At 42.6% G+C, this 115,343-nt stretch carries 113 protein-coding genes and 2 tRNA genes (2 of these 115 running past the window's edge); 46 read left to right on the top strand and 69 right to left on the bottom strand.

The annotated features are described in order from the left end of the window. The 5 genes from ACQ4LT_RS01910 to ACQ4LT_RS01890 form a co-directional block, all read right to left on the bottom strand. On the bottom strand, positions 1-14 hold the 5' end (the start) of the coding sequence (locus tag ACQ4LT_RS01910) for a hypothetical protein (protein ID WP_445664310.1). Its footprint begins 247 nt before the window's first position; only the first 14 of its 261 coding nucleotides appear in the window; its start codon is at positions 12-14; its stop codon lies off the left edge, out of view. A 71-nt stretch (positions 15-85) separates the two neighbouring features. Beyond that, positions 86-709, bottom strand: coding sequence for a Crp/Fnr family transcriptional regulator (locus tag ACQ4LT_RS01905; protein WP_445664309.1), 624 nt, complete (start codon positions 707-709; stop codon positions 86-88). A 119-nt stretch (positions 710-828) separates the two neighbouring features. Further along, positions 829-1,902: a CaiB/BaiF CoA transferase family protein gene (locus ACQ4LT_RS01900; RefSeq protein ID WP_445664308.1), complete on the bottom strand. Its 1,074-nt coding sequence runs from the start codon at positions 1,900-1,902 to the stop codon at positions 829-831. Between the two features lie 18 nt (positions 1,903-1,920). Next, positions 1,921-2,922: a lipoate--protein ligase gene (locus tag ACQ4LT_RS01895; RefSeq protein ID WP_445664307.1), complete on the bottom strand. Its 1,002-nt coding sequence runs from the start codon at positions 2,920-2,922 to the stop codon at positions 1,921-1,923. A gap of 114 nt (positions 2,923-3,036) precedes the next feature. Continuing rightward, positions 3,037-3,489, bottom strand: coding sequence for an RrF2 family transcriptional regulator (locus ACQ4LT_RS01890; RefSeq protein WP_445664306.1), 453 nt, complete (start codon positions 3,487-3,489; stop codon positions 3,037-3,039). A 306-nt stretch (positions 3,490-3,795) separates the two neighbouring features. Here ACQ4LT_RS01890 and ACQ4LT_RS01885 point away from each other — a divergent pair, with 306 nt between their 5' ends. The 5 genes from ACQ4LT_RS01885 (at position 3,796) to ACQ4LT_RS01865 (ending at position 7,277) form a co-directional block, all read left to right on the top strand. Beyond that, positions 3,796-4,452 carry a sulfite exporter TauE/SafE family protein gene (locus ACQ4LT_RS01885; protein ID WP_445664305.1) on the top strand — a complete coding sequence of 219 codons (657 nt, stop codon included), beginning with the start codon at positions 3,796-3,798 and terminating at the stop codon, positions 4,450-4,452. A 27-nt stretch (positions 4,453-4,479) separates the two neighbouring features. Continuing rightward, the gene (locus ACQ4LT_RS01880; RefSeq protein WP_445664304.1) at positions 4,480-5,949 is read left to right on the top strand and encodes a GNAT family N-acetyltransferase; all 1,470 of its coding nucleotides are present in this window, start codon (positions 4,480-4,482) and stop codon (positions 5,947-5,949) included. Next, positions 5,927-6,235, top strand: a complete 309-nt coding sequence (locus tag ACQ4LT_RS01875; RefSeq protein ID WP_445664303.1) for an STAS domain-containing protein — start codon at positions 5,927-5,929, stop codon at positions 6,233-6,235. Before ACQ4LT_RS01880 ends, ACQ4LT_RS01875 begins: the two co-directional genes overlap by 23 nt. A gap of 508 nt (positions 6,236-6,743) precedes the next feature. Continuing rightward, positions 6,744-6,953 carry a cold-shock protein gene (locus ACQ4LT_RS01870; protein WP_095605246.1) on the top strand — a complete coding sequence of 70 codons (210 nt, stop codon included), beginning with the start codon at positions 6,744-6,746 and terminating at the stop codon, positions 6,951-6,953. A gap of 114 nt (positions 6,954-7,067) precedes the next feature. Then, positions 7,068-7,277 (top strand): dodecin, encoded by a 210-nt coding sequence (locus ACQ4LT_RS01865; RefSeq protein WP_445664302.1) that lies wholly within the window; start codon positions 7,068-7,070, stop codon positions 7,275-7,277. A gap of 1 nt (position 7,278) precedes the next feature. Here ACQ4LT_RS01865 and ACQ4LT_RS01860 read toward each other — a convergent pair whose 3' ends face one another. From ACQ4LT_RS01860 to ACQ4LT_RS01845, 4 genes are all read right to left on the bottom strand, one after another. Then, positions 7,279-9,117: an ATP-binding protein gene (locus ACQ4LT_RS01860; protein ID WP_445664301.1), complete on the bottom strand. Its 1,839-nt coding sequence runs from the start codon at positions 9,115-9,117 to the stop codon at positions 7,279-7,281. 106 nt (positions 9,118-9,223) lie between these two features. Continuing rightward, positions 9,224-9,667 (bottom strand): SufE family protein, encoded by a 444-nt coding sequence (locus ACQ4LT_RS01855; protein WP_445664300.1) that lies wholly within the window; start codon positions 9,665-9,667, stop codon positions 9,224-9,226. Between the two features lie 63 nt (positions 9,668-9,730). After that, on the bottom strand, positions 9,731-10,996 hold the full coding sequence (locus ACQ4LT_RS01850) for a PAS domain-containing protein (RefSeq protein ID WP_445664299.1): 1,266 nt from the start codon (positions 10,994-10,996) through the stop codon (positions 9,731-9,733). 248 nt (positions 10,997-11,244) lie between these two features. Further along, complete coding sequence (locus ACQ4LT_RS01845) at positions 11,245-12,408, bottom strand: acyl-CoA dehydrogenase (protein WP_445664298.1); 1,164 nt, start codon at positions 12,406-12,408, stop codon at positions 11,245-11,247. A gap of 172 nt (positions 12,409-12,580) precedes the next feature. Here ACQ4LT_RS01845 and ACQ4LT_RS01840 point away from each other — a divergent pair, with 172 nt between their 5' ends. From ACQ4LT_RS01840 to meaB, 5 genes are all read left to right on the top strand, one after another. Continuing rightward, positions 12,581-14,608: a methylmalonyl-CoA mutase family protein gene (locus ACQ4LT_RS01840; protein ID WP_445664297.1), complete on the top strand. Its 2,028-nt coding sequence runs from the start codon at positions 12,581-12,583 to the stop codon at positions 14,606-14,608. 58 nt (positions 14,609-14,666) lie between these two features. Continuing rightward, complete coding sequence (scpA, locus tag ACQ4LT_RS01835) at positions 14,667-16,799, top strand: methylmalonyl-CoA mutase (RefSeq protein ID WP_445664296.1); 2,133 nt, start codon at positions 14,667-14,669, stop codon at positions 16,797-16,799. Between the two features lie 54 nt (positions 16,800-16,853). After that, complete coding sequence (locus ACQ4LT_RS01830; protein WP_445664295.1) at positions 16,854-17,165, top strand: endonuclease domain-containing protein; 312 nt, start codon at positions 16,854-16,856, stop codon at positions 17,163-17,165. A 10-nt stretch (positions 17,166-17,175) separates the two neighbouring features. Further along, positions 17,176-17,268, top strand: coding sequence for a hypothetical protein (locus ACQ4LT_RS01825; RefSeq protein ID WP_445664294.1), 93 nt, complete (start codon positions 17,176-17,178; stop codon positions 17,266-17,268). A 139-nt stretch (positions 17,269-17,407) separates the two neighbouring features. Next, complete coding sequence (gene meaB, locus ACQ4LT_RS01820; protein WP_445664293.1) at positions 17,408-18,499, top strand: methylmalonyl Co-A mutase-associated GTPase MeaB; 1,092 nt, start codon at positions 17,408-17,410, stop codon at positions 18,497-18,499. 144 nt (positions 18,500-18,643) lie between these two features. On the opposite strand, the gene cdaA is transcribed toward meaB, so the two are convergent. From cdaA to ACQ4LT_RS01795, 5 genes are all read right to left on the bottom strand, one after another. Next, on the bottom strand, positions 18,644-19,462 hold the full coding sequence (gene cdaA, locus ACQ4LT_RS01815) for a diadenylate cyclase CdaA (protein WP_445664292.1): 819 nt from the start codon (positions 19,460-19,462) through the stop codon (positions 18,644-18,646). A gap of 311 nt (positions 19,463-19,773) precedes the next feature. Beyond that, on the bottom strand, positions 19,774-20,631 hold the full coding sequence (gene folP, locus ACQ4LT_RS01810; RefSeq protein ID WP_445664291.1) for a dihydropteroate synthase: 858 nt from the start codon (positions 20,629-20,631) through the stop codon (positions 19,774-19,776). A 76-nt stretch (positions 20,632-20,707) separates the two neighbouring features. Then, positions 20,708-21,046: a DUF3470 domain-containing protein gene (locus tag ACQ4LT_RS01805; RefSeq protein WP_445664290.1), complete on the bottom strand. Its 339-nt coding sequence runs from the start codon at positions 21,044-21,046 to the stop codon at positions 20,708-20,710. A gap of 168 nt (positions 21,047-21,214) precedes the next feature. Further along, positions 21,215-22,441, bottom strand: coding sequence for an alkaline phosphatase family protein (locus ACQ4LT_RS01800; RefSeq protein WP_445664289.1), 1,227 nt, complete (start codon positions 22,439-22,441; stop codon positions 21,215-21,217). 165 nt (positions 22,442-22,606) lie between these two features. Beyond that, positions 22,607-25,843, bottom strand: coding sequence for a TonB-dependent receptor (locus ACQ4LT_RS01795; RefSeq protein ID WP_445664288.1), 3,237 nt, complete (start codon positions 25,841-25,843; stop codon positions 22,607-22,609). A 431-nt stretch (positions 25,844-26,274) separates the two neighbouring features. On the opposite strand from ACQ4LT_RS01795, the gene ACQ4LT_RS01790 reads away from it, so the two are divergent. Beyond that, on the top strand, positions 26,275-26,748 hold the full coding sequence (locus ACQ4LT_RS01790; RefSeq protein ID WP_445664287.1) for a hypothetical protein: 474 nt from the start codon (positions 26,275-26,277) through the stop codon (positions 26,746-26,748). A 409-nt stretch (positions 26,749-27,157) separates the two neighbouring features. Here ACQ4LT_RS01790 and ACQ4LT_RS01785 read toward each other — a convergent pair whose 3' ends face one another. From ACQ4LT_RS01785 to ACQ4LT_RS01750, 8 genes are all read right to left on the bottom strand, one after another. Continuing rightward, positions 27,158-28,024: an MBL fold metallo-hydrolase gene (locus ACQ4LT_RS01785; RefSeq protein ID WP_445664286.1), complete on the bottom strand. Its 867-nt coding sequence runs from the start codon at positions 28,022-28,024 to the stop codon at positions 27,158-27,160. Between the two features lie 159 nt (positions 28,025-28,183). After that, positions 28,184-30,445 (bottom strand): DUF349 domain-containing protein, encoded by a 2,262-nt coding sequence (locus ACQ4LT_RS01780; protein WP_445664285.1) that lies wholly within the window; start codon positions 30,443-30,445, stop codon positions 28,184-28,186. A gap of 195 nt (positions 30,446-30,640) precedes the next feature. Next, positions 30,641-31,465: a mechanosensitive ion channel family protein gene (locus ACQ4LT_RS01775; protein ID WP_445664284.1), complete on the bottom strand. Its 825-nt coding sequence runs from the start codon at positions 31,463-31,465 to the stop codon at positions 30,641-30,643. Between the two features lie 86 nt (positions 31,466-31,551). After that, entirely contained in the window at positions 31,552-31,842 is a 291-nt protein-coding gene (locus ACQ4LT_RS01770) for a coiled coil domain-containing protein (protein ID WP_445664283.1), read from the bottom strand. A 35-nt stretch (positions 31,843-31,877) separates the two neighbouring features. Beyond that, positions 31,878-32,375 (bottom strand): Dps family protein, encoded by a 498-nt coding sequence (locus tag ACQ4LT_RS01765; RefSeq protein WP_445664282.1) that lies wholly within the window; start codon positions 32,373-32,375, stop codon positions 31,878-31,880. Positions 32,376-32,639: 264 nt separating this feature from the next. Further along, positions 32,640-33,683 (bottom strand): porin, encoded by a 1,044-nt coding sequence (locus ACQ4LT_RS01760; protein ID WP_445664281.1) that lies wholly within the window; start codon positions 33,681-33,683, stop codon positions 32,640-32,642. A 94-nt stretch (positions 33,684-33,777) separates the two neighbouring features. Next, entirely contained in the window at positions 33,778-34,485 is a 708-nt protein-coding gene (locus ACQ4LT_RS01755) for an RluA family pseudouridine synthase (RefSeq protein ID WP_445664280.1), read from the bottom strand. A 39-nt stretch (positions 34,486-34,524) separates the two neighbouring features. After that, complete coding sequence (locus ACQ4LT_RS01750) at positions 34,525-34,875, bottom strand: hypothetical protein (RefSeq protein WP_445664279.1); 351 nt, start codon at positions 34,873-34,875, stop codon at positions 34,525-34,527. Between the two features lie 117 nt (positions 34,876-34,992). On the opposite strand from ACQ4LT_RS01750, the gene ACQ4LT_RS01745 reads away from it, so the two are divergent. The 3 genes from ACQ4LT_RS01745 to ACQ4LT_RS01735 all read left to right on the top strand — a co-directional run bounded on the left by ACQ4LT_RS01745 (position 34,993) and on the right by ACQ4LT_RS01735 (position 40,951). Continuing rightward, a complete protein-coding gene (locus ACQ4LT_RS01745) occupies positions 34,993-37,143 on the top strand; it encodes a S46 family peptidase (RefSeq protein ID WP_445664278.1) in 2,151 nt (716 codons plus the stop codon). 72 nt (positions 37,144-37,215) lie between these two features. Next, entirely contained in the window at positions 37,216-38,994 is a 1,779-nt protein-coding gene (locus tag ACQ4LT_RS01740) for an SLC13 family permease (RefSeq protein ID WP_445664277.1), read from the top strand. A 223-nt stretch (positions 38,995-39,217) separates the two neighbouring features. Continuing rightward, positions 39,218-40,951 (top strand): SulP family inorganic anion transporter, encoded by a 1,734-nt coding sequence (locus tag ACQ4LT_RS01735; protein ID WP_445664276.1) that lies wholly within the window; start codon positions 39,218-39,220, stop codon positions 40,949-40,951. On the opposite strand, the gene ACQ4LT_RS01730 is transcribed toward ACQ4LT_RS01735, so the two are convergent. Both ACQ4LT_RS01730 and ACQ4LT_RS01725 read right to left on the bottom strand, forming a co-directional pair. Beyond that, positions 40,952-41,467, bottom strand: a complete 516-nt coding sequence (locus ACQ4LT_RS01730; RefSeq protein WP_445664275.1) for a SixA phosphatase family protein — start codon at positions 41,465-41,467, stop codon at positions 40,952-40,954. A 50-nt stretch (positions 41,468-41,517) separates the two neighbouring features. Further along, positions 41,518-42,831, bottom strand: a complete 1,314-nt coding sequence (locus tag ACQ4LT_RS01725; RefSeq protein WP_445664274.1) for an MATE family efflux transporter — start codon at positions 42,829-42,831, stop codon at positions 41,518-41,520. Between the two features lie 207 nt (positions 42,832-43,038). On the opposite strand from ACQ4LT_RS01725, the gene ACQ4LT_RS01720 reads away from it, so the two are divergent. The 9 genes from ACQ4LT_RS01720 (at position 43,039) to ACQ4LT_RS01680 (ending at position 49,055) form a co-directional block, all read left to right on the top strand. Then, entirely contained in the window at positions 43,039-43,707 is a 669-nt protein-coding gene (locus ACQ4LT_RS01720; RefSeq protein WP_445664273.1) for a hypothetical protein, read from the top strand. Positions 43,708-43,842: 135 nt separating this feature from the next. Next, positions 43,843-44,322 (top strand): hypothetical protein, encoded by a 480-nt coding sequence (locus tag ACQ4LT_RS01715; RefSeq protein WP_445664272.1) that lies wholly within the window; start codon positions 43,843-43,845, stop codon positions 44,320-44,322. 6 nt (positions 44,323-44,328) lie between these two features. Further along, positions 44,329-45,192, top strand: coding sequence for a hypothetical protein (locus tag ACQ4LT_RS01710; RefSeq protein ID WP_445664271.1), 864 nt, complete (start codon positions 44,329-44,331; stop codon positions 45,190-45,192). Continuing rightward, positions 45,189-45,839: a 16S rRNA (guanine(966)-N(2))-methyltransferase RsmD gene (gene rsmD / locus ACQ4LT_RS01705; RefSeq protein ID WP_445664270.1), complete on the top strand. Its 651-nt coding sequence runs from the start codon at positions 45,189-45,191 to the stop codon at positions 45,837-45,839. The genes ACQ4LT_RS01710 and rsmD overlap by 4 nt, the downstream gene beginning before the upstream one ends. Positions 45,840-45,851: 12 nt before the next feature. Continuing rightward, positions 45,852-46,352 carry a pantetheine-phosphate adenylyltransferase gene (gene coaD / locus ACQ4LT_RS01700; RefSeq protein ID WP_445664269.1) on the top strand — a complete coding sequence of 167 codons (501 nt, stop codon included), beginning with the start codon at positions 45,852-45,854 and terminating at the stop codon, positions 46,350-46,352. Between the two features lie 160 nt (positions 46,353-46,512). Beyond that, positions 46,513-47,706, top strand: a complete 1,194-nt coding sequence (locus ACQ4LT_RS01695) for a pyridoxal phosphate-dependent aminotransferase (RefSeq protein WP_445664268.1) — start codon at positions 46,513-46,515, stop codon at positions 47,704-47,706. A gap of 88 nt (positions 47,707-47,794) precedes the next feature. Beyond that, entirely contained in the window at positions 47,795-48,070 is a 276-nt protein-coding gene (locus ACQ4LT_RS01690; RefSeq protein WP_445664267.1) for an FmdB family zinc ribbon protein, read from the top strand. Positions 48,071-48,085: 15 nt separating this feature from the next. Then, positions 48,086-48,685, top strand: a complete 600-nt coding sequence (locus ACQ4LT_RS01685) for a GbsR/MarR family transcriptional regulator (RefSeq protein ID WP_445664266.1) — start codon at positions 48,086-48,088, stop codon at positions 48,683-48,685. Then, the gene (locus ACQ4LT_RS01680; protein WP_445664265.1) at positions 48,678-49,055 is read left to right on the top strand and encodes a YraN family protein; all 378 of its coding nucleotides are present in this window, start codon (positions 48,678-48,680) and stop codon (positions 49,053-49,055) included. The genes ACQ4LT_RS01685 and ACQ4LT_RS01680 overlap by 8 nt, the downstream gene beginning before the upstream one ends. Positions 49,056-49,064: 9 nt before the next feature. Here the strand turns inward: ACQ4LT_RS01680 and ACQ4LT_RS01675 are convergent, their stop codons facing one another. From ACQ4LT_RS01675 to ACQ4LT_RS01665, 3 genes are all read right to left on the bottom strand, one after another. Continuing rightward, positions 49,065-50,336 (bottom strand): 1-acyl-sn-glycerol-3-phosphate acyltransferase, encoded by a 1,272-nt coding sequence (locus ACQ4LT_RS01675; RefSeq protein WP_445664264.1) that lies wholly within the window; start codon positions 50,334-50,336, stop codon positions 49,065-49,067. Then, on the bottom strand, positions 50,329-51,255 hold the full coding sequence (locus ACQ4LT_RS01670; protein ID WP_445664263.1) for a bile acid:sodium symporter family protein: 927 nt from the start codon (positions 51,253-51,255) through the stop codon (positions 50,329-50,331). The genes ACQ4LT_RS01675 and ACQ4LT_RS01670 overlap by 8 nt, the downstream gene beginning before the upstream one ends. A 106-nt stretch (positions 51,256-51,361) precedes the next feature. After that, the gene (locus ACQ4LT_RS01665) at positions 51,362-53,308 is read right to left on the bottom strand and encodes a phospholipase D-like domain-containing protein (RefSeq protein WP_445664262.1); all 1,947 of its coding nucleotides are present in this window, start codon (positions 53,306-53,308) and stop codon (positions 51,362-51,364) included. A 78-nt stretch (positions 53,309-53,386) separates the two neighbouring features. Here ACQ4LT_RS01665 and ACQ4LT_RS01660 point away from each other — a divergent pair, with 78 nt between their 5' ends. Beyond that, positions 53,387-53,692, top strand: a complete 306-nt coding sequence (locus ACQ4LT_RS01660; RefSeq protein ID WP_445664261.1) for an FtsB family cell division protein — start codon at positions 53,387-53,389, stop codon at positions 53,690-53,692. 110 nt (positions 53,693-53,802) lie between these two features. Next, on the top strand, positions 53,803-56,526 hold the full coding sequence (locus ACQ4LT_RS01655; protein ID WP_445664260.1) for a putative LPS assembly protein LptD: 2,724 nt from the start codon (positions 53,803-53,805) through the stop codon (positions 56,524-56,526). Between the two features lie 85 nt (positions 56,527-56,611). Here the strand turns inward: ACQ4LT_RS01655 and ACQ4LT_RS01650 are convergent, their stop codons facing one another. From ACQ4LT_RS01650 to ACQ4LT_RS01625, 6 genes are all read right to left on the bottom strand, one after another. After that, the gene (locus tag ACQ4LT_RS01650; protein ID WP_445664259.1) at positions 56,612-57,205 is read right to left on the bottom strand and encodes a riboflavin synthase; all 594 of its coding nucleotides are present in this window, start codon (positions 57,203-57,205) and stop codon (positions 56,612-56,614) included. 66 nt (positions 57,206-57,271) lie between these two features. Then, positions 57,272-58,387: a bifunctional diaminohydroxyphosphoribosylaminopyrimidine deaminase/5-amino-6-(5-phosphoribosylamino)uracil reductase RibD gene (gene ribD / locus ACQ4LT_RS01645; protein WP_445664258.1), complete on the bottom strand. Its 1,116-nt coding sequence runs from the start codon at positions 58,385-58,387 to the stop codon at positions 57,272-57,274. A gap of 106 nt (positions 58,388-58,493) precedes the next feature. Beyond that, positions 58,494-60,260: a peptidylprolyl isomerase gene (locus ACQ4LT_RS01640; protein WP_445664257.1), complete on the bottom strand. Its 1,767-nt coding sequence runs from the start codon at positions 60,258-60,260 to the stop codon at positions 58,494-58,496. 176 nt (positions 60,261-60,436) lie between these two features. Next, entirely contained in the window at positions 60,437-61,366 is a 930-nt protein-coding gene (locus tag ACQ4LT_RS01635) for an MlaD family protein (protein WP_445664256.1), read from the bottom strand. A gap of 11 nt (positions 61,367-61,377) precedes the next feature. Then, complete coding sequence (locus ACQ4LT_RS01630) at positions 61,378-62,118, bottom strand: ABC transporter ATP-binding protein (RefSeq protein WP_445664255.1); 741 nt, start codon at positions 62,116-62,118, stop codon at positions 61,378-61,380. Positions 62,119-62,134: 16 nt separating this feature from the next. After that, positions 62,135-62,872, bottom strand: a complete 738-nt coding sequence (locus ACQ4LT_RS01625) for an MlaE family ABC transporter permease (protein WP_445664254.1) — start codon at positions 62,870-62,872, stop codon at positions 62,135-62,137. A gap of 122 nt (positions 62,873-62,994) precedes the next feature. On the opposite strand from ACQ4LT_RS01625, the gene ACQ4LT_RS01620 reads away from it, so the two are divergent. The 6 genes from ACQ4LT_RS01620 to ACQ4LT_RS01595 all read left to right on the top strand — a co-directional run bounded on the left by ACQ4LT_RS01620 (position 62,995) and on the right by ACQ4LT_RS01595 (position 68,408). Beyond that, positions 62,995-64,101, top strand: a complete 1,107-nt coding sequence (locus tag ACQ4LT_RS01620; RefSeq protein ID WP_445664253.1) for a potassium channel family protein — start codon at positions 62,995-62,997, stop codon at positions 64,099-64,101. Beyond that, positions 64,098-65,282 carry a chorismate synthase gene (gene aroC / locus ACQ4LT_RS01615; RefSeq protein WP_445664252.1) on the top strand — a complete coding sequence of 395 codons (1,185 nt, stop codon included), beginning with the start codon at positions 64,098-64,100 and terminating at the stop codon, positions 65,280-65,282. The genes ACQ4LT_RS01620 and aroC overlap by 4 nt, the downstream gene beginning before the upstream one ends. Positions 65,283-65,391: 109 nt before the next feature. Further along, a complete protein-coding gene (locus ACQ4LT_RS01610) occupies positions 65,392-65,739 on the top strand; it encodes a tetratricopeptide repeat protein (protein WP_445664251.1) in 348 nt (115 codons plus the stop codon). Between the two features lie 8 nt (positions 65,740-65,747). Continuing rightward, positions 65,748-66,851, top strand: a complete 1,104-nt coding sequence (locus ACQ4LT_RS01605) for a LysM peptidoglycan-binding domain-containing protein (protein WP_445664250.1) — start codon at positions 65,748-65,750, stop codon at positions 66,849-66,851. Then, positions 66,848-67,576, top strand: coding sequence for a CPBP family intramembrane glutamic endopeptidase (locus tag ACQ4LT_RS01600; RefSeq protein WP_445664249.1), 729 nt, complete (start codon positions 66,848-66,850; stop codon positions 67,574-67,576). The genes ACQ4LT_RS01605 and ACQ4LT_RS01600 overlap by 4 nt, the downstream gene beginning before the upstream one ends. A gap of 256 nt (positions 67,577-67,832) precedes the next feature. Beyond that, positions 67,833-68,408, top strand: a complete 576-nt coding sequence (locus tag ACQ4LT_RS01595) for a sigma-70 family RNA polymerase sigma factor (RefSeq protein ID WP_445664248.1) — start codon at positions 67,833-67,835, stop codon at positions 68,406-68,408. Between the two features lie 25 nt (positions 68,409-68,433). On the opposite strand, the gene ACQ4LT_RS01590 is transcribed toward ACQ4LT_RS01595, so the two are convergent. The 5 genes from ACQ4LT_RS01590 to ACQ4LT_RS01570 all read right to left on the bottom strand — a co-directional run bounded on the left by ACQ4LT_RS01590 (position 68,434) and on the right by ACQ4LT_RS01570 (position 73,283). Next, a complete protein-coding gene (locus ACQ4LT_RS01590) occupies positions 68,434-69,753 on the bottom strand; it encodes a sensor histidine kinase (protein WP_445664247.1) in 1,320 nt (439 codons plus the stop codon). 112 nt (positions 69,754-69,865) lie between these two features. After that, complete coding sequence (clpX, locus tag ACQ4LT_RS01585) at positions 69,866-71,128, bottom strand: ATP-dependent Clp protease ATP-binding subunit ClpX (RefSeq protein WP_445664246.1); 1,263 nt, start codon at positions 71,126-71,128, stop codon at positions 69,866-69,868. Between the two features lie 25 nt (positions 71,129-71,153). Next, on the bottom strand, positions 71,154-71,786 hold the full coding sequence (clpP, locus tag ACQ4LT_RS01580) for an ATP-dependent Clp endopeptidase proteolytic subunit ClpP (protein WP_445664545.1): 633 nt from the start codon (positions 71,784-71,786) through the stop codon (positions 71,154-71,156). A gap of 72 nt (positions 71,787-71,858) precedes the next feature. After that, positions 71,859-73,145: a trigger factor gene (tig, locus tag ACQ4LT_RS01575; RefSeq protein WP_445664245.1), complete on the bottom strand. Its 1,287-nt coding sequence runs from the start codon at positions 73,143-73,145 to the stop codon at positions 71,859-71,861. A 55-nt stretch (positions 73,146-73,200) separates the two neighbouring features. Continuing rightward, positions 73,201-73,283 (bottom strand) — tRNA-Leu (locus ACQ4LT_RS01570). A gap of 186 nt (positions 73,284-73,469) precedes the next feature. Between ACQ4LT_RS01570 and cutA the strand changes: the two genes are divergently transcribed. After that, complete coding sequence (gene cutA / locus ACQ4LT_RS01565; protein ID WP_445664244.1) at positions 73,470-73,829, top strand: divalent-cation tolerance protein CutA; 360 nt, start codon at positions 73,470-73,472, stop codon at positions 73,827-73,829. Between the two features lie 16 nt (positions 73,830-73,845). On the opposite strand, the gene ACQ4LT_RS01560 is transcribed toward cutA, so the two are convergent. Beyond that, the gene (locus tag ACQ4LT_RS01560) at positions 73,846-74,502 is read right to left on the bottom strand and encodes a phosphoadenylyl-sulfate reductase (RefSeq protein ID WP_445664243.1); all 657 of its coding nucleotides are present in this window, start codon (positions 74,500-74,502) and stop codon (positions 73,846-73,848) included. 46 nt (positions 74,503-74,548) lie between these two features. On the opposite strand from ACQ4LT_RS01560, the gene ACQ4LT_RS01555 reads away from it, so the two are divergent. After that, positions 74,549-75,304: an enoyl-CoA hydratase/isomerase family protein gene (locus ACQ4LT_RS01555; RefSeq protein WP_445664242.1), complete on the top strand. Its 756-nt coding sequence runs from the start codon at positions 74,549-74,551 to the stop codon at positions 75,302-75,304. A 15-nt stretch (positions 75,305-75,319) separates the two neighbouring features. Here ACQ4LT_RS01555 and ACQ4LT_RS01550 read toward each other — a convergent pair whose 3' ends face one another. Both ACQ4LT_RS01550 and ACQ4LT_RS01545 read right to left on the bottom strand, forming a co-directional pair. Further along, the gene (locus tag ACQ4LT_RS01550; protein WP_445664241.1) at positions 75,320-76,579 is read right to left on the bottom strand and encodes a S1C family serine protease; all 1,260 of its coding nucleotides are present in this window, start codon (positions 76,577-76,579) and stop codon (positions 75,320-75,322) included. 15 nt (positions 76,580-76,594) lie between these two features. Continuing rightward, entirely contained in the window at positions 76,595-77,578 is a 984-nt protein-coding gene (locus tag ACQ4LT_RS01545; protein ID WP_445664240.1) for a DHH family phosphoesterase, read from the bottom strand. A 147-nt stretch (positions 77,579-77,725) separates the two neighbouring features. On the opposite strand from ACQ4LT_RS01545, the gene ACQ4LT_RS01540 reads away from it, so the two are divergent. After that, positions 77,726-78,352, top strand: a complete 627-nt coding sequence (locus ACQ4LT_RS01540) for a thiamine diphosphokinase (RefSeq protein ID WP_445664239.1) — start codon at positions 77,726-77,728, stop codon at positions 78,350-78,352. 54 nt (positions 78,353-78,406) lie between these two features. Then, complete coding sequence (locus tag ACQ4LT_RS01535; protein ID WP_445664238.1) at positions 78,407-79,849, top strand: sodium:solute symporter family protein; 1,443 nt, start codon at positions 78,407-78,409, stop codon at positions 79,847-79,849. Between the two features lie 45 nt (positions 79,850-79,894). Here ACQ4LT_RS01535 and ACQ4LT_RS01530 read toward each other — a convergent pair whose 3' ends face one another. From ACQ4LT_RS01530 to ACQ4LT_RS01515, 4 genes are read right to left on the bottom strand one after another with little or no spacing between them, the layout of a single operon-like run. Continuing rightward, entirely contained in the window at positions 79,895-80,176 is a 282-nt protein-coding gene (locus ACQ4LT_RS01530) for a hypothetical protein (RefSeq protein ID WP_095605304.1), read from the bottom strand. A 19-nt stretch (positions 80,177-80,195) separates the two neighbouring features. Next, positions 80,196-80,624 carry a tRNA (adenosine(37)-N6)-threonylcarbamoyltransferase complex ATPase subunit type 1 TsaE gene (gene tsaE / locus ACQ4LT_RS01525; RefSeq protein WP_445664237.1) on the bottom strand — a complete coding sequence of 143 codons (429 nt, stop codon included), beginning with the start codon at positions 80,622-80,624 and terminating at the stop codon, positions 80,196-80,198. Between the two features lie 57 nt (positions 80,625-80,681). Continuing rightward, the gene (porX, locus tag ACQ4LT_RS01520) at positions 80,682-82,235 is read right to left on the bottom strand and encodes a T9SS response regulator signal transducer PorX (RefSeq protein ID WP_445664236.1); all 1,554 of its coding nucleotides are present in this window, start codon (positions 82,233-82,235) and stop codon (positions 80,682-80,684) included. A 15-nt stretch (positions 82,236-82,250) separates the two neighbouring features. Beyond that, positions 82,251-82,805, bottom strand: coding sequence for a ComEA family DNA-binding protein (locus ACQ4LT_RS01515; protein ID WP_445664235.1), 555 nt, complete (start codon positions 82,803-82,805; stop codon positions 82,251-82,253). A gap of 110 nt (positions 82,806-82,915) precedes the next feature. Here ACQ4LT_RS01515 and ACQ4LT_RS01510 point away from each other — a divergent pair, with 110 nt between their 5' ends. Continuing rightward, entirely contained in the window at positions 82,916-83,716 is an 801-nt protein-coding gene (locus tag ACQ4LT_RS01510) for an alpha/beta fold hydrolase (RefSeq protein ID WP_445664234.1), read from the top strand. A gap of 60 nt (positions 83,717-83,776) precedes the next feature. Here ACQ4LT_RS01510 and trhO read toward each other — a convergent pair whose 3' ends face one another. After that, positions 83,777-84,739 carry an oxygen-dependent tRNA uridine(34) hydroxylase TrhO gene (trhO, locus tag ACQ4LT_RS01505; protein ID WP_445664233.1) on the bottom strand — a complete coding sequence of 321 codons (963 nt, stop codon included), beginning with the start codon at positions 84,737-84,739 and terminating at the stop codon, positions 83,777-83,779. Positions 84,740-84,910: 171 nt separating this feature from the next. Between trhO and ACQ4LT_RS01500 the strand changes: the two genes are divergently transcribed. Next, the gene (locus ACQ4LT_RS01500; protein ID WP_445664232.1) at positions 84,911-86,680 is read left to right on the top strand and encodes a T9SS type A sorting domain-containing protein; all 1,770 of its coding nucleotides are present in this window, start codon (positions 84,911-84,913) and stop codon (positions 86,678-86,680) included. Between the two features lie 61 nt (positions 86,681-86,741). On the opposite strand, the gene fahA is transcribed toward ACQ4LT_RS01500, so the two are convergent. The 6 genes from fahA to ACQ4LT_RS01470 form a co-directional block, all read right to left on the bottom strand. After that, the gene (fahA, locus tag ACQ4LT_RS01495) at positions 86,742-88,031 is read right to left on the bottom strand and encodes a fumarylacetoacetase (RefSeq protein WP_445664231.1); all 1,290 of its coding nucleotides are present in this window, start codon (positions 88,029-88,031) and stop codon (positions 86,742-86,744) included. 47 nt (positions 88,032-88,078) lie between these two features. Beyond that, positions 88,079-89,059 (bottom strand): hypothetical protein, encoded by a 981-nt coding sequence (locus ACQ4LT_RS01490; RefSeq protein ID WP_445664230.1) that lies wholly within the window; start codon positions 89,057-89,059, stop codon positions 88,079-88,081. 52 nt (positions 89,060-89,111) lie between these two features. Next, positions 89,112-90,236 carry a radical SAM family heme chaperone HemW gene (gene hemW / locus ACQ4LT_RS01485; protein ID WP_445664229.1) on the bottom strand — a complete coding sequence of 375 codons (1,125 nt, stop codon included), beginning with the start codon at positions 90,234-90,236 and terminating at the stop codon, positions 89,112-89,114. 74 nt (positions 90,237-90,310) lie between these two features. After that, a complete protein-coding gene (locus ACQ4LT_RS01480) occupies positions 90,311-90,859 on the bottom strand; it encodes a gamma carbonic anhydrase family protein (RefSeq protein WP_445664228.1) in 549 nt (182 codons plus the stop codon). A gap of 20 nt (positions 90,860-90,879) precedes the next feature. Beyond that, positions 90,880-91,461 carry a DsbA family protein gene (locus ACQ4LT_RS01475; protein ID WP_445664227.1) on the bottom strand — a complete coding sequence of 194 codons (582 nt, stop codon included), beginning with the start codon at positions 91,459-91,461 and terminating at the stop codon, positions 90,880-90,882. Positions 91,462-91,535: 74 nt separating this feature from the next. Then, positions 91,536-93,194 carry a M20/M25/M40 family metallo-hydrolase gene (locus ACQ4LT_RS01470; RefSeq protein WP_445664226.1) on the bottom strand — a complete coding sequence of 553 codons (1,659 nt, stop codon included), beginning with the start codon at positions 93,192-93,194 and terminating at the stop codon, positions 91,536-91,538. Positions 93,195-93,600: 406 nt separating this feature from the next. Between ACQ4LT_RS01470 and ACQ4LT_RS01465 the strand changes: the two genes are divergently transcribed. The 3 genes from ACQ4LT_RS01465 to ACQ4LT_RS01455 are packed head-to-tail and all read left to right on the top strand — an operon-like array spanning position 93,601 to position 96,787. Beyond that, on the top strand, positions 93,601-94,410 hold the full coding sequence (locus ACQ4LT_RS01465) for an SDR family oxidoreductase (RefSeq protein ID WP_445664225.1): 810 nt from the start codon (positions 93,601-93,603) through the stop codon (positions 94,408-94,410). 17 nt (positions 94,411-94,427) lie between these two features. Further along, positions 94,428-95,795 carry an aldehyde dehydrogenase gene (locus ACQ4LT_RS01460; RefSeq protein WP_445664224.1) on the top strand — a complete coding sequence of 456 codons (1,368 nt, stop codon included), beginning with the start codon at positions 94,428-94,430 and terminating at the stop codon, positions 95,793-95,795. Next, entirely contained in the window at positions 95,792-96,787 is a 996-nt protein-coding gene (locus ACQ4LT_RS01455; protein ID WP_445664223.1) for a YhdH/YhfP family quinone oxidoreductase, read from the top strand. Before ACQ4LT_RS01460 ends, ACQ4LT_RS01455 begins: the two co-directional genes overlap by 4 nt. On the opposite strand, the gene ACQ4LT_RS01450 is transcribed toward ACQ4LT_RS01455, so the two are convergent. The 8 genes from ACQ4LT_RS01450 to recJ form a co-directional block, all read right to left on the bottom strand. Next, positions 96,784-97,206 carry a response regulator gene (locus ACQ4LT_RS01450; protein ID WP_445664222.1) on the bottom strand — a complete coding sequence of 141 codons (423 nt, stop codon included), beginning with the start codon at positions 97,204-97,206 and terminating at the stop codon, positions 96,784-96,786. The two genes, ACQ4LT_RS01455 and ACQ4LT_RS01450, sit on opposite strands and share 4 nt — an antisense overlap. Before the next feature lie 301 nt (positions 97,207-97,507). After that, entirely contained in the window at positions 97,508-97,771 is a 264-nt protein-coding gene (locus ACQ4LT_RS01445; RefSeq protein ID WP_445664221.1) for a type I restriction endonuclease, read from the bottom strand. Positions 97,772-97,949: 178 nt separating this feature from the next. After that, a complete protein-coding gene (locus ACQ4LT_RS01440; RefSeq protein ID WP_445664220.1) occupies positions 97,950-98,303 on the bottom strand; it encodes a hypothetical protein in 354 nt (117 codons plus the stop codon). Beyond that, positions 98,300-98,437, bottom strand: a complete 138-nt coding sequence (locus tag ACQ4LT_RS01435) for a hypothetical protein (protein WP_445664219.1) — start codon at positions 98,435-98,437, stop codon at positions 98,300-98,302. Before ACQ4LT_RS01435 ends, ACQ4LT_RS01440 begins: the two co-directional genes overlap by 4 nt. A 245-nt stretch (positions 98,438-98,682) precedes the next feature. Beyond that, entirely contained in the window at positions 98,683-98,874 is a 192-nt protein-coding gene (locus ACQ4LT_RS01430) for a histone H1 (RefSeq protein WP_445664218.1), read from the bottom strand. 180 nt (positions 98,875-99,054) lie between these two features. Further along, positions 99,055-99,225, bottom strand: a complete 171-nt coding sequence (locus ACQ4LT_RS01425; RefSeq protein ID WP_445664217.1) for a hypothetical protein — start codon at positions 99,223-99,225, stop codon at positions 99,055-99,057. 281 nt (positions 99,226-99,506) lie between these two features. Beyond that, positions 99,507-99,579: transfer RNA gene (locus ACQ4LT_RS01420), tRNA-Phe, on the bottom strand. A gap of 77 nt (positions 99,580-99,656) precedes the next feature. Further along, positions 99,657-101,366, bottom strand: a complete 1,710-nt coding sequence (recJ, locus tag ACQ4LT_RS01415; protein ID WP_445664216.1) for a single-stranded-DNA-specific exonuclease RecJ — start codon at positions 101,364-101,366, stop codon at positions 99,657-99,659. A gap of 398 nt (positions 101,367-101,764) precedes the next feature. On the opposite strand from recJ, the gene ACQ4LT_RS01410 reads away from it, so the two are divergent. From ACQ4LT_RS01410 to ACQ4LT_RS01395, 4 genes are all read left to right on the top strand, one after another. Further along, the gene (locus ACQ4LT_RS01410) at positions 101,765-102,937 is read left to right on the top strand and encodes a Glu/Leu/Phe/Val dehydrogenase dimerization domain-containing protein (RefSeq protein WP_445664215.1); all 1,173 of its coding nucleotides are present in this window, start codon (positions 101,765-101,767) and stop codon (positions 102,935-102,937) included. 95 nt (positions 102,938-103,032) lie between these two features. Continuing rightward, positions 103,033-103,938 (top strand): Hsp33 family molecular chaperone HslO, encoded by a 906-nt coding sequence (hslO, locus tag ACQ4LT_RS01405; RefSeq protein WP_445664214.1) that lies wholly within the window; start codon positions 103,033-103,035, stop codon positions 103,936-103,938. A 19-nt stretch (positions 103,939-103,957) separates the two neighbouring features. Next, positions 103,958-105,232 carry an NAD(P)/FAD-dependent oxidoreductase gene (locus tag ACQ4LT_RS01400; protein ID WP_445664213.1) on the top strand — a complete coding sequence of 425 codons (1,275 nt, stop codon included), beginning with the start codon at positions 103,958-103,960 and terminating at the stop codon, positions 105,230-105,232. A 116-nt stretch (positions 105,233-105,348) separates the two neighbouring features. Then, positions 105,349-106,485, top strand: a complete 1,137-nt coding sequence (locus ACQ4LT_RS01395; protein WP_445664212.1) for a DmpA family aminopeptidase — start codon at positions 105,349-105,351, stop codon at positions 106,483-106,485. Positions 106,486-106,546: 61 nt separating this feature from the next. Here the strand turns inward: ACQ4LT_RS01395 and ACQ4LT_RS01390 are convergent, their stop codons facing one another. From ACQ4LT_RS01390 to ACQ4LT_RS01355, 8 genes are all read right to left on the bottom strand, one after another. Beyond that, entirely contained in the window at positions 106,547-107,008 is a 462-nt protein-coding gene (locus tag ACQ4LT_RS01390) for a HesB/IscA family protein (RefSeq protein ID WP_445664211.1), read from the bottom strand. 18 nt (positions 107,009-107,026) lie between these two features. Continuing rightward, on the bottom strand, positions 107,027-107,710 hold the full coding sequence (locus ACQ4LT_RS01385) for an AlbA family DNA-binding domain-containing protein (protein ID WP_445664210.1): 684 nt from the start codon (positions 107,708-107,710) through the stop codon (positions 107,027-107,029). A 96-nt stretch (positions 107,711-107,806) separates the two neighbouring features. Then, entirely contained in the window at positions 107,807-108,817 is a 1,011-nt protein-coding gene (locus ACQ4LT_RS01380) for an NAD(P)H-dependent glycerol-3-phosphate dehydrogenase (protein ID WP_445664209.1), read from the bottom strand. A gap of 5 nt (positions 108,818-108,822) precedes the next feature. After that, positions 108,823-109,527, bottom strand: coding sequence for a glycerol-3-phosphate 1-O-acyltransferase PlsY (gene plsY / locus ACQ4LT_RS01375; RefSeq protein WP_445664208.1), 705 nt, complete (start codon positions 109,525-109,527; stop codon positions 108,823-108,825). Positions 109,528-109,618: 91 nt separating this feature from the next. Continuing rightward, positions 109,619-110,497, bottom strand: a complete 879-nt coding sequence (lipA, locus tag ACQ4LT_RS01370) for a lipoyl synthase (RefSeq protein WP_445664207.1) — start codon at positions 110,495-110,497, stop codon at positions 109,619-109,621. 18 nt (positions 110,498-110,515) lie between these two features. Beyond that, positions 110,516-111,280 carry a lipoyl(octanoyl) transferase LipB gene (gene lipB, locus ACQ4LT_RS01365; protein ID WP_445664206.1) on the bottom strand — a complete coding sequence of 255 codons (765 nt, stop codon included), beginning with the start codon at positions 111,278-111,280 and terminating at the stop codon, positions 110,516-110,518. 130 nt (positions 111,281-111,410) lie between these two features. Further along, the gene (gene lpdA / locus ACQ4LT_RS01360; RefSeq protein WP_445664205.1) at positions 111,411-112,817 is read right to left on the bottom strand and encodes a dihydrolipoyl dehydrogenase; all 1,407 of its coding nucleotides are present in this window, start codon (positions 112,815-112,817) and stop codon (positions 111,411-111,413) included. A gap of 198 nt (positions 112,818-113,015) precedes the next feature. Continuing rightward, positions 113,016-113,495, bottom strand: coding sequence for a cupin domain-containing protein (locus ACQ4LT_RS01355; protein WP_445664204.1), 480 nt, complete (start codon positions 113,493-113,495; stop codon positions 113,016-113,018). Positions 113,496-113,855: 360 nt separating this feature from the next. On the opposite strand from ACQ4LT_RS01355, the gene ACQ4LT_RS01350 reads away from it, so the two are divergent. Both ACQ4LT_RS01350 and ACQ4LT_RS01345 read left to right on the top strand, forming a co-directional pair. Then, positions 113,856-114,029 (top strand): hypothetical protein, encoded by a 174-nt coding sequence (locus ACQ4LT_RS01350; RefSeq protein WP_445664203.1) that lies wholly within the window; start codon positions 113,856-113,858, stop codon positions 114,027-114,029. A 78-nt stretch (positions 114,030-114,107) separates the two neighbouring features. Continuing rightward, positions 114,108-114,881: a hypothetical protein gene (locus tag ACQ4LT_RS01345; protein ID WP_445664202.1), complete on the top strand. Its 774-nt coding sequence runs from the start codon at positions 114,108-114,110 to the stop codon at positions 114,879-114,881. 60 nt (positions 114,882-114,941) lie between these two features. On the opposite strand, the gene ACQ4LT_RS01340 is transcribed toward ACQ4LT_RS01345, so the two are convergent. Next, positions 114,942-115,343: the 3' end of a peptide chain release factor 3 gene (locus tag ACQ4LT_RS01340; RefSeq protein WP_445664201.1), read on the bottom strand. It continues 1,215 nt past the right edge of the window; 402 of the gene's 1,617 nt are visible here — the last part of the coding sequence; the start codon falls outside the window, past its right edge — the gene reads right to left on this strand; its stop codon occupies positions 114,942-114,944.

Here is a 115,343-nt window from a genome sequence, read left to right as displayed (position 1 = left end):
ATCGTTTTATTCATATTTAATACATCTACTTTATTGATTTGAAAACTATTATAGAGGACTAAACAACCAATGTCAGTGACATATATCACATAAGGGTAATCTTATTTCTTCCAAGTTTTACAAGTCCTTCCGACTCCATCTTTTTAAGCAACCGGGATATCACTTCGCGCGCTGTTCCCAACTCCTGCGCCAGCTGATCGTGTGTCATCGTCAGCGTATCAGTTTCCATTACTTCGGAGCGTTTCTCCAAAAATTGTAGAAGCCGCTCATCCATCCTTTTAAAGGCCACTGCATCCACAACATCCAGCAGATCCTCAAACCGTTTGTGATAAATCTGAAGGATATAATTCAGCCACTCGGGATGCTCACGGATCAGCCCGTGAACTTTATCAATGGGGATAAACAACACCTCCGACTCCTCCTCTGCAACTGCCTTTACTTTACTGGTATCATGATACAAACCAGCCAAAAATGACATGATGCACGTCTCTCCGGGGCGCAGATAATACAAAACCATCTCCTTGTAAGTATCATCCGACTGCATCACTTTCACACTTCCACTGATGACAATGGGAATGGATCGCACTGGTGCATCTTCTGTCACGATGGTATCACCCGGATTAAAATGTTTTGTTATTCCCAAATCTGACAAATCTATATTTTCTTCCAGTGCAGATGTGAGAGAAGATAGATCAGTGGGGAACTTCATGTATTTGAAATTGATAGATTAATGAATCAACCGAAATATAAGAAATAAAAGAGTAAATTATCCTAAATAACAATTTTGATATTTAGAATAATAAACCCCTCCCCTTTGCCCTAATCTGGCTATGATTGGATCTCAAACACTGTCGTTTTTGGGCGAATAGTTTCTCGTCCTTCTTGCTCTTCTTTTAATAGTAATTGCCGGGCTTTGTCAGAGTCAAAAACCTGTTGGAGGTTCTTAATTTCTGCAGCAGGAACAAAGTGATTTTGGCATTTTTCTAAAAACAGATCGGCCTCGAATTTCCCGATATATTTTTTCAGGATTTCTGACAATTCTTTACGGTTCTCAACTCTTGCTTCATTATGCTGATACTTAGGCTGCTCGGCTAATTCATCAGCTCCCATAATCTCACACAAATCAATAAATTGCCTGTTACTCCCGATAGCCAGCGTTACCAGGTGGTCATCAGTAGTTGTAAATATCTCGCCATAGGGCGCAATATTGGGATGCAATGATCCAATACGCTGAGGGACATTCCCATTCATCAGCCAGTTGGTCGCCTGATTTATCAGTGATGAAATAGCACTATCATACAAACTTACGTCCACCCGATAAGCCTGCCCCGGATTCTCTTTTTGCTCAAGAAGTGCACACAAAATCCCCTCTTTTAGCTGGTGAGCTGCCAGCACATCAATCAGGGCCAGCGGCAGTTTCGTGGGTGGGCTGTCGGGCTGTCCATTTATCGACATAAAGCCGGTTTCAGCCTGCAAGATCAAATCATAGGCAAGGCGATCACTTTCTGTTCCAAAACCAGAAATGTGTCCCTGTATTACAGTCGGATTTATTGCTTTCAGATCATCAAACGTTAAGCCAAACTTTTTGTCATCACCTTTTTTAAAGTTAGTAATAACAATATCAGCCTTTTCAATAAGTGCATCCGCTCGTTGCTTATCATCGGCATCTCCAAGATCCAGAAAAATCGATTCTTTATTCCAATTGACTGACGAAAAATAGGCCGACGGGCCTTCAGGTGATTCCCCCGGCTGGCGCCACTGACGGGTGACATCTCCGCCGTTTCTTTTATTCTCAACCTTGATGACTTCTGCTCCAAGCTCAGAGAAAAAGTTTCCTACGGCAGGACCTGCAAGCACCCCGGCAAGCTCAAGAACAATCAGCTCTTCAAAGATACATTTCATGCAAACCACCTGAAGTTATTATTCATCTGCGCCGTACATCAGCTCAATAAACTCAGACTTAGGTACCGCCCCAAAGTATTGATCAATATTAATCGGCACAATCCGGTTTTCTATTTCTGTTCGATCATACCGGGCACCCTCCAAGTAATTTTCGAGCTGCTCCACCGGTTCGCTGCCAAAGAAATCACCGTAAATCTTAATATTATCGATATGACCATTCTCAACATCTAATCGCAGATCAATTTCTCCGGCATCAAATCGACGAGTACGCTGGATGTTGAATTTGGGTGACTTGCCGAAATTCCAGTCCCACTGCCCATACTTTTCATCCTTGAGGTTATGTACTTCCTTCCACTCGGCTTCCGTTAAATGATAGGTCTCAAAATCATTGCGATCCTCATACAATCCTTCCAACAGTTTCTTACGAAAAATGGCCGTTTCCATCGGTTCTTCCATGAACTCACTGATATTTGCCACGCGGCTCCGCACCGATTTATGTCCTTTGGATTCGATTTTATTCATCTTCACATCAAGCGCATTTGTAACTTCATCCAGATCACTGTTAAACAGCAGAGTCCCGTGGCTAAACATACGAGCCACACTCGAAAACTGGGCATTTCCCGATATTTTACGGCCTTCAACCTGAAGATCATTACGTCCGCTAAGTTCGGCATCAACTCCCATTTTGTTGAGTACGCGCACAATCGGCGCTGTAAATTTTTCAAAGTTATTAAGACTCTTTTTATCGTAATCCGTAATAAAACTGAAATTCAGGTTCCCCGTATCGTGATATACGGCTCCGCCACCAGAGATACGACGGACGACATGAATACCCCTTTCCTCCACATATTCGTGATTAATCTCTTCGAGCGTATTCTGGTTGCGCCCAATAATAATAGATGGCTCATTAATATAAAAGAGCAGGTAATCGTGATCATAATCAAAATTACGCAGCGCATATTCTTCAAGCGCTAGGTTTATATGGGGATCGGTAATGCCTTCGTTATGGATGAAAATCATAATGCCACTATTAAGACCTTAAAAAAAGTTATCTGCAATGGTAGGCCGCTACTTTGAATGGAATATGAAGATAACCAAGTTTTATGTGGACAATCATCCTCAAAGATCATACAGCTAAGTCCATTTAAATTTACCATCGGCCGTAATACGCAGATTCCCGGACTTCCCCTCGTCAACTAATTCCTGTAGTGAAGTCTCTGATAACATTTTTCGTATTTCGTCGCGGGTGTCAGCCCATTTTTCGTGAATAGGACATGGTTTCTCTGTTCCACAGCCCGGCAGACCTAACGCACATTCAGTTAAAATATCCATGCCATCAATAGCTGCAACAATTTCGAGCAGGGTTACATCATCGGTGGGATGTATTAAACGCACGCCTCCTTTCGGCCCCTTCATGGACTCCATCAAATTGGCATTGGTGAGCTGTTGCAAAACTTTGGTTAAAAAGTGATGCGAAATATCGAGATCATCGCTGATTTTCTTAATAGATACGTATGAATCATCCGAAACCGCCGCCAAATAGACCGAAGCTCTTAACCCATATACACAAGCATTTGATAATAACATATATAAAAGATTGGATTTTGTAGTTCCTTAGTCCCCTGTCAAAAAACTCGTGAGCTGATCGTTTTCTTAAGCCCGGATTAATCAACATTGTTTCTAAGAAATATCTACTATAAAATGACTTTCACAGATCCCCTTTAAGTAATCTGCAATAAAAAATTGCCTGTTAAAAAAATAAATCATTAACACATTAAAAAACAGCTAAAATAAAAACTACATAACATGATTAATAATCATAGTTTAAAATAGTTAACATAATATGCACCTGATAATTGTCTCAAATTTAATTAATTATTTGAAATAAGCTCTATGGAAATTTGGACTGCCCTGGCAATTGGTTTTTTCGGTAGCTTCCATTGTATTGGCATGTGCGGACCCATTGCGTTGGCGCTGCCTGGAAAAAACGATTCTACTATCTCACTTATCTGGGGACGCCTACTCTATAATATCGGCCGGGTATTAACATATACCTTTCTTGGGGCCATCTTTGGCATGATTGGTCACTCCATTGCCCTTGCCGGATTTCAACAATCGGTATCGATAATTCTGGGAGCTTTAATTTTTACAGGTGCACTATTTCAGTTCAAATCCCTTGAAGGATGGAAGAAAAAAATAGGTTTCGATTCATTGTTCAATCGCCTTGAACAACTTATGCTTTCTCAATTTAAAAAGGGAGGCACCATCACATTGTTCACCATTGGAATCTTAAATGGATTGCTACCTTGCGGTTTTGTTTATGTGGGATTGGCCGGCTCCGTAACCACAGGTTCTATTGTACAAGGCACTCTATTTATGACCTTATTTGGGATTGGTACAATACCTGCGATGATGGCAATGTCGCTGGCTCCTGGTTTTGTGAGCCTCAAATGGCGTCAACGCATAAACAAATTTATACCCTATTTAGCAGCAGCATTTGGCATTTATCTAATCTACAGAGGTATTATAGTAGGAGAAATGCTACATTAAATAAAATATTCATAAAAGAGCACATCAATGGATATACAGTTCCAAATGTCAACTGATGAGCAGGTTATTAATCCGGTTTGCGATTTTACCTATAGCTGGTGCCTGAATTGTGGTCTTTCTGAAAAAGAAGCAACGAAGTTTACGATTGCTGTCAGTGAACTTATTAGTGATATTATCCTTTTTGCCTACCCCAACCGAAGCATTGGATTTTTTGATCTCACTTTCCGACAAACCCTTTCAGACATTGAACTTATAGCCAGTGAAGTCGGCGAACCGTTCGATCCCGACAAACACAAATACAATGCCCAAGAGGCTATTCAAAATGGTAACTTTGAAGGAGCGGGATTACGTATCATCCGTCGATTTACCGATGATTTCCTATTTATTAATCGGGGAAAAGAAGGCAAAGAGTTTCGACTACAAAAGACCATTGATATTCATGATATCGATGAGCTTCTGGAGTTATCCAGAGCCACTAAACCGAAAGAACCAGAAGATAATGCTTCAAAAGTATCATATCACATCAAGCAAATAACGCCCGGTGATGCCGAGGATATTGCCAAACTCATTTATCGTACTTATGAGTACTCCTACTCAAAAGAGGAACTCTATTTCCCAAAAAAGATCGAGCAAACGTTTACCGGCAAAGAAAAACTGGGTGTTATTACCCGAAGTGATGATGGAGAAGCATTAGGGTATTTTGCAATTCTAAAGAAAAGTGACTCCAATATTGCCGAAGTTGGTGAAGCTGTCGTTTCTCCCAGCTATCGCCGGCAGGGTATTATGAGCGGCATGATGGAAAACCTTATAAAAGTAGGCCGCGACCACCATTTTGAAGCGCTGTTTGGCAAAGCTGTAACGAATCACCCGGTAAGTCAACGGGTAAACCACAAGTTTGGGTTTATATCAACGGGACTCATGCTCCTTGACACAAAGAATGTGGTATTTAAGGGTTTTGACGAGGAGTATCCTCAACCGGTTTCTGTTGTTATTGATGTCTTACCACTTCAGACTACAACCTCAAAAAAAATCTATCTGCCTAAAAAATACCGCGATATTCTCATACAAACTTATAATTTGCTTGATATTCCCATTACTCCCAGACAGCCCGAGCATTATAAGATGGCCGACAAATCAGATGCCGAGTTGGAAATTAACTACGCAGATTCTACAGCACTAATCATTGTAAAAAAATACGGCCCTGATTTCCGTTCAGTCCTCCGTGAAATGTTACATAGCTTAACAAAGCAAGAAGCCCCCAATGCCATCTACTTAGATTTGCCACTTGAAAATTCGGCTACGCCGGCACAATTAAGCCAGCTGAAAGATTTAGGCTTTATTTACTGTGGGCTCGCCCCCTACTTTCATAACGAATCGGATTACCTGAGACTGCAAAAAATTTGTATTCCCTTTGATTTTGATCTTATCGACGTTCACTCTGAATTTGGTCAACAAATAAAATCTTTTATTACTGATGAGTATTCCCAGCATTCATAAAAACGGAACAACGTTGAAAATTAAGATACAAGGTGGATTTAACCTGTGGATCAAAAATATGATACTAAATCATATTAATAACGATACCCATGTACTCAAACTTGATCTCACTGAGTGTAAGTTCATCGACAGCGAAGGGATTATCTTTTTGCATCAATGGCAACAAAATGGAAAAGACTTACAACTTATTAATCCACCGGATGTATTTTTTGAGATACTCAATATATTGGAACTCGATAACAGCTGGCAACCCAATATTATAAACAAAAACAAGGAATCGTTATAACTGATCGACTCCATTTAAAACATGAATGTACTGGAAGGCCAAACCGAATTTCCTTTTCTGACTTGCAGACCTCAATATTAATTTCGTGCGTCATCCGTATCAAGCGAATCGTTTTTCGTGGGGTTGTGCCCATCTTAGCACGACGGTAAGAAAACAATCGATTCCTAAGATTTTTGGCCTTTCCCACATATAGTAAATCCTCTGATCTCCCATACATTTTATGCACACCCGGCTTTTGGAAAGCTCCTCAAAAAACTATTTCCCACTCTATTTTCTATGGGATTGTAGTGTTCAAATAATCGCTGCTGCTCTGACATTCTTGTTTATTTTCCGGAGGTACAAAGTATATTTGCAAAATATCAAACAATTAAGACACAAAATTTTACATATAGTAGGGAATCCCCAAAAAATATACTATACTTAGGCTCTTAAGCGCCATTTATTGCGTTAGCAAGGCGTTATTAAACATTTAAGTAGCACAAGAAGTAAAAATTTTCGGAGATTTATCATGGCAGAACGTGAAGTAGGAACTGTTAAATGGTTCCATAATGGTAAAGGTTATGGATTCATAACCAGAGAAGAAGGCGAAGACATTTTCGTTCATTTCAGTGAAATCGAAATGGAAGGCTATAAAAAATTAGAAGAAGGCCAAGAAGTCGAATTCACTGTTGCGGAAGGCGAAAAAGGATTACAAGCACAAGAGGTGATTCCCTTGTAATATGATTATTTAGATATCATTATTTTCAAAGCGCTGCTGTTAAGGCAGCGCTTTTTTTATTGCTAAAGTTCCCATTATATTATGGCTAATCAACCGCTATAAAACTAAATAATTATGGAAAACCATACTTATAAGAAAGTTGAATTAACAGGTACTTCTGACAAATCGCTGGAAGCAGCCGTTGAAAATGCTATAGAAAAGGCTTCAAAAACAGTAGACGATATGGGCTGGTTTGAAGTTATTGAAACACGGGGTGCTATTGAAGATGGTACCGTTGCACAGTGGCAGGTTGTTATAAAAGTTGGCTTTACGCTAAAAGAATAATCTACGTTTTATCTAAAATATAGAACTCCAGCTTTTTCTGAAGTACAGGAGGATCAAAAGGTTTCGTTAAGAAGTCATTCATTCCCGAAGCAAAAACTTTTTCCTTAACCTCTTTTAAGGCTGCTGCCGTAAGGGCAATGATGGGTACATTGGATTTAAATTTATCGTCCAGCTCTCGGATTTTCTGCGTTGCCTCATAGCCATCCATTTCTGGCATCTGAAGATCCATCAATACTAAATTGATAGACGAAATTTCTTTCATTTTTTCAACTGCCTGGCTTCCATCTTCGGCAAGTACAACTTCTATATTCCACTTTTCAAGGAATCGTACCATTACTTTTTGGTTGATGGCATTATCTTCAACCAACATTACTTTTGTTCCCTGCAGCGAATCCGGCATTTCTTCCTCATGCTTCCGCAAGCTGGATCGCTGTTCATCAGCATGTTCTTCAGTTTTAAAAGGGATTTCTACATAAAACGTACTACCTTTCCCCTTTTCACTCTCCAAATCAATACTACCCCCTTGTAGGTCAACCAATTTCTTGCTGATGGTTAGTCCCAGCCCTGTTCCGCCAAAAACGCGAGAGGTTTCGTTGCGCTCCTGAGTAAAACTTTTGAAAATTTCCTCCTGTTTATCTTCCGATATCCCAATACCAGTATCAGTGATAGTAAACAAGATTCTTAATTGGTCATCCCTACGCTCTTTTAGCTCTACAATAATCCCAACGCTCCCTTCTTCAGTAAATTTGACTGCGTTGCTAACGAGATTATTCAGAATTTGTGTCAGACGATTAGGATCACCTGCAATAGTTTTCGGTAAATCTTCATCCAAATCCAGATACAGTGGTACATCTTTCTTTTCGGCTGTAAAACGGAAACTCTCCAAAACGCCATTTAGCAAATTCTCTAAATTAAATGCTACATTTTCAAACTCGATTTTTCCTGATTCAATTTTCGAGAAGTCAAGAACATCATTGATAAGCGAAAGCAAAGTTTTAGCCGAGAAGTCCAGGATCTCAAGCTGCTCAAGCTGATCTTCGCGCGGATTATCTTTCACTAATAAATTCGTCATTCCAATAATCGCATTCATTGGGGTGCGAATTTCGTGGCTCATCGTTGATAGAAACTCGGACTTCGCTTTCGACCCCTGCTCCACTTTTTGCTTCGCCTTTTCAAGCTCTTCTACATTATTTTCTAACTGCTGCTTCTTTTCTAACAGTTCCTCATTAAGAGATTGTGTTTTTTTAAGTAGTTTTTGAGTTTCTTCTTCAGCTAATTCTTTTGATTCCGAAAATTTGTTAAATGTAAGCCAAGTGGTTATAAATGCCGCTCCCAGAATACTCCATTTTATAATAACACCTTCATCAGCGGTGAGATAAATCTGATCAAAAATCACATAGTCGAGCACAACATAGCATGCTACAGCCATACCTATACCAATGTTGCGCAATTGCTGATGGTCTTTATCGAATAGCAGAATAGCCAAACCACAGGCGGGAAGATAAAAAGCCTGTATTAACATTTCTTTACCAAAAACAGAGCTCAGAATAAGTATACAAACATTTATATAGGCTAATAGAAGAAACTTGGCCGTATTTTCAAATCCTTTACGTGCCAAAACAGGAATCAGCACAAAAGCTACGCTAATGCTTGTAAAAAACCACGAAAGCGAGATAGATTCGTTTAAACGAAAAGCAATTAAGAATAGAATAGCTACTGCCGCCAGCGAAAACGACACATGGTGCATTACAATAATGCCGGTCCTATGTATCTGATCAATTTTGTCTTGCACCAGATCTCTGGCAAAAGCCATCTTTGTAATACTCGATAATGAAGACATTCGGTATAGTAGCTATTTATAAAAATTCCAACAGACGAACACTTAACAATAATAAAACTAATATAGCTATAGTACGATATTAAAAGAAACTAATAAAACAGGGAGTTTAAGCCTTTGTCTGTTCTTTTTGCATCTTGGTTTTATAAGCCATAGCATAAATTTTCATTTGCTTAACCATCGAGGCCAAACCATTTGAGCGGGTGGGCGATAAATGCTGTTCCATACCGATCTTTTTGATAAAGGTAGGGTCAGTACTTATGATAGTTTCGGGCGTCTGACCAGAATAAAAACGAACCATCAGCGCGACAAGACCTTTTGTAATCGCAGCATCACTATCAGCCTCAAAAATAACCTTGTCGTCATCAAGCCGAGTATGCAGCCAAACCTGGGATTGACATCCACGCACCAAGTTTTCTTCAACTTTATGCTCCTCATCTAATGGCTCTAACTCTTGGCCTTGTTTTATGATATGCTTATAGCGCTCAGTCCAGTCGCTTAAAGCTTTAAACTCGTTAATAATTTGCCGTTGTATTTCGTGAATATCAGCCATTATTCGATATTTATAGTTATCTGCAACACCATAAAAATACAAATAACTACAGAGAATATAAGGTTATACTTTTGTCTTCTCGTAGGCTGGATCAACCGAAACCGCACAACATACGGTTACCACCTCTTTGTTCTCCTCATCCCATCCTGGCTTGCCATAATCCAAGACTTCAACGAATTCACCCTCTTTATTTTTGATACGGTATTCACAGGTAGAATCTTTTCCCTCAAAAACTTTTTGTAGGTGAGCGTTATACTTATCGAGATCGTCTTGATGGATAAAATTCCCGGCATCGGCCTTTCCGATAACGGCTTCAGCCGAAAGACCCGTTATCTTCGAAAATTCTTCCGAGACTGTTTTAAAAACAGGTTTTTCATTTTTAAGCTCTACTTTATAAGAAAATTCTGAGGCCCTGCGTACCACCCGTCCAAAGTCTTTATTTCGCTTTTTCAGGGTATCCATAATACGCTTTTTAAGTGATATATTTTCGATCTCTGCACGTATCAACTTTTGATCTTTAAGATCTAATATCGACGTAGTTCCTTTAACTTGAATAGGAAATCCGTTCTTGTGATTAATAATACCCTTAAATTCCTCATTATTGAAATACACATCCTCATCTTCTTTGTCAAAACGCCCCTTTATTGAACTCATATATTTATCAGGAAACAGATCCCAAATTTTAATCTGTTTTAGTTCATCCTTGCCATAGCCAACAAGTTCGCGGAACGCCTTGTTTGCCATCACAATATTACCCTGCACATCAACATCGACAACAGTGCGCTTTGATTCCTCGCGTAATCTGTCAAACTCTACTTTTTGATCAACAAGTTGCTCCTCGGCACGCTTGCGTTCCGTTATATCGTGCTGATACGAAACCCAGTGCGTTACATTGCCTTCCTTGTCAGTAAGGGGGTGAATATCCCACTGGTTAACAAATTCGGAACCATCTTTCCGGTAATTAATAGCCTGACCAAAAAAGGATCGTCCCTCTTTTAATCGGCGCTTCAATCTATCTAACACTTCGCGGTCGGTTTTTGGTCCTTGCAGAATGCGTGGAGTCTTACCAATAACTTCCTCTTTGGAATAGCCCGTCATCTCACAGAAACCGTCATTCACATATACAATTTTAGGGCCCGGCTTTTCAAGATTTAACTCTGTAATTAATATGGAATCGTAATCGCTGCGTATGGCCGATTCAAGAAGGTTTAACCTTTTTCCCAACTCATTGCCTTCTTCGACAATGTCTTCTACAACTGATTTAACCTTTTCAAATGATTCTTCATCTTTGCACCATTTTTTCAGTGCATTAATATCTGGTGATTCCATATTAAAAAGTTTACTTAGTCCTGGTTTAATAGATGATAATGGGCGATTTATTTGCCAACCTTGCTTTTAATACTTTTCATCAACAACAATTCAAATCCGAATCATTCCCATAAATTCAATTTTTCTTAAATAATTTTAGCTAAAAAGTAGTTCAACATTAAAATAAATTGACTTTATTATTGCTCATAAAAAAACCTTAGGAAGTAGCTAACTTCCCAAGGTCTGGTAATTGCTATAAATCTCATGGTTTACTTCAGCAAAAGCTTGGCAATAGTATTCAACTGCATATTGGAAGTCCCCTCATAAATCTTTCCGATCTTCGCATCACGGTAATATTTTTCAACAGGATACTCTTTCACATAGCCATATCCGCCAAACAGATCAACAGCTTGAGAGGTTACATTTTCTGCAACTTCGGATGCATGGTACTTGGCCATAGCCGCCTCTTTCAGAAAATTGTCGCCGTTCTCTTTCATCCGTGCAGCATTATACACCAGCAATCGGGCTGTTTCAATATCCGTAGCCATCTTTGCCAGCTGGAACTGCACGCCCTGGAAGTCTGAAATTGCCTGGCCAAACTGTTCGCGCTCCTGGGTGTACCCCAACGTAGCATCAAGCGCACCCTGGGCAATGCCAATCATCTGTGCTCCAATGCCAATACGGCCTTCGTTCAGCGTTTCCATTGCAACCTTATACCCTTTTCCAACTTCGCCCAACACATTTTCTTTAGGAACTTTACAGTCCTCTAATAAAATTTCACAGGTAGAACTGGCTCGAATTCCCAACTTGTTTTCTTTTTTGGATACCGAAAAGCCTTCAAAATCGCGCTCAACAATAAATGCCGTAATCCCCTTATATCCCGCATCAGGATCTAATGTTGCAAACACTAAAAATATATCTGCCTCATTGGCATTAGTAATCCACATCTTCGAACCATTTAATACATAATGATCGTCCTTTTCTTTGGCCGAAGTCTTTAATGCAAAAGCATCACTACCCGAGCCGGCTTCCGACAGACAGTAGGCACCCACCTTCTCAGTCGCCAACTTCGGCAGATAGCGCTCCTTAACATCATCACTTCCAAAATTTAAAAAAGCATTGTTTACCAGCGTATTCTGCACGTCCATAAACACTCCCGCCGAAGCATCCACACGAGAAATTTGTTCAATCGCTACAATCGACATGAAAAACGATCCGCCGCCTCCACTGTGACTTTCAGGAATTTCAACTCCCATCAATCCCATATCAAAAAACTGCTGTATCAGGTCCGGATCCAGTTTTGCCTTCTCATCCATCTCCTGCACTTTGGGCTTAATCGCGCTCTCAGCAAAATCTCGTGCCGCCTCCTGCAGCATCTTTTCATCTTCGGTTAGCGTTGTCAATGGGGGCATTTGTTGATCTATATTTTCCATGGAATAACCTTTTAATATTTAATTGGTTTCTAAATTTCGTTCTTAATATAGTGATTCAGAATCAAAATATCGGCCCAAAAGTAATTCCAAATTTAATGCTTAAATACAATGTTAGTAAAGTAACGGCAAGCTCATTATTTTCAAGAGTTATACTCAAGACGAAATTCGTACTATGAACAACTCTGACTCTACCAAGCAATCTCTTTTTGAAGAATTTCCTCCCATTTCCACCGAAGAATGGGAAAAAGTCATTAATCAGGATTTAAAGGGGGCCGACTATAAAGAAAAGCTCAAATGGCAAACTGGTGAAGGTGTCGAGCCACTGCCATTTTACCGGCGTGAGGATTTATCCGACCTCGACCGATCAACTCCACTTCCAAAATCATATACCAACACTGAGGCTAACAGCTGGGAAATATGCGAACCCATTTTTGAGAATAATATCTCCCAAGCCAATGAAGCGGCTCGGAATGCACTCGAGCGCGGCGCCGATGCCCTACAGTTCCAAATAACCATTCGACGTACCGAAGGGATGATTGGCGGTGATATCCAGGGGTTACCCGTTCAAAATCAATCCGATTTTACAGCACTTTTGAATGAAATCTCCCTGGAAAATACCTCCCTCCATTTTGATACAGGCTTAGCTTCACCCGCCCTGCTGGGTATGCTTTGGGATGAAATTCAAAACCAAAGCCTCGATCCCAAAAAAGTTCGGGCCACTTTTAGCTATGATCCGTTTGTCTACCTGCTTCAACACGGCCAATATCCAAAAGACAGAGAAGATATTAAACGTGATATCTGTGATGTAACACAATTTATGGCGAAGAATATACCGGCTATTCGACCGCTGGGGGTTGACGGTCGATTTTATCACAACAGCGGGGCTACCATTGTACAGGAATTGGGATATGCAATGGCTTCCGCATCAGAATATTTAGCAATACTAACCGATGACGACATCAATATTGATGATGCCGCGCAGTCATTATCATTTTGCTTTTCGATCGGTTCAAACTACTTTCTGGAAATTGCCAAGTTCCGCGCAGCCCGTCTTCTTTGGAAGAATCTTATTGAAGCTTATGGTGCAGATCCGGAAGGGAATACTGCCTATTTGCATGGAGAAACCTCCCGCTGGAATAAAACGCTCTACGATCCATATACCAATATGCTGCGCACCTCCACTGAAGGCATGGCCGGCGCTATTGCGGGTTGCGATTCTTTAACAGTAATGCCATTTGACGAACATTTCCGTCAGCCTAATGAGTTTTCACAGCGCATTGCTCGCAATCAGCAAATAATTTTAAGTGAAGAAGCCTATCTTGATAAAGTTGAGGATCCAGCTGCTGGCTCCTATTACCTCGAAAAATTAACAGAAAAAATTGCTGAAAAAGCCTGGACAATTTTTCAGGATGTTGAAGCAGAAGGCGGTCTGTTTAAAGCTCTCGAAAATGGTACCGTACAATCAGCTATTCAGCAATCACAGAAGCAACGCAATCAGGCCATTGCCAAACGGGGACGCACGTTTGTAGGTACGAATCAGTACACCAACGCTGATGAAAGCATGAGCGATGACATTGGAAAAACAAAACAAACGGTAGCACTGCGCGAATCGGAAGATATTAATATTGAAAGTGATGCTGAAAACCTCATAGAATTCCTCTCTGATGCTTTTTCACAGGAAGCTAATATCGCCGATGTGATCGACAATCTCTTTGATTTTGGAAAGCAAAAATATCGAACCGTGGCTCCTTATCGAGGACCCCAAGCATTTGAAGAGCTGCGTCTGGCAACCGAAAATCACAAGTTTACGCCCAAAGTTTTAAATCTACCGCTGGGCAATAAAAAGTGGCGCAAGGGACGTGCGACCTTTTCGTCCAACTTTTTCGGCTGTGCCGGTTATAACATTAAAGATCCCATTGGTTTTGAGGATGTGGATGAAGCCATTAATACGATAAAAAAACAGCAACCTGATATTGCTGTAATTTGCAGTTCGGATAAGGAATACAAAGACCTCGTTCCGGCTATAGCAGATGCAGTTTCAACGTTAGACAATCCACCGATTTTAGTACTCGCTGGATACCCGGAACAAGATGTAGAAACGTACAAAGAGGCTGGCATTGATGAATTTATTTACTCGAAATGCAATGTGCTTCAGACACTAACCCGATTTCAACAAAAGCTGAATATAATTGAGAATTAAAATTAGGAATTAGGAATTCAACAATGCGTAATTCTTAATTCCTAAATCCTAATTAACTATGAGACCTGATTTTTCTGACATAGAGTTGAGCTCTTCGATTTCTACCGATAAAAGAACAACCGATAACGAGTCGTGGGAAACAGCCGAGCAAATTCCGGTAAAGCCACAGTTCAAGCAATCAGATATCGAAAACCTTGAGCATCTCGATTACGCAGCTGGAATTCCGCCGTACCTGCGAGGACCGTACTCCACCATGTACTGCTTTCGTCCGTGGACTATTCGCCAGTACGCCGGATTCTCAACTGCTGAAGAATCCAACGAATTTTATCGCAAGGCGCTGGCTCAGGGACAAAAAGGACTTTCTGTTGCCTTTGATTTGGCTACACATCGCGGCTACGACTCCGATCACCCACGGGTATCCGGCGATGTTGGAAAAGCAGGCGTGGCCATCGACTCCATCCTCGATATGAAAGTACTTTTCGACCAGATCCCGCTCGATGAGATGTCAGTCTCAATGACCATGAATGGAGCGGTTATTCCGATTATGGCGTTTTATATCGTAACAGCCGAGGAACAAGGCGTATCCAAAGAAAAGCTGGCGGGCACTATCCAAAATGACATCCTTAAAGAATTTATGGTGCGTAATACGTATATCTATCCGCCCAAACCGTCGATGCGCATCGTGGGTGATATCTTTGAGTACACCTCCCAACACATGCCAAAGTTCAATTCTATTTCAGTATCGGGGTATCACATGCAGGAGGCCGGCGCTACCTGTGATATCGAGCTGGCTTATACCCTGGCTGATGGACTCGAGTATTTGCGCACTGGCATTGAAGCCGGACTCGACGTCGATGATTTTGCTCCCCGCATCTCGTTTTTCTGGGCTATTGGGATGAATCACTTTATGGAGATCGCCAAGATGCGAGCTGCCCGCATGCTCTGGGCCAAGCTGGTTAAACAATTTGATCCGGAAAATCCCAAGTCGATGTCACTACGTACGCACAGCCAAACCTCGGGATGGAGCCTTACCAAACAAGATCCCTACAACAACGTAGCGCGTACCACTATTGAAGCTATGGCTGCGGCACTCGGACACACACAATCGATGCATACGAATGCCCTCGACGAAGCTATTGCCTTGCCATCCGATTTTTCCTCCCGTGTAGCCCGCAATACACAGACCTACCTGCAGGAAGAAACCGGCATCACCAAAGCCGTAGATCCTTGGGCAGGTTCGTACTATGTTGAATACCTGACCGATCGCATTGCACGTCGGGCCTGGGAGCTGATCGAAGAAGTCGAAGATCTCGGCGGTATGGCTAAAGCTATTGAAACAGGGGTCCCCAAAATGCGGATCGAGGAAGCCGCTGCTAAAAAACAGGCGCGCATCGACTCGGGCAAAGAAACGATTGTAGGCGTTAATAAATATCAGCTTGACAAAGAAGAGCCGATTGACATTCTTGAAGTTGATAACGAGAAAGTCCGTAAAACGCAGTTAGACCGACTTAAAAAGCTGCGAGCAGAACGCAACGAAGAAGAAGTACAATCAGCGCTTAACGCCATTACACAAGTAGCAGAATCGGGAGATGGTAACTTGCTTGATATGGCAGTTAAAGCAGCTCGCAAGCGAGCAACACTGGGTGAAATCTCCGATGCGATGGAGAAAGCGTTTGGACGTTATACCGCAACCGTTAGATCAATATCAGGTGTGTATTCTTCAGAAATAGATAAAGACGAGAACTTTAAAAAGGCTCAGCAGCTGGCGGATGAATTTGCCGAGCTCGCGGGACGACGTCCTCGTATCATGGTTGCAAAAATGGGGCAAGACGGCCACGATCGCGGTGCCAAAGTAATCTCCACCAGTTTCGCCGATCTGGGTTTTGATGTGGATATTGGTCCGTTATTCCAGACTCCAGAAGAAGCTGCCCGACAAGCCGCCGAAAACGATGTGCATATTTTGGGGGTTTCGAGCCTGGCCGGAGGACACAAAACGCTGGTTCCACAGGTACTTGATAAACTCGAAGAACTGGGTCGCGATGACATTATGGTGATTGTCGGCGGCGTAGTTCCGGAACAAGATTATGAGTATTTATATGATAAGGGTGTTGTCGGAATTTTTGGTCCAGGCACCGTTATTTCTCTGGCCGCACAACAGATTTTGGAAATCCTGATTGATGCTCAGGAATAATTTAACACCTCCCACCTGAATTTTTCCAAATTCAGGCACCCTCCTCAAGGAGGGATGATTTTATGTCAAAGGAATTGGGGTTATAATTTTGGAATCATGCCTCAAAACAGAATAATCCCATATAATCCTGAACTAAAAGAGTTAGCTCGGGAACTCAGAAAGAGTATGACTCATGGGGAAGTTCTGTTATGGCAAAGAATCCGAAGAAAAAGCTTAGACTATCAATTTCACAGACAGATTCCGTTGCTTGAATATATTGTAGATTTCTATTGCCATGAATTACTATTAGCAATAGAAGTTGATGGCAGAGTCCATAAACATCCAGAGCTCAGCATCAATGATTTAGAACGGCAGAAAAAAAATTGAATCTTATGGAGTGCATTTTCTTAGATTCGATAATAAGGAAATAAAACAGGATATTAATTCTGTACTTCGAGAAATTGAACACTGGATTAAACTTAATTCTTAATACAAACAACACCTCCCGTCTCCGATAACAATCAATCGGAGCCACCCTCCTCAAGGAGGGATTATTTTATCTTCCCTTGAGGGAAGTACTTCGACATGGATTTTAGGTCGAAGGGATGGGTGTTGCTTCAAAACTCTTTATGCCTGACAAAAACAAAAATAACAACTCTTCTCTTTCGGTAAACAAAGGCGTTGAACAGAACAGCGCCATCAATACGGAGGGGTTAGAACGTTTCAAAAATAAAGGTTCGTCTCTTTCGCTGGAAGAGTATGTCGATGGCATCAAATCAGGTAATCGAACCATTCTAAGCCGTGCTATCACGCTCATAGAAAGCACCAAGACAGAACACCGGCAGCTGGCACAAGATATCATAGAACAATGCTTACCGGATACTGGCAATTCTATACGGATAGGAATTACCGGCGTGCCCGGTGTGGGAAAAAGCACCTTTATTGAATCGCTCGGAAATCACATCATTGATCGAGGGAATAAATTAGCGGTGTTAGCCATTGATCCCAGCAGCACGCGCACGAAGGGCAGTATTCTCGGTGATAAAACCCGTATGGAAACACTTGCCAATAATGAAAATGCCTTTATTCGCCCCTCTCCTACGGGCGGCTCTCTTGGGGGCGTTGCCCGTAAAACACGTGAGACCATTTATCTATGCGAAGCTGCCGGCTTCGATACCATTTTTATCGAAACGGTGGGCGTGGGACAATCGGAAACAGCGGTACATTCAATGGTTGATTTCTTTTTACTGCTGATGCTGGCCGGGGCCGGGGATGAGCTGCAAGGCATCAAGCGCGGTATCATGGAGATGGCCGATACCATTGCAATAAACAAAGTTGACGAAGCCAGTGAAAAGGCAGTCAGTCAGGCCGTGCGAGAATACAAAAATGCGCTGCACCTGTATCCCGAAACAAAATCGGGATGGAAACCTAAAGTTACTACTTGTTCGGCATTAACAGATAAGGGTATTCCGGATATCTGGAAAACTATTCAGGAGTATATTCAGCTAACGAAAGAGAACGGTTATTTTGAAGACAACCGGAACCGGCAAGCCAAACACTGGATGTACGATACCATCACCAGTCGACTAACGGAACATTTTTATGATAATCCCGCCGTAAAAAAGAAACAGAAGCAAATTGAAAAAAAGGTATTAAATGGAGAGATGAGTTCTTTTAAAGCTGCTCAAGAGTTGTTGAATCTGTATTTTAATTCTCTTTAAGTAATCTCCTGTTACGTTACGCAGCGGAGCTACGTAACAAGATTATAAGCTTATATAATGGAATCTACATCGAAGTAGACTCGATCACTTTGTGCCTCTTGGGGTTGAAAGAGCAAGATTTCGGAATGACATCTCGACTTAATGTTAACTCAGTTTCAGTTCGCTTTGGGCCGATGAAAAGGCTACATCATCCTCATCAATATCTTCTTCACCGAGTGCTTCTTCCATTTCACTGCGAAGCTTCTGAATAGTCAACCCGCTGGTAAGCGAACCATTTTTTGCGATGGAGATACGTCCTGATTCTTCGGATACTACTACAACAAAAACATTATTGGTTTCGGTAATACCTACTGCTGCACGGTGACGCGTTCCAAATACGGATGAAATATTTTGATTCTGTGAGATAGGCAGGTAACAACTTGCGGCTACAATCCGGTTGTTGCGGATCACTATGGCCCCATCATGCAGGGGGGTGTGTTTGTTGAAAATAGTTTTTAAAAGCTCACTATTTACTTTTGCATCCAGTTTTACCCCGACGTCGACCAAGTCTTGCAGCGTTGAACTGCGTGCAAACACAATTAACGCCCCGGTTTTGGTATGAGCCATATCCCGAACGGCATCGACGACTTCATCGATAACGGTATTGGGATTGGAACGCACAAAAAAGCGGTCGAGATTCGTATTTTGTCCCAGGCTATAGAGCAACTTTCGTATTTCGGGCTGGAAAATGATAAATACTGCTAATATCCCCACATCCAAAATACCGCGAAGTATAAAGTTGATGGTGGTAAGCCCCAATGCGCTGACGGCCGCATTGATTATGATGATAAAAACAAGACCTACGGCAGCTTGAATGGCAAATGTGCCGCGGATCCACCGGTATAGGTAGAACAGCACCATGGTGATAATCAGGACCTCGACGAAGTCCCGGACGCCAAATTCAAGGAAGCCAATGGGGATCAACGGTGTACCTCGTTTTTCTGGATATTGTTTAACGGAATATAAGTATTATTTGGCGAAGTTTTGTATGGGATGTGGTTTAGCTCTTTACTCTGATAGAGTACACTTTAAAAGTGGACTCCATCAGCAAGTACTAATACGTTACGCAGCGGGGCTACGTAACGAGAACAGTAATTTAGTGGCAGTCTGAACTTGTTTCAGAATCTCAACCCCTCCTACACTATTAAATCCAGATCCTGAAATAAATTCAGGATTACATGCAGCCTGATGGAGTTCATATCTAACGCGGATTCCACCCAATAAGCAGCAAACATCTATTCCACAGATGTAATAGCGTTGAATACCTGAAGGGAATCGTGTGCTTCTTTGACGTCGTGCACACGAATGATGTTAGCTCCGTTGAGCATAGCATGGTAATGAACGGCTATGGTGCCTGTAAGACGATCATCAACCGGTCGATCGTTGAGTATTTGACCGATCATTGATTTGCGAGAAGCCCCTATTAAAATGGGACATCCCAGATCCTGAAACTCTTTGAGGTCGGCAATCAGTTTGAGATTATGATCCAGTGTTTTGCCAAAACCGATACCGGGATCGATAATAATATTATTCAGTCCCCTCTCTTTGGCTTCATCAATACGTTTTTTTAGATACTGTTTGATATCCGTAACCACATCATCGTAAGCAGGATCTTTTTGCATTGTTTTGGGATTTCCCTGCGAATGCATCATCACATATCCTGCATTATGCTGTACACATAAATCCAAAAAGCGAGGTTCTTTTTGGAGTCCGCTCACATCATTAACAAAATGAGTCCCAAGTTTAAGGGCTTCCTCGGCCACCCGATATTTGGTGGTATCAATCGAAAAAAAGGTATCCGGAAATTGTGAAATGGCTTTTTTGAGAATCGGCACCACCCGATCGAGTTCTTGCTGCTCGGTAACAGGTTCGGAACCCGGCCGGGTTGATTCTCCACCTACATCTATAATATGAGCACCCTGGGAAATCATGAGTCCAATGCGACCCAGCGCTGCTTCCACTTCATTAAAATTACCTCCATCAGAAAAGGAGTCGGGCGTGGCATTGAGAATTCCCATTATCTTGGGAGAAGAAAGGTCAAGCGTCCTATCTCGAACGGAAATGGATTGTTTCTCAGGATTATTCTTGTTCATCAAACTTATAAATGTGATTAGGTAAATAGGTGATTAGATTATTTCCTTAATTACTTCATCACCTAATCACCAAGAGTTAATCCCAGGTTTCTTCAAGATGTTCGCGCTTATCTTCTACTTCTGCCCACTCATCGGCATCCGGTAAATCTTCTTTAGTCTGATTGATAACATGATCAGCCCATTCTTCGGCCAGCCGCTCGTTAAGATCAATATAATGTTCCCACTCCATGGGCACTTCGTCATCGGGATATATGGCTTCAACAGGACATTCTGCCACGCATGCATCGCAATCAATACATTCGATCGGATCGATGGTAAGAAAGTTTGGCCCTTCCCGAAAAGCATCAACCGGACAAACCGCTGCGCAGTTGGTGTATTTGCAGTTGATGCATGGTTCTGTTACTACGTATGCCATTGGATTTCAAAAATTCTTTGGTGTTTACAAAATTGGACTAAATATCACGGCTTCTGGGGATAGATGCAACGTTTTATGCTACCTAAAACTAATTTAGATGGACTCTTAATTTTGGGCTTATAGTAAAATTAAGTAAGGACACGGTGCACCGTGTCCTTACAGTGTAAATTATTTTAATAACACTTTCACACTATCGATCGAACCATCACTTGGAGCCGGTTCGGTATCCATCAGATGATTAATGAGTTCATAAATATGAATATTTTGAAAGGCCCCAACCTTTTCGCCCTCTTTAAAATCAGGTCCGTGAGCGATAAAAAAGGCCTGCATCGCTTTTTTATTATTGTCATAGCCATGAGTAGCACGAGGCAACGATTCTATAAACTCATCCTGGTAATCCTCATCCAGGATCGTATAGCCCAAATCGGCTACCATAATAATATCCTCTACGCGCCGGTGATTTTTTAGATGATAACGCTCAGGAAGATCCTCTTTTTTATACACGCGGTAGTTTTCTTCGGCAGATTTTAATGCCTGATACACCTCCTCTTTTTCTCCCTCTTTGGGCTGAATCCCGGTCATGGGACCCCAGTTAACGCGTTCCAGATCATCCATATCAATAATTTGATCGAGACGGATAAGCTTATCTGCGGATAAGTCAACCATACCGTGGTCAGAAACAATAATGATATTCGTATTCGACCAGAGGTCGTTCGCCATCATTTGATCTTTCAGGTATCCCATGAGCCGATCAGCACGCTCGATAGCCTGCTTTACCGAATCGGAGTCGGTACCATAACGATGTCCCTTGGTATCAACATCACTGTAATAGAGTGTGGCAAAATCTACAGTCTGATCACCCGAATCGGTCATCCACTTCATTACGGTATCGATACGCGCTTTGCCGGGCATATCATCGTCATAGGTTTTCCAGTGGGTGGGTCGCATGCCTTGGATATCGGCTTCGGAACCTACCCAGAACATGGTTCCGGTTTTAATGCCCTGCTTTTCGAGCGTATTCCAGATCGGTTCTCCGCCATACCACCTGCCATCTTCTACAGCTTCGCGATCACTAATGCGATACCACTCCTCCCACTTGGGGTCGTACATGGTGTTATTAACAAATCCGGTATTCTCGGGATATAACCCTGTTGCAATAGAATAGTGGTTGGGAAAGGTTTTGCTGGGAAAAACGGGAATCAACCCTTCAGCCTGAACACCCCCAGCAATAAGTGAATCAAAATGGGGAGTGGCTGTTTTTTGTAGGTAATCATGCCCAAAACCATCGAATGAAATCAATAATGTTTTTGGGGGATGGGATTGCTGCTGGTTACTACATCCTATAAAACCAACAGATACTATCAATAGTAAAATTGTAAGTGCACGTCGTTTCATAAGCTGTGTAAAAAATTCATTGAACATTGGATTTCGGGAAAATCGCTATACCCCCAAGATATTATATTATTTAACCCATCTCACCACTTTTCTGTGAAATGATTTAAAATAAAAAAGGGCAGCCCGAATGGACTACCCTTTGAAAATCAAACTATTGGCAATTCGTTAGAATGAGTAACGAAGACCAATCTGCATTTGCCAACGAGAACTTAGATTAAAAGTATTATAGATCTCATCATCTGTCACATTATCTGGGCTGAAGTTGATAATTGGCTTCCCAATATCATCACTGGAAAGATTATACTGAGATCCTCTTCCATTGATGAAGGCTTGGTCCACATATCCTTCAATATTAACAGCCGAGTAATTGTTAAAGCTTACACCTTCACGCAGTCCCCAATCTTCGTTTAAGAAGTTAAGCACGTTAAACATGCTCGCTGTTATTTCAAGCTTTTGGCCGCTGAATGTCTCAATTTCCTGGTTGATTCGGAAATCAAGGAAGTTTGTCCATGGCTCGCGCGCGGTTCCACGAGGTACGACTTCACCGCGATACTCATTCAGTGAAGACTCACTGGCAATCCAGTCATTCAAATCATTCCAATCACCACTTCCATTATCTGTAATAACAACTTCGTCAGCAGACTCCGGCACATACATCAAGTCGTTAGCAAACTGACTATCTCCGTTGGCATCACCGCTGTATATCCAGCTAAATGGTGTCCCGGATCGACCGTCAAAGATAACTGAAATGGTCGTACGCATACGTTCTGCCCATGAGAAGGTATAGCCAACGTTGGCAAGAATGCGATGACGGCGCTCAAAATCGGCCGTACCGATTCGAGGATTATTGACGTCTTTGTTCTCATTATATTGCCAGTTGGATATCGCGCGACTGGACGTTCCGTTATTTACACTTTCAGCACGATTATAGGTGTACGAGACATTTGCCCGCAAGCCCCAGTCAAACTGTTTCTTCAACTCAGCAGTAATACTGTAATTATATCCCTTATTCGTGTTATCCAGAACCAATGCATTAGTAAAACGCGAATCAACACGATTAGGATCACCTGAAGCATTATCGTACTGTGAATTATAAAAGATATCACCATAAATGGGACGTCCATAAGCAGATGTCCCTTGCTGTTCGATGTTAATATTTCGATAAACCACAGCATTAATAGACTTAGAATAAATCCCTTCCAAGGTTGCTGTCACACCGTAAGGCAGATCTTGATCTACAGCAAGATTAAATTTAGCTGCTTGAGGATATTTAAAATCCTCTTCAATTAAGTTAACCTCTGTAGTATTAACAGGACTTAAACTATTATTTCCACCAGGTTTGGGCTGTTCATCGGGATCGGGACTAAAGAACCCATTTCCGAGTCCACCAGCCCAAGGACCTTGAAATGCATCTACACGTCCGTAATCTGCTCCTGTATTACTATACTGGTTTGATATCCAAACAAAAGGAGGTGTTCCGGAAAAGATCCCTGCACCACCACGAATTTGCGTAGTATACTCACCGGTTTCAGGCGCCCAGTTAAAGCCGAAGCGCGGTGACCAGAGAATATTTCCACTGGCAACACGGTCTGTACTAAATCCAGGAAATGCATCGGGTACATCCGGATTATACGTAGGATCATCCGGCATAATGGGCACATCCGCACGCAAGCCAAATGTCAGCTTCAAGTTAGGTTGTACGGTCCACTTATCCTGTACATAACCACCCAGCTGAATGGCATTAAATTCTGCCGCTCGATTACCACCTTCTAAAAGGTAACTGTAGTTATATTCTACAGGGTTTCCATCTCTGAAACCATCAACACTCCAAAATGTATAAGAACCAAAATCATCCTGAACAAAAAGGTTTCGGAACTTAAAGATCTGGTTGCTGGTACCGATCGTAAATTCGTGATCTCCACGAATGTACGTAAAATTATCCGTAATTTCGATCAGATCCTGATCAAGTGCATTCGCTTGTGAGAATCGATCAATACCCATACTAATACTTCCAAAATCACCCGTATTATTTTGCAGTGGTAAACTAATGTTCACTTCAGGAAAACGCTGAGCAACCACATCTCGGGAATCACGAATACGTGTATATACCGCGCGGAATGTATTAGACATATTATTTCCAAAAGTACTGTTTAGCTCAGCAACAAAAGAATTTTGTGCACTGTTAAAGTTATACTGGCGATTAGAGAAGCTATATGAAGAAGAACCACGGCCAATCCCCTCTTCGTCAGTAGCATCTACATGATTGTATCGGAATGTTAATTTGTGATCTTGGTTGATGTTCCAATCAATCTTAGCAAGAATCTTGTTATTATCCTGTGTCTGATCAATTGTATTTCCGAATGAGCCAGGATTGTATCCATATTGGTTCTGAGCAATATTTTGAATCTCGGAAAATGTAGAACCAGGTATATCAAAACTGTTATCCTCTCCACTACCAAGTATGCCACCAGTAATAGGAGCTGTTTCTCTTTTGAATTCAGCATTTACAAAGAAAAACAGTTTATCTTTAATAATAGGACCACCGAGGTTAACACCCAGATATTTCTCATCAAATGAGGTAACATCTTCAGACACATTTCCATCTTCTGTTATATAGTTACCAACAAAACTCTCATTACGAACCTGATAATAGGCTCCTCCCTTTAGTGTGTTGGTACCACTTTTGGTAATAGCATTAATTTGTCCACCGGTAAAGTTATTATTTGTAACTCCGAATGGAGCAATATCAACGTTAAACTCTTCAATAGCATCAATACTGATTGGAGAGCTTACGCCTGCCTGACTACCGGGTGTCCCTTCACCTAATCCGAACACATCATTCAAGGTAGCACCGTCAACAAGCAAATTATTGTAACGATCATTATCACCACCAAAACTTCCGCCTCCGGTAGCCTGGGGAGTCAATCGAGTAAAGTCTCCGAGAGAACGCGATAACGTAGGTGTCTCGCTAATTTCTTCACTGCTGATGTTTGTACCCGCACCCGTTCTGTCACGGTTAAAGGTTTCATCAGCTTGAGCAACTACAGAAATTTCATCGAGTGTCATCTCACCTTCTTCCAGGGTAAAATTGACCTCTACCGTTTCGCTAAGCTGTACTTCAGAAATTTCTTTCTTGTTCGGATTAAACCCTACGAATGTAACTTGTATTTCATAAGGCCCACCAACACGTACACTATTAAAAGAATAGCGGCCGTTTGGTCGAGTTGCGGTACCATACCGAGTACCCGTAGGTTGATGTATAGCTACAACATTTGCGCCCGGTAGCGGTTCGCCTTGAGTATCTACAACAGTTCCTTCAATAGAACCCGAGGTAGTACCTTGAGCGAACATAAACGCCGGAAGCAAAAAGATTGCTGCCAGTAAAGTTAAGTAACGTTTCATAATCAGATAGATATGTTCGTTTAGATTAGTGATTAGAATGTGTCTTTAGAGAGCACATAATTTTGAGCAAAAGTAAAATAACAGACCGTTGAGAACAGAAGACAAACAATTGACTTAGCAGCCCTCAGTCGGTCGCTAATATAAAAAACTTGAGCAACTTATTATACTCTTGTCTCACGAGTATGAGTATACAAATCTTAAGATTAGCATAATGTTAACTCTTTAATTTATATTCTTTACAGAAAGAGCATAGCAGGAATTAAAAGCAATATCAAAACACCTCTTCAATATTTTCATTTCGTTATTGTGCGCACATAATTTCTGAATTATTCTAATCATAACTTTAAATTTTTCTCGGAACTATTTCTACTATTTTCATTTTAAGTAAGGTGGATCGCATCTTGAACAAATCTCAAATAATTAATTCATATATGAAAAAACTACTATCCGTTGTACTATTAGCGGTTCTTTTAACAATATCATTAAACACTATTAGTCAGGCACAAGACGCCGACAAAAATCTGGGTATTGGCTTTATGGTTGGGGAACCCACGGGGCTAACTGCAAAGTCATGGACGGGAGGCGGCAATGCTATTGATGTAGGCGTTGCCTGGTCGTTTGGACGATATGATGCCATCACCCTACAGGCCGACTACCTATGGCACAACTACAATGTGTTCAGCGAAGTTGATCAGGGTAGCTTGCCTTTATACTATGGTATTGGCGGGCGTATGGTGTTGGGCGATAACGATTCCCACATCGGCGCACGGTTCCCTATCGGAATAAATTACTTGTTTGAAGATTCGCCTATAGGCTTATTTATCGAAGCCGCACCCATTCTCAATCTTGCACCCTCAACCGACTTTGATATCGACGGTACGCTGGGTGCTCGATTTTATTTCTAATACGAAATTCTACTTTATAAATTTCAAAAGGGGGATATCCGCAAAAGGATATATCCCCTTTTTAATTCATCCTGTTCAACAAAAGAGCTATGGACCAAGTAAGAAGGTTAGGAAGATTAACTGGTTGAACTAGTTAGATTCAATCCTCCTGTCCCCCTTCTCCAAGGACGAACTCCTTAATACTAATAAAACACTTCAATCAAAAATCTCTCACTTACGTTCGAGAGGACAGTAATTTTTAGTGGATAATTATTGCCCCAGTTGTCATTTCAAAAGGAGTGTAACCGAATGAGAAATCTATGTTTTAATCACCGCTATTATCACAAGTCAAAGATTTTAAATCCATTCGGGAGGCCATACCAATTACCTCGCAACAAACCTCCACAGATAGAAATCTGTGGATATGTTTTTACAGGTTGATCTGATAACCTTCCTTAGCCAGACCTATCTCCTCAAAAGCAGAACCATACTCTTCTTCAAGATGGTCATCGAGTGCCCCAAGTTGCTTATCATCAGAATCTGGATCGTGATGAGTGATAAACAGTCGTTTAATATTTAACCGAATGGCAAGTTCAACCACATCCTCCCAGGCCGAATGTCCCCATCCTTTTTTCTCCTTATAGGATTCGCGATTATACTGCCCGTCATGTATCAGCAGATCTACTCCGTTTAAAAATGCTTCAAGCCTAACATCATAATCCGATTTTTTTGACTCTTTTAAGATCAACTCGTTATCCGGGCAAAACACAATCTCTTTTCCATCAATAAATATTTTATAAATGGCTGTTTCAATAGTATGATTGGCTAACATAAAGTCTACATCGTAACCCTTATATTCCAAACGCTCAGGAGGCTGAGTTATATATTCCAAATTAGCATCAATCATATCCAGGGTAACGGGGAAGAAGGTTTTAGTAAGATGGCCATCTAAAATATCTTTGCAGCCGCCCTCTTTGCCCTGATCGGGCATGTGAATACTAAAATGATTTTTGGAACCGTAGATAGGTTTAAAAAAAGGAAAGCCTTGGATGTGATCCCAATGCGGATGAGTAATAAAAATACGCCCCCGTATTTTACCCGGCCGATCTATAATTTTATTACCCAAATTACGTATGCCCGTCCCGCTATCCAGAATTAAAACCTCATCCGTCCTCGGCACGTTAATTTCCAAGCAAGTAGTATTTCCCCCATACTCCATATTTTCTTTGTTAGCACAGGGAGTGGAACCACGAACCCCCCAAAAAGTTACAGCTATCTCTTGCTTAGTTTTTGCCATTAAACCTTATCATTATATGAATATTCTATCACCTGCAGATTTTTTAAATATTTCTCCCATCTACTAATACTATTAGCTGCATCCCCGGCACAGCGGTAGTCGTCCAATAATAATTGGCACAAAAAATGACGGAACGAAACAGAAAAGCAAATTCTGAAATTAATCGCCCGACTCTTCTCGAATCTGGTCCATTTTTTCAGTTAGCGATTCCATCTTTTCCTGCCTGCTCTCTAATTTCTGCTCTACTTCTTCAATTCTATTTTCAACCTCATCGAGTAAACTATTTCCACCTTTGGAAGGTTTAAAGTAAGTTTTTTTCTCTTCGTACTGCAGAACTTCTTTTTCTAATTGCTTGGCTTCTTTTTTAACCTTGTTATACTTTTTGCGCAACTCCTGTATTTTGCTCCTGTCCTCAGGATCCAAATCGGCTTTAGCCAACTCTTGGTCAAATTTATCCCCTGATTTAGCAGCACGCATGCGATCATAAATCACATCGCAGGCCTCACGGTACTTCTTCCACATCTTATCCTTGTATTTGATGGGTACATAACCTGCATTTTTAAACTCTTCTTGTAATCCCTTGGCAATATCCACAGCCTCAATAGGGTCATCATGCTTGCCCAGCTCGCGCAGTTTTTCAAGTATTTGTTTCTTCTTTTCCAGGTTTTCTTTGCGCTCTTCTTTAACCTCTTTGAAATGCTCGCGACGACGATCATAAAACTCATCCATCGCTCCCTTAAACTGCTTCCATATCTTTTCTGACTTATCACGCGGCACCGGACCAATTTTCTTCCATCGATCCATAAAACTCTGCATCTGCGAATGTCCTTTCTCAAAATCATCGGTATGCTTTACCTCATTCGCTTTGTCAACAAGCTCCAGCTTCTGCTCGTAATGCTCCTCTTCCTGCTCATGAATTTTATCCTGGTTATTCGCCTTGCGCTCATTAAAGGCATCTGTAGCCGACTTAAAACGTGACCATAACTTATCCTCAGCACGCTGCGGCAAGTTCCCTACCTTCTTCCACCGCCGGTGCAGCTTATTAATTTTTCGGGCAGCCGTCGCCAGATCATCCTCTTCCAGCAGCGCTTCTGCCTCTTCAATAATCTTTTCTTTCTTGTGAGTAAACTTATCTACCTTACTCTGGTGATCAGGATCATATTTATACTTCCGATCGTAATACTCATCCTGTGCACTCTTATACCGATCCCATACTTTGTCTGACTTTTCTTTTGGTACCCGACCGATCTTCTTCCACTGCTTAGTCAAATCATCGAATTTTTCCTCAATCTCATCCCAATTTTCCGTCTCATGGGTCATCGACTCCGCAACATTTTCCATCTTTTCAAGAACCGTCAATTTGAGCATCAGGTTATCTTCCTCTTTTTGACGCTTCTGAACCAGCCGGTCTACCTTATGATCGTTAAAAGTATCGAGCAGCTCTTCAAAACGCTCATCAAGCTCCTCCCCTTTTCCATTGGGTAGCGGACCCGCACTTTTCCACTGTCCTTTCATCTGATTTACGCGGCGTGTCGCCGTCCAGGTCTCATTGGATACGATACCCTCAAACTCCTTAAGGAGTTCTTTCTTTGTTTCGAGATTTTCCTGCTTTTTCTTTTCGAGCTCAGCATAATGCTGCTCCTTACGCTCTTCGAAATCATCAACAATATCGTTGAACTTTTTGTAGAGCTTTTGCACCTGCTCATCATCGGTATCGGGTCCTTCGGCCCAGCGGTGACTCAAATTATCGAGCTCTACTGAAACGTAAGACCAATCATTCTGCTTGGCCAGCTCTTGGGCCTTGCTTACAATTTCCTTGTAATAATCCAGCGGACTTTCTTCATCTGAGGACTCTTCATCAGCTACTTCTTCCTGTTCTTCGATCTCATCTTCAATTGTTTCCCCATCATCCTGCTCCGCTTCGACTTCTTCAACCTCCTCGTCAGCAGCTTCTTTTACTTCTTCATCTGCTGTCTCTTCTTGTGCTTCAACTTCTTCCGTTTTAGTCTCCGAAGCCTCTGAGTCAGGAGATCCTTCATCCTCATCTTTCTCGTCTTCAACTGATACCTCATCGGTTCCATCTTCAGTCAGTTCCGATTTTTTCTCTTCGATCTGCTCTTTCAATGCGCTGTAATCTCCAATAGCCACACTGCTTTCAATATCATTTTCAAGCACTGTTAGATCCTCAAGCGTCACATCACCGGCAAGCGTTTCCTCAATCTTTGACTGAAGCTCGGAAAAAGTATCTTTGAGCTCCGAAAGCTTGTCCTCAAGATCATCGGGGCTTACCTCGCAAAGCTTCTTGCGATCATCCTGCTCATCCCCTTTCAAGAAAAGCTCATTATTTTGAGTTAAAATTACGTATTCATCCTCATACACATGTTGGGATGTTTCCTTGTTTTCTTCCATAGTAGTATCCACAGGTACCTCTATTCTAACGCTTGGTGATTCGAAATTTTACTTCAAAACTCTTAGCTGCTTTTAAGTTTAACTAAGATAATATTTCTGTGGAACTTATTACAATCCATCTGGGATATCAAAACATCCGCACATAGAAAGAGCCGATCTCCCATAGAAGCCGGCTCCGAAATACTTCCTCAATTTGGACAGAAAACCTTACCCATTATCCTGAAAAAGATGTACATCGCGCTGTGGAAATGGAAAGCTGATATCTTCTTCATCAAAACGCTCCTTAATACGCTTAGTTAGAGCATATCGGAGCGGCCATGCATTAGGCGTTTCGGTCCATGGACGAACCCGAATACCTACAGCGCTATCCCCGAGGTTACTGACAGCTACAAGTGGCTCCGGTTCATCAAGAACCCGGTCATCGGCAGCAAGTACTTCATTCACAATATTCATTGCTTTATCCATATCATCATCGTAGGCGATACCGAACTCCATATCTACGCGCCGTTTGTCATTACGAGAGTAGTTTCTGATTTCGGTACCCCATACTTTCGAATTGGGCATCGTAATCGCAATGTTATCAAAGGTATGCATTTCGGTGACAAAGAGTCCTATCTCATCCACCACGCCCGAGGTGCTGCCAATATCAACAGCATCGCCCACATTAAACGGGCGCAACATAAACAGCATAATTCCCGAGGCGATGTTGCTAAGCGTACCTTGCAAGGCCAGACCAATGGCCAAACCAATTGTACCCAGTACGGCAATTAGGCTCGCCGTTTCAACGCCAAACTTGTTCAATACAGCCAGTATTGTCACTGCAATAATGAGAATCTTGGTTGCCTTAACAAAAAGAGGCGTTATGGTAGGATCAAAACGTTCTGACTTATCCATATAGCGTTCAATACGCTGGCCTAACCATTTTGCGGCAACCAAACCAACAATAAGTATAGCAATGGCACCAATGAGCTCGAGGCCATACTCAACAAAATATGGCATTAATTCTTCTTGCAATGAACTGAACTGTTCCATTTTTTTATTCCAATAATTTTAGATTAGTAATAAAAAAAGAAGGCAGCCAAATAGACTGCCTTCCCGATAATAAGAAAATTAATCTGTTACTCGTTAACAATTTCGCGAATCTCTGAAAAGCCCTTTTTAACATCTTTCCAAAGCTTTTCGCTATCCGCTTTTATTTCCTCAAAGACCTCATCTCCCGAATCTTTAATTTTATCGAGCTTTGATTGGAGATTTGAGCGCTTTTCTTTAAGCTCCTCCATACGTTTGTCGAGATTAGCCTTTAAATCCTGAGACTCCTGATTGATTCTTTTTTGGAGCTCATCTATTTGTGTGTTCCATTCGCGAAGCTGCTTCTCTAACTTATCGATGTACTCTTCTCGTGAAGCCATAATAATAGTGTGTTAGTTAAGTTTAGTTTTCTCGTTTATTCCAGGTGACTGCGCAACATCCAGGCCGTTTTGGAATGAACCTTTAAACGCTCAGTCAACAGATCGATCGTTGCTTCGTCTTCAGCCTCATTAGCGGGATCGAGTGCCTCCCGGGCTGTACGCAATACCTGTTCATTGCCTTCTGCCAAACGCCGAACCATCTCCATTGCATCCGGCTCATCTTGTTGTTCATCTACAGAAGTCAATTCATTAAATTCCTTAAATGTTCCGGGTGCCCGATAACCGAGCGCTCGAATACGTTCGGCAATTTCATCAATGGCATCTGCCAGCTCGGTATACTGTTCTTCAAATTGTTCGTGGAGCGAATGAAACAGCTCACCCGTTACATTCCAGTGATAGTTATGTGTTTTCAGATACAACATGTACGAGTCGGCCAACACTCTGGAAAGAGCCTCAGCAATTTTTTCTCGGTTTTGCTCATTGATTCCAATATTAATTTCCATAACACTATCTCCTTTTATTGCAGTACTCATAACTCTAATACTTTTCAATTCTAATTATTTCCACAGTTACAGTTTACGCTGCAGTAATAATGTTTATCCTTGGTCTTAAAATACTCCTTTAAAAGCTCGCAGAAGAACGCTTTTATATCTTGTAAAAACATGTTAGTTCCCTATTCAATTATCACGTAATGAATACAGAAATATGGGCTAAATCATTCCAATAAACCAATAAAAGGTACCTATAACCAATATAGATATTCCCTGATAGAGTAGGAATAGAAAAATAGAAAATACCTATATAGCAATCTGCAGATTTAACAGAATCCGAGAGAAATCAGCCCCTTCTTCAACAGGATAAATATAGTTGAGCTGCACTTCGGAAAAGTCCGATGGGAAAAAGTTAACTCCACCAATAACAGACTCTGAACTGGCGCCGATAAAATCTCCATCAAAATAATCCCAGCGGGCAAGAAGCTGCGTCTTCGGCGTTACAAAGTATCCGCCCGTCACATAGTATCCAAAGGGATTATATTCAGCTCCAAAATCAGCATTAATAGTTGAATAAATCAATTCTCCGGCCAACATCATTTTATTATAGCTAATACGCGTATCAGCGCCAAGCAATAGTTGTTCGCCCGCAACCTGCGACAGTAATCCTGCCCCGGTTGTAGTACTTTCACTCTGCTCGTACGAGGCATTCAATCCCATCATAAAACCATCCTGTAAACCACTTCCTACGCCGGAATTCGCCTCAATACGCGCCGTATACAAGAACTGGTCATCATCATTTTGATTGATTCCAAAACCATTGCCATTAAACATTCCCGCACTGTATTTAAACTTCCCATCGGCCATCTTGCCCTGCATTTGAAAGCCCACCTGTCGCTTGGGAGCCAGCTGGTTAACCACCGATGATCGATTAACAAAATCGATAGCCGCGGCCCCGGTTAAATACTCATAACTAAAAGGGGTCTTAAACAATCCCGCTTTGACTGAAAAATTTGGCGTCAAATTATAATACATATTCGCGTCAAGCAGGGCAGAACTACGCACAAAGTTTGTCTGCAGCTGGTAGCCAAATTTATCGTCAAACTCTCCATATACCTGCAGACGTGCATTACCCACAGAAAATCCATTTTCTCCAGTTATGCGCTCAAACTGATAGTCGCCCACTGTCTGGAGTAATCCGCCAACTGAAAAATATTCCTTCTTGAACTGATCTTTAAACTGTTCAAAATCAGATGAGGATTGATCCTGAGCCTGTACCGACATGCCGGCAAAAAAGAGAACACTAAAAAGAAAAATCGAACCCAAAATTCTTGTAGCATCTGTATTCATAACAAATAGTATTCGTTGATGAGTTTATTTATTTTTAATGAGGCATTTTATAAATGCCAAAAATATAGCAACAGTTCCCTTATAACCAAGAGACTTAACCGGATTGCGCTTCTTTCTTCCATCGGAATCGATCGATCAGGCGCATCATATCAGCGGGAATCTTGGCCTCAAAATTCACCTCTTTTCCGTGTCGCGGGTGCTTAAACGCCAATTGGTAGGCATGAAGCGCCTGACGATTAATAAGCGGCTCTCCCTCTTCCTCCGGCGCATAATGTTGATCGCCAACCAGCTGGTGACCGATATGTTCAAACTGCACGCGAATCTGATTTTTCAGTCCCGTATCGAGCTGCACTTCCACCAGCGTATTCTCCAGAAAGCGCTCCTTGACCTTGTACGACAATCGCGCCGGGGTAGCTCCCTCTTCACTGGAATCAACAACAATATTACGAAACCCATCTTTAATAAGCTTCAGGTGATGCTCCAGAACGCCCTCATCCCCCTCAACCACATCACGTACAATCGCAAGGTAAGTACGCTTAGGTTCGTGATTGCGAAACTTTTCAACAAGGTCGTTGTAGGCACGCTCATTTTTAGCAAACACCATCAGCCCGCTGGTATAGCGATCAATACGGTGCACTACGCCTACCCGAACACCATGCTTGGCCAGATGATCGGCAACAAGGTCATATAAATTCTTGACGTTACTATCGGGGATAGGAACCGCAAGCAGTCCCGCCGGTTTGTCAACGACAAAAATATCTTTGTCTTGCTTAACAATGTAGAAAGGTCGTTTTTTAGCCATCACAAACCGGGTTCCAAACTGCAGATAACATCAAATCAATTACGATTCAACATCATGCACTTCCTTAAGAATAGCTTCAGCCTCTTTATCATCCTTCTGCATTACCCGATGCTGCAAGTTCGTGATAATCTCCTGCTGGGCCTGGTCAAATGCCTTCTCCCGGGCTTCCTCTTCCGTACCCGTACGCAGTATTTCGAACACATCATCAGCGCGGATAATACTGTAGAGCTTATCGTCATTAAACGCATGCGAACGCAACTCTTCGTATTCCTTAAACAGCTCAGGAAATTCATCGCTACTCTCGGCTCGGTCAATTACCTCAACATCCTTGGGACCTTCAGCGCTAAGTGGAGTTTTACAGAGATAAAATAACTTGTGCTTGTAATTCATAATCCAAAACCTTAGTCAATTTTAATACCAATAACATTCAAACTGCTTTAATGTAAGAAAAAATCTTCGCACCTTCGTAATTCTTCATCCACAAAATTTTATCTAACACACGCTCCTATGCAACAATCCGCCCTCAAAAAATTATGTGGTTCCATATCAACCATTCTGCTACTCCTTTTTCTTTTGGGAGGATGTTCCTCTCCTGCCAATGTCCAACAATCTGGCTCCGACCGTACATCAAGCGAACGACCACAGGCTTCTGCTGATAAAACCTCGGACCTATCGGGGCTCTGGCTGCTTCCGCAAATCGACGGCCCGGTCTATAGAAAATTACAATCGAAAGGCATTACCCTACCACAAAAAGAAGTTTATGATCCCAACAGTATCTCACTCAATCAAGCCATAGCGAAGATAAAAATTGGTGGCAGCCAAGCCGGCACCGGGTCATTCGTATCTTTAAACGGATTAGTACTCACCAATTATGGCAGCGTCATTCAAGGTATTACCCAAAACAGTACGCTCAATCAAAATTATATCCACAATGGATTCGCCGCGGAATCCCAAGAACAAGAACTTCCGCTCGAAAACTATAATCTGCTCATCACTATTGAACAGAAAGAAGTAACCGACCAGATCAACCAAAAACTCCCCGACTCGCTGACCTATCGCCAGCAAAAAAAACAAAAGCAGCAGATCGAAAAGCAAATTATCGCCGATCGCCAATCCGGTAACAACAATTTAGTAATAGAGATCAACGACATTTGGGGCGGCAACCGGCAGTTTATGTCCGTCTATAAAGTAATTCGAGATGTCCGGCTGGTACACGCTCCGTCAAATTCCAACATCGAAAAATCTGCGAATTACGCCTTTCTAAGAGCGTACGTTGGTCCAAATGGACAAAGCAGAACGTATAACAAATTCAACGTACCGTTCCAGCCACAGAAACACCTTACCATTGCTAATAAAGAAATCGCTCCCAATGATGTTACACTAACACTTGGCTTTCCCGGCGAAACCCAGCGCTACGAAAGCAGCTACGCTATCAAATTCTACCGGAACAACCGCAATCCGGTACTCATTGATACCTATAAAACCATCCTCGACGCGGCCCAATACGCTGCCGAGCAGGATTCTGCCACAGCCATTGAAAACGCCCCGCTTCGCTTGTCATTAAACCACAACCTCACATACTACCGGGCAATACAACAAGGGATCGACGAAAACAATATTATCAGAAGAAAACAAACAGATGAAGATAAATTTGAGAAGTGGATCAAAAAGGACTCCCTGCACAGCATAAAATACCGTCGAGTATTAAGTCAGCTTGAACAATCATATACAATAGCCTCCCAAACCGGAGACCTTCTTTTTGCCCTGGTCAATACGATTAACAACAGCAAGCTCCTGCAAATAGCCGGGCTGTATAATTCGTATTACGAACATATTAGCGATACCACCAATACCAAAGTCAATAGCGCTAAGAAACAAGAAATTTTACAGCGGCATCAAAACATTCTTAGCAATATAAATATGGAAGCCCAAACCATGATGCTCGGCGATATGCTTTATATGCTGGCTACCCTGCCCGACGGAAAAATTCCCTTTCATCTGATTAAACTTTTTAGCGATAGCCAGAAAGATGCCCTCAAAAAAGAGATTGAATCTTATTTAGAAAGACAGGAAAAAGAATCTATAGTTTACAATCTCAATCGCGCCAAGAAATTTCTAAATCAATCAGCCGACAGCACACATAAACATCCAAAAGATAACTTGGTAACACTTTATGGTGAGTTACTGAACAGCTATCAATTTAGCCGCAAAAACTATTCGCAGCATGTGCCCTATCTACGTCCGGCGCAAGAGCTATATGTGCAAGGCATGCTTGAATTTAGCAACGGCTCAGTTCCCTATCCCGATGCCAATGGAACCCTACGCCTTAGTATAGGTCAGGTTCAAACACTACAGGCAACAGAGAACAGCAAATCTGTAACCAAGTCAGTTGACGACAATACCGGAATGGAAAGTTTTGTGATAACCAACGATATCACGGGAGGAAGCTTGGGAAGCCCGGTACTTAACAGCAACGGAAAACTGATTGGCATTGTCGTAGAAAGAAGTCCCCAAAGCATGATTAACGACCTCCTTTTTATGCCCGAACTCACCCATACCATAACGATGAATATTCGACCTATTATCTCCCATATAACGGAAATGTATAATGACTCAAGCTTGTTAAGAGAAATCCAGGCTCAGAGAGATAATGAGTAAATAAAATACTACACTGTAGAATCTATTTTTAATTCAAGAAGAAATACAAAAATAAACAAACGAATTTAGTAAATGTCGTTCGAAATAATTTTTATTTTTGCTCTACTGGCTCTTGCCCTATTCTTATTTGCAACAGATTATGTATCGTTCGATGTTGCTTCAATTATTCTGCTGGTTTGTCTTTTAGCATCAGGCATTCTTACACCTCAAGAAGGATTTGCAGGAGTCAGTAATCCCGCCACCATTACTATCGCAGCTATGTTTGTCATTAGCGAAGGCGTGCGAAGGACTGGATTGCTCAATAAAGCCGGTAACTTTTTTTGCGATAAAATGGAGGAAAACTACTGGCTATGGCTATTTATAATGCTGCTTTTTGTCAGCTTTGCCTCATCTTTTATGAACAACACGGCCGTGATTATGATTTTCATCCCGGTGGTGATTGATATAGCTGCCAGGATTGGTGTCAGCGCCTCAAAACTATTAATGCCCTTGGCATTCGCTGGCATAATGGGCGGCATTAACACCCTGATCGGGACTTCCACCAATCTCCTTGTTAGCTCTATTGTTCAGGATCGCGGGGGACAAGCCTTCACCATGTTTGATTTTGCGCCGATGGGACTCATTTTACTTACCGGTGGCTTTCTCTATATGTATTTGGCAGGGTATAATCTTATTCCAGCCCGTCGCAAAGACGATGAGCTGACGGCTGACTTTCAAATGCAGGGCTATCTTACCGATCTATTGGTTGAATCGGAATCTAATCTAATTGGTGAATTTTTGGATGAGACAAGCCTCACCAGTGAACTCGATCTCGACATACTGCGTATTTTTAAAACAGCCAGCGACTCATCTGCCACCCGTACAAAAACAAAGATTGAAGCCGGTGATATTCTTCGAGTCCGGGGAAGTGCTTCAGAAATTGACAAGCTTCTCAGGCGCGAAGACCTTTCCCTGGTTCCCACCTCAGAATGGGTTGACGTAGACCTTCAACACGGTCGCGATGCGCTTGTAGAGGCCGCCGTGGCCCCCGAATCAACGCTGGAGGGGCGGAAACTTAAGGATATCGATTTCTATGAACGGTTTGGGGCCATTCCGCTGGCCATTCGCCACCACGGAGAATTGAAGCAGGAAGACCTAAAAGAAGTCCGCATCTCGGGCGGCGATACACTTCTACTAAGCCTAAGCAGTGATCGCTTGCAAGATATCAGCAACGATCCCTCATTTGTAATATCATCAGAAGTAGATATAATGCGTCCCCGCACAGATAAAACATATATCGCATTAGCCATATTAGCCGGTGTTGTTGGCACCGCTGCCCTAAACTTAGCTCCCATTGTAGTTAGTGCCCCAGCTGGTGTTATTTTGATGATATTAACCGGCTGCATTACCAAGGAAGAAGCCTACAATGCCATCAACTGGAAAGTAATTATGCTACTTGTCGGGGTGCTTCCACTGGGTACGGCAATGGATAAAACAGGAGCGGCAGGTCTAATAGCTGAATCCGTAATTTCTGTATTGTATGACTTCGGACCCATTGCAGTCTTATCGGGATTTTACCTGCTCACCATGTCGATAACGGCCATTATTTCGACAAATGCTTCTGTAGCGTTACTGGCTCCCATTGCCATTCAGGTGGCTAATCAGATTGGCGTTAATGCCGAACCAATGGTTTTAGCAGTTAGCTATGCCGCCTGCCTCACTTTCATTACTCCTTTCGGTCACCATGCCAACACCCTTATCTATGGGGCCGGACAATATAAGTTTACCGATTTCACAAAGGTAGGTCTTCCGTTAAACCTCCTTTTCTGGATTCTGGCTACCATCTTCATTCCCCTCATATGGCCTTTATAAGTTCAGGAAAGAAAGTTAAACTTGACTTTTGAATAACGTATTCGGGGAAATTTCGAAAGGTCAACCCTTGCCATAATACTTTGGATTATTGAAATTATTTTAGCTCCTATAATATGGCCGATATAAAATCTATATTATGACCAATTGTTTATTCAAATTCAGAAAAAACACTATAACTGTTATCTTCTGAATTCGATTTGCGACATTGTGATCTATTTGATCTATGGAAGAATGGCTACGAAAAACATTTAGGATTATAGAATGGCTGCCCAAGTATGACAGCCAGAAGTTTGGCGGTGATCTCACAGCCGGTCTTACGACGGGAGTCATGTTTATCCCCCAAGGGATGGCTTATGCTGTAATTGCGGGTGTTCCTCCCATCTACGGACTATATGCCGGCGTCATTCCGCTGCTCATTTATCCATTATTAGGCACATCCAAGAATCTTTCCATCGGTCCCGTAGCAATCGATATGCTGATTGTGGCCGCGGGGGTTAGCCTCCTTGCAGAACCCAACACTGATCGTTATATCACGCTCACCATCCTACTTACCATGATGGCCGGTGGCTTGCAACTGTTAATGGGATCGATGCGTCTTGGATCGGTTCTCAATATTTTCTCGCGTCCGGTCATTGCCGGCTTTACGCTTGCCGCCCCCCTCATTATTGCATTTAGTCAGGTTAATAACTTATTCGGGATTGAGCTTTCTCAAACTCAATATATTTTTGTAATAATTGAGGAACTAATCTCAAGCTTTGACCAAATACATTGGCAAACATTTTTATGGGGCCTAATTGCCATCGCCATAATGGCCCTTATACGGTATGTGAAACCTGTCTTCCCTATTTCTGTCGTAATATTAAGTGTCAGCATTCTATTATCTTGGATGGTGGGAGCCGGACAGATCGGCATTCAACTGGTGGGTGATATTCCAACAGGATTACCCGCTCTTTCTCTGCCAGAGATCAATTTTAATAATATGCGTGAACTTTTACCTACCGCCCTTACCCTGGCGCTGGTGCAGTTTATGAGTGTAGCATCACTTGGACAAACATTTGCCAAGCGCCACAACTACATTATTGATGCCAATCACGAGCTGGTAGCTCTTGGCGCCTCTAACTTTTTTGGAAGCCTCTTTAAATCTATTCCCGTATCCGGCAGCTTTTCCCGGTCGGCGGCATCCGAACAAGCCAACGTTCAAACACCACTGGCCAACATCATAACTTCTGTTGTAATTATTGCCACCCTCCTGTTTTTAACGCCTATTTTTTACTTCTTACCGATGCCCATCCTGGCGGCTATTATTATTGTTTCAGCCCTCAATCTTATTGATATCGGAGAATTTAAATTTCTATATAGAACCAAACGCAGCGAAGGGCTTATTGCTATATTTACCGCTCTTTGTACGCTTTTAATTGGTATTCAAGAAGGCATTCTGCTTGGAGTTGTTGCCTCCATGATTCACATGCTCTACAAATACAGTCGTCCCAATGTAGCGGAACTGGGCATTATTCCGGGTACGCGGCTGTTTAAAAACCTGGAACGTAATCCTGAGGCTGAACCTATTGATGGACTCATGATTCTACGGGTTGACGCTTCCTTTTCATTTTTCAACGCTGATTTTTTTCGGGATTATATCATCCAAAAAAGTCGGGAACGCAACCAATCAACCCATTACGTCGTCATTGACGGCAGTACTATTAACACCCTTGACACAACAGCCATCGACAAAATAAAATCAATGGTGGGAACCCTTAAAAACTGGGATATCGAACTTTATATCGCCGGACTTAAAGGACCGATACGGGATGTTATTGATAAGTCTGGATTGCGAAAGTTTATGGGCAAAGATCACTTTTATCGCGATCCACACGAAGCTGTTTCTCACATTCTGGAACTCATTGACGAAGAGGATGAAAGCACTCGTCTGGCCGATTACAAAGACATAATCGGATAGTTACTGCTCCATCTTTTCTAATAGCTCAGGAATCATCATCCACCGAAAACGTGCCGTGCCAGGCTTTATCTGTTTCCATTCTATAGCGGGATGCTCAATGCAAACCAGTCCGCCCGAAGGTATTCGCGCCACATATTCTCCCTCACCATTACACAAAAGAGAAACCGTTTCTTCGAGCAGTGGATTGTGTCCCACAATCATTATACGATCTGTATCTCCGGATGCCTTTTGTATCACCGACAGGTAATCGCGCGCTCCGCCATAGTACAGGTCTTCATTCCAACTGACGATATCAGATGGTAAATCAGCAGCTTTTATAAGAAGCTCGATAGTTTCTTGGGCTCGCTTAGCAGTTGATCCCTCAATATATCCGGGTAGCACCGCTGCTTGCTTTATAAACAAACCCATCCGCGAGGTATCAATACTTCCCTGCTTGGACAAGGGTCGATCAAAATCCTTCTTCTTCCCAGCCCCGTGCGATGATTGAGCGTGGCGCATTAGCATTATTGTCTTCATAACTTTTCATCTACTTATAATTACAATCAACTTAAAAAAACATTAGCAAATTACGCTTTTGATAATATATTTATTTTAAGAATATGCTTGGGAGCAAAATACGTAAGCGTGGCACCGCGAGCTAACATAAAAAGCGTCATTCCCAACCAAAGAGCGTGGTTCCCAAAATAATGAACGCCAATAGCATAGGTCGGCAGAAATACCACAAGGGTGGCAATAATCATCGAGTCTCGCATTGGTCCGGTTGCCGTAGCTCCAATAAAAATACCATCCCAGATATATGAAAAACTGCTCACTACAGGACCTGCAATCGTCCACAGAAAATAAACCATCGCGGTATCGATGACATCCTGCTGGTTGGTAAAAATCCGCAATATTCGCACATCAAAAATAGCATACGTAAGTGAAGCCGCTACGCCAATTCCTATCCCCCAGATAAAGCAGTATTTCACCGCCAACCTTACTCGCTTCTGCTGATTGGAACCGGTATAACGACCGATTAAACTTTCTGCTGCGTAAGCAAATCCATCAATGCCGTAGGAGACAAGCATCCAGAGCTGCAACAGTATAGAATTAGCTGCCAGCACTACATTCCCAAACTCAGCAGATTTTGCCGTAAAAAAAGAAAAGGTAAAAATAAGGCATAGTGTACGGATAAAAATATCGCGATTGACAGAAAAGAAATTTTTGATGGCTTCAAGCTCCAGTAGAAGATCATGTACATAACCACTCAGCCAGCTTCGGTATTTATAGATCAAAAGGCCAACAGCCAATATTATCCCGGCATATCGAGCGATAAGCGTTCCCATCGCAACGCCGTCTACCGTCATGCCCATGCCGTAAACGAACAGCACATCAAGCCCAATATTGAGGCTGTTTAAAAAGATGGTGACAATCATGGGGTATCGAGCGTTCTGCATCCCCAGAAACCAGCCATTAATAGCATACAGCGACAGCGTGGCCGGCGCGGTAAAGATTCGTATCTCAAAATAGATGCGGGTGTATCGCTCAACTTCGGGAGATGCCTCTACAAGCCAAAAACTGAAGTCGGCAATCCATGCTTGTAGCAGCACAATTAAAACCCCAAAGATGATGGCTACCGTTAACGCCCGCGCCAGTGTCATAATGCTTTCGGTCTGATTTTTCTCTCCGAATGCCTGCGCTGTAATTCCGGTCGTACCCATCCGCAGGAACCCAAATCCCCAAAAAATAAAGTTGAAGATCATACTTCCTACAGCAATCGCACCCAGGTAATAGGCTTCTTCGAGATGGCCTACCAGCGCCGTATCAACCGCTCCGAGCAGGGGTACGGATAGGTTACTTATGATATTGGGAATAGCCAGGTTTAGAACTTTCCGGTTCAACGGACTTGCAGAAATTTGTCGTTTAGATTAGCGTATTAATTATGACTACGGGCATTTCAAAATGGCTAAATATAACTTAATCCCAATAGAATTACGACTTTGTAACATTGGCAAATTCTCATTTTAAAATTTTCTCTGAATTAGATTATTTCCGCCAATCAATTGTTTTATTTTGATACCAAAACCAAATAAGATCACTGCAAACCCATGGAAATAAGTTACTGGCAAAGCCGATGGCGGAAAGGTAATACCAGCTGGCACATGGATACGGTTTATCCCCCGCTACCCAACTTGTGGAGCCGCCTCGGCATCAAATCTGATGCACAAGTTCTTGTACCACTCTGTGGTAAATCCCTGGATCTTCTATGGCTTGCAGATCATTGTCATTCTGTTACCGGCGTGGAAATATCCCCAAAAGCCCTGCACCATGTAATGCAACAACACAAAGAATCATTTGTTCAGGATTCCAGTTACGGCTTTACGATTTACCGTTCTGATTCACTGGTATTATGGGAGGGAGACTTCGCAAAATTGCCGGCTGACCAAATTCCCCCGCAGAACCTCATCTACGATAAAGCATCTATTATAGCTTTGCCTGTTGAAAAACGACAACCACATGCAGAAAAAATGATCGAACTCTGTAATACTGGTACCCAAATCTTGATACAAACTTTTGAGTATAATCAAAGTGAGATGAACGGGCCGCCTTTTTCTGTGGATGAACAAGAGCTAAAAAAACTGTTTGGGCACCAGTTTAAACTTACATGTGTACACGAACAATCAAAGCTGAAGGAACTGCAACAATTTAAGCGGCGGGGATTATCTTCTTATCTGACAGAAAAAGTTTTTCACCTAAAACCTTTAAATAGTGGATAAGAACGTACATTAGGCATATAAATCAGTATACGGGAAAATTTCCCAATTTTGACTTGCAGTTGCATATCAGCAAGTCGGCATGTATTTTCAAAGTCATATTTTCAAAAACCACTTTAATTATATACGTATCTGCACATGGATATTGAAAAGCGTAACAGAATATTAAGTATTGTACTGGGAATAATCATTGTTGTATTAGGCTATTGGCTATACCATTCAATTGTTGATCCTTATCAAAAAGTTGTCGAACGCGAACAGATGACTGAGAAAGTACGTCATCGAATGGGACTTGTCCGCGATGCCTTGGTTCAGTACGAGCAAGATAAAGACAACTTTCCTCCCACTGAGGGCGGACTCGATACTCTTGTAAGTTATCTGAAAACCGATTCGCTGATGGTTGCCAATGGGGATTCTCTTTTTGCACCAATAAATCCAAACAAAAGCTACAATCCGGATTCGTTAATATATTCACCCCGTCCACCCCACAAGAAGTTTGAGTATACGCTCAACGATACACTGCGTCCAAATATTTATCTATTAGAAGATCCGGACACCGAAGATCGTATCGGGTCGCTTAAAAACACAACCGAGCTTAATGCTGCCAGTTGGAAATAATGACAAATGGAGGAACAACATCCTTGTTTAGGACTTTGCTTTTTTGAGAATCAGCTTTTTTATGCTGTCAACGATCCAACGAATCCACAAAAGCTGGCGCGCATAGGATGTTACGACTTTAACTTTGATATTACCGAAACGCTGCTTGGAAATTCCGAGCAGCACTTTCGGGGTATCAAACAAACTATTGATCAATTTAAGGAAGAATACGAAATTCGGCATCTGCGTATTCTTTCACTTCCTACCCAAGAATGCTGGACTTCGGTCCCTAAAATCGTTTATGACGATTCCGACGAACGCGAAAAGCATATCAATATTTTGATGAGTGGGGTCGACCGCAAAAACATCCAGCCCACTTGGTATACGTTGAGCAATCAGGATTACAAGTTTCTGTTGTTGCGAAATAACCAATCCCTTAAAGGATTTCAGGAATTAACCGGTAATACCTCTACAACCGACCTGATCAGTGATTTCGAAATTGGATTGCGCTGGGTACAACATGCAAATCCCGGCGGATCGTTTATGACGGTCTGCTGCTACCAAAACTGTATTTCTATAGCTTCATTTATTCTCGGCAAGCTGCGCGGTGCCACCTATATACCCTACGACGAAGTTCAAGATCTTCCCTATCTATGGCTTCAACATACACAACAACTTAACTGGATGGGTGGCCTGCACGAAGAGATTTACGTCTATGGTGAAAATGCCTTTCAAGTTATTGAAATCCTGGAACCTTTTTGGGATGACGCCGGAACCATCACCAAAATGGACACCTTGGAAAAAATACAGATCAAAGCCGACGAACAAACCTATGGCTTCAACCTCGAATCGGCTTTTCCAGCGATCATGTTAGCTCTCGATTACGATTGATAGGTGAATTGATTCGGCAATTATCTCTGTCAGTATTATTTTTTGTACCTTTATACCGAATTAAGGTTTTTCAAAAACAGAATAAGCAGCACATGCGCATTATTACCGGCACGCTAAAAGGCCGACAAATAAATATTCCAAACACGTTAAACGTTCGCCCCACGGCGGCCCGAACCAAAGAAGGACTTTTCTCGATACTCGATGCCCGAAAGTATATCCGCAATGCTAATATTTTGGATCTTTTTGCCGGGTCGGGCAACTTGGGATTTGAAGCTATCTCACGGGGGGCTTCAAAAGTACTATTTGTAGACAGCGACCGCAGGAATATTAAACATATCGAAAGTGTGGGGCGCGAATTTGATGTGAGTGACCAAATAAGGACGGTTACATCGCCGGTAGAAAAATTTCTGGAAGGCATGCCGCTCCCCTACGATATCATCTTTTCTGACCCCCCCTACGATTATGCTTACATGCACAAGATGATTGAAGCCATTACCACCGATGGCTGGCTTGCAGAAGGCGGATGGCTCATCCTGGAGCACGATAAACGACACGATTTTACTGATCACCCGCACTGCGCCTACTACAAAGAATATGGACGCACCCACGTAAGTATTTTTCTTGACCAACCAGGAATTGAATTTTAAAACCTACTATTTATGGAAACGCTGGCCCTGTATCCCGGTTCATTTGACCCTATCACCTACGGGCATCTGGATATTCTTGAACGCGCAACCGAGCTTTTTGATGAAGTCATCATTACCATTGCCGTAAACAATAAGAAAGAAACCGTCTTTTCGGGAGATGAGCGCGAAGCCCTCATCAAAGAGTGCTTAACAGACAAACCATGGGCAGAAAGAGTTGAAATTCAACAGTTTACCGGCTTACTGGTTGATTTTGCCAAAGAACGGGATGCCCAAACGCTGGTGCGGGGCGTTCGACAAGTATCCGATTTTGAATACGAATTCCGCATGGCCCTTACAAATCGGCGGCTGGCGCCCGAGGTTGATACTGTTTTTCTGATGCCCAACGAGCAGCTTACCTTTATCTCGGCCTCACTTGTCAGAGAAATTGCGTATTGGGATGGCGATTTATCCTCCTTTGTACCCAATCACGTGGCACAAGGACTACACGAAAAATTTAAGGATAAAGATAAATAATCCAGATTGATCTGTACCTGGGGATAAATCATCAGGCTATCCCCCCTCCCTGTTAGCACATATAAGATATTCACTTCATAAACACATAGAAATAAAGCCCACTTTTTTCTATTTTCAGTACTTTATGAAACTGATCTCAAGCAACTGATTTGATAGCGTTATGATCTCAAAACGAGCGCAAGCTGTTTCTCCCTCCGAAACCCTGGCCATCTCAGCCAAAGCAAAAGAACTAACGCGTCAAGGTAAGTCTGTGGTCTCGCTAAGTGCCGGCGAACCCGATTTTAAAACGCCCCAACATATTTGCGAAGCCGCTATTAAAGCCATTAATAATGGCTTTCACGGCTATACCATGAATACCGGTACGCCCGAGCTGCGGCAAAGTATTGCTGATAAACTACAGCGCGACAACCAGCTTGATTATGATCCTTCTCAAATTGTGTGTACCAACGGTGCCAAACAGGCGCTGGGCTTTAGCATGCTGGCCATGGTTGACGAAGGTGATGAGGTTATCATTCCCACGCCCTACTGGGTCTCATACCCGCAGATGGTAAACGTAGCGGGCGGTACTCCGGTAACCGTACGCACCTCATTTGAAAACAATTATCGCATGACGCCCGAGCAGCTCGAAGATGCCATCACCGAAAACACCAAAGCCGTAATGCTCTGTTCGCCCTCCAATCCCACGGGCACTTGTTACAGCGCCGATGAACTTAGGGCTTTGGCGGATGTACTGGCTGATTATCCAGAGGTGAATATTATCTCGGACGAAATTTACGAATACATTGTCTTTGAGGATGAGCATGTGAGTATTCTCAACGTCGCACCGGAGCTTAAAGAACGCACGGTACTCATTAACGGATTTTCAAAGGGATTTGCGATGACGGGCTGGCGACTCGGATACCTGGCAGCACCTAAATCATTTGCCGATGCCGTTGCTAAAATTCAGAGCCAGGAAACCTCCGCCCCATCCAGTATTTCACAAAAAGCAGGCGAAGCGGCCTACCGCGGAAATCTCGATGCCGTCCACAATATGCGCGATTCATTTAAAAAACGACGTGATTATATCGTTGATGCGTTATCAAAGATCGACGGACTCAAATGCTTTAAGCCGTCCGGTGCTTTTTATGTATTCCCAGATATCTCTCACTATCTTGGTACCACATCTTCAAATGGAGATACCATTGAATCAAGTACCGATTTATGCATGTACCTGATCCAAGAACACGGACTGGCAGCCGTGCCCGGCGATGCTTTCGGGGAACCCAATGGCACGAGACTTAGTTATGCATCATCAATGGAAGACCTGCAAGAAGCAATCAAACGATTACAAACAGGACTGCAAGATTTAACATAGCGTACTGTAAATTTGTACCAACAAGCGAGTTTGGCACATTTTATGCAATTTTTCACTGCTATTAGAACCAAATATAATATTATCACCTATGCCAACATATAAGTACAAACGCGAAGACGGAACGACCTTTGAAATCAAGCAAAGTATTAAAGACGATGCTCTCGAAGAATGTCCTGAAACCGAACAAAAAGTAAAGCGCGTAATTTCGGGTGGTGGAGGCGTTGTATATAAAGGCGACGGCTTTTATGTTACGGATTACAAAGACAGTGACCGCAAGGAAAAGCGTGCCAAAGAAAAAGAGCAAGCCAACGGAACCTCAAACAGTTCAACCGAGAATACCTCAAAAACTGAAAAAGACAACTAATTCAACCTCAATCGTGTGAATGAATCTCGCTCCCAAACGCATGAAGAAGCTTTAGAGCAATTTATTTTGCTTTGGGGAGAGATGGCCTCGGCCTGGGGCATCAACAAAACAATGGCCCAAATTCACGCCCTGCTGTATGCCGAATCCGATCCACTGGATACTGATGCCATCATGGATCAGCTTGATATCAGCCGCGGCAATGCCAACATGAATCTCCGTAACCTGCTGCAGTGGCAGCTGATCCACAAGGTGCATTTCAAGGGCAATCGCAAGGATTTTTACACCGCCGAGAAGGACGTTTGGAATATCGTTTCTACCATCATCAGGGAGCGGCAGCAGCGTGAGGTAGCGCCCATCCGACAGAACCTGAACAAAACGCTTGACCTTTTTGAAGAGAAAGAATCCCTCTCTGTCGAGGAACAGGATTTCCGGGAACGGATCGAGAAGTTTACCGAGTTTCTGGAGATGTTTGAACGATTCACGGAGGCACTATTGCCTTATATCAACAAGAAGAACCTGAAGTTTCTGAAGCATCTGGTTAAACTGGCGGAAATGAAACACTCCATCACAGGATCAAAACCGGATTCTTCATCATCACCTCAACATCATGAGTAAAAAAACAACACGCGAAATCGGCGATGAAGGTGAAGAGCTGGCCGTCGCCTATCTTGAGTCAAAAGGCTATACCATTCTGGATCGTAACTATCATTTTGAGCGCGCCGAAGTAGATATTGTAGCCTATGATAACGAGACGTGTATCGTGTTTGCTGAAGTCAAAACACGCTCCTCAAACACCTTTGGCGAACCGGAGGAATTTGTGGATGAAGAAAAGATCCAAAACGTCTATAAAGCCGCCGAAGCATGGATTTATGAGCGAAAGATGGACGGCGCCCCGGTACGGTTTGATATCGTTGCAATCCTCCAAAAAAATAACGAAGCTCCCAATATTAAACACTTTGAAAATGCATTTACACAGGGACGATAGCTCATACACTTATTCTTTCTGCTGACTAAATAATTTAGATCGAAAGTTTTTAAGCTTTTCTAACTTTTCAGCAAACTTTTCATTATCCAATAGTGTTGAGCGCTTCTTTTTATTAAACAGTTTAGATACCAACAGATCTTTCCCCCGAACGAACAAGGGAGCAGTTGCCAGACTTCCCAAAACATAGCCACCTATCCATGGTAAGCTGACCCCAGCTAAAAACAGAATAAGCGCTATTAACAAGTAATAGAATGGCAACATTAATCCCACTAAAAATTTTACGGAAGCCTCAAATGCCTCGTCCTCCAAGTAGCTGTTTACCAACCACCGGACAAGCTGATAAGGCAACGCATTGTTTATCATAGAAAAAGTGTAAAAAGGACTTAGCACAATATCCTTCAGGCCAATCGAAATAGGATTTGCCACCTCATGAACAGTAATGTCATGTTGATTGGTTTTTTCCAGCAAAAACTCCGACTCCTCAACCCACTCGCCATTTAGCTGATTGTTAATAGTTTTTGCGCGACGATTTACCAGTGTTGGTTCCAGCAATTCTTTCCGCGCCGGCTCCAGCTCATCCAGCATCAACTGGTATAAAGCGTAGTGTTTCTTATTGGGAATATGCAGGGTTAGGTTTTTTAGACGGACCGCCATCTCCATCTTCAACTGTTGAGAGGCCTCGCGTTCATCATCCTGATACTTATGCTTGTATTGCAAGGCCGGAACCCTCTCTCCAAACGCTATGCGCACAGGGGTCCTCGACTTCCGATGGTTTCCGTAGCTGATGCCAACCGGTACGATCTGCAGATCCAGATCCCAATTATATTTCTCCTCCGCGCCAAAAACAATGCGGGTAAATCCTTTACTAAGGGGACGTATACGCCGCTCCATCACATGGCTCGCCTCAGCAAACACGAGCAGAGCGTCATTTTGGGCAAGACGTTCATAACACTCTTCAAAAATCTGCTCATTGCGCTTTATCGTTCCAAATCCATCTCTTACTCGGTAGACCGGAAGCATGTTCAGTGAATAGAACAACCGATCTAAAATAGGATTGCCAAAAGCCTCGGCGCGGGTTAAAAAATGGACGAAATGCCTGGTATTTGTGACGATATGCAACGCATCCAGAAAAGAATTTTGATGATTCGCCACAAACAACACCGGCTTATCTTCGGGAATATGATGACGGTCCTGAACCGTTATATCCGAATAGAAGAGGTTTAAGGCCGGACGGATAATACCATATCTGAAAAATTGATACCAGAGATAATTCTTACGCATTGCTAAAAACTTGTTGTAAAGCTGATTTTCCTATTGACCAATACCAACCGAGACCCAGTCCCGTAATAATATGCCAAATGCCCCACCACGCGGCAATAAGGGCCATGCCGCCCAATCCTTCAAAAAAGTTAAAAATGAGGAGTAGTCCCAATCCGGAATTTTGGATACCGGTTTCAATGGAAATAGATTTTCGATCTTTCTTGGGCAAATTAAATACGGCTGCCAACGCATACCCGCCCAAGAGGGCAAAAGCGTTGTGAAAAAATACAAGCCCAATTACCAAATGAACGTAGCTCAAGAAATTTTCAAAGTTCATGGCAAAGGCTACAAGCACAAATCCTGCAAAAAAGACAATACCAAATCCCTTAATCCAGCTTGAAATCCGTTTGGCCAGTTTTTCTCGATAATGGCGAACGCTCATTCCCAAAATAAGAGGAAGACCCAAGATTAAGCCGATTATCTTAAAAACTTCCCACAAATTTATATGGATGTCTCTCAATATTATACTTGTGGGCTCATATAAACTGGCCCATAGCGTAAAATTAAAAGGAGTCATAATAATGGCCGAGGTCGTTACAATAGCCGTCATGCTCACCGACAGTGCTGCATTGCCTTTGGCCAGCAACGAAAAGAAGTTGGATACATTACCGCCCGGACAGGCCGCGACCATAAACATCCCCAGAGCCATACTGGGACGCGGTTCAAAAAAGAGCACCAGCAAAAATGTTATCGCCGGCAGTAAGAAAAACTGTGATACAACACCTACTATGGTAGATTTGGGATCTTTAACAACCCGTTTAAAGTCGTTAGCTGACAACTCCAGCGCCACGCCGAACATTATTACAGCCAGCGATATATTCATCACCAGCAGTCCGCCCTCCCCCAAATTCAAGCGCAAGGTATCAATAGATTCATTCATACTTTCATCAAATTGAAATCATGATCTACCATAGTAAAGCAGGTATCTATCCATTCTAAAACGGCCGTTTTAATAAAACAAAATTTTGCACATTTCTCAGTTATTTCTACTCTATAACAATGTTGGGACGCAGCTTATTCATGGTCTTCGGACCAATGCCCCTGATATTTTCCAATTGATCGATATCAGTAAACGGTCCATTACGCTCACGATACTCAATAATTCGCTGAGCATAAGCAGGTCCAATACCGGGCAACAACTTTAATAATGTCGCGTTGGCCGTATTAATATTGATTGGAAAGGCATCAGACAGTTCAGTGTCGCTGCCCGAATCCTCCTCACGAAGAAACTTTTCTCCTACCTTTTCGGGATTTCGCCACATTCCCTCCTTTTTCTGCTTTGCTTGCTCGGCATACCGCTTAAAGGCTTGCACCGAATCGGGATGCTGTGCATAATACTGCTCGTGCTGACCAAATCCCTGCTGCAGCAAGTGTTTGTTTAGGGATATGATTTCGCCCTTCTCTGTTTTTAGCCTCACATATGCCTGGAATGCCCCGTACCCTGCATCCGCACGATCACCCGACGCACCCCGTAACTTCACTTCACCTCCCGATATCAGATTTCGCAGATAATCCGCCGCCTCATTGGCATAATAGTCCGACGAATCCTGTCCTGCATATATTCGGGGTACCTGTACACCCAGAAACTGCACGCCATACTCAAAGCCCGGCAGTACTTCTATCGCAAATTTGTTTCCATCTGAAACCTCCTCAACTGAATACCACTTATCAGGCTCAATAATCGGGGCCGGCACATCAGCCTCTCTCTGTGCACGTCGAATAACACCGCTAAAATCCTGGTAAAATTGATTGGTAATGCGATCAGAATAAATAATAAGCAGGTTCTCATCATTATTTACTTCGGCATTTTTTGAGAAGTTATATGAACCGGCAATTGTTACTCCTTTGTCTAATGGATCCGGATGTTTGGTATCTATCAGCATGACCTTGTGATGCAGTTTTCGCATTTCATTAGCAGGTAAAATCATGCGATTACGTACATTTGCTTCTGGCGATGCCCAGATATCGCCATTATTTTTGTATCTGTAATAAAACATCGGATCTATGACCCCGTTGAGTTCGATATCTCCAGTAGCCGACATCTGCCAAATAGTTCTGCTAAGTGGAATACTCGGTGTAATTGCAAACGCTTGAAATGCCACATCGTGTTGGGCTTCCTCGCGAACCACTTTTACCAACCGATCCATAATACTGGGCTTACTGCCCGATCTATTAATGGGAGAAAAATAGACCTCTACCCTAGTATTATCTACAAAATAGGTGTTCTCACCCACATACGATTTGTCTTTGTGATATTTTGATGCTGCTGGGTTAGGCGTTTCATCGTCATCTCCCCACATCTGCTCAAACTCATGAATATATGCTTTGGCAATTCCGCTGTCCTTAATAATAATGGTATTATTGGTGTTATAGGCTCCGGTATATGTCAGATTTGTTGATCCCGTCCAGACTTTATCATCATGAGGCGTGGGGCTCAGATGATCAATAACCGCAAATTTGTGGTGCATATCAGCACCGGCATTAACCAGATTGTTATCTTCAATATCACCGTCCGACTCATATACATCACCGTCATCATCGATCGAAATGATACCAGCTTCACGAAGCGTTGCCCACATAGCTGAATCAATTTTTCCAGCATCGGTGCGATTATAATTGTCCGTAACCACTCGAACGCGTACGCCTCGCTTTGCCGCCTCTGCCAAGGCTTTGCCGATACGCGGATGCTCCAAATCGTAAATGGCTAAATCCACACTGTAGTTAGCCTCTTTGATAAGCGATTCAAGGGTACCAATTAGATCGGCGTTACTTTTACTCATATTACCGGCTAATGCCATCGAATAGTCAGCGGGCTGATTAAAATATACCTTAATCCACTCTGCCGAACTGGTATCCTGGACAGCTACTTTTGCCTGCAGATGAAATGGCAACAGAAATAAGAATCCGTACAATGGAAAAAGCCTGCCCTTCATTTGGTTGTGTTTGATCTATAAATTGTAGTATTTTCGACCTAATGTTCGCCATTACTCTTGCTTAAAGCAACTTCGCTGATGAATTATCAATTATTAAATCCCTTACGGTGGCGTAAATCTTTTCTCGCTCTTATTCTGGGCGGTATTATTGTAGTATGGTTTACCTTTATCGATACCTATAGCATTTGGGCACGCATCGAACTCAGCCAGCGTAAAGCCGAGCTCAAAGAAAGCAAGGAACAGCTAAAGAATGAAACCGAGGTTCTCAAGCAGAAAATCGAAAACCTCGAAACCGATCCTTTTCTACTGGAACGCATCGCCCGCGAAGAGTATGGCATGAAAAAAGAAGGAGAAACGGTTTATAAAATTAAAGAAGTTGATTAGCTGCGCCTCTCGTAAAACTTCATTTTCTTTTCACTTCTGCCTTATACTATATAAGCTTACATTCTTCTTAACATCCTAACATTGCTTAACGCACTACCGGCATCAATCGCATGAATACATCGTTCAAATATTTTTGCGGATATTGGGGATTGATGCTTTTTCTATTTTTGGGGATGACTCAACCTCTTTGGGGACAAGACACTACGGCAGTTCAGGATAACCTGCAAGAACAATCAATCCCAGAAGGTCAGCCGGGAGCCCAACAAGGACAGCAATCACTCAGCCAACCCGAACAAGAGGGACAGATTAATTTTCAAGCCAGCGATTCGCTGACTTTCGACTTTGAACCAAATCGTATTGCTACCCTTTTTGGTTCGGCTAACGTTGTCCACAGCTCGGGCGAATTAAAAGCTGGTAAAGTGGCTATGAACCTCGATAGCAGCCTGGTAAGTGCCAACACCCAAACACCGCAGGATACGCTCTCACAACCCGTTCTGATCCGCGACGGCGACCGCGTGCGCAGCAACAGGATAGACTTTAACTATAAAACCGAAAAGGGTCGCTTTGAAGTTGCCAGGGTTGATGTGCAGGATGGTAACCTGATCGGTACAAAAGTAAAAAATGAAAGTCCCCATGTAGTATACCTCGAGGATGCTATTTATTCTACCTGTCAGCTCGATCATCCGCACTATTATATCCAAGCCGCTAAAATGAAGGTAGTAGACAAAGAGGAAATTTTCTTTGAGCGGGCCCGGCTATATATTTTGGATATTCCCTATCCACTTATTTTTCCGTTTGGCTATCTACCCGGCAAGTTCGACAAAAAACAATCCGGGCTTTTAGAACCGACCTACGCCTATCAACAGCGACAGAGTCGCGGCATAGGGCTCCAAAACTTCGGATGGTTCCAATATTTTAACGACTACCTTACGGGGCAGGCTTCGGTCGATATTTTTACATCCGGCTCCTATTACTTTAATGCCCAATCAAGCTACCGTATCCGTAATAAACTTAACGGCGGTATTGAAATTGGGTATTCAAAAGAGAACAGCGGACTCGAACCAACTGACCCCGATTTCAGTACCAATGTTCAAAAGTCACTTAGCATTAATCATAGTCAAGATTTTTCTCCCTATGCCAATCTTGATGCAAATATTAACCTGCGAACACAGGATTACTACCAGCGAAACTCCTATGATCCGGATGAGCGCGCGAAAACCAGTACGCGATCTAATCTTAATTACCGGTATCGACATCCCGAAGGGGACTATAATTTCAATGCATCCATTCGGCATAACCAGAACTTTGCCACCAATGTGACTACACTTTCCGGACCTGAAATAACCTTTAATCCCAAACGGTTTACCCCATTTTCGGGTGATCAACAAGCTACCGGAGGAGAGTCGAAATGGTATGAAAGTCTTACCATAAACTATCAGAATAATTTCAGTTCTGACTTTGAGTTTCAACCAACGGCTGGCGATTCTGCAAACGTCAATTGGTTCGAAGCACTGCTTGATCCCCAAAAATACCGTGAAGCCACTGATAGTGGCGACCATTATAACTACGGATTTCGTCAACAGGTTGACCTGCGAATGAATCAACTTGTCCCCAGTCAATATTTAAATGTAAGTGCCGGCGGCGACTACACCGAATATTGGTATCCAACTACGACGCGAAAAACATTCAACTCTGATTCAGTTCGGGTAGAAGAACAACAGGTCCGCGGATTTACCTCAGCCCGGGAATTTAGTACAAACCTAAATTTTAGTACTAAGCTTTATGGATTAATGAATCTCAACATAGGCAACTTCCAGAGTGTCCGACACGTTCTTACTCCCTCTGTTTCTTTAAACTATAGCCCTAATTTTCAAAGTGACTATTGGGGATACTATCGAACGGTGCAAAGCGATACTGCCCAATCAGATGGAACAATTCCTACACAGCAATACTCTATTTTTGAAAACGAGGTATTCAGAGGCCCAACCGGCCGAGAACAACGGACAATAAATTTTAGCCTGAATAATACTTTTGAAGCTAAAAAAGTAGAACGCGATTCCACCGGCGAAAAAAAGGAAACCATCATTAGCCTAATTGACCAGTTAAGTCTTAGTTCGGGCTATAACTTTGCGGCCGATAGCCTAAAACTTAGCAACTTAAATACCAGTCTAAGAGCTAAAATATTACCGGGATTAAATATCCGTGCTAATGCTAACTTTAATTTTTATAATCGCAATAAGCAGGGCGCCCGTATTGATGACTTCTTGATTAAAACAGACAACAAACCATTTGAACTTACATCCTTTTCCACCAGCACCAGTTATTCGGTAAAGTGGGGTGAAGGCGGTTTTCAAGCAAATGACAAACCGCACTATCCTAAGCAATATAATCCGCTAAACCAGAGTATTTTCCATCCGGTAGATCCACATTTTAACAGACAACCCGTGCGGGGTTTTAATTCTCCCCTCTCTTTTTCTATTGATTTCAGCTATCGATGGAATTTGAATCCTACCCCCAACACGGATAACAATAAATCAGCTACTATAAATGCTCGAAATATCAATCTAAAACTTACTCCAAAATGGGATTTCCGTACCCAGCTTGGATATGATTTTGTGGCTAAAGAATTATCGACTTCTCAATTTTCACTGAATCGAAACCTACACTGCTGGGATCTGTCGTTTACGATGAATCCTTTTGGCGATAACCAATACTACTTCTTTTCGTTGCGCGTAAATGCGGGACAACTGCAAAGTATATTCCAAAAGCTACCCGGGCTTAACAATCTCGAACGTTCCTCCAGCAATAGCGGTAGTCGACCACGCGGGTTTTAGATACAAAAATCCCTCCCTTTCGTTGAAATAACTCTAAGAAAAGATATTGTTATTTTGTCGGACTGGCCGTCCGACCTACATATCCTTATCCATCTCTATTTTCTAAGTACTTCACTACATATTTGCCCAATACATCAAACTCCAAGTTCACCGTATCACCTACTTCTTTTGCATTGAGATTGGTATGCTTATAGGTATAGGGAATAATAGCCACACTAAAGGTATTACCCTCTTCATTGGCCACCGTCAGACTAATCCCATCAATAGCAATACTTCCACGCCCCACAATTAAGTTACTGTGCTCTTGGGGATATTCAACGGTAAATAGCCAATCCGTACCTTCCTGTTCTATATCCTGGATCGTACCCGTTGCATCTACGTGCCCCTGCACAATATGTCCGTCAAGCAGTTGATCAGGTCGAAGTGACCGCTCAAGGTTAACCGGGTCTTCTTTTTGCAAACCACCAATATTCGTTTTGCGAAGCGTCTCTGCTACACTTTGTACCGTAAAAGTCTGTTCATCACACGCCGTAGCCGTATGACACACACCATTAATACTGATACTCTGATCAACACTTACTTCATCAGCAAAATCACTGGCAATAGTAATTTCTTTACCATCTTCAACTGATGTGATTTTTTGAATCCGACCAACAGATTTAATAATTCCTGTAAACACGTTTCTTATTTTTTTTATTTGACTGTTACCAACCCTAACAGAATTATATTTTTAGTCGGGGTTATCTTAAAGATAACCGGTAAACAGTAGATCATTGCCTACCTGTCGCCATTGCACATCGCGGAACTCCATAATTTCCGACATCCTGTTAATGCCAACCCCTATCACAGATTTAGTTCCACCGCCCAGCATTTTGGGAGCAATAAAACACTCCACTTTGTCGACCAATCGCTGGCGCAATAAAGCCGAAGCTAAATTCTGTCCGGCTTCAACTAAGATAGAAGTAACGGGTAGATGTGCCAACTCACGCATTGCCTCATCCAAATCAGTATGACCGTCTTTTTCATCCACCAATAACGTCTGTCCACGAAAATAATCGGACTGCAGCATACTTAACATCGGGTCGGCTTCATTTTCAAATTTCTCTTTATTATGGGTCAGCACAATCGTCTTTTCCTCATATTGATCAGTAAATAAGTTCAAATCACGAGGTAGATCCAACGGCCCGTCAATAACAATGCGCTTGGGTTGCCGCCCCTCTACATGGCGTACCGTAAGCCGGGGATTGTCGAGTAAAGCCGTGTTACGCCCCACCATTACCGCATCATACTGGCTGCGCCATTTATGAACGAAAGCGCGAGATTCCGGTCCGCTTATCCATTCCGCATCACCATCGGGAGCAGCAATATATCCATCGAGCGTTTGCGCAATCTTGAGGGTCACAAACGGCCGATTATAAGTTTGATAGTGCAGAAAAAACTCATTCAGATGTTTTGCCACCTCTTCCATTAATCCTACATCAACTGTAATATCATGATCACGTAAATGCTGAATACCTTTCCCTGCCACTTTAGGCGTAGGGTCTTCCATCGCTACTACAACACGACTGATCGGCAGATCGGCAAGGAGTTCGCAGCAGGGCGGCGTATTTCCATGATGGGCGCAAGGTTCCAGCGTAACATACACAGTAGCATTATTTAACAAGTCAGGATTGTTAACAGAATCCACCGCATTTTTTTCGGCATGCGGCTGACCGTAGCGTTCGTGATAACCCTGGCCAATCTTCTTGCCATCAGCCGATACAATTACGCATCCCACCATCGGGTTGGGAGAGACGTAACCAGCCCCTCGCTCCGCTATCTCGAGCGCAAGACGCATCCATTTTTTATCCACTTCACTCATTGTAATCGTTATTATCCATCACTTACATCGTAAAGTATACCAAACAAAAAAGGGCAAGAAGCGTTCCTCCTTGCCCTAAAAGTATAATTAATATTTTTTCTACTGCTTAGCCGCGCAACAACTGGGCTCGGTTATCTACGATATCCGCTTCTTCCTTAAGCTGTTCAAGCCAGATATTCATAAAAGATTGGCTTTTTTGCTGTCGCAATTGCTGCCGAATCCGTTGGCGAACATCAGCAGTTAAATTATCCAAATTTGCCTCATACAGTTCATCAAGCTGAACAACAAAAGCAGCAGATGTACCTTCAATAGCAGTGGATTGCTCACCTTTAGTCAGGCCAAAAATAGCTCCCACAACTTTAGGTTCCCTTCCTACTCCTTCGATCGTTGAAGCACTTTTAGCCAGAGATTCAACAGTCATTACTTCCTTTCCTGCTGTCTGTGCCATACTTTGCAGATCGCTATGCTGACCAATAAGTTCTTCAACATTGGCAACAACCTGTTGTTTACGCTTATTATTTGTTACAACCGTTTCTATTTGATCTTTGACTTCCTCGAAAGGTTCAACTCCGGCCGGTGTAATTTCATCTACTTTAATAACCACAAATTGCTCGTTTAGCTCCAGAGGATCAGATATTTGTCCTTCATGAGCCGTATCTAAGAACCGCATAATCTGCTGGCTTTGCCCTATGCCCGACACAAAATTATTACCTTTAGTAGCAAATCCCTCTTTTATTTTAAGATCGCGACGCTCCGCCTCTTTTTCAAAGCCATCTTCCTGCGCATAAAAGCTAAAATCATCGGCCGTTTCTGCGCGGGCATCAATAGTTGCAATTGGATCAGCTGTAATATCCCGACTGAAAACCGTAAATGTTACTTCATCGGCAGTCTCATCTAACTTCTTGAGCAAGAACAGTCGGCCATCATCTTGAATGACATCCGTAACCTCGCCCTCTTCTACATCCAATACCGGCTGATAGAGATCCCGGATTTCATTTTTACTCGTTGTTTCTACACTATATTCCGTAGCAGACTGATAGCGATTGAAAAAGAGCGAATCGTTTTCCGTTGTTGAAAAATCAGACTGCAGACGATTCATTTCTTCAAATGTACGAGTCGTATCTTTCTTAGTAGGCGTTTTATCAAAACTTACATACGAAATGCGGTATGACTCTTTGCGCTTATACTTGTCCTGATTGTTGTTATAGTACTCACGCAACTCATCTTCTGACACCGAAATTTCACTATCGCTGACATCAGCATAAGGGAACCGCACAAAAGAAACATCGGCATACGTATTATTACGGATGTAATGCTGTTCAACCTCATAATCGCTCACATCCATCGATGACTGCAAATAATTATTCATTTTTTGCTGCTGTCGCTTTTGACGCATCTGCTGCTCGATAGAAATAAGCAACTGCTTATTTTCCGGTGCTTCCACCCACGATTGCAATGCTACGCGGTCAATAGTTCCATCCTCATTAGAAAAATTTTGCCGTATAAGCGGATCGGGATTGGGACCGGTAATCATATTTACTACTTCCTGATCGGTTACGTGGATACCCAAATCATCCATCTTATCTTGCAGTAACCGGCTATTCACCAGATCATTCCATGCCTGTTGTTCGTACTGCGCGCGAACTTCGGGTGTCATCGAATTACCCGTTCGCTCAGAGTACTGCTGTGTATAATACTGCAGGCGATTATTATATTCTTCCAGCGAAATTGACTCACCATTTACCGATCCAAGTGTCCGTGGCCCCTGCTGAATAACATCAAACATGTTCGTATCAGCCAGCATCCATAACACTCCGAATGAGAAAATAAGTACCCAGAGAATAACCCCGGTACTTTTTCTCATTTTGTCCATTACACCCATAAAATCCTCTTATCTACGTCTTAATTGGTTCAAAAATGATATTCGTTATGCTGTTCACAAGCTTCCAAATATACAAGAAGGCAGTACTAAGAGCAATCTGACTAACCCAGAAATTATTAACTGTACAAATTGGCTAAAGATTACGGCCTAACACAAACCCAGTAATATTAAAATACCTCGATAAGCCGCATGTGCTTAAGGTATTTTCGGGGATTCTCATTAATATTTTTAATCAGGGAATCCATCTCCCTGGTCATACTTTCCAAATTGTCGTACAGCGCCGGATCGTTGACCATCTTTCCAAGACTTCCCTCCCCATCATTAATTTTTGTGAGAATTTCCTGCAGCTCGCTATTCGTTTTATTCAGATCCTTGCTAAGAATCTCAAGCTCTTTCAAAGATTTATCCAAGCCCGTGAGTACTGAATCAACTTTTGATTTATTACGGGAACTCATCGTATCCACATTAGCCAAAAAGCGCTCGGCATGTTTGAGACTTGACTCTATCTCGGAACGCCTGTTCTCAAAAATAGTAGCAATGTTATCGGACGTCTTATTAAGGTTTTGGAAGACGCTGTCTATTCGCCCCTTGGCATCATCATCAAGCACTTTATTCAGCTGAGCAAGAAAACGATTTAATTTTTCGAATGACTCCGAAACATCTTCGCTAAGCTCTTGCCCTTCACCCTTTAAGGTCTCCATCATACCCGGACGGTATTCTCCCCTCATCATATCTCCATATTCAAGCATCTCGGTAGAATCACCACGCTCAATAATAATGGCTTTCTCATCTAACAATCCTGATGATTGCAGATAGGCCACCGAATTTTTAGGGATATCTACCCCGAGTTCAAAATTAAACGTTACGGCTACACTGTCATCTTCGGTCAGCTCCATCCTCTTAACAGAACCTACCTTTACACCATTGATATAGATATAGTTTCCTGGAGAGAGTCCATCGGTACGCTCAAAAGTGGAATGGATAACCTGAGACTGCCGAAATACGGGCAGATCACTCATCATACGGTATCCGATAAAACCCAATACAATGGCTGCTAAAATTGTTAATGCTACTTTTAATTCGTTACTAATTTTCAAAATAACTCCTGTTAATTTCTTATTTGATACTCGCTTGCAGTAATAAAATCCATCAGCTCCTCATTGTCACTTCTACGCATTTCATCCACTGTACCATACCACCATAAACCCTGATTTTCAAGGAATGCCACTTTTTCGGCAATTTCGAGCACGCTGTGGATATCGTGAGTAACAACAATAGATGTAATATTTAAATTTTCGGCCATTGAAATTATCAGCTTATTAATTTCAGCTGATGTTTTCGGATCAAGACCCGAAGTGGGCTCATCATATATTAAAAAGTCGGGCTCCAAAATAGTTGCCCTGGCCAGTGCAACACGCCGGCGCATACCTCCCGACAATTCCGCCGGTGACTTTTCTCCGGTTCCTTCAAGATTCACCAGATCAAGCGCTTCTTCTACTTTATTGAGAATCTCCACTTCGGTAAAATCCGTAAAGTAACGCAACGGGAATGCAATATTTTCGAAGGTGTTAAGCGAATCAAAAAGCGCTGATCCTTGGAACAAAACGCCAAACCGCTGGCGCATTTTGCGCAAAGCCACATACTCCAGCTCAAATACATTCTCCCCGTCAATGATCACTTCTCCGGAATCAGGATACATCAACGCATTTAAATGCTTGACCAGAACCGATTTTCCGGAGCCGGAACGTCCAATAATGGCTACTGTTTCGCCATCCTCAATGTTAAACGAAACATCTTCCCAAACGAGAAGATCACCAAAGCTTTTTTTGAGATTGCGTATCTCTATCATCTTATTTTTCCAAAACTTATAAAAATACTGCGGCCAGTACGAAATCGGCTAATAATACGTAAATACAACTTAAAACTGTAGCCTGTGTGGTACTATTTCCTACCCCCTCAGCGCCCCCGGATGCATAATACCCTTTAAAACACGAAACGGACGTTATTACAAAACCAAACACAAAGGCTTTAAGAATACCGAAAGTAACATCCCAAGGATAGAAAAATTCTCGTGCGCCCTGTATAAACTCAGCAGGTGGAATAGCTCCGGACAAAGCCCCCGCAACAATACCACCCACTATTCCTGAAATACTGGCAAAAATATACAACATGGGAAACATGATTAATCCCGCCAGAACACGAGGTAGAACCAAAAATGAAACGGAATTAAATCCCATAGATTCCAGGGCGTCAATCTGCTCGCTCACACGCATGGTTCCCAACTCTGTGGCAATCCGGGCCCCTACCTTTCCAGCTAAAACCAAACTCGTTATCACCGCTGCAAGCTCAATAAGTAGAGATTCGGAAGTAATAGCACCAATAACCGAAATAGGAATAAAAGCGATTTCGAGCTGGTAGGCCGTTTGAATTGTCATCACAGCGCCGGTAAAAACACCCGTCAACAATACGATTGGTACCGACTCGTAACCAATTTTTAAAAGTTCATTGACAAGGTTTTTTTTATACGTATCAACCTCAAATAATGAACGCACCGACTTGTATAACAGCAGGCTGTACTTACCTAATTTTTCTAATGCTTCCATAAATTAAATTCTGCTAAAATAACGCTGGAAACTATTAAATTTATACGTCGTTGTCATTTCATACGCTTTAATTTTTCAACTATATTAACCCACTGTAAATCAATCACCACAATAACCATTATATGTTCCGTTTTTACAACGATATTATTGATAATATTATAGTGGTTAGAATTGCTATAGCTATTAGTATTTTGGTTGTTGTGTTTATCGTTGGTTCGCTTGGCTACCACCTTATTGAAGGCATGCAGTTCTTCGATGGCTTTTATATGACCTTTATAACGATAACCACCATCGGATTTTCGGAACTAAAAAATCTCTCGCAAGGTGGCCGTATTTTCACAATGGTTCTTTTTGTAATGGGCATTGGGGTTATCTCATATATTGCCTCTCAAACAACACATCTAATATTTGAAAGTGAAATTTTTAGGTTACGTGCTATGAAAAAGCAACTGGAAAAAATGGAACGGCATTATATTATAGCCGGATACGGCCGTATAGGACATCGCATAGCTGAGGTGCTTCAAGATGCTAATATATCTATTGTGGTAGTTGACAACAGGGAAAGTAGTATTGAACGAATTAAAGATGATAAACTATTATACGTTGATGGCGATGCACAGGATGAACAGGTATTAAAAGAGGCCGGTATTGAAAGGGCAAAAGGATTGATTTGTACCCTCTCCCGCGATCAGGATAATGTATTTACCACTCTTATAGCTCGAGAATTAAATCCTGAACTCTTTATTCTTGTGCGCACAAACCATCATCATAACGCTAAAAAAGTTAAGCGCGCCGGTGCAGACAAAGTTATTTCTCCCTACGAAATTGGGGCCGACCGTATGGCAAATGTTATTCTACGTCCGAATGTTGATCAGTTTATGGATCAAATCTTGGGTGGCACTACACAAGATCATGTGTTTGATGAGGTAAAGATTTTCGAAGGTTCTGACCTTGCCGGCAAAACTTTGGCTGAAGCTCAAATTCGTCAAAAATATTTTGTGGTTATAATTGCCATTATTCCTGAAGACAAACATAATATCCGATTTAATCCCGGTAGTGACGATGAAATTTCTGTTGGCGACTCACTCATAGTCTTGGGTGATATAGAACGCATTAAACACCTTCGCGAAGAAGGATGCGAAGATTTCCGCACTCTTGAAGAACGGGTTTCAAATTACGATTTCATTCAGAATATGAATCCATCTAAAAGTAATACAAAATCTGTATGATACGATATTTAACAGCTGGTGAATCACATGGCCCACAATTAACAGGCATTGTCGAAGGCGTCCCTGCCGGACTACCCATCACCGAAGATGAAATTGCCCTACACCTGGTTCGTCGCCAAAAAGGATACGGTCGCGGTGGGCGTATGGCCTTTGAAAAAGACCACGCTGAGATTTCATCGGGCGTTCGATTCGGCAAAACAACGGGCGCACCTATCGCTATGCAGATGCCCAACCGTGCCCACGAAAAAGATGATTCCAACTGGCCCAAAGTGTTAGCCAAAGAAGGCGACGGCAAAGATGTTGAAAAAATCACCGTCCCGCGTCCCGGTCACGCCGATTTAACGGGCATACAGAAATATCGCTATGATGATATACGTCCTGCCATCGAACGCTCAAGTGCACGCGAAACAGCTATGCGTGTGGCTTGTAGCTCTGTTGCACGAAAATTCCTCAAGCATTTTGGCATTGAAATCGGAGGACACGTAACTCGCATCGGTAGCGTGGGCTACGAAAATTCTTGGGAGGATGTTCGGGAAATCGTTGATCCGCTGACTGAGCAAGGTGCAGAAACTATCTTCGAAAAGTCAGACGAATCACCTGTACGCTGTCTCGACAAAGAACTTACGCAAGAAATGCGCGAGCTGATCATCAAGCGGCGAAAAGAAGGCAGCTCGCTCGGCGGACACTGGGAAGTTGTAGTAACCGGTTTACCCGAAGGACTCGGCAGTTTTGTCCACTGGGATCGCAAGCTGGAAGGACAGATAGCCCAAGCCATTATGGGCACACAAGCCATGAAAGGCGTAGAAATCGGACAGGGGTTTGAATCCGGACGCCGACACGGTCAGGTTGTGCACGACGAAATTATGTATGAAGATGATACGTACAAGCGTAAAAGCAACCGCATGGGGGGACTCGAAGGCGGTGTCACTACAGGCATGCCCTTGATAGTCCGCGGCGTAATGAAACCCATCCCCACAATGCTTACACCCATCGACACCGTCGATATTGAAACAAAGGAAAAGAAAGATACCCGCTACGAGCGATCAGACGTATGTGCCCTGCCACGGGCAATTGTTGTAATGGAAAGCGTAATTGCCCCTGTGCTGGCCAATGCGTTTTTGGAAAAGTTCGGCGGCGATTCGATTGAGGAAATTGAAGAGCGGTATCAAAAACATACTTAATCCACGAGAAATGGTAATAAGCTAAATACCACATACCTTTGCCAATTTCTGTATCTTATTAACGGAACATAAAATACCTCGTACAACTTTAACGTTATCGTAATGCGTTATGAGTTCAAATCAACAGTCAAAAATTAAGCAACTGGCCCGGCAGATTAAACACAATCCCGGCGACTCGTTTTCGAAGTTTGCCCTGGCGCTGGAGTTCCGCAAGGAAGGAGAGTTTAAGAAGGCACGGATTTTATTTGAGGATATTCTGACGAGCGATCCCGACTACGTAGGGGTTTATTATCATTTGGGCAAATTATATGAAGCGCTGGATCGGATGGGCGATGCCCAAACCCTGTATCAAAAAGGGATAACCGTAGCTAATGAACAGGATGAACAACGCACAGAGAAGGAATTAAAAGAAGCACTGCAACAACTTGAAATAGAAATAGAAGAACGATCGAGCTGATAAGAATAATGAAACCTTATAAAACATTATTACTTCTTTTCATTGTATTGCTTGGGTTTACAACACTCACCCTGGCCCAAAGTCAAACACACACCGTAAAGCAAGGCCAAACGCTTTTTAGCATTGCCCAACAGTATGATATCGAAGTGGAACAAATAAGGGAATGGAATAACCTGCGAGGTAACGAACTATCGGTTGGACAGACACTACTGGTTAGTGCTCCCTCATCTGATTCGGCCATCACGCATACCGTACAACGACAAGAAACACTTTTCTCTATATCTAAGCAGTACAACGTGAGCATTGCCGAAATTAAAAGCTGGAATAATTTATCCGACAATAATCTTCAGGTGGGACAGGAATTAACCATCTATCCATCCGAAGCCAACAATCAAGAACAGCAATCGCTGGTGGTAGAAAAAGAAACGCAGCGTAACAGCTATTATACGGTCAAAAGCGGTGATTCGCTGTATAGGATTGCTCAAGAACATGATATGACGGTTGAGGAGCTAAAGACACTAAACGATCTTACTTCCAATACTATAAGAATAGGACAACAACTTACCGTGCGCAGTAAGCCTGCACCGCCACCATCCGTCGCCGATGATGACATTGATTCTTCACCCCAGGGTAAGTTTATGGTTCATACCGTATCCGGGGAAACAAAGTCCCTTCAAAATCTACTTAACAAATTTCGGATGGACGAGCAGGAATTTCAAGCATTAAATTCCTCGGTGGATAGAGACCGCTTTGAAGTCGGGAGTAAAATTACGGTCTTGGCTCCGCCTACCAGAACATACAAAAATCCTTATTTGATGAATTCCAGCCTGCAGGACTTAGGGTCTACGGCGGTATCTCAATACAGTAAAAATGAGCGGGGTAATCCTACTACAAATGGTGAACTCTATAATCCGAATGACTTAACAGCAGCTCATTCTAACATTTCGCTCGGATCGGTTATTTACATAAAAAACAACGACAATGATCGCGGCGTATATGTACGCATCAATGACCGGCATTCGGGCAACGGACTCAAACTATCATCTGCTGCTTGGCAAACACTTAACTTTAGCGGTAATCTATCCACTGTGACTATTTATCAAAATCAATGAGCAATATACGAGAGTCGATAAAGCATTATTTTTCGTCCACCCATACCCTTCTGTATAGCTATTTAATTAGCCTTCCACTATTACTGCTGTACGAAGTACTCATTTTCTTGGCTCAACCTGATTCAGAACAAGTCGTTCGTATCTCTGTTGATGTTTGGATCAAAACACTGTTCTCATATATCGGCAAAGATGTACTTTCGATCACCCTCATTTTGGTGGCTCTCGTTGGTATGTTTGTCCTCTATCGTGAACGAAAGAAATTATCTTCACTGAAGATGAGCTACTTTTTTACTATGCTCATCGAAGCTTCATTTTATGCTTTTTTCTTGGCGCTTTTAATTAATACCACTGTCAGTGGATTATTGCAAATAATTCAAACATCACCTATCGAGAGTTTAACTACACTCCAGCAATTGGCCCTCTCACTTGGGGCTGGATTATATGAGGAACTTTTTTTTCGGGTTATCTTGGTATCGGCCCTGCTATTTATCTTCAAAAAAACTTTTGCCAAACAATCGATAGCTTTTGCCTCTGCTATTCTTTTGGCCGCCCTAATTTTTAGTTTAGCTCATTATCTAGGCGCTCTCGGTGATCCCTTTACATTAGGTTCATTTTTATTTCGTTTCTTGTTTGGTCTTGCACTCAATGCCATCTATTTGTGGCGTGGATTCGGAATGGCAGCGTGGACACACGCCATTTATGATCTTATGGTTATCGTCTATTAATGAGTTAATCCCGTAAGGAAATACAAGGTAAACCCATCTTTGTTTAACCGGTGATCAAATAGAACATTTATACTAACTATAAGGTATATCAGTTAAAACAATTAACTTTTTAAACCCATAATTGATATCATAAGATTTGTTATATTTCAATTAAAGGGAAAGTGCTATTGATGTGTGTCTATTACTTTTAAGTAATACTGACTTGACTCATCATTTGAATATTACTGACTTAACCATCAACAGTTAAGCTATCGGGATGGCCGAACTAACAAAAGAGGAAATTCAAAAACAGGAAGACTTCGAGGAAGAAATTATTCCTCACCTCGATGCTATGTACAACTTTGCCCTTCGTCTTACCTCTGACCCAAGTGATGCCGAGGATCTTGTACAAGATACTATCGTAAAGGCGTTTCGCTTTTTCAGCAGTTATGAAAAAGGGACAAATGCAAAGGCTTGGCTTTTCCGTATCCTCAAAAACTCCTACATCAACAATTACAGAAAACAGTCTAAGCAACCCAACCAAGTTGATTATGATGAAGTTTCGGAGTTTTACGAAACAATCCGGGCCGACCGAACGGATACTTCTGATCTTGAGGACAAAATGTTTCGTGAGCTTGTTGATGATGACATCTCTCAAGCGCTCGAGGAATTACCGGAAGATTTCCGTACTGTAGTACTACTTTGTGATGTGGAAGGCTTTACATACGAAGAAATTGCCAATATGCTGGATGTTCCCATTGGCACCATCCGATCGCGGCTGCATCGCGGTCGAAATCTTTTGAAGGCTCAGCTCAAAGAATATGCCGAAAAACGGGGCTATAAAGAAGATTAAGTTAGGTACTGTAATGGGTCCCTATCTATGCTCTTGCCGCTTTTGCTTCATCTTCTGATGGTTTAGGCTTCTCAACAGCCTTTAATATGATGCGCATAGTTGTTCCCTCACCCAGTTCCGATTTATGGATAATCAGCCTCCCTTTGTGATATTCCTCGATAATTCGTTTTGTCAGGCTTAACCCCAATCCCCAACCCCGCTTTTTAGTACTGTATCCGGGTTTAAATACCTCGCTTTGGTATTTTTTTTCGATACCTACTCCCGAATCACTGATATCAATAAACACCTCGTTCTCTACCCGCTCTAACTTAACAGATACGTATGACTTTGTTGTACTGGTCTTGATCGCATCCATCGCATTTTTAATCAGGTTTTCCAATGCCCACTGGAAAAGATCCGGGTTAACCTTAGCACATACACTGGAATCAATTTGGCGCATTACATCAACATTTTTGCCCAGCTGGGGTAACCGCTGATCCATATAATCCATAACCTCTTCTAAAATAGGCTTCAGCCTTTGGATGTTTAACTCCGGCTTCGATCCTATTTTATTAAACCGTTCGGCCACGCCGCGCAACCGGCTGATGTCACTTTCAAGCTCATTGCATATTCGCTGGGTAAAATCATCATCCTTTTCCTCCCGAAGTAGCTCTACCCATCCATACAAACTGGACAAGGGCGTACCCAGCTGGTGGGCCGCCTCTTTGGTCATCCCCACCCAAAGATTCGACTGTTCCGACCTTGCGATCGCCCGATAGCTGACATAGCCAATACCCAGCAATACCGCTAATAAACTCAACTGTATATAAGGAAAATACCGTAGATAGCGCACGGTTGGACTTTCACCATAATACACATACTGTGTTTGAGAATAACCTTCATTGCCTAAGTTAATTTCGATGGGATCGTTAATTTCCGCAAAACGATCGATAAGATCCTGATTTAGCGGTGCATCAACATGGTTGGAAAAAATAATCTCCCCTCGCTCATCAACAATAATACGGGGAACCTGAAACCGAGCCTCGCTCAACACAATTTCTTGTGTAACAAAGGTTTGAGATGCCCGGTCGGCCTCTGCCTCTTCTATCATTGATATAATGCGATCCGGAACCGAGGTATTATTACGCAAATAATTGGAGGCTGCCAACAAATTTTGGCTAATCTCTTCCTGGGTGGGATTCCCCGTATATTCTATGGCTTTTGCCCACAACTCTATCCCCGACCGTTCCTGAGTAAGAATTCTATTAACCAAATACTGATTATAAGCAAATGAACCGATTCCAAGCAGAATAAGAAATCCCACTAAGACAATATTTATCCTGTTGGATGTAAGTTGAATTCTCATACCAATGCAGATAGAATATATAACCTCTTACAATATATACTGGTATATTTTACAAAATAAAAAAGGCATCACCGAATCGATGATGCCTTCAAGAACATTTTTTTATCTTTTTCTAAGCAGAAGCTTTTCGCTTTTCGTAAACGGGTGGTGCTTCATCCAGGACTGTCTCACGTGTAATTACACATCGTTCAATATTATCCATAGATGGCAAGGTATACATAATATCCAGCATAGATTTTTCCATAATGGATCGTAGTCCACGCGCACCTGTACCTCGCTCAAGAGCCTTTTCAACAATGATCTCGAGCGCTTCTTCTTCAAATACAAGCTCGACGCCTTCCATCTGGAAAAGCTTTTTATACTGTTTTACAAGCGCATTTTTGGGCTGTACCAGGATTTTAATCATCGCATCTTCATCCAGCTGATGCAAGCCTGAAATTACGGGTAAACGACCAATTAACTCGGGAATCAAACCATAACGCTGTAAATCTTGCGCTTCAACATGCGTAAAAATATCGGGATCATCCTTGTCATATGTAACCTGCTCTTCAGAATGGAATCCAAGCGAACTTACCGACAGGCGCTTGGCAATAATCTCTTCTAAACCACTAAAAGCTCCACCGCAAATAAACAGAATGTTTGAGGTATCAACTTGGATAAAACTCTGTTCGGGATGCTTACGTCCACCTTTAGGCGGAATATTTGCTACCGTTCCCTCCAAAATCTTAAGCAGGGCCTGCTGCACTCCTTCGCCGGAAACATCACGGGTTATTGAGGGATTATCACTTTTACGGGCCACTTTGTCGACTTCATCAATATAGACAATGCCGCGCTTGGCCTGCTCCACATCATAATCTGATGCTTGCAACAGACTTGAGAGGATGCTTTCCACATCTTCTCCCACGTATCCGGCTTCGGTAAGTACCGTTGCATCGGCTATAGTAAAAGGCACATCAATAACATCAGCCATCGTTCGGGCTAATAGCGTTTTACCACAACCCGTAGGACCAAGCAGCATGATATTGCTTTTTTCCACTTCGGTATCATCAAACTCATCCCCAAGCTCCGTACTGATACGCTTATAATGATTATAGACTGCTACCGAAAGAGTTTTCTTAGCTCCTTCCTGACCAATAACATACTCATCGAGTCGGGATTTTATCTCGGCTGGCTTCATCAGGGGCTTATAGTTCTTTTCCCGCTTTTCTGACATCGAAGCCAAATCACTTTTTACAATTCCGGAGGCGTCCGCCACGCACCGATCGCAGATATACACGTCGTTAGGGCCGGCGACCATGCTGTTTACTTCATGGCTTGATCGTCCACAAAACGAACAGTGAATTGTTTTCTCGTTGTTATTTTCTTGGTCGCTCATTGTCCTCTGACTGAAGTCTTAAAAATTACTCTTCTTCTTCGTTGCGCTTCATAATATTATCAACCAAACCGTACTCTTGGGCTTCCTCAGCTGCCATCCATTTATTACGATCAGTATCTTCCATCACCTCATCTACTGATTTCCCGCTGTGTTCAGCAAGAACTTCGCTAATCAGTTTCTTGATGCGCAAAATCTCTTGAGCCTCAATCTCAATATCACTGGCTTGACCGCGAACACCGCCCAACGGCTGGTGAATCATAACACGAGCATTCGGTAATAAATTGCGTTTACCTGACGCTCCACCTGCTAATAACAGCGCACCCATCGATGCCGCCATCCCTACACAGGTAGTAGCAACATCACATTTAACGTACTGCATAGTATCATAGATTGCAAAACCTGAAGATACTACGCCACCCGGGCTGTTAATATACAAGTTGATATCCTTCTCAGGATCTTCTGATTCAAGGAACAACATCTGAGCTACAATAGAACTCGCTACCGTATCATTAACAGGAGTCCCCAAAAAGATAATACGATCTTTAAGCAGGCGCGAATAAATATCAAAGGCCCGCTCACCGCGTTCGGTCTTTTCGACGACCATCGGTACCAGATTATTATTCTGGATACGGTCTGTATTACCTGCGTCGCTTGGCATTTCGTATAATGGTTGCTTTTCCATAAGTGAATCAGAACTAATAGTTTTATTCAATAACTAATGTTTTAGGCACTATGCCTCAATATCTTCGTCGTGTTTTTCCTGATAGGTTTCTTTATCAATTTCTTTGATTTTAACCTCATCTTTCAACCTATCAAACACCTTGTCTTCGCGAATGCTGTTTCTCAAACTCTCGAGCTGCTGCGGATTTTGTGCAAACATATTCTGCATCTGATCAACACTGATGCCATAACGCGAAGCCTCAGCCTCTAAGTGCTGATCTATATCTTCGGGTTTTATCTCGATATCGTCAAATTTTTCTTGCAGCTTCTCATTGAGGAAGAACCATTTGGCATCGCGGATCGCGCGATCTTCCATATTTTCCTTGTACTCCTCTTCATCAAAATCAGGAGGTAATTGTCCCTGCGATTGCTGCTTTACGCGCTCAACATATTGGTTTTGCACCTGTTTCTTAAACACTTCAGGAACCTCAAAGTCATGTTTATCAACAAGCGAATCAATGATATCGTTCTTAAACAGATCATCCGCCGACTGATCGTAATAATCCTGAATCTTACTTTTAATCAGGCTCCTAAACTCATCCACGTTCTTAGCTTCGCCGTCTGAAGCCTGTTTGGCAAACTCATCCGTAAGATCAGCTTTGTGCAGCTTCTCAACCTTTTTAACATTCAGTTTAAAGCTGTGTGTATGATCATCGTGTCCGATCTCAACATCAACCTCATCGCCCGCTTCATGACCGAGAAGATCATCGCGAAACTGCTCTGATTCTTCTTTCGTCAGATCAATGGTTTCTTCGGTTTTATTCTCTTCGTCGGGCTCTCCATCATCATCCAACGGAATAGCATCAACGGTAACGCGATTGTCTTCCGTAATCTCTTCTTCAACAACCTCCCAGTTACCCTGCTGCTTAAGCTGGCGATTGAGCTCTTCTTCCACTTCTTCATCAGTAACGTCATGGACAAGACGATCTACTTCAATTTCGCTGAGATCAGTCAGTTCAAATTCCGGACGGGCTCCTATCTTAAACTTTGCCTCGAGCTCGTCATTTTCCCAGTTTAGCTCCAGCATCTGGCTTTCGCCAACAGGATCGTATTCAGGAACTACCTCATTCTCAAAAACCTCCTGAACATATTTACTGACCTCTTCCTGCTCTATCTCGTCTCCAAAACGCTTGCGAATAATCTTTGTAGGAACTTTTCCAGGACGAAATCCCGGCATATTAATCTGCCCTTTATACTTTTTATACGCCTCTTTAAACTTCGGCTCTAAGTCTTCGCGATCGGCCGAAATAATTAACTCTTTATCTACAGAGGTGATATCATTGACTGTTATTTCCACAGGACTACTCCAAATAGTATTTTATTAAAACGGTAAAAGTGATAAAAGATGTATGTACGAGAGGGGGGACTCGAACCCCCACGCCCTAAAGGCACTAGATCCTAAATCTAGCGCGTCTACCAATTCCGCCACTCTCGCAAGTGCTCAATTAATCAGCAAATATTTATATTTGCCAGATTTTGAGAGTCTCGAAAAATATGGCTTTTTTCTTCTGATATCAACATTAATAATACTCAAATTTGTTCGTGTTGATACTATGAGTCATAGCTTCAATTTTGTACTTTTAAATTGTGCATTTAAACACCAATCCTTACGATCTGAACCATGTTTTACAACCTTCGGCTGGTCTATATCACCACAAAAGATAAAAAAGAAGCTAAATCCATTGGCAAAAAGCTCGTAAAAGAGAACTTGGCAGCTTGTGTCAATATTATTGACGGAATGGAAACTATCTACCGCTGGGAAGGCGAAATTATTGAAGATACTGAAGCCATTCTGATTGCTAAAACTCCCTATCATAACGTAAGAGATCTCACCAACCGCGTAAAAGATCTGCACAGCTACGAATGTCCCTGCGTTATTTCACTACAGCTTTCCGAGCAGGAAGGCAACGAAGAATATCAAAAGTGGCTACTTAAAAACTCCCAAAAACAAGAAATTGACTATGAAGTGGAAGATCTGTAATCGGGTTTTAAATCTATTACCGATGTAATCCACACTCAGTTTTTGAGAGATCACTCCAGCGGCCTTTGCGATCTTCGCCTTTGGAAGTACAGTGCGTACATCCAACCGAGTGAAATCCCTTTTCTTTCAGGGGATGCTCCGGCAAGCCATGGCTTTCAATATATTCTTCCACCAGTGATGAGTTCCAGTCGATAAGCGGATAGAATTTTATGAGTTCGTTATCATCATCCATAATAGGCAAGCTATTGCGATGACGATTCTGGAAACCAATAAGCCCGGACATCCAGATCTTGTATTCATCCTTAATCCGATCTAAGGGTTCAACCTTGTTAATATCGCAACACTTGTCGGGATCATCTTCCCAAAGCTCCTCTTTAAATGTATGAGCATGTTGTGCCGGATCGGGACGAAGATCAATCACATTTAAATCCAGCAAGCGCGATAATCGCTCCTTATAAGCAATAGTCTCCTCGAAATGGTATCCGGTATCAATAAAATAGATCGGACAACCGGGCTTTATTCTACTTACCAGATGCAGCAGCACGGCCGATGTAGTACCAAATGACGACGTTACCAGTACATCCTTAAACGTATTAAATACTTGGGCTAAACGCGCATCAACGATTTTTGCTGAAAGCGACCGATTTATCTTTTCTTTATTGACAAGATACATATAGATTTCGTTTTAATATCTAATTCAAACAAACCTTAATCTAACAGTGAGTATTGTAAAAATCGAACGAAAAAATCATATTTGCCGGGCCACCATAGATCGCCCCAAATCACACAATGCCATTAACTTTGCGGTAATGGATAAACTTGAAACCCAGCTCGACGAACTCGAACAAGATTCTACAACTCGCTGTTTTATATTAACGGGATCGGGCCAAAAAACCTTTATCTCCGGTGGCGACCTGCGGGAGTTCCATACCATTAAGACAGCGGAAGAAGCAAAACCGATGGCTCGGCGCATGCTCGCTATCTTAAAACGCATCGAACAACTGCCCTGTTGGACAATAGCCGCTATTAACGGAGCAGCTTACGGGGGTGGCTGTGAAATGATGCTTGCTTTTGACTTTCGGATGGCGGCTCCGCATGCTACTTTTGGATTTACACAAGGTAAATTCTATTTACCACCCGGGTGGGGCGGCTTAACGCGACTTGTCGAAAAGGTTGGCCGGTCTACAGCGCTACTTTGGTTGGCCGAGGCAAAAGTCATAGACTCCCAAACAGCTCTCCGCCATAATCTTATTGACCATATAACAGAAAGTAGCGATTGGCAAGACGACATTTGGGAGCGGGCTCAAAATCTTACAAAAAATAATCGTCCATTTATCAAGAATTTAAAAAAGGGAGCCATGCGTATCACCCAGGCACGCTGGAAAGCAATCGAATCTGAACTCGATTCATTTGCTCAATTTTGGGAAAGCGATCTGCATGAAGAGCGGGTGGAAAAGTTTTTAAATCAGAAGTAATATCAAAACAAAATGCTATTCTTTAACTTTTTTGCGCAGATACATTTTGGTTTCATAGCGATTCCCCTTACGAAATAGTTCTACCCGCATCGAATCGCCCTCCTGATACTCCCGGAAAAGAGCCTGCGCGTGCATCTTACTTTGAATACGCTCTTTTCCGATTTTTAAAATAATATCGCCCGGTACAATTCCCGCTTCAAATGCCGGACCATCTTTATTCACCTCATTCACCAGTAGCCCCCGCATAGCCGGAAGATTATATTTTAATACCAGTTGACGGGTCATTTCAACCGTATTAAAACCGGGATCATATGGCAACGTAACTTCTCCCTTAGTCGACAGCTGCTTAATAATTTTTTGAACCCGGTTACTCGGAATGGCGAAACCGAGCCCCACATTACCACCACTGGTACCGCCGGTAAAAATAAAAGTGTTCACACCAATTACTTTTCCCTCACTGTCGACCAGCGGTCCTCCGGAATTCCCTCGGTTGATAGCGGCATCCGTCTGAATCATATCCATATACACGCGGGGCTCGTTGGGATTGGGACGAAAATCACGATTTACCGCACTCACAACGCCCACTGTAACCGACGGCTTTGCAGATTCAAACAATCCAAACGGATTTCCTACTGCCAGCGACCATTCGCCGACCAACACGCTGTCAGAGTTTCCAAACTCTATCGAAGGGAACGTTTTATCTGCATTTATTTGCAATAGTGACAGATCCGCAAGTTCATCTTCACCTAAAACCTCCGCCTCATATTGTGAACCATCCGGCAATGAAACGACGACCCGTTTGGCCTGTCGGTTAGCTACATGTTGATTCGTAACCACCAGCCCATCCGAGCTAATAATAAATCCGGATCCCATACTGCTAACCTCACGCTCAATGGGCACCGGTACAAATCGATTATAATACTCACTGAACTCCAATCGGCGTCCACCCTGTACCATTTCTGTCACCGTAATACTTACTACAGCCGGACTTACCTTCTTCACCGCTCTGGTAATGGCTGTTTGGCGACTAGTGTTAATTTGCTCATCGGGATTCTGAGTATTTTCGACCGACTGCCGGTATCCACTTTCATCCTGCCCAGGAACTGACGAATCAGAAGCAGGCATGGAATCTCCTATAATAGTAGAAATGCTTGCTCCCAATGCTTCTGTCACTTGAGAATTGCTACTAGACTGAGACTGACGTTGTTTATCCAAACACCCCGCCACTACAACAGACAGAACAACCGCTACACTTAAAACGGATTGCTTAACCATTTAAACCCAAATTTATTACGACTTATCTACGCTAACAAGCTGTTCGGAACCAATCTCTACCAAATCTTCAATCGCTTTTTCGAGCGGCCCAGGATGCCATGCACCCGACGCCTTTTTGTGGCCTCCGCCTCCTACTTTGCGTGCCCACTTATTAACGTCGACATCATTGCTTTTGGAGCGAAGACTCATCTTGACTCCATCACCCAGCGCCTTAAACAAAATCGCGGCTTTTATGCCGGTAACGCTAAGCGGATAGGCCACAAATCCTTCGCAATCGTCATTTGTAGTATTGGTTTCTTCCAGCATTTCTTTAGTAACGTACATAATGGCTATCTGATTGTCCTCAAATAGCTCGATCGTACTCATCGCCTTACTAAGCAAATGCAGCTGGTTTAAGCTCTTGTTGGAAAATACTTTTTCAGCTACTTCATTAGGACGAAATTCTCCAAGTCGCAGTAATTCCGAAGCGATGTTCATCGTTTCGGGCGTAACGCTATCATATTGCAGCGATCCGGTATCCGTTAAAATTCCGGTGTACAGAGCCTTCGCCACTTTCTCATCTACCTGCGAGATATCATTTTGCAAAAAGAGATGAAAGATAAGCTCGCAAGTTGAAGACGCCTCCTCAACTGAGATACTTAAATCGAAACCATCATGTGGATCGGGATGGTGGTCAACCATGAACGACGGTTTCGGATAATCCTGAATGTAATCAGAATAGCTACCAAAACGCTTTGGGGAATTCCCATCCAACACCAAGAACGCATCACATTTGTTCAGGGATTTTTCATCCGGCTTTTGGATAGGATAAAATTCAGCAAGCCACTGCAAATTTAACGGCACTTCATCATCATTAAACCCAATAGCGTTTACCCCATTCTTTTCCAGCCAGAGACAGGCTGCCACTTGGGCACCAATGCAATCACCGTCGGGACGGATGTGCGAAAAAACACCCACGGTGTCAAATTCTTGCAGTTTTTGGATGAGTTTTTCAAACATAATGGCTATTTATAGCGCGAAAAATAAGCTTAATAAAATGGTAGATAGCTTTGAAGAAAGCAATATTTTTTTATCGGTAAAATATTACTTCTTTTTACTGTATCATAACGTTTAAATTAGTTTTAAAACCATCTAAGGGCGTTTTTTATGAAATCAATTTTGATTCTCTGTAATGGCAGTCCGCCATCAGAGCAATTATTTAGCAAATATCGAGCGAAAACGGCTTACTTTATTGCAGCTGATGGCGGTGCCAATATTGCCCTAAAGCTGGGTACCACACCCGATGTAATTATCGGTGACCTGGACAGCTATGACGGATCCAACAAGGAATCATCCGAAATTATCTTTCGGCCAAGCCAAGAACTAAATGATCTGGAAAAAGCCCTTCAACAAGCCCAAAAAGAAAAGGGTACACACATATATATATTGGGGGCTACCGGACATCGGTTGGATCAAACACTTAAAAACTTATCCGTCCTCAAACAATTTTCTCCTAAATTTCAGCGAATTCGAATAGCCGACAATTTTGGTGAAATGAGATTACTTCCTCCTTCCTTCGCAGATGATTTTGCAATAGGAACACAAATCTCATTATTTCCCCTTTCCGGCAAAGTTACCGGCATTACTACCCAAGGGTTAAAGTATCCACTCAAAAATGAGTTTATTAAAAATGGCGTTCGGGACGGATCATCCAATGAAGTAATTAAAAATCCGGTTCAAATAACTCACAAAGAAGGAGATCTGTTGATGTTTGTAAAACATAATAACGATTGACCCCCTACCCTTATTCAGATATCTTTCACCCATTTTTAAACCAACTATTGTCCGTTGACTGAACTACAATTTACCCTGATCGATTGGAGCCTCATTGTATGTTACTTTGTGTTGCTTGTGTACCTAACCTGGCAGCGTGACTGGGAAGAAATCGACGAAGAATCCTTCCTACTGTCGGGACGGAAAATGAGTCTGGCCGCTTTTGTAGCCACCCTTGTCTCAACATGGTATGGAGGTATCCTGGGTATTGGAGAATACAGTTATCAAAATGGGATCTCCACCTGGCTTATATTGGGATTTCCGTTCTATGTTTTTTCGGCTCTATTTGCCTGGCTGCTGGCCGGGAAGATCCGCATGAACAAAGCCCTTTCACTACCCGAAGCTGTTGGTAATTTTTATGGGAATACTGCCGGCCGTTTCTCTGCCATCCCCATTTTTATTCTCGTGAGCCCGGCCCCCTACATTCTTATGCTTGGTTTAATTTTTCAATATCTCACCGGCGGCACTGGGCACTTTCTATGGTATGCCAGTGCCGTAGCACTGTTTTCTGTAGCTTACGTTATTTTCGGAGGGTTTAATGCCGTCGTGCATACCGACATGCTTCAAATCGCCCTGATGTTCGGCGGCTTCACCTGCTTAATCATCTTTGCCGGGATGGAGTTCGGAGGTTTGGGAAAGCTATGGTCTTTTATACCACCTGACTTTACAGATATCACCGGCGGCGAAGATATCCAATATATTCTTGTGTGGTTTTTTATTGCACTATGGACTTTTGTAGATCCCAGCTTTCATCAGCGCGCCGCGGCAGCAGAATCGCCCGAAACCGCTAAAAAAGGGATTTTTATTTCAATCTTGTTATGGTCGATTTTTGATTTCTTAACAATTTTCAGCGGCATATACGGCTTTGCTATTCTCGGAGATTCCTTAGCAGAACCCATCATGGTTTACCCCTATCTGGCCAACGAGATTTTACCTATTGGATTAAAGGGATTGTTCTTTGTAGCACTGTTAGCCACCATCATGTCAACACTCGACAGCTATCTCTTTTTATCCGGACAAACCCTCGGTCGCGACCTGCTTGTAAAAATCTTTCCCAATATGAAAAATAACACCCTTACCCGGATCAGTACGCTGGTCGCCGCACTATTAGGAATCTTGTTGATCATCATTTATCCCAGTGTTATTGACTTGTGGTATGTTATCGGTTCTGTAATGATTCCCGGCCTGTTAATCCCTGTGATGGGTGTTTACTTACGATTTTTTACCCTCAAAAAACAATGGGTACTCCCCACCATGATTGGCAGTATTGGGGTATCCTTACTTTGGCTTATTCTCGGTACCATCACCAGCGAAGGGATGTACAATTACACCTACCTGGGAATCGAACCATTCTATCCCGGGCTGGCGACAAGCATCATACTGTGGATTTTTGGCAAGAAAAAAGATGGGAATCTTCTTGAAGAAACGGATTTTGCCAAAGACGAAATGCTTGAATAAGCTAAATGAATCTGGCTTTATAACTGCAGAACCCCGACCCACTTGTTAGGTACTTTTCAAAATATGTCCCAGATTCAATTTATGGATGGGAATCAAGTACTTCATGGCCATGGCATCTTTCTCGATATTAAGTTCACCGGTACGCCGAAAATCAACAATACAATAATCATCAAACGAACGCACCACTTCACCAATCCCGTAATACTCGGGACACGGCCCGTAGTAAACCAGATCTCCAAGCTGGATATTATTATCCGCTCGTCGGTTATAGGGATATATAACCGGCAGTCGATCTAATCGATATGGAAGTCTTTTTTTCGTTGCCATGGTCGCATAATATACGGGATTACGACTCCCTTTTTCTAATGACAAATTTTCGGGTATTCTTGTCAGGCGCTTCGATGGAAATCCAGATAGCTTCCGGTGGAATGAGCGACGCAATCCGCTCCGGCCATTCGATAACCGTAACTCCATCACCATAAAAATATTCTTCGGCACCTATTTCGAGAGCTTCGCGAGAAGATTCCATGCGATAGCAATCAAAATGATAGAGTAACTTATCACCATCATATTCATTAATAAGGGTAAAGGTGGGCGAACTAACCTCACTACTTTCAATCCCCAATCCTTCTGCCATGCCCTTCACAAAGTGCGTTTTGCCTGCTCCGAGATCACCCTCAAGACAAACAATAGCTCCAGCATCCAAAGAAGCAACAAATTCTTTTCCCCTGGCAATAGTTTCGTTAGGAGACGCAGTTGTAAATTCCTTTTCCATAAAATACGTGTTAATCAAAAAGACTAAAAAGATACAAGCTCTTGGGTGAGAAATCTATTACAACATTGACTTGGGACGCAATGTAGAAATAGGCAATATCATCTCTTCCATACTGGTCCCCCCATGCAAAAAGGTATCCTTATAGCGATTCTGATAACGATGATAGTTGGTAGGATAGACAAAGTAATAATCCTCTTTGGCAATAATATAATTGTTGGAATGCCCCGGCGTTGGTAATTTATATTCGGCGGGATCTTCAATAATCATTACTGCATCGTCATTGGCGGATAAGTTTCGTCCGTATTTATACCGCAGACTTGTGGATGTCTCCCGATCACCATACACTTTTGTGTCTCTAAGGGCACGTACTGCACCGTGATCACTCGTCACCACAATAACCACTTCCTCCTCGGCCAGCAGCTTAAATATTTCATACAACGTGGAGTGCTGAAACCAGGTTTTAGTCAACGATCGGAAAGCAGGAACATCGGGGGCTATTTCTTTTAATACATCAGAATCGGAACGGGAGTGCACCAGCGTATCCACAAAATTATACACAAAAGTGCTCAGCGGTACCTGTAAATAATTATGGATATTATCAGCAACACTCCTCCCCTCATCCGATCGTAAGACTTTTTCATATTTCACTTTTTTGTCGATACCTTTTCGGCTCAACTGCTTTTTCAGCAGCTCCTCCTCAAACTGATTTAACGAACTTTCATCTTCGCCCTGGCTCCACAAACGGGGATAAATATCCTCGATTTCGAGCGGAAATAGTCCGGAAAAAATAGCATTCCGGGAATAAGGAGTCGCCGTTGGCAGGATGGAATAATAGAAATCAGTATCGATGGCATAATCTTCATTCAACAGGCTCTGAAAAACCAGCCACTGATCATACCGCATGCAATCAATTACTAAAAAAAGCGTAGTCTGTCCATTTTTAACATGAGGCAAAACATATTCGCGCACAATATCCGTGGAAAGAGCCGGACGTTGCGGCGTGGATTGATTGAGCCACGACTTGTAATTCTGCGCCACAAAACGCCCAAACATTTTATTAGCTTCCTGATACTGGTCGGCAAGAACCTGACGCAATGATTCATCGCCCGATTCCAAATCGATATCCCACTGCGTAAGCTGCTTATAAATTTCAATCCATTCTTCCCACCCGGTATCCTCATGAATGCGCCCCGATATTTCATTAAAATTTCGCAGATACGACTGGGCAAACTTTTCATTGCGAATACGATGACGCTCCAGGATACGCTTGACCGTAAGCACGATCTGGCTTGGATTCACCGGTTTGATCAGATAATCCGAAATTTTGCCGCCGATCGCATCCTCCATAATCGACTCTTCCTCACTTTTCGTAATCATTACCACCGGCAAACCCGCCTGAATGGTTTTGATCCGATTTAGCGTAGCCAACCCATCCATGCCCGGCATCTGCTCATCCAGAAAGACAATATCAAAAGGCTGTTCCTGGATCAGTGTAATAGCATCTTCGCCGTTAGTTACCGGCGTGACTTCAAAATCTTTATTCTCTAAAAAAATGATGTGCGGCTTCAGCTGATCAATCTCATCATCCGCCCATAAAATACGTGTAGCCATCAGGATTCTATTGCATTATTCTGAATCCTTAAGTTTGATAAATGGCATCAATTTGTCCAATCGTTTTTGAGCAATGCCCTTAATTTTTTTAAGCTCCTCAAACGAATCAAACTCCCCGTTTTCATTCCGGTATCTGATGATCCGTTTCGCATAGGTCGGACCAATCCCCGGCAACGCTTTCAGAGCTTCAATATTGGCTTTATTAACGTTTACTCGCTCATTAGCTACATTCTGATTGGTTTCTTCGATCTCTTTTTCGGTATTATCGGCTTCTTCATTTGACGTAGAATCCTCCGTTATTGTATCGATCTTCGCCTCAGCAATTTGCTTTTCTAAAGGCGGATAATACTGCCCCATTAGTTTTTCTTCCTCAGCCTTGAGCATAGCTGTGCGTTCGGCAAACTGCTGCTCAAGTTCGAGATAGCCTCCATCCTCAAACGGAACCGATGGCGACAACGCCAGATTTAAGCCACCCAGCAAAACGAGCAAAACCAGTAATCCTGATATCACTTTTCGTTCGCCGGGTGCAATTTTCAATTTTTCCAACCAGAAAAATAATCGTCTCTTCATGATTTATCTCCCTTAATCATTAGCACGTACAAGTAAGACCCTTCGAACAAGTAATCCTTACAAAAATCGCTCTTGTTTGAAGTCTAAAATAATTCGATGTTTGGCTTCTGATGATGGAAACAACAAAAATATTTCACTATGACAATCTTTCGGTCTCCTACAATCGGGTTGGCGTTCAGGATAAACAACCACTGCTTATTCTTCACGGCTGGGGCAGCAGCAAACAGGTGATGATGCCACTGGCCAAACAGCTTTCGGATATACGCGATTGCTATGTCTTTGATCTGCCCGGCTTCGGCAACTCGTCAATACCTAATGAGCCGTGGAGCGTAGATAACTATGCTGATCTGATCCAGCAGTTCATTGAAGATCAGGATTTTAACTCCGTTGATCTGCTTGTCCACTCTTTTGGGGGACGCATTGCCCTGAAGCTTTGTGCACATCCCGATGCCAAACAACTTATTGAAAAAGTTCTCATCACCGGCGGAGCGGGCATGAAACCCAAACGAGGATGGAAGTATTATTTAAGAAAATATACCGCCAAGATGCTTAAAGCTCCTTTTATGATACTACCTTCTTCCCTGAGAGAAAAAGCACTTGGATGGTTACGAACAACCTCTCTATGGGGAGCATTGGGTTCCAGCGACTACAGTAAACTCGATGGGGTAATGCGCGAAACCTTCGTAAAAACCGTGACCGAATACCTGGAACCTTGTCTGCCGAACATTCCGCAAGAAGTATTGTTGCTATGGGGAGAAAATGACGAAGCCGCGCCGTTATATCAGGCTAAGCGAATGGAAGAGGGTATAGAACATGCGGAACTGGTCATCATCGATCACGCCGGACACTATGCCTTCCTGGATCGCCCCTCTCATTTTGCATCTATTGCCAAGGCATTTTTTAAGGGATAATATTTAGACTCGCAAAGTCTTGGAACCTTTGCGAGTCTTTCGAATAATAACTCAAATTACCTACTTCTCTTCTTCTAACTGGCGCTCCTTAAAATCCTTGTCAAAATAATTGTACCACTTGCGAAATGGACGAAATGCATTTTCGGGATCGAAGGGACGCTTGTATTCGCTCTGTCGACACTCCTCACTACAGCAACCCTCCATCATGCGCGCCCCCTCTTCAGAGCATACAAAAAGCTTATTGCACTCCATATTCGCACAATTGATATAGGTATCGGCCGGTTTGCCCGTAATTTCGCAGCGTGCAATGGGCTCCAGATTGTCCTCGTTCACAGGCACCACCAGGCGATCGTCAAATACAAAGCATTTGCCTTTATAATGTTCACCGCCTTCTTCATTGGCGTAGCGTAAAATTCCCCCGTGCAGCTGATTTACATCATCCCAACCCTTCTCTTTCATCAGTACGGAAAATTTCTCACAGCGGATGCCCCCGGTACAGTACATCAGCACTTTTTTATCTTTGCTAATTTCATCTTCGACCTTTTCAAGCCACTCAGGAAACTCATAAAAGTTTTCTACCTGCGGCGTCAGTGCTCCCTCAAAATGACCAATTTTAGATTCGTAATCATTGCGCACGTCAATCAGGACATAATCATCTTCATTCTCGAGCACTTCTTTCCACTCGTGTGGCTCCAGGTATTTTCCACCCTCATCAGGATCAACCTCCTCTTTGTGGATAGAAACCAACTCATCCCGGGTCTTGCATTTCAGCTTCGGGAAAGGAACATACTCACTGGTATCAGTCTTAAAATCGATGCCGTCAAAGCCAGGAATGCTCGTCAGATGTTCTTTATACTTCGACACCTGTTCGGGCGTACCTCCAACAGTTCCATTGATGCCTTCTTCATTAATATAAATGCGTCCTTTAATTCCAAGATCCTTACAGAACTGTTTATGCTCTTCGCAAAATGTTTTGGGATCTTCAATGGGGGTAAATTTGTAATAGAGTATTACTTCGTACATAATATAAATTTCAATTTCTTTACACTAAGACACTAAGAAAAATATATTCATCTTTCTAACGTAAATCCTCATTGTTCTCAGGGCCTAAGTGATGAACAATTTGCAGATGCCAAAAATAAGGGTAATTTTCCAAGAAATGAACCTCATTTGCTTATAAATATTAATTCGTCGATGAAGCTTATATTCCGCCCATTTTTTCTTTGTATCATTGTCTTCCTTGTATCGGTCGGGACCGCTCAATCACAAGATCGGGTGCAAGGCAAAACTGATCTGCACCAAAAAATTGAACGTGCTTATCTACAGGGTGACTTATCCCTCGATCAGAAAGTTCTTTACAAATTCTTTCCCACTGAGGCTAAAGGCAAACTGCCTGATGCTGAAAACGTAAATTACGATCAGCCCCTCAAATGTGGAACACCGGCCACATCCGATTTTCATCGCCATAAATCAGAGCTTTCTTCGTCAACCGTTAATCAAATAGAATCACTTCTCAGTAATCCTACATTACAAGCTTCCGAAACCTATCAATCGCCGGACGGGTATTTTACCATTCACTACGAAACATCCGGCCCTCATGCTGTTCCATCCGAAGATTCTGACAACGACGGCGTTCCTGATTACGTGGAAGGAGTGGCCACTGCCGCCGACTCATCCTATCGTCACGAAGTTCAACGATTGAACTACACAGATCCAGTAGTCGATAACTCTGACCCATATCCGATTTTTATTGAAAACACTAACCCGTATTATGGCTTTACAGATATAGGTTCTCGACGAAATTTAAACAGTGATACCTTTATAGCAATACACAACGATTTTGAAAACTTCCCGCCCAATGATGATCCCGAGGGTGATCAAATTGGAGCAATAAAAGTAACAGTTGCCCACGAGTTTAAGCATGCCGTCCAATACGAAGCCAACGATTGGCAAGGCGAAACGGAGAGTTGGCTTGAAATGGATGCCACCCTCATGGAAGAAGTGGTCTATGACAATGTGAACGACTATTACAACTACATAATATGGGAAAGTTCAATATTTAATAGTCCCAGTGGTGGATTTTACCCCGGTTCATACGAACATATTACCTGGGCCCTTTTCTTCGAAGAAAAATACGGTTCTCAATTCTGGGTAGACGTATGGAAAGTCATTAAAGACAACCCCTTTATTACAATGGTAGATGCTATGACTCAACAGCTTGGGGGGGCAAAATCTTTTGATGAGAACTATATTGAATCACAGCTTTGGCACTATGCCTCTGGCGACAATTCAGCTCAGGGCTTTGGCTTTGAAGAAAGGCAACACTATCCCACTCCTCCAACCTCTACCAGTGGTAATATTTTCACCCAAGACTTTTCTATTCCGCGTGAACCATCTTCACTTTCACTCCCGGGGGCATTTGCCGCAAACTATTTTGAGGTCCCTCTTCAAAGCGATCTTGCTGGGAACATCAGTCTGGAAACAACATCTAACGTTCAAAATAGCGGTGTCGGCTTAATCGCTTACTTCAATAACGGAACGGCGGCTCCACTGCTTTATCCCCTTGCCGACCAACAAGCTTCTGTTAAAACCACTTCTTTTAGCTGGCAAAATATCAGCAAACTTGGACTTGTGTTAACAAATTCATCAACATCATCGAGTGACGAGAATACTATCTATTTAGCTCTGGGTGGCAACAACTTTGAAAATATGTTAAGTCACAACTATCCAAATCCATTTAAACAGAGCACTAAAATCCGGTTTACACTCGATAAAAAAACGGACGTACAGCTTAAGGTTTATAACACATCTGGACGCCTTATAAAAACGCTGATTAATGAAGAGTTGACTGCGGGATTATATGAGCCCACTTTTGATGGCAGTAATCTTGCATCAGGAGTGTACATTTACCAACTTATCACTAACCAGCAGCAAATAGTCAAAAAGATGACGCTCATTAAGTGAGTAATGAAAAGCAAGAAGTCAGATGAATTCTTAGATCTTCTTGCTTCTTACTTTTGCCCTATTATAACTCTTTAGCCGGCAGAATTTTTCCCTTCACTTCACCGAATCCAATTCTATACTCGTCAGTATCAGCATAGCCGGTCATGGTCACCTCATCGCCATCTTCTAAGAAAGTTCGTGTTTCACCATTTGGCAATTCGATGGGGTCTGTTCCCTTCCAGCTCAACTCCAGCATACTTCCATACGAAGATTTTTCTTCTCCACTGATGGTTCCCGAAGCATATAAGTCGCCGGGACGCACGTTACAACCGCTGATGGTATGATGGGCCAACTGCTGTGCGATATTCCAGTACAAGTTCTGTGCGTTAGAAACACATATTTTATGCGGCTGATCCATTCCCTCACTCTGTAAAAAAACATCCAGATTAATATCAAATGTCCACTTCCCCTCAGATTTCAAATACGGTAGCGGCTCGGGATCTTGCTGCGGCCCTTCCATACGAAATGGCTCAAGCGCATCCAGCGTCACAATCCACGGTGAAACTGAAGTCGCCCAGTTCTTTGCCAAAAACGGTCCCAGCGGCTGGTACTCCCACTTTTGGATATCGCGTGCACTCCAATCATTTACCAGCATGAGTCCAAAAATATGATCTTCGGCATCTTTTACCGAAATAGGACTGCCGAGTTCATTTCCGGGTCCGGTAAGAAATCCCATCTCAAGCTCAAAATCACACAGCTTACATGCACTAAAAATGGGCGTATCATCACTGTCAGGCGGCAAAATCTGTCCCTTTGGACGATGCAGCTCCGTTCCGCTTATGACCACCGAACTCGCTCGACCGTGATACCCCACCGGAAGATGTTTCCAGTTGGGTTTCAGCGCATTTTCGGGATCGCGAAACATGCTGCCCACATTCGTGGCGTGCTGCTCGGAGGAATAAAAATCGGTATAATCCCCAATATCCACAGGCAGTAGCATCTCGACCTCATTCATGGGTGTGAGCACTCTTTCCTGGAGTGGTTGGTTATCACGGAGCGCCGGTTCATCGGCACTCAACAACGTACTGATATACGACCGTGCCTCAGCCCAAGCCGGTCGACCAAGTTCCATAAAACTATTCAGTGTCCGCTCACGAAATACCGGCTTTCCATCCAGCTCCGGACCATCAAAAACACCGGCAGCGTCAAGTTCTGCAAGATTTACGACATAGTCGCCGATGGCGGTACAAATAAATACTTCGCCATCATCTTTTGACCGGGCGACTCCATAGGGTAAATTTTGGATGGGAAAGTGCGAATCAGAATCTACCTCGATAAACGATTCTAAATTGGGATCATTTGTTGGATGCATACTAATAATTAGGAATTAAGAATTGGGAATTGGTTAATTTAAACAAATTATAACAGCTCAAGCTTTTGTAAGTCCTCACGTGGTTCGTCAAAACTACAGCTGCCAAACGAAATAAGTGCTACTTCGCGCAGTTCTTCAATATCTTCTGTTGATACCTCATATTCTTTCCATCGGAAACCAGCATCAGTAAAGGAAAAGTGTTCGGAATCTTCTTCTTTTACAACTTCGGCCATCTGATCGGTCGAAAAATCATGAGCATATCCCAACATTGCTCCACCGAATACATTAATAAATCCGTGCATTTTCGTTTTTACCGAATGATCGTAGTGGCGAATGGGATGATGCAATCCTGCCGTACATTTTAACGCCAAATTCTCCTTGCGAACCTTATGCAATGTAAAGGCAACCTGCTCTATCGACGGGAACATTGAAGCCTCTACTCCACCGCATCGCAATTTAAAACCCGCTTTAATTTCACCATCCGATACAGGACTCTCATTATAACGGTTCATGGATTCCAGAATTGATCCAATCTCCTTTTCCCAGTTTTTATCAAAGATCCCCTCAAAGAAAATATCGTTCGGGAATTCAGATGCATCTCCAAATTGCCGACCCGTCTCTTCATAAATATCAGCAAGGAGGTCAGCATCATTGGCAAAGACAGCTTCTCGCGGGAGCTTAATTTCTAACACATCCGTTTGAACATGGCTTCCATGATCTTTCTGAAACTGTCTCAAAGCCACTGCAATATCCTGAAGATGTTCTCTATAATCCGAAATGGTTTCAGTTCTCTTTCCAAGAATCGAAAATCTAAAAGGGTTCCCTTCAGCAAAAAGGGTCTCGGTATATGGCTTTAGCTCTGTCAGTCGACCCACGGGAATAATATATCTCGAGAGCATCCAAGCATCTTCATCTTCCCGATAGTTACTATACCTTTGGAGAGACGTATCAAGCGAAAGGTCGGCCGGCGGAAATAGCCCGGCATAATCAATAATCTCCCGCATAAATGCTTTAAAACTTGCTTTCATCAGCCTGTTATTCGATTGGTAATCATTTGTTCACTTGTTATAGATAAGCAATCTAATGCAACGTTACTAAATCCAAAATTATCGCATCAGCAATTTTTATTCCTCCGTCAGTTAAAGTAATTCTATCATCAACTTTAACCTTATCCTCCTGTTCACGGTTTTGGAGATATTCCAGCTGCCGATCATTTAACGTATAACCATATTGCTCAGAAAGTTCTGCTACTCTCACTCCCTTTCTCGTGCGCAGCCCCATCATTAATCGTTCCTCCGCTAACTGTTTCAGCGACAATTTTTCTTTTTCCGGATGATCTTCGCTACGCAAATATTTTCGCAGATCCTGCTCATTTTCCCAACGTTTGGCACTATCATCCCACCAAAACGAATGGGCTCCCGGTCCTAACCCTAAATAGTTTTCGTGTTCCCAGTAATTGCTATTATGGATCGCCTCCTTCCCCGGCAAACTGTAGTTACTTACTTCATAACGCTCTATTCCGTGACTACTAAACAGTTTGTTAATAGTATCAAAGTGTTTAGCAACCTTGTCATCTTCAGGGGGAGCAATACGTCCAAGCTCAACCTGTTTGCCTAAACGTGTTTTAGGTTCTATTGTGAGAGAGTAGGCAGAGATATGCGGGGGATCAAACTCAAGAAGTTTTTTTACATCGCTTTTGAGTTGCTCCACAGACTGTCCGGGATTACCATAAATAAGGTCGACGGTAAACGAGTTAAAATTGGATGCACCAAGTAGTTCCAAGCACCGCAGCGCTTCCTCCCTGGAATGGGCACGATGCATAAACTCCAGCAACTCCGGCTCAAAACTTTGCACACCCATACTCGCTCGATTTATGCCCATCGATTTTAAATCCGCCAGAAATTGGGCCGACACATCATCGGGATTCATCTCCAGCGTAATTTCGCGCTCATCGATATCAAAAACATCATACAGCGTATCTATGATCTCCTCTAACTGTGCCGGTTCCAACAGCGAAGGGGTTCCTCCCCCAAAATAGATCGTCTCCACCGTTTCTTCGGTGAATTTTGAATCACGATAGCTTTTTATATCCTGAACCAACCGCTGCACAAAATGCTCCCGCTCCGATGTTCGCGTCACAAAATAGAAATCACAGTACGAGCAAGCCTGCTTACAAAAGGGGATATGAAGATAAATTCCGGACAAGGTAATTGGAAATTAGGAATTAAGAATTAAAAATTAGTAGTAAGCAGAACCATCCCTAATTGCTCATTCCTAATTTAATCTTTAGCCTCATAAAACGGATTCGATTCATACGTATCTTTCTGCATGTAAGCACGGGCATAGTTTACGTAATTATCGGAGTGTTCTTCAATAGATTTAATCTCATCGTCCGTCAATTCACGCTTCTTTTCAACAGGCGTTCCCATATACATATAACCTGATTCCAACCGTTTACCCGGCGGAACCAGACTCCCCGCTGCAATAATTACGTCGGATTCAATGATTGCTTCATCAAGCACGGTCGCGTGAATTCCAATAAGTGCCCTATCGTAGATAGTACAGCCGTGAATCATTGCATTATGGCCAATGGTAACGTCATCACCAATTTCGGTAGGCCCCGTCTGATTCATTACATGGATACAAACATTGTCCTGAATGTTTGACCGTTCCCCAATCTCAATCCAATTGACATCGCCGCGGATGGTAACATTGAACCAGATACTGCTCTCTTCCCCTATCGAAACATCGCCAATAATATCAGCGCTGGGAGCCACAAATACTGAATCGGGATAATCGGGCTTTTTATCAATAAATTCATAAATCATAGTATCAGCATTTTAACTTTTCACTCACTAATATACTGTTGCACCAGCTGATCGAACTCCTGAAAATTGCGCGGAAGCGGATCAACTTTATCACCCTCAATAAAGAAGGTGGGCGTCGCATTGACTCCCGCATTACGGCCTTCTTGTCGCTGCTCCATCACAATTTTTTGGGTCTCGGAAGCATTGAGATCATTCTTAAACTGATCAATATCTAATTCCAGCTCCTCGGCATAGTTCACAAAAATAGAAGTGGGACTTCCCGAACCAGACCACCGCTTCTGATTTTCAAAAAGCATGTTGTGCATCTGCTGGAACTTGCCCTGATTTTTAGCCGCTTGTGCCGCCCGCGCCGCCAGTGCCGCATACTGATGTGAATTCAGCGGAAAGTACTTCATCTCAAACTTAATCTGATCACCATATGTATCTTTCAGCTTTTCAACGATTGGATGAAAATAGGCACAAGCCGGGCATTGATAATCACTGTACTCGACAATAGTTATCGGCTGATCACTCGAATTTTCTTGTGCAGTTGTCTGATTCCATGTTCCCATCCCAAAAATTAATCCGGCAATTAGAACACAGGTAATAGCTACTTTCTTCATTTGATTAGGGGTATACATTAAAAATTAATTTCTACACTAAATATTATTGTGAGACAAACGACAAACTATCGGCTTTAATTGGATGATGCATCTTCAATCATATCCAGCCGAGTTTTCTTGAACTCGTTGCCCTTGCGCCAGGTCTGCATTTCATCAGTATTGGCAATGCGATAACCCGCATCAAAAAACAGGCGTACATCAGCTTTCATTCCTGAAAGATCCCAATGCTTATTTATCTCATCGTTTACGTTATGGTAATTGGCATCCTGTAGGCTGTCAACCATTGCAGCATATCCTTCCGGCTTATCAACAAATTCGTTTCCCGCATTGGGAAATATAGCCGGTATTCCTTTTTTGGCAAGTGAAAAGTGATCTGAACGATAAAAATATCCGCGGTCGGGATGGGGATCAGGCTTCACAACTCTTCCCCGCTCTTCGGCGACCCTTTCAATTACATCACTTACACTATTTCGATCGTATCCAATCAACACTAAATCTTTTGTCTTACCGTAGACATTCATCCCGTCCAGGTTAATATTTGCTGTAACTTTTCCGGGATGTACTGTAGGATTTTCGGCCCAGTACTGTGAACCAAGTAGTCCTACTTCCTCAGCTCCCACAAACAAAAAGAGTATACTACGTTTTAGCTGCGGCTGAATTTCTTTATAAGCTCTGGCCATATTCAAAACTGCACTTACCCCCGCCGCATTATCAAGGGCTCCATTGTTAATTGAGTCACCCTCTACCGGACTTGTTACTCCAAGATGATCATGGTGGGCAGTAAATACCAAGTATTCATCTTTCAATCGATCACTGCTGCCTTCGATAACACCAAGCACATTTTTGGCATCCTGCTGACGATACTGTGCTTCCAGATCCAAACTTAGTGATAACCCCTCCATCGGCACCGGTTCAAAATCCCGGTCTTCGGCTGCTTCAAGCTGATCCTCAAGGTTCAATCCGGCGCTTTCAAATAAATTGGTACTGGCCTCCTTTGTCAGCCACCCATTAAATTTAGTAGGAGAATTCTCCATAGCCTCATTATTGCGGAGATAAAACCGCTCACGACTCCAGCTATTGGCAACTACATCCCAGCCGTATCCGGCTGATGGAGTAGTATGAACAATCAACACTCCGGCTGCTCCCAACTCTCTGGCCTTCTCATATTTATAATCATAACGACCATAATACAGTCGCGTTTCTCCCCCAAACAAATCAGGATTGTCACTGGGATCATTATTTTTTACAACCAGTATTTTACCTTCTACGTCAGTATCTTTAAAGTCATCCCAATTTTCCTCCGGAGCCTGAATTCCATATCCCACATAAACAAGGTCGGCCTCATCGATAGACACTTCTTTTTCCAGGTTAGAAGGCCATGCCATAAAATCGGAATAGTAATCAAACTGATGTACCACATTTCCGTTTTTACGAATCTCCACCTGGGTATCCTGACCAGTCTTTTGACCCACAAGCGGAACATCCTGAATAAATCCGCCATCTTCTGCTCCGCCTTGCAAACCGTACTCTTCTAATTGACTAACCAAATAGTCAACTGTTTTCAACTCACCAATTGTTCCTGTTGCCCGCCCTATAAACTTATCCGAAGAAAGTTTCGTGATTGGCTTCATCAAACTTTTCTCCGTAATAGTTTCACCCACCTGATCCACAGGCGAATTCATACATCCAACAAAAGCTCCTAAAAGCAACGCTGTTATTAATAATTTCTTCATTTTTTACCAGTTTGATTAAAATATGACTCCAAAATTCTTTAGTTAGAAAGTAATATTTTTTTTCATCATTGCTAAGCTGTAATCAGCTGCTTTTATCTAAAAACTTTGATTCGATCAGATATCCTACAAGCAATAAAACCGAACCAAATCCCATAAACAACAGAATATTCCAGATGGTTTGCTGCTGCTTCTGTTTTGATGATCTTTTGCCTTGTCCCCTTTGTTTTAGCTCATGCTCCAATTCCCTCACCCGGCTTTCTAACCGCTCAATCCGAATTTTGCAACTTGTCGTACGTTTGGTCAGGCATAAGTGTCTTAATTCAATAGATTAGTTTGCAAGCGAAAATATTTTTATATCCTTCTCATACATTTATAACTATACTTCTATCGATAACGCAATTTGTCTATGAGTACTTTTAAAAACAAACACATTTTAATAACGGGCGGAGCCGGCGGGATTGGTTTTCTCATGGGTAAAGAATCCTTGGAGCATAACGCGAAGAAACTGATTATCTGGGATATTGACGAAGGTAACATTTCTAAGAGTCTGCACTCACTTTCTGATTATTCCGACCGCGTGTTTACTCATAAAGTAGACATTTCTGATCCTGATCAAGTTTATCAAACAGCCGAACAGGTTTTAGCCGAACACCATCATATCGACATATTGATTAACAATGCCGGTACGGTAGTAGGCGGCGATTTTAGTGATCACCCTCGCAGTGACATCGAACGCCTTATCCGAATTAACCTCCTGGGCACTATGCATACTACGCGATCTTTTTTGGATACGATAATTAGTCGAGAGCAAGGGCACATTGTCAATATAGCTTCCGCAGCCGGACGCATGGCCAATCCCAAAATGTCGGTATACACCGGCAGTAAATGGGGCGTTATCGGATGGTCGGAATCGCTGCGATTAGAGCTCGAATCACATCCCAATATTAATGTTACTACCGTAGAACCCAGCTATATAAATACCGGACTTTTTAAAGGCGTGAGCCCGCCCTTACTTACTCCATTATTAGATGCAGAAGACATTGCAAAAAAAATCATCTCCGCTATACAGAAAGATAAAATTCATCTTCGGGAACCCTTTATGGTAAAAATTCTTCCCTTTTTAAAAGGAATACTGCCTACCAGAGTTTTTGATTTTGTAGCCGGACGCCTATTCCAGGTTTATCACTCCATGGATACATTTAAAGGACGAACATAAATATCGTATTGCCCAAAATGGAACCAGTAGTCAAAAAGCAACAGCAATTTTTCAATACAGGAAAAACACTTGATATCTCTTTCCGTAAGAAACAGCTACGGAAATTGAAAAACATCTTAAAAGACAATGAGGCTAAAATTTATGAAGCACTGGATAAGGACTTCCGAAAACCAATGTTTGAATCTTATGCAACTGAACTTCTCGTCCTTTATCAAGAAATTGATCATCTTCTTACGAATATCGATCGCTGGGCAAAGACCAAAAAGGTTAAAAGTTCTATAATTAACTTTCCCTCAAAAAGCTATATTAAGCCCCAGCCCTATGGTGTTGTACTTGTCATTGCTCCATGGAATTATCCGGTTCAGCTAGCACTTAACCCCGCTTTAGGTGCTATTGCAGCCGGGAACACTGTCATCCTCAAACCCTCCGAGCACGCACCACATACATCCGGACTTCTTGCAAAATTGATCAACAACAACTTTGATCCCGGTTTTTTACGTGTGGTAGAGGGAGATGCAGAAACAACACAATCGCTCCTTTCTGAGCCGTTGGGCTACATCTTTTTTACCGGGAGTACGCACGTGGGTAAAATCATTATGCAATCAGCTGCCAATCAGCTTACACCGCTGACCCTTGAACTAGGAGGGAAATCACCTGCTATCATTGATCAATCTGCTAATTTAACTTTGGCAGCAAAACGGATTGCCTGGGGCAAATTTATCAATGCCGGTCAAACCTGTGTAAGTCCCGACTATGTGTATGTTCATACCTCTGTGCATACGCAACTCTGCCGTCTCATTCAGCAAGAAATTCGCTCTTTTTATGGCGATGATCCCAGCCAGAGTGATGATTATGCACGAATCATCAATGACAAGCATTTTAATCGGCTTACTAATATCATTGAACCCGAGAATGTTTTTCACGGCGGCAATACCGATCCCAATACCCGGTATATTGAACCTACGATTATGACCCAGGTTACCTGGGATGACGCTGTCATGCAGGAAGAAATATTTGGACCAATTCTTCCCATATTGTCTTTTGATGATTTGGATAAAATCATTGCAACCCTGCAAAACAAATCGAAACCACTGGCCCTTTACCTTTTCTCAACTAATAACAAAAATCAGAAAAAAGTTACGCGCAACCTTCAATTTGGCGGAGGATGTATAAATGACACTGTTGCCCACCTTGGAAATATCGAGCTTCCATTTGGTGGAATTGGCAATAGTGGCTTTGGCACATATCATGGTAAAACAAGTTTTAATACCTTTACCCATCCTAAAAGCATCATGAAGAAAAGTAACTGGCTGGATATTTCATTGCGATATCCTCCTTATGATGGAAAACTAAAGTGGCTAAAAAAGCTTACTAAATTCTTATGAGTACTTTCAAAGCGCTGGTCGTTGAAGAACAATCTGATGGATCTTTTGTACGCTCGATCAAGCAATGGCCTATTGACAAACTACCTGACCACGAAGTATTAGTTGAAGTCCAATATTCATCCCTAAATTACAAGGATGCCCTTTCTGCAACCGGCAATAAGGGAGTCACTAAAAACTATCCTCATATCCCGGGAATTGATGCCGCGGGTATTGTCGCAGAAAGCAGCAACCCTGAGTTTTCATCCGGCGACAAAGTCATTGTAACCAGTTACGATCTGGGACAAAATACTTCGGGTGGCTTCGGCCGGTATATTAGGGTACCCGCAGATTGGATTGTCCCTCTTCCAAAAAAAATATCGCTACGGGAAAGTATGATCATCGGTACCGCCGGATTTACTGCTGCTATTGGCGTACATCATCTACAACATAACAATGTGAAACCGGATAGCGGTAATATTTTAGTGACCGGCGCCACCGGAGGCGTAGGCATTATGGCTGTTTCCATCCTGTCTAAACTGCGATATAACGTAACGGCTGCAACAGGAAAAATAGATCAAAAAAACTTTCTTCTAAATGTAGGTGCCACAAAAGTCATCCATCGGGATGAAGTACAAGATGAATCCTCACGTCCACTGTTGAGCAGCAAGTGGGCCGGAGCTATCGATACCGTGGGTGGCATTATGTTAGACACCACGCTACGTCAAACACAACATAACGGCACCGTGGCCTGCTGCGGAAACGTATTAGGACACGAACTTCATACCAACGTCTATCCCTTTATTTTAAGAGGTGTTCATTTGGCTGGAATGGACAGCGGAAATTGCGAAATGAAATTGCGAAAAAAATTGTGGCAGAAATTAGCCTCAGAATGGAAGCCAGAAAACGTAGAGCAATTAAGCAGAGAATGCTCTTTAGAAGAATTGGATAATGAAATCGATCGGATTTTAAACGGACAACAAGTGGGCAGAGTCCTCGTTAACCTATCTGATTAAGCAGATTTCAATACCTGGCCATCACTATCAGGCTTTTCTTTGCCGCCATTCATTGCTGAGTAGAGGGGCTCTTTCAAATCACCGGCGGTAACGGGCTTTGTCAAGAAATCGGTAAACCCTGTTTTCTTTGCTCGTTCCAACGAATAGCGATCTCCGCTTCCGGATAAATAGATGACTGATACATCCGACTTTTCACGAATAGCTTCCATCGCTTCAATGCCATCCATATCCCCTTTCAGAGAAATATCCATCACAATAATATCGGGATTAAGCTCTTCTTCCTTTTCAATTGCATCAGCTCCTTTTGTAACTTTTCCAATCACTTCAAAACCCAGACGTTTGATAAGCCGCTCTTCTACCATTGAAAGCAGCATATCATCCTCCACAATAAGTACTCTACCCTTTTGACCGTCCTTCATACCAATCTCCGATTTCTCCTTAGAGCTTAAAATACTCTAACCAACATTAAATTTCTTTAATGAATTTAATTAATTTTTTTTAATGTTCCAAGTAATATAATTCAAACTTATTTGATGAATTTCCCTTTAGTCGCAATTCGCTCTACCAAGTAGATCTGCCCTTCAAAATTAGGCGGGATAAAAAAAGCCCTGCCACTCAATGACCTGTAGGGTTTGGAATCATCGAGCCGTTCTCATCGCGGTACTCCACGTCTACCCCACCATCACGTATCAGGTCGTAAATCTACTTGTTGGCGTGGACTCAATGAGTAGAGGAGCGGTCGCAGCACAACTGTCTAATAGCCTTTTCGATCTGTTCTTCGGGCACGTCGGGATTAAACTCTTCCCGCTTGCTCCGGAGCCTGGACCTCAGCACTACTTCGTCACGTGTTTCCCGCCCGAGCGTGCCTTTATCTTCATCAGTAGCTAATACTTCCTCAAAGGCATTGATCGTCTCCCATCCCAACTGATCAAAAAGATCAATGGCTGGCTGCTCTACTTGGATATCTTCGGAGTATTTGCTCATTTAATAAAATTCGAATTTCTTTCTGTCAGGACGCGATTAATCGCGTCCGCACGAAAATTCAACAATTTCTTTATGATTCTGCCATATATTCCACAGCCCGCTCATGAATTTCATTGCTGTTTGGATTTTCCCGATCTATCTGCCAACGCAATGGATTATTGGTAATATAGGATACGGTTCAATGATTGGTCATTTCGAATGAAATGACCATAAAATCGTGATTAGCATGCAAAATATCCATGCCCATTGCGATTGCACCATCGGGTGATGGCCGATTTATAAGATCTGATAATAGTGGAGAGGAGCCTGAATCAGGGGATATATTCGACATTTCATCCTGTGGCAGATTCTCATTTTGCACGGACGTTGCATGCAACATCCCAGCAGATCCATTTTTTGATGATTCTATCCCCACAATCCCATGGATATGATTGGGCATTACCACAAATTCATCCAATACCACATCGGATTGATGATTAGGAATCTGCCACCAATAATGCCAGGCAATGCACCCCGGCACCGACAGGCTCATAATCCCATCCCTGATCCCCCAAAATGATGCTGCTGATCTTTGGTGCAGATGGTAATGAAATACAGCCCGGGATTCCGATAATCCCAGCCCTTCAGCCGGATCGATTTTCTATTGGGCAAATTTCTTCGCGGCATTTCTTCTTTCTTGATTGCATCTCAATTTCTATTCATCTCAATATGTACGTCCCGACAGAGTGATCGTATTTGTTCAACTCATTCTACATCTTCTGGGGAGGAATCGGACTCAATAATATTTCGAATATTATTTTGTTTAGACATAAGGCTTCATTTTCGTTTGACGGCAGTTCACTTTAAAAACTAATGAAAAAGGGATACGGAAGAATCCGCATCCCTTTCCAAATTCTTACTCGATCTTCTCCCTAAATTTCTTTGGCTTCGTCTACAGAAGCTTTCTTGTAGGGAGTCAACAACTTTTTCAAGTTATTGGCAGCTTTTCTGGCTCTACGACCAGCAGCTTTATTATCCTTTTGATCGAAGTCTTCGTGGTTTTCTTCTAACTTTTCCCACTCTTCTTTCATTTGATTGAAGAGACTAACTGTGCTTTTATCCATAGTTATGTTTTGTTTATTTGATTTTTAGTGACGTCACGTTAATCGTGATTCTGTTTGAACCAACAATACACTCATAAAACCGACTCAGGAATTTTTCTTTCCATGGAAGAGTAATCAACATCGTCCTTATTCCCAAGTTGATGCAATTCGTCTTTTAAATTTTGGGTCCTGCCATAATTCTTAACGAGCTGTCATCAGTTCGTGCAATGGCTTAAAGCAGTTCCAGGTGTAGCGCAGAAAGATGAATCCCAGTACGGGGGGGTATTCAAATGAGCTGAGCGTTGAGTTGGCACGCAGGTTATCGGCCGCCTGCCAGAGCCGTTTTTCTAATTCCTTGAGGTTGGTTGACATGTGATCCCGTAGTTCTCTTGGTTAGATTTGAATGGATAATTAAAGAGGTGTTATATACGGAAAAGAGACGAGAGATAGCAAGCTTCTTTAATCCTGCTTAATTGAAAGATCGCACAGATTTATCAGAATTGGGAAAAAATTTGAGGAAAGAGTGTCCCAAGTGGGTGAATTTTGACTAAATAAGAGACATGAAAAACCAATACTATCTATATATTTGTTTTAGCATTGTTTTAGTATAAAATACTAAAGCCCTGCAACTCAAGGAGTTACAGGGCTTTGCGTGGGACCGGGCGGAATCGAACCGCCGACACCGCGATTTTCAGTCGCGTGCTCTACCTACTGAGCTACAGTCCCAACTCGAATAAGAGTTGCCAAATATAAAATCTTTTAAACTTTATACAAAGAGGATCTCCGAGATTTTCTAACCAATATTACTCTACTTCTACATCCCGTAAACGTATCTGCAATGTACGGCGGCCATTCCATTCATTTTCCTCCAGCGAATAAGCAATATTTAGCTGATTGTCATCACCGTTTCGGATCACAGGGAGATACTCGTGCATGTTAAATCCGATTACATCAAAAGCACCGGAACCATTTTGCTTAACCTTCATCTTGAGATGTCCTTTGCCCACAATTGTGGGTACCCCCACCACTTCAACATCACGGCTGACAAAAATGGGGCGGAGATTCCCAGGGCCAAAGGGTTCGAACTGGCTCAATAGCTTCCAAAAGCGCATATTTACGTTGCTGAGATCAAGTTCACAATCGATTTTTAATTCGGACTTAAAGTCTTCATTAGACAATCGTTCTGCGGCAATATCATTGATGCGTTGCCGAAACTCCTCCAGATTTTCTTTGGCAATCGTCAATCCCGCAGCATATTCATGTCCCCCAAACTGCTCGAGCAAATCCTCACATTCCTTAAACGCCTCGTAAATATTAAACCCATCAATACTTCGTGCCGAACCCTTAATTTTTCCATCTACTGTACTCAGCATTACGGCGGGACGGCCATACGTATCTACCAACCGAGAAGCCACAATTCCGATCACCCCAAGGTGCCAGTCGGGCTGGTGCAAAACCATTGATGAAATTTTATCCAGGTTATAATTTTTATCAACCATGGCCTTGGCCTCCTCCATAGTTTCTGAATCTTTATCGCGCCGCGCTACATTAATACTTTCCAGCTCATGAGCCCTGGATTTCGCTTCGGCCGGCGTGTCAGAAATAAGAAGCTGCACAGCTTTTGTCGCATCTCCCATGCGTCCGGCAGCATTAATTCGCGGACCAATAGAAAATACAATATTAGACGTTGTTATTGCCCCGATACTTAAGTTTATAAGATCCAATAATGCCTTAATACCTATCCGGGGCTCCGTGTTAATGCGCTTAAGTCCTTCACGCATTAAGATTCGATTTTCATCCTCAATTGGCACAATATCCGAGGCAATAGAAATAGCCACCAAATCCAATAATTTAAAGGCGATGCGGTCTGCCAACCCAAGTTTTTTTATCGTACCCTGAATTAGCTTAAAACCTACCCCCGCCCCCGAAAGCTCTTTAAAGGGATAGTTACAGTCGCTGCGCTTAGGATCGAGCACAGCCACCGCATCAGGTATGGTATCACCTACATTATGATGATCACAAATAATAACATCAATGCCTTGTTCTTTGGCCTGTTCCGTTTCTTCTACGGCCGTAATCCCACAATCCACTGAAACAATTAGATCAGTATTGGTATCAATTGCATGTTGTATTCCCTCCTGATTGATACCATATCCCTCTTTAAACCGATGAGGAATATAGAAATCCACATCAACCCCAAATTCCTTAAGGAAGATATATAAGATGGCCGCAGAAGTAGTCCCGTCCACATCGTAATCCCCATAAATAAGGATTCGCTCTCCATTACGGATTGCTTCTGCCAATCGTGTAGTCCCTTTATCCATATCCTTCATTAAAAAAGGATCATGGAGCTGACTCAGATCGGAACGAAAAAAAGCTTCAGCTTTATCATAAGTATCAACACCTCGCAGTACAAGGAGGCGGGCTATTTTGGGGGGAACTCCCAGCTGATCTTGTAAATCGGATACAGCTTCTTCGTTCTCTGGCGTAGTAAAGACCCAGCGAAAAGACATAGTTATCTGTTTTTTTCTTTTTTGTCATAAATAGCATACCGGCGATCAAACCGAATAGCCATACTGCCCTGCCATAAATATGAACACATAGCAGGAATCCTCAATGAGATTATTAATTAAAATACAATATCCGCAGTAAAATTCATCATCAAAACTAAGCACATTACAACTTAACTTTAATCATCGGATACGATAATCAGTTTCAAAATACTACTAAATTTGCGCCATTTTTTTTACCTTTCCATACTTTGTTTATAACTGACCATTCAGATATAACATTGCAAATACAACCAGCACAACCTTGTAATATTTTTTGGGATAAAAGAATTTTATGCTGATGAATCATTAAGAAGTAACAATTTTATCGAACGTGTCAATGTGATTTAAACCATATAACCATGGAATCAACTACTTTAGAAAAAGAAACAGCTGCCGACCTAAGTGAAGACTTTCCACTGTTCGACAAGCTGAAAAATTACGAACATGAACAAGTTGTTGTTTGCTCGGAACCCTCGATGGGGCTTAAGGCAATTATCGCTGTTCATGATACAACATTGGGACCTGCCCTGGGCGGCGTTCGTATGTGGCCCTATAATAATGAGCAGGAAGCTATTCGCGATGTTCTTCGTCTTTCTCGCGGGATGACCTACAAAGCAGCCATTTCCGGACTTAATCTCGGCGGCGGAAAAGCTGTTATTATTGGTGATCCGCGCAAAGAAAAAGATGAGGCTCTATTTCGTGCTTTTGGTCGGTATGTTGACAGCCTCGGCGGTCGATACATCACTGCCGAAGATGTGGGTACTGATGTCCAAGCAATGGAATGGGTTCGCATGGAAACCAAGTATGTAACCGGTTTACCAAAAGCAATCGGCGGCAGTGGCGACCCATCTCCGGTTACCGCTTATGGCGTATATAAAGGGATGAAAGCCTGTGCCCAAAAAGCATACGGTTCTGATTCACTGGAAGGAAAACGCATTTCAATTCAGGGAGCCGGACACGTTAGCTCGTACCTTGCTGAATTCCTGGAAAAAGAAGGGGCCGAACTATTTATCAGTGATATTTATGAGGACAAAGTAAATGCTCTTGCCGATAAAGTTGGTGCCAAAGTTGTAGATCCCGACGACATTTATGGACTGGACGTCGATATTTTTAGCCCCTGTGCCCTCGGCGGAATTATTAATGATGATACCATGGATCAATTCAATTGCGACATCATAGCCGGTGCCGCAAATAACGTACTCGACGAGGAAGAGAAACATGGCCAAATGTTGTTAGATAAAGGCATTATATATGCACCCGACTATGTTATTAATGCTGGCGGACTTATCAACGTTGCCAGTGAGCTGGAAGGCTACAATGAAGACCGCGCCCATGACCAAGCCGACAAAATCTATAATACCATCTTGGATATCCTCAACTATTCGGAAGAAAATAATACCCCGACCTTTACCGCTTCAAATATTCTTGCCGAAAAGAGAATGAGCGATGTCGGCGAAATCCATCAGATTTACACCTCACAAAGTAGCTTTACCGGGCATATCGGTGATCTTTATAAACACGCAAATCTGTAAATGGAATTCTAATTTCATATATACGGCGGCTCAACAAAATGTTCGGGCCGCCTTTTTTGTTGAGCGTTTGGAAATGTAGAAGAAAGTGACTGTTTATGATATCAAAAGAAGATTTTTTACAAAAAGATCGTCTAATAAAAGGAATTGCAAAAGATGGAACCCTTAAAATATCTGTTGTTAAAACTACCGATGTAGTTAAAACAGCCCGTAAAAAGCACGGCTTATCACTATTAAATACCGTACTTTTAGGGCGTGCCCTTACCGGTACTATGCTCATGGCATCAGAACTTAAGGGCGAAGAACGACTTAAAATGCGTGTTGAGGGACAAGGGCCTGTAGGACTGCTTGTTTCCGAAGCCAATCGCGTAGGCGAAATCCGTGGTTACGTTCAAAACCCCAAAGCAGGTCTCAATTATAATGGTGGAGATACCGACATCAGTGATGGCTTGGGGATAGGGATTATGACAATTAGCAAGACGCTCTACAACGAGGCAGAACCCCGAAACAGCAGTATTGAACTCATCAACGGCAATATTACGGATGATCTGGCCTACTACATGGTACAGTCGGAACAAATACCCTCGGCCATTTTGCTGAACGTGGGAATTGACGAGAATGGCGAAATTACTGAAGCAGGCGGATTGATGATCCAGCGCATGCCGGATGCTCCGGAGGGAGTCATCGATCAGCTACAGCAAAAAATGTTACAATTTGATTCTATCAGCCAGATGCTTACCGATGACCTCTATATTGATGACATCATGGAAAAGGCAATGGATCCCATCGAAGTAAAAGAGCTTGATCGCCAGCCGGTCGACTTTTTCTGCCGCTGTACACGAAAACGCTTTAAGAATGCCCTCGCTATGCTTGGCTACCAAGACCTGAAAGAAATTAGCGACGAAGGACAAGAGCTCGTATGCCATTTTTGTAACGAGCACTATAATATCAAAAAAGATGAAATTGAAGAATTATTGAGAGAGACCAAGGCAAAAATGAACTGAGAAGATATCAGAGGTATGGATGTCAGATCGTAAACATGTTGTAATTGTCGGTGGTGGATTTGGCGGTATTTCCGTTGCAAAAAAACTTAAAAAAGCTGATGTCGATATTACCATTATCGATAAAAATAACCACCACCTGTTCCAGCCGCTGCTTTATCAGGTTGCTACAGCCGCTCTTTCACCGGGAGATATTGCTGTTCCCATACGAGCTATTTTGGGACAACGCAAAGGATTAAAAGTACTGCTTGGCAAAGTTACCGGCGTTAATCAAAAAGAAAAGTTTGTCTCTTTAGAAAGTGATCAAAAGGTCGATTTTGATTACTTGGTATTGTCTCCCGGAGCACAATACGATTACTTCGGCAATGATAACTGGAAGCGACATGCTCCCGGACTTAAATCAGTAGGTGATGCCCTGCAAATTCGTGAGCGCATTTTGCTCTCTCTCGAAAAGGCCGAACAGCTGGAAGATCCCAAACTGCGCGAACCTTATCTGACTTTCGTAGTTATTGGCGGTGGGCCTACCGGCGTCGAAATGGCCGGCGCTATTGGTGAAATTGCCAAGCGCAACATGATGCGCGACTATAATACCTTCAGCAAAAATGAGACTCGCATTTTTCTGGTCGAAGCGGCGCCCAAAATTTTAAATGGTTATCCCGATTCGCTATCCGAACGTGCCCGTGAAACGCTGGAGGATATGGGCGTACGCGTTTTATTAAATACCCCGGTTACTGATATCAGCCATCAGAAAGTTTCGTTTTCAGAGGGAGCCATCGATACCCCAAATATTATCTGGGCAGCCGGGGTTGCGGCATCACCCTTGCTATCATCCCTTGAAACTGGGCAAGATCGCACCGGACGCGTATTTGTCAATAATGATCTTTCCATTCCCGATCATCCAAATATTTTTGTGATTGGCGATGCCGCCCATAAAAAAGATGAAGATGGGAATCCGTTACCCGCCCTGGCTCCTGTTGCCATCCAACAGGGTGAATTTCTCGGCACATTGATCCGAAGTGAGATCAACAAAAAAGAACGAGAATCTTTCAGCTATGTTGACAAAGGCACCATGGCAACAATCGGGCGTGCCAAAGCTGTTGCCGATATTCGGGGATTTAAATTCAGCGGCTTTTTTGCCTGGATATTGTGGTCGGTCGTGCACATTTTCTTTTTGATTGGCTTCCGTAATCGCTTTCGCGTTTTTGTTGAGTGGATGTGGCACTATTTTACCTTTAAGCGTGGCGTTCGTCTTATTACCGATCGCTTTAGTGAAAATGAGGACAGGAATAACTCATAGAAAAAGCCTTATCCAAAAGTTCGAAATTTGTTAGGACTCCTTAGTTAATTGACCGTTGCAACTCCCCTCTCGTATCTCCAATTTAAGTACAACCAAAAACAAATTGTTTTACCCTTATGAAATTTCTGAACCTGCTCTTTTTACTCTTTATTTTAGTTCCACTCAATATTTTAGCTCAAGATCAAAACCTTAGGGATTTTGGTATTGAAATTGGAGTTTTACAACCGGGCGAACAAAATGCGATCACTGATGTACGAGGGGTAAAAGTAGGACATCAAACAATCGTTGAAGGTGACAGTATCCGTACCGGGGTGACAGCCATTCTGCCTCACGACGGAAACATTTTTCAGCAGAAAGTGCCGGCTGCTGTCTACGTCGGGAACGGATTCGGAAAGCTTGCCGGCTCGACCCAAATTGAGGAACTCGGTAACCTGGAAACACCTATAATTTTAACTAATACACTAAGTGTTCCAACGGCCGCCGATGCACTCATCGACTATACATTTAGTTTTTCAGAAAACGACAATGTCCATTCCGTAAATCCTGTTGTCGGAGAAACCAATGACGGCTATCTAAATGATATCCGCGGACGACATGTATCCAAACAGGATGTACTCACTGCAATTGAAAATGCAAAATCTAAAAAGATTGAGCAAGGCAGCGTAGGAGCAGGGACCGGAACCATTGCATTCGGATTTAAAGGCGGAATCGGCACGTCTTCCCGACAGCTCCCGAACAATCTGGGAGGATACTCGGTGGGTGTTTTAGTACAATCCAATTTTGGAGGTGTGCTGCAAATTGCGGGCGTTCCCGTTGGAAAAGAACTCAACAAATACTATCTGAGCGACGAGCTGAATGAAACCCCCGACGGCTCCTGCATGATTGTAGTCGCCACCGACGCTCCGCTTGATGCGCGCAATTTAAAACGTCTGGCCAAACGTGCGATGCTGGGATTAGGGAAAACGGGCGGTATTGTATCTAACGGAAGCGGGGATTATGTAATCGCCTTTTCAACAACAGAATCAGTACGTATCCCCTATACTTCAGATCAAGAACTTAGAAAGCAAAATGTTCTTCGCAATAGTGCAATGTCACCGCTTTTTATGGCGGTCAATGAAGCTACCGATGAAGCCATTATTAATTCCCTTTTCCATGCAGAAACAATGACAGGCAGAGATGGACATACTATTGAAGAACTCCCGGTAAATAAAGTGTTAAAAATTATGGAAAAGTATGAGAGAAAGGGGAAATAGATCCTGAATTAAGTTCAGGATGACACAGAAATTATCTCGGAACGCCTGAACAATTCAAAAATCAGGTCGCAAACGAACTACCACACCCACAGGTTTCGCTCGCATTTGGATTATCAAAGGTAAAGCCCCGGGCATCTAAGCCATCGGGATAGTCTACAGAAATTCCCTTCAGGTACATCATGTGCTTGGGATCAACGATAATCTTAATACCCTGACTCATGATTACTTCATCCTCTTCAGATTCATAATCGAAACCAAGCTTGTAGCTCAAGCCCGAACAACCACCGCCTTCTACGGCAACGCGCAAACAGAGATCCTCATCCAGACCTTCATCTTCCCGAATACGACGTATTTGGTCAGCTGCACGTTCTGTAAGCTGGACAGCAGGTCCACTGAACTCTACCTCAGCTGACGCCTGCATTTCTTCCAATGGAGAGCCATCCCGCTCTGTATTCTCATCTCCATCATCATCAACGAGATCAGCAATGACACTATCTAAATTATCTTCCGGCTCTGCAGGCATTGTAGTAATACTTAAAAATTAACGTTCATTTTTCTGCGAATATGTAAAATAATCTGTGTTATCCTTCCGGGTCAAGTTTAATATTTCGGCTGCTACCAAGTTCACCAAGGTTGCCGAAGCTTTATCCCGAGGAATATCCACGATTTGCGCAAATTTCTTAACGGTTATTTCGCCATATTCATTCAAGTATCGAAATAATTTTTGTTCATCCGGACCATATTCAAAAGTTACTCCTTCATCCGAATTTCGTTTCTTAATAATCTCAATAAGTTCTTTGCTGGCTACCTTATTCTGATCGTTCTCACGCATAAACACCATCTGTTCATCATCCCCCTTCACATACACGGGTTTTTCAATCACTTCAGGTACTTTTATCACCAGAAGATCGCGATCTCCAAAGTGCACGATCTCAATCTTGATATCCACCGCAGGTTCACAGAACTTTTTTGCAGCCTTATCAAGCAAAAACTCTTCTTCCTGGTATCCCATTACTCCTACGAGCGACTTATCATCATCCACACCAATAAGCAGAGTCCCCCCTTTGGTGTTGGCAAAAGCGGCAATTTCTCGTGCAATTTTATAGGCTGATGGGATGGTGCGCTTAAATTCCAGGTACATTCCTTCACCTGTCTGAGCCAGATTCTTCACATCCAGGTAATCCATCTCAGAAAGCGAGGCCGCACTGTGATTTTGAGAATACATAGCCACTCGATCTTTTTTAGTACAAACGAAGATAAGAACAAAATATTAAGTTCAAATGAACTTCCCGAACTTAAGGTATTCTATCCTTTCCCCCCTTTAAATCACAATTTCCTCTTTGGGATTCCGGGTCATCAGATCATACAACATATCTTTGGGATCTTCTTGTTCAAAAAGCACACGATATACCGCCCCCGTAATGGGCATTTCGATATTAAGCTTGTTGCTCCAATCAAAAACTGAGCGTGTGGTCTTTACTCCTTCAGCCACCATATTCATTTTTGATATAACCTCATCAAGGCTCTTTCCCTGACTGATATTATATCCTACAAAACGATTGCGGCTATGTTCACTGGTACAAGTTACGATCAGGTCGCCCATACCGGCTAATCCGGAAAACGTATCCTGCGATGCTCCTAGCTGCATCCCCAGGCGTTTCATTTCGTGCAGTCCACGCGTCATGAGCGCTGCCTTCGCATTATCTCCAAGCTCAGCTCCATCAACTATACCGGCGGCAATAGCCATAATATTTTTTACCGCTCCTCCGATCTCAACGCCGATGATATCGTAGTTAAGATATACCCGGAACATAGGAGTTAAAAAAGTCTCTTGTATAATCTGTGTGGTACGCTTAGAATTAGCACTCGCTACCACCGTAGTAGGCTTAAACTTACTAACCTCCTCGGCATGGCTGGGCCCCGACAGCACACCGATATGATCATCTACAATAGTCCCTTCGAGCACCTCACTAAGTACTTGAGACATTGTCATAAAGGTATCATTTTCGATACCCTTAGCAACGCTTACCACCATCTCATCCCCATTAAGATGTGGTTTTATATTCCCAGCCACTTCGCGCGTGGCATGTGATGGAGTGGCAAAAACCACCATCTCCGGATCATCAAAACACTCTTCCGGATCGGTTGAAGATTCTATAGAATCTGGGAGGGTTACGTCAGAAATATAGGCAGGATTACGATGTCTTTTATTAATGCTATAGGCAATCTCTTTTTCGCGCGCCCATAGCTGTACTTTATTTCCGGCACGTGCTAATACAATGGATAACGCCGTTCCAAAACTACCGGCGCCAATAATAGTTATTTTCTTCACAACAGTTAATTACCCGATTGCGGTTTTTCTTCTTTATTAAGCCATCCAACGGCGGGTTTAAAAGAACTAATCTTGTTTTCAGTTCCATTCAAAAGCCGTTTAATATTTCCTTTATGCTTAATGATTATTGCCAATCCAATAAATCCGGCAAAAATCAAAATACTTCCGTCAATATCCCATCCATAACCGTATCGAAGAGCCACAAGCACCAGCGGATATACAAATGCAGCAATCAAAGAGGCCAGTGATACATATCTACTGGTAAGCAGTACTACAAGAAATACAGCGGCTGTAATCCCTACCGATACCGGCTCGATACCGCAGAGCATACCGGCAGCCGTTGCCATACCTTTTCCACCTTCGAAATTGGCATAGAGCGGAAACATGTGTCCCACTACGGCTGCAATACCACAGGTAATACTCAGAAAGGGATCCAGACTCCAGAATTCGAACAGGCTCACCGGACCGGATCCGATAAAATAAGCCAACTGGCTAATCCAATACGAACTGGCAAATCCTTTAAAAAAATCAATCGCCAATACAGCAACGCCCGGTTGCCATCCCAATAATCGAAAGGTATTGGTAGCCCCGGCATTTCCACTGCCGTGATTACGAATATCAACTCCCTTGACAAGCTTGCCTACCCATATTGATGATGGGATTGATCCCACCAAATAACTCAATAGTAAAACAACTCCAAGTGCAATCATATTTTCTGATTAAGTGAGAAATGCCAACCGGTTGAAATATAAAAGATCGTATGATAATCTCGAGGAAAATTTCTCGAGTAGATACAAATTCTTATACGTGTTCTTCAGCGTGGTATGATGATCGAACCAGCGGTCCACTTTCAACATGTTCAATACCAAGTTTTTCCCCAATCTCTTTATACTCTGCAAATTGATCGGGATGCACCCACTCCTCAACTGGCTGATGCATCTTGGTAGGTTGCATATACTGTCCAATGGTCAGTACATCAACATCATGATCGACGCAGTCTTTCATCAGCTCAATAACCTGTTCACGCTTTTCGCCAAACCCAACCATGATGCCAGTTTTTGAACGAATGCCCTGATCTTTCACGCGCTGAAGCAGTTCGAGCGAACGCTCATATTTTGCCTGCGGACGAATAGTGCGATATAGGTCCGGAACCGTTTCAAGATTGTGACTCAATACATCGGGCGGCGTATCAATCACAATTTGCAGTGCTTCCCAGACACCTCGAAAATCGGGAATCAGGGATTCGATCGTTACACCATCAATAGCTTCACGCAATTGGCGGTGACATTCTGCAAAAATAGGCGCACCACCATCTTCCCGTTCATCACGATTTACTGACGTGAGCACTACGTGTTTTAGCCCCATCTCTTTGGCGGCTTCGGTAACACGTCGCGGCTCATCCCAATCTAACCCTTGTACGGGGCGACCGGTTTTTACCGCACAGAACGAACAAGAACGCGTACACACATCCCCTAAAATCATAAAGGTAGCCGTACCTCGCCCCCAGCATTCTCCCATATTTGGACAACGAGCCTCAGAGCAAACCGTATTGAGGGAGTTGTTACTTACCGTCTCCGATACTTCTTTAAATTTTTCACCGGAAGGCAATTTAACGCGCAACCAATCCGGACGGCGCTGGGTAGTTTCGTTGCGATCTACGACATTGAGTTCTTTAATCATGGAACTAAAATAAAAAAATTATTGCGATGCTGCCTTTTGTTCAGATGGCTTAAGATACGAAAATTGATCGTCCAGTTCAGGGAGCGAATTTACTTTTGTTATAGATACATCAAACACTTCTTCAAAATGGGTGAGAAGATGTTCTTTTACCTGGGATTCATCAACTCGATGACCCAGTAAATCTTCAAGGCTCGTCACTTCTTTATCCGTAATACCACAGGGAACAATATGATCAAAATAGCTAAGATCTGCGTTTACGTTAAAGGCAAAACCGTGCATGGTTACCCACCGACTACAACGAATGCCCATAGCACATATCTTTTGATCTCCCACCCAAACACCGGTCAATCCTTCGATGCGCCCGGCTTCTATATCATATTCTGAACACGTTCGAATAATAACTTCTTCGAGATATCGCAAATACTTGTGGATATCAGTGAAATAACGATCGAGATCCAAGATGGGATAACCCACAATTTGTCCGGGCCCGTGGTAGGTAATATCGCCACCTCGATCAATTTCGATAAATTCAGCATCAATATTGGACAGTTCTGCCATTCCTTTAAGAAGGTGATTCTTATCCCCACTTTTGCCCAGTGTATACACATGGGGATGTTCTACAAACAGGAGCACATCATTACTTTCGTTACCCGGCTTGTAGAGTTTCTGCTTTTTTCGACGCCGGAGCTTCTCATCCACTAGGCGCTGCTGAATGACAGTTTGCAAATCCCATACGGGTTGGTAGGGAGCGTGACCTAAATCATAAAAGTTAACTGTATTCATAGCACCGTCGAATTAGGAATTAAAAATTTAGAATTAGGAATAAGAGTGATATACTCTCAATTCCTAATTCTGCATTCCTAATTTTTAATTACAACCCTCCTATCTTCAGAAAGATTCCCCAAAAAAGCAGTTAGCTTCCTAAATGCACGCCTTCACCGTATGCTTCGGCGGCAGCCTCCATCACCGCTTCTGACATCGTTGGATGCGGATGGACGGCACTAATAATTTCGTGTCCCGTCGTTTCCAGATCACGAGCCACTACCACTTCTGCAATCAGCTCAGTAACGTGTGATCCAATCATGTGGCAACCCAGCCATTCGCCATATTTTTCATCAAAAATAACTTTCACAAAACCTTCTTCGTGACCAAGTCCCGCCGCCTTACCACTGGCAGAGAATGGGAATTTGCCGACCTTGATGTCGTATCCTTCCTCTTTGGCCTGCTCTTCCGTATATCCTACCGAAGCAATCTGCGGCTCGCAATAAGTACATCCGGGAATGTTGTTGTAATTCATCGGTTGCGGATCTTCACCGGCCAGATTTTCTACACAAATAATTCCCTCATGACTTGCCTTATGCGCCAACCAAGGACCGCCGGCAACATCACCAATAGCGTAAATATTTTCTACTGATGTTTGATAGGTCTCTTTATCAATCTGGATGGCCCCTTTTTCATATTCAACGCCGATATCGTCAAGGCCAATGCCTTCTACATTTCCAACAACGCCAACAGCAGAAAGCACTACATCGGCTTCAATAATTTCTTCATCGTCATCAGACTTAACCGTAACCTTTACACCATCACCATCTTTCTCGACTTTTTCGACAGTACTTCCGGTGCGGATATCCATGCCTTTCTTCTTGTAAATCTTACCAAGCTCTTTTCCGATATCTTTATCTTCGACCGGCACCAGCGAATCCTGAAGCTCGACAATCGTTACATCCGTTCCAATAGTATTGTAGAAATAAGCGAACTCAACTCCGATGGCCCCCGCTCCAATAATCACCATTTTCTCGGGCTGCTCTTCGAGCTGCATGGCGCGTTCCGAGTCAATAATCATTTCACCGTCGATCGGCAGATTCGGTAACTCTCGCGGGCTGGCACCCGTAGCAATAATAAAGTTATCGGCCTTAATTTCTTCGACAACTTCTTCGTCATCATCCAGCACATTTACTTGCTCTTTGGATGCAAAAACACCCTTGCCTTCAAAAACATCAATCTTGTTGGCTTTCATCAAAAACTGAACGCCCTTGCTCATCTTGTTAGCCACATTTCGGCTGCGATCAATCATACCGCCAAAATCGGCAGAGAAGCCATCTACATTCACGCCATAATCACTGGCATGCTCTATACTTTCATACACTTCTGCCGAGCGCAGGAGCGCTTTAGTCGGAATACATCCGATATTTAAACAAACACCGCCGAGATGACGCTTTTCAATTATTGCTGTATTAAAACCTAATTGTGAAGCGCGAATCGCGGCCACATATCCACCGGGACCCGATCCAATTACGCAAACATCAAATTCTTTTGCCATGGGATTACTTGATTTATTTATTGAATAAAAATGGTTGAATGATTGATTTTAAACCTTAAATCGTTAAAAACAGCAATTTGATAAATCAATCATTCGGCCATTTTCCAAAAGCGCTCTAATTTAAGAATTATAGACGAGAGATATAAGGTTTTACTCTACGATTCTTTGGGATACAAAAATCTATTGCTAAACAAGGTTTTATATAGGGCTACTTAAAATCTCATCCGATAAATCGGGGTATTCCTTAGCCAGTTTTTCGGGCTCTATCATCTCAAAATCCTCAAACTCAAATCCGGGATTTACCGTACACCCCACTAACGAATAATTACCAGTGCTGTAGGCACGTTGCCAGTTATTTTGAGATACCAACTGCTGAAATTCAACTCCTTGGGCAAACGTATCACCAAGTTTTAGCTTATTTAACTCTCCATCTTGGTCAATTACTTCCAGAATCAGCATATCGCCGTCATAAAAATGCCACAGCTCGTCCCATCGCACACGGTGCCAATCAGATAAAACTCCTTTTGTTAGCAAAAAATAAATCCCCGTTCCTGCGGATCGCTGTACACCATCCGACATCCTCACTTGTTGACCACTTTTATAGGTCTCCCTGTAGTATCCTCTTTCCGGGTGGGGATATAAATTCAACCTATCAATTATTTGTTCAACATCATCCATACTTATAGATGAAACTTTTTTATTTAGGGTCCATTTAATTAAAGTTCACGAATTGTTAATGTGTTAAGCTGTTTTTATGGAGCGAAGCGGGTCATACTCACCAACAATAATTATAGCAATTTTTCTTGTATTTATTTTTCAGTCCTGCGTAGATTCAACAGGACCTGCTAATGAAAAATCCGGACAATCCTATTCGCATGTGCAAAATCCGGGAACTTCTGCTAATGATTTTCTGGCTGATTCGAACTTTACACATCTGGTTGTAGAAGTGGATTACATGCCGGGCTATGAGCCATCTCATTCCGACATGAATTTGGACATCTTTTTGGACTTGTTGATATCCCTAATTCGGGCACCGATATGCAGAAACCGCACCGAGATCAAGATCAGGGCAATCACTGTGATAACGACCAATGCCTGATGTATTATGCTACACAAACTACCGACTTAATTGGCAATACGGTAGGAGATGAAGAAATTACGCCTCTTGATGAAAATTGTATTGCTGATTTAAGAGGTAACGGGGGAAGATAGTTTTGAGTAATGAGTATTGAAATTCATCGAAACTAACTTGCATTAACTTAAACTGAATTTTATACAGATATTCTTGTTATGAAATTATTTAGACGATTATCACTTTTTATTCTTTGTTTTTCGCTGGCCGTTTTCATCAATAGTTGTTCTGATTCCAGTACTGATCCAGGGGATCCGGCACGAGAAGAGTTTAACAGCAAAGCTGCACCTGGAGAGTCGGCCGAATATTTCTTACAAAGTGACTCCTATGGCAATATCGAAATCGAAATGGATTATATGGAGGGACATAAACCAACAACAGAAGCAGTTAATAGCTTAGAATCCTTCTTGAGTGACCGACTCAATAAAAACAATATTACTATTAATACCAGTGAAATTCCTGCTCGCGGTGACGGCCCCTATTCTACAGATATGATTACCACCATAGAAGAAGATGAGCGTGATAATTATACCGAAGCCGGTAGCAATACCCTTCATGCTTACATTGTAATTGTTGATGGAGAATATACCCAGAACTCCAATGTATTAGGGATCGCTTATTGGAATACCTCAATGGCTCTATTTGGGGAAGCAATTGACAATATAAGTAGTTCTGGTCCTATAAGCCCCAACGAACAACAGGTTGAAAGTACGGCATTACGTCATGAAGTTGGACACAACATGGGATTAGTCGGTAACGGTACGCCTACACAATCCGATCATAAAACGGAGGGCAGCGCCCATTGTACAAACGATGAATGCTTGATGGCACCTTCGGTACGAACCGGTGATATTTTCCAGAATATAAGTGGAGATGTTCCTTCTCTTGATGAAGCTTGTATTCAAGATCTGCAGGCAAACGGAGGAAAGTAATCTAGTAAATTATTAGTCGTGAGATTTGAGTAGTGAGAATCTCATATCTCACGACTATAATCAGCCTTGCTTAAACTTGAAGAGGTTCTCAGCACCTACTTTTTCTTCTGCCTGGTTAAGAGCATAACCACTATCAAAAAGTACGATGGGATTCCCCTCCATATCCGTGGTCACGTGGGTCGAGTAGCTGTTCTCCAGCTTATCGCTAACCTCTTGATCATCACTCAGCCAGCGCGCCGCGTGATAGGAAACCGAATTCATATGCAGCTCGGTATTATACTCCGTTGACATACGATGTTTTACCACATCAAACTGAAGGGCGCCCACCGTTCCAAGCAACAACTCATTCCCAACGCCATCGGGAACTTCAAAAACATGCACAACCCCCTCTTCAGCCAGCTGCTTGAGTCCCTCGCGCAACTGTTTTCGCTTAAAGGGATCCTTGGTGGAAACTTTCATAAA

The organism is Fodinibius sp. AD559, from assembly GCF_052712805.1.
Note: the sequence above shows the minus strand (reverse complement) of the source record. Positions and strands in the feature narration are given on the sequence as shown.

Coding starts and splice junctions, on each gene's coding strand:
- ACQ4LT_RS01720 (WP_445664273.1), top strand. CDS start 43,039: ATGGAAATAAGTTACTGGCAAAGCCGATGGCGGAAAGGTAATACCAGC.
- ACQ4LT_RS01885 (WP_445664305.1), top strand. CDS start 3,796: ATGGAAATTTGGACTGCCCTGGCAATTGGTTTTTTCGGTAGCTTCCAT.
- ACQ4LT_RS01715 (WP_445664272.1), top strand. CDS start 43,843: ATGGATATTGAAAAGCGTAACAGAATATTAAGTATTGTACTGGGAATA.
- ACQ4LT_RS01660 (WP_445664261.1), top strand. CDS start 53,387: ATGAATTATCAATTATTAAATCCCTTACGGTGGCGTAAATCTTTTCTC.
- ACQ4LT_RS01600 (WP_445664249.1), top strand. CDS start 66,848: ATGAGCAATATACGAGAGTCGATAAAGCATTATTTTTCGTCCACCCAT.
- ACQ4LT_RS01770 (WP_445664283.1), bottom strand. CDS start 31,842: ATGGCTTCACGAGAAGAGTACATCGATAAGTTAGAGAAGCAGCTTCGC.
- tsaE (WP_445664237.1), bottom strand. CDS start 80,624: ATGGAAAAGGAATTTACAACTGCGTCTCCTAACGAAACTATTGCCAGG.
- ACQ4LT_RS01540 (WP_445664239.1), top strand. CDS start 77,726: ATGAAATCAATTTTGATTCTCTGTAATGGCAGTCCGCCATCAGAGCAA.
- ACQ4LT_RS01560 (WP_445664243.1), bottom strand. CDS start 74,502: ATGTATCTTGTCAATAAAGAAAAGATAAATCGGTCGCTTTCAGCAAAA.
- ACQ4LT_RS01480 (WP_445664228.1), bottom strand. CDS start 90,859: ATGATTTATGAATTTATTGATAAAAAGCCCGATTATCCCGATTCAGTA.
- ACQ4LT_RS01390 (WP_445664211.1), bottom strand. CDS start 107,008: ATGCCTGCAGAGCCGGAAGATAATTTAGATAGTGTCATTGCTGATCTC.
- ACQ4LT_RS01860 (WP_445664301.1), bottom strand. CDS start 9,117: ATGTCTTCATTATCGAGTATTACAAAGATGGCTTTTGCCAGAGATCTG.
- ACQ4LT_RS01440 (WP_445664220.1), bottom strand. CDS start 98,303: ATGAGCCTGTCGGTGCCGGGGTGCATTGCCTGGCATTATTGGTGGCAG.
- ACQ4LT_RS01595 (WP_445664248.1), top strand. CDS start 67,833: ATGGCCGAACTAACAAAAGAGGAAATTCAAAAACAGGAAGACTTCGAG.
- ACQ4LT_RS01450 (WP_445664222.1), bottom strand. CDS start 97,206: ATGAAGGACGGTCAAAAGGGTAGAGTACTTATTGTGGAGGATGATATG.
- ACQ4LT_RS01790 (WP_445664287.1), top strand. CDS start 26,275: ATGAAAAAACTACTATCCGTTGTACTATTAGCGGTTCTTTTAACAATA.
- ACQ4LT_RS01740 (WP_445664277.1), top strand. CDS start 37,216: ATGTCGTTCGAAATAATTTTTATTTTTGCTCTACTGGCTCTTGCCCTA.
- ACQ4LT_RS01655 (WP_445664260.1), top strand. CDS start 53,803: ATGAATACATCGTTCAAATATTTTTGCGGATATTGGGGATTGATGCTT.
- ACQ4LT_RS01855 (WP_445664300.1), bottom strand. CDS start 9,667: ATGGCTGATATTCACGAAATACAACGGCAAATTATTAACGAGTTTAAA.
- ribD (WP_445664258.1), bottom strand. CDS start 58,387: ATGAGTGAAGTGGATAAAAAATGGATGCGTCTTGCGCTCGAGATAGCG.
- ACQ4LT_RS01350 (WP_445664203.1), top strand. CDS start 113,856: ATGCAGAAACCGCACCGAGATCAAGATCAGGGCAATCACTGTGATAAC.
- ACQ4LT_RS01755 (WP_445664280.1), bottom strand. CDS start 34,485: ATGGCTAAAAAACGACCTTTCTACATTGTTAAGCAAGACAAAGATATT.
- ACQ4LT_RS01460 (WP_445664224.1), top strand. CDS start 94,428: ATGGAACCAGTAGTCAAAAAGCAACAGCAATTTTTCAATACAGGAAAA.
- lipB (WP_445664206.1), bottom strand. CDS start 111,280: ATGAATACAGTTAACTTTTATGATTTAGGTCACGCTCCCTACCAACCC.
- coaD (WP_445664269.1), top strand. CDS start 45,852: ATGGAAACGCTGGCCCTGTATCCCGGTTCATTTGACCCTATCACCTAC.
- ACQ4LT_RS01760 (WP_445664281.1), bottom strand. CDS start 33,683: ATGAATACAGATGCTACAAGAATTTTGGGTTCGATTTTTCTTTTTAGT.
- ACQ4LT_RS01675 (WP_445664264.1), bottom strand. CDS start 50,336: ATGCGTAAGAATTATCTCTGGTATCAATTTTTCAGATATGGTATTATC.
- ACQ4LT_RS01805 (WP_445664290.1), bottom strand. CDS start 21,046: ATGGCATACGTAGTAACAGAACCATGCATCAACTGCAAATACACCAAC.
- ACQ4LT_RS01625 (WP_445664254.1), bottom strand. CDS start 62,872: ATGGAAGCATTAGAAAAATTAGGTAAGTACAGCCTGCTGTTATACAAG.
- ACQ4LT_RS01500 (WP_445664232.1), top strand. CDS start 84,911: ATGAAGCTTATATTCCGCCCATTTTTTCTTTGTATCATTGTCTTCCTT.
- ACQ4LT_RS01690 (WP_445664267.1), top strand. CDS start 47,795: ATGCCAACATATAAGTACAAACGCGAAGACGGAACGACCTTTGAAATC.
- ACQ4LT_RS01590 (WP_445664247.1), bottom strand. CDS start 69,753: ATGAGAATTCAACTTACATCCAACAGGATAAATATTGTCTTAGTGGGA.
- ACQ4LT_RS01670 (WP_445664263.1), bottom strand. CDS start 51,255: ATGAATGAATCTATTGATACCTTGCGCTTGAATTTGGGGGAGGGCGGA.
- ACQ4LT_RS01845 (WP_445664298.1), bottom strand. CDS start 12,408: ATGGAAAATATAGATCAACAAATGCCCCCATTGACAACGCTAACCGAA.
- ACQ4LT_RS01830 (WP_445664295.1), top strand. CDS start 16,854: ATGATTTTATGTCAAAGGAATTGGGGTTATAATTTTGGAATCATGCCT.
- ACQ4LT_RS01430 (WP_445664218.1), bottom strand. CDS start 98,874: ATGGATAAAAGCACAGTTAGTCTCTTCAATCAAATGAAAGAAGAGTGG.
- ACQ4LT_RS01550 (WP_445664241.1), bottom strand. CDS start 76,579: ATGGTTAAGCAATCCGTTTTAAGTGTAGCGGTTGTTCTGTCTGTTGTA.
- ACQ4LT_RS01695 (WP_445664268.1), top strand. CDS start 46,513: ATGATCTCAAAACGAGCGCAAGCTGTTTCTCCCTCCGAAACCCTGGCC.
- ACQ4LT_RS01445 (WP_445664221.1), bottom strand. CDS start 97,771: ATGAGCAAATACTCCGAAGATATCCAAGTAGAGCAGCCAGCCATTGAT.
- ACQ4LT_RS01475 (WP_445664227.1), bottom strand. CDS start 91,461: ATGAAGAAAGTAGCTATTACCTGTGTTCTAATTGCCGGATTAATTTTT.
- ACQ4LT_RS01735 (WP_445664276.1), top strand. CDS start 39,218: ATGGAAGAATGGCTACGAAAAACATTTAGGATTATAGAATGGCTGCCC.
- ACQ4LT_RS01605 (WP_445664250.1), top strand. CDS start 65,748: ATGAAACCTTATAAAACATTATTACTTCTTTTCATTGTATTGCTTGGG.
- ACQ4LT_RS01900 (WP_445664308.1), bottom strand. CDS start 1,902: ATGAAATGTATCTTTGAAGAGCTGATTGTTCTTGAGCTTGCCGGGGTG.
- folP (WP_445664291.1), bottom strand. CDS start 20,631: ATGAACAAGAATAATCCTGAGAAACAATCCATTTCCGTTCGAGATAGG.
- lpdA (WP_445664205.1), bottom strand. CDS start 112,817: ATGGCAAAAGAATTTGATGTTTGCGTAATTGGATCGGGTCCCGGTGGA.
- cutA (WP_445664244.1), top strand. CDS start 73,470: ATGTTTTACAACCTTCGGCTGGTCTATATCACCACAAAAGATAAAAAA.
- ACQ4LT_RS01400 (WP_445664213.1), top strand. CDS start 103,958: ATGTCAGATCGTAAACATGTTGTAATTGTCGGTGGTGGATTTGGCGGT.
- ACQ4LT_RS01665 (WP_445664262.1), bottom strand. CDS start 53,308: ATGAAGGGCAGGCTTTTTCCATTGTACGGATTCTTATTTCTGTTGCCA.
- ACQ4LT_RS01730 (WP_445664275.1), bottom strand. CDS start 41,467: ATGAAGACAATAATGCTAATGCGCCACGCTCAATCATCGCACGGGGCT.
- ACQ4LT_RS01640 (WP_445664257.1), bottom strand. CDS start 60,260: ATGGACAAAATGAGAAAAAGTACCGGGGTTATTCTCTGGGTACTTATT.
- ACQ4LT_RS01510 (WP_445664234.1), top strand. CDS start 82,916: ATGATGGAAACAACAAAAATATTTCACTATGACAATCTTTCGGTCTCC.
- ACQ4LT_RS01395 (WP_445664212.1), top strand. CDS start 105,349: ATGAAATTTCTGAACCTGCTCTTTTTACTCTTTATTTTAGTTCCACTC.
- ACQ4LT_RS01680 (WP_445664265.1), top strand. CDS start 48,678: ATGAGTAAAAAAACAACACGCGAAATCGGCGATGAAGGTGAAGAGCTG.
- ACQ4LT_RS01795 (WP_445664288.1), bottom strand. CDS start 25,843: ATGAAACGTTACTTAACTTTACTGGCAGCAATCTTTTTGCTTCCGGCG.
- ACQ4LT_RS01545 (WP_445664240.1), bottom strand. CDS start 77,578: ATGTTTGAAAAACTCATCCAAAAACTGCAAGAATTTGACACCGTGGGT.
- ACQ4LT_RS01355 (WP_445664204.1), bottom strand. CDS start 113,495: ATGGATGATGTTGAACAAATAATTGATAGGTTGAATTTATATCCCCAC.
- clpP (WP_445664545.1), bottom strand. CDS start 71,786: ATGCCAAGCGACGCAGGTAATACAGACCGTATCCAGAATAATAATCTG.
- trhO (WP_445664233.1), bottom strand. CDS start 84,739: ATGTACGAAGTAATACTCTATTACAAATTTACCCCCATTGAAGATCCC.
- scpA (WP_445664296.1), top strand. CDS start 14,667: ATGAGACCTGATTTTTCTGACATAGAGTTGAGCTCTTCGATTTCTACC.
- ACQ4LT_RS01515 (WP_445664235.1), bottom strand. CDS start 82,805: ATGAAGAGACGATTATTTTTCTGGTTGGAAAAATTGAAAATTGCACCC.
- ACQ4LT_RS01630 (WP_445664255.1), bottom strand. CDS start 62,118: ATGATAGAGATACGCAATCTCAAAAAAAGCTTTGGTGATCTTCTCGTT.
- hslO (WP_445664214.1), top strand. CDS start 103,033: ATGATATCAAAAGAAGATTTTTTACAAAAAGATCGTCTAATAAAAGGA.
- plsY (WP_445664208.1), bottom strand. CDS start 109,527: ATGATTGCACTTGGAGTTGTTTTACTATTGAGTTATTTGGTGGGATCA.
- ACQ4LT_RS01490 (WP_445664230.1), bottom strand. CDS start 89,059: ATGAAAGCAAGTTTTAAAGCATTTATGCGGGAGATTATTGATTATGCC.
- meaB (WP_445664293.1), top strand. CDS start 17,408: ATGCCTGACAAAAACAAAAATAACAACTCTTCTCTTTCGGTAAACAAA.
- ACQ4LT_RS01865 (WP_445664302.1), top strand. CDS start 7,068: ATGGAAAACCATACTTATAAGAAAGTTGAATTAACAGGTACTTCTGAC.
- ACQ4LT_RS01880 (WP_445664304.1), top strand. CDS start 4,480: ATGGATATACAGTTCCAAATGTCAACTGATGAGCAGGTTATTAATCCG.
- ACQ4LT_RS01530 (WP_095605304.1), bottom strand. CDS start 80,176: ATGGCAACGAAAAAAAGACTTCCATATCGATTAGATCGACTGCCGGTT.
- ACQ4LT_RS01610 (WP_445664251.1), top strand. CDS start 65,392: ATGAGTTCAAATCAACAGTCAAAAATTAAGCAACTGGCCCGGCAGATT.
- clpX (WP_445664246.1), bottom strand. CDS start 71,128: ATGAGCGACCAAGAAAATAACAACGAGAAAACAATTCACTGTTCGTTT.
- ACQ4LT_RS01840 (WP_445664297.1), top strand. CDS start 12,581: ATGAACAACTCTGACTCTACCAAGCAATCTCTTTTTGAAGAATTTCCT.
- ACQ4LT_RS01800 (WP_445664289.1), bottom strand. CDS start 22,441: ATGAAACGACGTGCACTTACAATTTTACTATTGATAGTATCTGTTGGT.
- aroC (WP_445664252.1), top strand. CDS start 64,098: ATGATACGATATTTAACAGCTGGTGAATCACATGGCCCACAATTAACA.
- ACQ4LT_RS01765 (WP_445664282.1), bottom strand. CDS start 32,375: ATGAGTACTGCAATAAAAGGAGATAGTGTTATGGAAATTAATATTGGA.
- porX (WP_445664236.1), bottom strand. CDS start 82,235: ATGGCTACACGTATTTTATGGGCGGATGATGAGATTGATCAGCTGAAG.
- ACQ4LT_RS01890 (WP_445664306.1), bottom strand. CDS start 3,489: ATGTTATTATCAAATGCTTGTGTATATGGGTTAAGAGCTTCGGTCTAT.
- ACQ4LT_RS01455 (WP_445664223.1), top strand. CDS start 95,792: ATGAGTACTTTCAAAGCGCTGGTCGTTGAAGAACAATCTGATGGATCT.
- ACQ4LT_RS01410 (WP_445664215.1), top strand. CDS start 101,765: ATGGAATCAACTACTTTAGAAAAAGAAACAGCTGCCGACCTAAGTGAA.
- ACQ4LT_RS01745 (WP_445664278.1), top strand. CDS start 34,993: ATGCAACAATCCGCCCTCAAAAAATTATGTGGTTCCATATCAACCATT.
- ACQ4LT_RS01710 (WP_445664271.1), top strand. CDS start 44,329: ATGGAGGAACAACATCCTTGTTTAGGACTTTGCTTTTTTGAGAATCAG.
- ACQ4LT_RS01875 (WP_445664303.1), top strand. CDS start 5,927: ATGAGTATTCCCAGCATTCATAAAAACGGAACAACGTTGAAAATTAAG.
- ACQ4LT_RS01425 (WP_445664217.1), bottom strand. CDS start 99,225: ATGTCAACCAACCTCAAGGAATTAGAAAAACGGCTCTGGCAGGCGGCC.
- ACQ4LT_RS01345 (WP_445664202.1), top strand. CDS start 114,108: ATGAAATTATTTAGACGATTATCACTTTTTATTCTTTGTTTTTCGCTG.
- ACQ4LT_RS01905 (WP_445664309.1), bottom strand. CDS start 709: ATGAAGTTCCCCACTGATCTATCTTCTCTCACATCTGCACTGGAAGAA.
- ACQ4LT_RS01870 (WP_095605246.1), top strand. CDS start 6,744: ATGGCAGAACGTGAAGTAGGAACTGTTAAATGGTTCCATAATGGTAAA.
- ACQ4LT_RS01750 (WP_445664279.1), bottom strand. CDS start 34,875: ATGAATTACAAGCACAAGTTATTTTATCTCTGTAAAACTCCACTTAGC.
- ACQ4LT_RS01470 (WP_445664226.1), bottom strand. CDS start 93,194: ATGAAGAAATTATTAATAACAGCGTTGCTTTTAGGAGCTTTTGTTGGA.
- ACQ4LT_RS01850 (WP_445664299.1), bottom strand. CDS start 10,996: ATGGAATCACCAGATATTAATGCACTGAAAAAATGGTGCAAAGATGAA.
- ACQ4LT_RS01775 (WP_445664284.1), bottom strand. CDS start 31,465: ATGGAACAGTTCAGTTCATTGCAAGAAGAATTAATGCCATATTTTGTT.
- ACQ4LT_RS01435 (WP_445664219.1), bottom strand. CDS start 98,437: ATGCCGCGAAGAAATTTGCCCAATAGAAAATCGATCCGGCTGAAGGGC.
- ACQ4LT_RS01385 (WP_445664210.1), bottom strand. CDS start 107,710: ATGTATTCTCAAAATCACAGTGCGGCCTCGCTTTCTGAGATGGATTAC.
- fahA (WP_445664231.1), bottom strand. CDS start 88,031: ATGCATCCAACAAATGATCCCAATTTAGAATCGTTTATCGAGGTAGAT.
- ACQ4LT_RS01785 (WP_445664286.1), bottom strand. CDS start 28,024: ATGGCAAAAACTAAGCAAGAGATAGCTGTAACTTTTTGGGGGGTTCGT.
- lipA (WP_445664207.1), bottom strand. CDS start 110,497: ATGATTAAAGAACTCAATGTCGTAGATCGCAACGAAACTACCCAGCGC.
- ACQ4LT_RS01895 (WP_445664307.1), bottom strand. CDS start 2,922: ATGATTTTCATCCATAACGAAGGCATTACCGATCCCCATATAAACCTA.
- ACQ4LT_RS01465 (WP_445664225.1), top strand. CDS start 93,601: ATGAGTACTTTTAAAAACAAACACATTTTAATAACGGGCGGAGCCGGC.
- recJ (WP_445664216.1), bottom strand. CDS start 101,366: ATGTCTTTTCGCTGGGTCTTTACTACGCCAGAGAACGAAGAAGCTGTA.
- ACQ4LT_RS01620 (WP_445664253.1), top strand. CDS start 62,995: ATGTTCCGTTTTTACAACGATATTATTGATAATATTATAGTGGTTAGA.